Consider the following 114,510-nt stretch of genomic DNA (forward strand, 5'->3'; position numbering starts at 1 on the left):
AAGGGCGGCGCTGGCCTGGCTGCGGTAGTCAGCGAAGACGTCTGCGTCTTTCAGGACGAGTTGGACGGTGATGTAGGCGGTCATGTGAGCGGTCCTCTGGTTGGGTGATCCAGGGATATCCGAACAGGGGCCATTGCGGAATTGATTGAAGGTGCAAGCCGCCCGTGCAAATCTGCATGGTATGGCTGCTGACTGGAATACCCTGAAATTGATCCTCGATCTGGAACGGGGGGGCAGTCTGGCGGCAGCGGCGCGGGCCACGGGGGCCAGTGCGGCGACCCTGTCGCGGCAATTGGCGCGGGCCGAGGCGCAGGTCGGGCGGCGGCTGTTCGATCGCGTGCCCGAGGGGCTGCGCATAACCGACGACGGGGCGATGATGGCCCGCCATGCCGACCGGATGGAGGCGGAGGCACTGGCGCTGGACCGGCGGTTGGCGGGTCGCGTGGACGGGTTGCAGGGACCGCTGACCCTGACGCTGCCGCCGTTGTTGGCCAGTGTGGCCCTGGCCGAGGACATACGCGGATTTGCCCGGCGACATCCGGGCATCGCGCTGCGTCTGCTGGGGGACAACACGCCGCTGGACCTGCACCGACGCGAGGCCGACGTCGCCCTGCGCGTCAGCCGCACCCCGCCCGAAAGCCTGTGGGGCCGCAAATTGGTCGAGCAGAACGCCGGGTTCTTTGCCAGCCCCGGCTTTCTGCAGAATCACGCAGATGGTTTGCGTGGTGAGGCCCCGTTGCCGGTCCTGCGCTTTACCGCCTGGGCGCGCACCTGGCCCGCAGGCCTGACGGAGGTGTTTCCAAGCGCCGAGGTTGCAATGACCTGCGACGACATGCCGGTGGCGATCGCCCTGGCGCAGGCCGGGGTCGGTGTTCTGCGGGCGTCCTGTTCTGTCGGGGCAGAGGCGGCGGGGCTGGTGCCCGTGCCCGGCACGCCGCGCGTGCCCTATGCGCCGATCTGGTTGCTGACCCATCCGGACCTGCGTCGCAGCGCGCCGGTCGCCGCCCTGATGGCGCAGCTGACCGCCTTTTTCGAGGCGCGCAAGCCGATGTTCCTGGGCGCACGCTAGCCCCCCTCGTCTTCGGCGCGGCAACCTGTCAGGCAGGCGCCATGGAACGTACACATTGGGGGCTGGTGGCCCTCGTCTTCTTTGGCGGGCTGCTGGCAGCGGCCCAGTTCGGCAAGATCAGCCTGACCCTGGTCGAGGTGGCCGGTGCCTTTGCGCGGCCCGTGACCTCCGTGGCGTTTCTTGTGTCGCTTGTGGGGATCATGGGGCTGGTGCTGGGGCCGATGGCGGGCGGAATTACCGCCGGGTTCGGGCCTGGGCGGACGTTCCTGGCCGGGCTGGTGCTGGGCGGGGCTATGTCGCTGGTACAGGCGCTGATGCCGCCGTTTTGGTTGTTCGCGCTGTCGCGCGGGGTCGAGGGGCTGGCGCATCTGGCGCTGGTCGTGGGGGGACCGCCCTTGATGGCGGCGGCGGCGGCGGACAACGACCGGCCTTTGGTCATGGGGCTTTGGGCCGTGTTCTTCGGCGCGTCGCTGGCGATTTCAGCACAGATCTTTCCCGGGCTTCTGGCCGCAGGGGGGCTGCCGCTGTTGTTCGCGTTGCATGGCGGATTGTTGATCGGCCTGGCGGCGGTGTTGTGGCATCGGGTGCCACGGGTGCCCCGCGCGCCGGTCCAGCTGAACCCCGTGACCGTTCACCGAGAAATCTATGGCAAGATCCGCACCATGGCACCGGGTCTGGGGTTCGTCTGCTATACGTTCCTGTTCATCGCGGCGATTGCCTTTCTGCCCGAAGCGTTGGACCGTCCGGCCCTGGGCACGATCCTGCCGGTCATCACCCTGGTATCGACGCTGGCGGGCGGGGCGCTGTGTCGGCGGGCCGCCCCGCACCACGTGGCCGCGGTCGGCTACCTGGGGACCATCGCGGGTGTTCTGGCGCACCTGGTGGGTGTGCCCGGCGGGATCGAGACCGGTTTTCTGTTCATGGGGCTGATCCCCGGCGCGAGTTTCGCCGCCATCCCTGCCTGGAACATCAGCCCCGGCGACCGCGCGCGCGCGACCGGGGCCGTCGCGCAACTGGGCAACCTGGGCACGGTCAGCGGCACGCCGATTTTCGCGCTGGTCTGGACGGTGGCGGGGCAGGGCGGATTGCTGTGGCTGTTGATCGGGGCCTCGGCGCTGGGCGCGTTTCTGGCGCTCTGGTCCGGGGCGCGGGCCAGCGCTGGCCCCTGATGCGGTGACGTGGTAAGCGTTCCTTAAATGTTCTCATAGGAGTCGCCCGTTCTGCATTGCAAGCGCGGACCGCCTGCCTATGTCATCAAGTCTGACGTATTCCGGGGGCAGGCATGGCCGAGCAGAAGTTCATCGAGGTGCGCGGTGCGCGCGAACATAACCTCAAGGGCGTCGACGTCGATATTCCGCGCGATCAGCTGGTGGTGATCACCGGTCTGTCGGGGTCGGGGAAATCGTCGCTGGCCTTCGATACGATCTATGCCGAGGGACAGCGCCGCTATGTCGAATCGCTGTCGGCCTATGCGCGGCAGTTCCTGGACATGATGCAAAAACCGGATGTGGATCACATCAGCGGCCTGTCCCCTGCGATTTCCATCGAGCAGAAAACCACGTCCAAGAATCCCCGGTCCACCGTCGGGACGGTGACCGAGATCTACGACTACATGCGTCTGCTGTTCGCGCGCGCGGGCACGCCCTATTCGCCGGCCACCGGACAGCCGATCACGGCGCAGCAGGTGCAGGACATGGTCGACCGGGTCATGACGATGGAGGAGGGGACGCGCGGGTATCTGCTGGCCCCCATCGTGCGCGACCGCAAGGGCGAGTATCGCAAGGAGATGCTGGAGCTGCGCAAGCAGGGTTTCCAGCGGGTGAAAGTGGACGGCGACTTTCATGACCTGGATTCCCCGCCCGAGCTGGACAAGAAATTCCGCCATGACATCGACGTGGTCGTCGACCGCATCGTCGTACGCGAGGGGTTGGAGACACGGCTGGCGGATTCGTTCCGTACCGCGCTGGACCTGGCAGATGGCATCGCCATTCTGGAAACCGCGCCCAAGGAAGGCGAGGCTGAGCGGATCACCTTCAGCGAGAAATTCGCCTGTCCCGTCAGTGGCTTCACCATCCCCGAGATCGAGCCGCGGCTGTTTTCGTTCAACGCGCCCTTTGGGGCCTGTCCGACCTGCGATGGGTTGGGGATGGAGCTGTTCTTTGACGAGCGGCTGGTGGTGCCCGACGTCACGCTGACCCTGCCCAAGGGCGCGTTGGCGCCTTGGAACAAAGGCAAGAGCCCGTATTTCACGCAGACCATCAACTCTATCGCCAAGCATTATGAGTTCGATCAGAAGCTGGCGTGGAAGGACCTGCCCGAAAAGGTCCAGCAGGTGTTCCTGCGTGGATCCGGCAAGGAAAAGATCAAGTTCCGCTATGACGAAGGCGGGCGCATCTATGAGGTGACGCGCGTGTTCGAAGGGGTGATCCCCAACATGGAACGCCGCTATCGCGAGACAGATTCGAATTGGGTGCGCGAAGAATTCGAACGCTATCAGAACAACCGCGCCTGCGCGGCCTGCGGCGGCTATCGCCTGCGGCCCGAGGCGCTGGCGGTCAAGATCGGACCTGTCGACGGCCCGGCAGAGGATCGGCTGCACGTGGGGCAGGTGGTCCAGATGTCCATCGCCGAGGCGCTTGCCTGGTGCGAGGCGGTGCCGGGGCAATTGTCCAAACAGAACAACGAGATCGCCCGTGCCATCCTGAAGGAGATCCGGGAGCGGTTGGGGTTCTTGAACAACGTGGGCCTGCAATACCTGACGCTGAGCCGCAACGCGGGCACCCTGTCGGGGGGCGAGAGTCAGCGCATTCGCCTGGCGTCGCAGATCGGCAGCGGGTTGACCGGCGTGCTTTATGTGCTGGACGAGCCGTCGATCGGTTTGCACCAGCGCGACAACGACCGGTTGCTGACGACGCTGAAAAACCTGCGGGATCAGGGCAACACGGTCATCGTCGTGGAACACGACGAAGAAGCCATTCGCGAAGCGGATTACGTCTATGACATCGGGCCGGGGGCCGGGGTTCATGGCGGAACCGTCGTGGCCCACGGCAAGCCGGAGGAGCTGCAGGCCAATCCGGCCTCGATCACCGGTGACTACCTGGCCGGACGGCGCGAAATCGCGGTGCCCGCCAAACGACGCAAGGGCAACAAGAAAAAGCTGACGGTCGTGAAGGCGACCGGAAACAACCTGAAGGGTGTGACGGCCGAATATCCGTTGGGCCAATTCGTGGCCGTCACCGGTGTGTCGGGCGGGGGCAAGTCGACCCTGACGATCGAAACGCTGTTCAAGACCGCGTCGATGAAACTGAACGGGGCACGCCAGACGCCCGCACCCTGTGAGACGGTGAAGGGGTTGGAACACCTCGACAAGGTGATCGACATCGACCAGCGGCCCATCGGGCGCACGCCCCGGTCGAACCCGGCGACCTATGTGGGGGCCTTCACCCCGATCCGCGACTGGTTCGCGGGTCTGCCCGAGTCTAAGGCGCGCGGCTACAAGCCGGGCCGCTTCAGCTTCAACGTCAAGGGCGGGCGGTGTGAGGCCTGTCAGGGCGACGGGGTCATCAAGATCGAGATGCACTTCCTGCCCGACGTCTATGTCGAATGCGAGACCTGCAAGGGCAAACGCTACAACCGCGAGACGCTGGAGATCCACTTCAAGGGCAAGTCGATTGCCGACGTCCTGGATATGACGGTCGAGGACGCGCAGGAGTTTTTCAAGGCGGTGCCGTCGATCCGCGAGAAGATGGACGCGCTGATGCGCGTCGGTCTGGGATACATCAAGGTGGGGCAGCAGGCGACGACCTTGTCGGGCGGCGAGGCGCAGCGCGTGAAACTGTCGAAGGAATTGTCCAAACGGTCCACAGGTCGGACTTTGTACATTCTGGACGAGCCTACGACCGGTTTGCACTTCGAAGATGTTCGAAAACTGCTAGAGGTGTTGCACGAATTGGTCGACGGCGGCAATTCCGTCGTGGTGATCGAGCACAATCTGGACGTGGTGAAGACCGCCGATCACGTGATCGACATCGGTCCCGAAGGCGGCGATGGCGGTGGGCAGATCGTGGCCACCGGCACACCCGAACAGATCGCCGAAGCCGAGGGCAGCCATACCGGTCATTACCTGCGGCCCTTGCTGGCCAAACGCGAAATCGCCGCCGAGTAGGCGGCGATTTACGAGGGTCCGGACGGGACTAGAAGAAGGTGAAGACGTCTTCGGTCAGCTCTGCCGCCTCTAGTCGGTTGTTGGTGTCGAGCAGCAGGATCTCGTCCCCGGCTAGGCCGGTGATCAGGACGTGGCCTCCGGCCGTGTCGATGATCGTGAGGTCCGAATAGCTGCCGCCCTCGATGTGGATATCGTCAAGGCCTGCCTGAAAATCCTGGACCCGATCACGGGTGCCGTCGGCGACAAAGACAAAGGTATCGGCGTCGGCCCCGCCCCACATCTTGTCCTTGCCACGACCGTCGGTGATCACGTCGGCACCGCCACCACCCAGAAGGTTGTCGTTGCCGTCGCCACCAAGGATGGTGTCGTCACCCACGTCGCCCAGAATGGTGTCGTTGTGCTTGCCTCCGTCCAGATGATCGCCGCCAGCCCCACCGGTGATGCGGTCGTGACCCACGTCGCCGGTGATGGTATCTGCGCCGGACCCGCCATGCAGGTGGTCGTTGCCGTGTTCGCCGAACAGCAGGTCGTTGTCGTCCCCGCCCATCAGCGTGTCGTTTTCGCGCCCGCCATAAAGCGTATCTGTCCCGTGACCGCCCCAGGCCATGTCGCGGCCCAGGCCACCGACGATCATGTCGTTGCCGTTGTCACCCCAGAGCTTGTCGTTGCCATGACCGCCGTCCAGCAGGTCATCGTCGGCCCCGCCATAGATATTGTCATGACCGCCCGAACCCGAAAGCGAGTCTTCGCCCGCGCCGCCCCAGATGGAGTCGTTGTCGGCCTCGCCGTCGATGGTGTCGTTCCCGGTCTGGCCGAACATCTTGTCGTGACCGGACCCACCGGTCATCACGTCCGCGCCCTGGCCACCGAACAGCCGGTCATTGCCCCGCTCTCCGTCCATGGTGTCGTTGCCGTTGTTGCCGTGGATGGCGTCATGGCCATCGCCTCCCCGCAGGCTGTCGTCGCCGGAGCCACCGTGAAGCGTGTCGTGGCCGTCCTCTCCGTCGAGGAAATCGGCATCGGCACCGCCGCGCAGGGTATCGGCCCCATCGCCGCCGCGCAGGGTGTCGGCCCCCGCGCCACCGTCGAGGAAATCGTTGTGGTCGCCACCATCGAGGCTGTCGCTTCCGGCACCGCCCCAAAGGCTGTCGTGGCCCTTGCCGCCGTCGATGGTGTCGTTGTCGTTGTTGCCGAACAGCCGATCGTTGCCACGGTCGCCGTCGATATTGTCGGCCCCGTCGCCGCCGATGATGCTGTCGTTGCCGTCGTCGCCGCGCAACTGGTCATCGCCCGCTCCGCCATGCAGCGTGTCGGCACCCGACTCTCCGTCGATGCGGTCGTTGCCGGCAAGGCCAAAGATCAGATCGCCCGCGGAGGTGCCCGTCATCAGGTCACGATTTGCGGTGCCGCGTAGACCCGGCAGGGGCGCGGGCAGGGGCACCGGCGGTGCAGGCACCTCGCCACCGGCAGGCGGCTGTTCGTCGGGCCCGGCGTCCTGTTCATCGCCACCGGCGTGCGGTGCCTGGTCGGGGCCCGCGGCGGGCTGTTCGTCGCCACCTTCTTGGTGCTGATCCTGCCGATCTTCGTCATCGTTGCGTCGGCCATGTGCATTTGCATGATCGGGCGGCCCGTTCTGGGCCGGCTGATCACGTCCCTCTTCGGGGGGCGAGGGAACGATTACCGGCCCGCGTGGGACAGGGTTCAGCAGCCAGTCGGGGATCTGAATATTGATCGGAGGGGGCGTCCAAGGTGTCCAAAACATGCGAATCTCGGGTTTGAATTTGCGTTGGCACCTGTGTCGAAGTGCGGCTAGGCAAATTAAGTTCGAGAATGTGGCAAATTTCAGAAAATTGGCTGTGTCTGATGTTATTTACGGCAGGCGTACCTTCAGCGCACCCAGCCCGTGAAAGTGATAGATGTCCGCGTAGCGCGGCGGCTCCGAGACAGTCAGGCTCGGACAGCGTTCGGACAGGGCGCGCAACCCGCCCAGCAGCTCCAGACGCGCAAGCGGGGCGCCGATGCAAAAATGCAGACCCGCGCCAAAGGACGTCGACGCAGGCGGGCCGGGGAACCGGCTCGGATCGAAACGGGCGGGCGTCTCATAGACTTCGGGGTCGCGATTGGCGGCGCCCAGCAACAGACCGACCTGCTGCCCCCTGGCGAACCGATGGCCCATGATGTCGATGTCCTCCAGCGCGTAGCGGGTGAACATATGAAGCGGCGCGTCGTGGCGCAGCACTTCTTCGACCACCGGCTCCGAGATCTGGCTGCCCCACAGCCCGGCGGCGCAAAGCCCGGCAATCCCGTTGCCCAGGGTGTGGACCGTGGCCTCGTGACCCGCGTTGAGCAGCAGGATGCAGGTCGTCGTCACCTCTTCTGGTGACAGCTTGCCGTCGTCGCTGACGCGCAGCAGTTGCGAAATCAGGTCGTCGCTCGGTGCCCGGCGCTTGGCGGCGAAAATGTCGAGCAGATAGGCGGTGAACTCGGCGGCGGCGGTTGCAGCGGCGCGTTCGTCGGCAAGGGTGCGGCGGGCCTGATACATCCCGACCATGGCGTTGGACCATCGCAATAGATCCGGCGCGTCCGTCTCGGGCACGCCCAGCAAGCGCGCGATGACACGGACCGGCAGGGGCCGCGCAAAAGCGTCCAGCAAGTCGAAATCGCCTGCCGGGAAGGCGTCGATCAAGGCATGGGACAACGCGTCGATTTCTGGGGCCAGCGCCGCGATCCGCCGCGAGGTAAAGGCGCGCAGAACCTGGGCGCGCAGGCGGGTATGGCGCGGCGGCTCCAGCTCCAGCATGGAGTGATCCTCGACCGCCCAAAAGGCGGCCTGATGCGGTGGGCGGGGCGGCGGGAAGGGATTCTCGCGCCCGAACCGGCGATCCCGCAACAACTGGCTGACCGCCGCGTGGCCCGCAGCGACGGGCATGTCGTACTCCGTCCAGAAGGCCAGCGGCCCGGCGGCGCGCAAACGATCGTAGAACGGATAGGGGTCCTGCACAAAGGCCGGATCGGTCGGGGATTGGTCAAGGCGTTGCATCCGCCGAGGTGGCCCGTCCCGCGGGGCGGGGTCAAGCGGGCTTTCCCCGGACAGCGTGCCTGTTATCGTGGGGTCATGTACAGGTTGGCGATCATAACCGGGTTTCTGGCGTCCGTCTTCGGCGTGGCTGCTGTCGTCTGGTGGACGACACTGGGGGCCGGGCTGGACGCAGCGGCGGCCAAGGGGCGGTCGGACCTGAGCCTTGCCGCGGACCGGCTGGTGTTGGAATTGCAGCGCGCGCGCGATCTGTCGGTGCACCTGGCCGATGACCCCCGCGTGTTGGACAGCCTGACCGGGCAGGCCGAGGCATCGCAGGTCGCATCGCTGTTGCGGGCAACGGCGGATCGGGCGGGGGCCTCGGATATCGTCCTGATGCGGCCGGACGGGCGGGTCAGCGCGTCGGCCAGCGGCTCTGCCGAGGCGGCCCCCACCGCCATCTGGCTGGAACGTGCCACCCACGGCGCGCTTGGCTATGGGCCGTCGCCGGACGGGCGGGAATTCATCAACGCCGCCCCTGTTTTCGCCCGCGACGGGCAGGTCGCGGGCGCGGTGGTCGTCAACAGGTCGTTGCCCACGATCGAGCGGTCCTGGCGCGGCCAACCGCAGGCGATCTATTTCAGCGATCCCTCGGGCCGGGTGCTGGTCACCAACCGCGAGGAGCTGCGCGGCCAGGCGCCTGAGGGCGTGCGTGTGCCGATGCGGGGTCTGGATCTACGCCGGCTGGAGGCAGGGCGCTATGTCCCCCGCAACGCGCTGCATCTGGAGCTGCCCTTGCCGGTGATCGGGCTGACGGCGGAAATCCTGGTTGATATCGACCCCGCGCAGCGCCTGGCGCTGGCGCAGGCCGTGGCGGTTGGTGCGGTCCTTATGGTCGTGGGGGCGGCACTGGCCTTTCTTTGGGCGCGACGTCGGACGCTGGCATTGGCCAACGCCCAGCTGGAAGCGCGCGTGGCCGAGCGCACCGCAGAGCTGTCGACCGCCAACGCCCGCCTGAAGGGCGAAGTGCGCGAGCGGCGCGAGGCAGAGGCCGCGTTGACGCGGGCGCAGGCCGAATTGGTGCAGGCGTCCAAGCTGTCGGCCCTGGGGCAGATGTCGGCGGGGATCAGTCACGAGCTGAACCAGCCCCTGATGGCGCTGCGATCGTTCGCGGGCAACGCAGAGACCTTTCTGGAACGCGGCAACACAGAGGCGGCCGCGCGCAACCTGTCGCGGATCGCGGATCTGGCGCGGCGCATGGGGCGGATCATCCGGAACCTGCGCGCGTTCGCCCGCGCAGAGCCAGAGCCGGCGGTGCCGACGGACCTGTGCGCGGTTCTGGCCTCGGCGTTGGAAATCACCGAAGCACGGCGCGCGGGCGAAGGGGTCGAGACGCGGGTGACCGCGCCCACGGGCCCGGTCTGGGCAATGGGCGGCGAGGTGCGATTGGCGCAGGTTCTGGTCAACCTGTTGACCAATGCCGTCGACGCGACCGAGGATCAGGCAGAAAGGCGCGTCGAAGTCACCCTGACCGAAGCCCCGCCCCGGTTCACCGTACGTGACAGCGGCCGCGGACTGGCCGACCCGGCCAGCATCTTCGACCCGTTCTATTCAACCAAGGAGGTGGGGCAGGGTCTGGGCCTGGGACTGTCGATCAGCTACGGCATCGTGTCCGGCTTTGGCGGACGGATCGCGGGGCGCAACGCGCCGGACGGCGGCGCGGAATTCACCGTCGAGTTGATCGCCGCCGATCCTGTGGAGGAAGCCGCGTGACCGACATCCTGCTGGTAGAAGACGACGCCCATGTGCGCGAGGCGCTGGAACAGACGCTGGAGCTGGCGGACCTGTCGGTGACGGCGGTGAACAGCTTTGTGGCAGCCAAGGACCGGATCACGCGGTCCTTGCCTGGCGTGATCCTGTCGGACGTGCGGATGCCCGGACGCGACGGGTTTCACCTGCTCAGTTACGCGCGCGGGGTCGATCCGGACCTGCCGGTGATCCTGTTGACCGGCGAGGGGGACGTGCCCTCGGCGGTGCGGGGCATGACCGAGGGGGCGTTTGCCTTTCTGGAAAAGCCTTGCGAGCCGGACGATCTGCTGGATGTGTTGCGCCGGGCGCTGGGCTTGCGGGCCTCGACCCTGGCGGCCCGCAAGGCACGCGGTGCCCTGGAGGGGGGCGATGCGGCGGCGCGGATTCTGTACGGTGTGTCGCCCGAGGCGGAGCATCTGCGGGAAACGGCCCGCGCCGTGGCCCGTGGCACCGGGGCCGTCCTGATCCATGGTGAGGCGGGCGTGGGCACGTCCAAGGTGGCCGAGGTCATTCACCTGCTGTCCCCGCGCGGTGCCGGGCCCTTTGTGAAACGCAGCGCGCCGGCGCTGGACCGCGAGGCGCTGAGCGAAGCGTTGCATCTGGCCCAGGGGGGCAGCCTGTTTCTGGACAAGATAGAGGCCCTGCCGCGCGAGCTGCAATTCATCCTGTCGGACCTGATCGAAGACGGGCAGGCCGCGCGGTTGCTGGCCGCGACGAACACCGATCCGGCGGGGCTGTTGTCGGTGTTGGATGGTGACCTCTATTACCGGTTGGAGGGGTTGCAGGTGCGCATCCCCAGCCTGCGCGAACGGCCGAGCGACATTCCGGTCATGTTTCGTCACTATCTGGCGCAGGCCTGCGAACAGGCGGATCTGCCGGTGCCGTCGGTTCCCCCTGATTTTCAGGCGCGGTTGATGGCGCGGGATTGGCCCGGCAATGCGCGGGCGTTGATGAACCACGCCATGCGCTTTGCCATGGGGATGGAGCAGGAGGCACCGCGCGGCACTGCGGGGCTTGCCGACCGGATGCGCGCCGTTGAACGCGCGATCCTGATCGAGACCTTGACCCGCCATCGCGGTGCGGCCAGCGCTGCGGCGCGCGACCTCGACCTGCCGCGCAAGACATTCTACGACAAACTGGCGCGCCACGGGGTGAAGGCCGAAGACTATCGGCCTGACTGACCCGTCCCACGGTGTGCGGGAATCCGCACAGTTAGCGGCAACGGGGCGAGCGGAAATCCGCACGCGTCCAGGGAACTATTCCCAGCCCGTCGTTCAAGCATCTGTTTTTTCTGATTTTACATCGCCGGGAAACGAGGCGCTTTCGTGCTTTCACGACCCTGTTACCTTACACCCGTGAGCGCGCCGGAGGGGCGCGTATAGGGAGAAGAGACATGAAATATCTGACGACTGCCGCCACCGCGCTGGCCCTGACGATGACCGGCCAGGCCGCTTTTGCCGCCTGCGACGACGGTGAGATCGTGGCCAAGTTTGCCCACGTCACCAACACCGACCGCCACCCCAAGGGCATCGCTGCCAGCCTGCTGCAAGAGCGGGTCAACGAAGAGATGAACGGCGTGATGTGCGTCGAGGTGTTCCCGAACTCGACCCTGTACAACGATGATCAGGTGCTTGAGGCGATGCTGCAGGGCGACGTCCAGCTGGCCGCGCCGTCACTGTCCAAGTTCGAGGCCTTTACCAAGGTTTTCCAAGTGTTCGACCTGCCGTTCGTGTTCGAGGACATCAACGCCGTCGACCGTTTCCAGCTGTCCGAGGATGGCCAGTCGATGCTCAACTCCATGCAGCGTCGCGGCCTTCAGGGCATGGCGTTCTGGCACAATGGCATGAAGCAGATGTCGGCCAACAAGCCGCTGGAAATGCCCGGCGATGCCGCCGGACTCAAGTTCCGCGTCCAGCCGTCCGACGTGATCGTGGCCCAGATGGAAGCAATCGGCGTCAGCCCGCAGCCGATGGCCTTCTCCGAAGTCTACGGCGCGTTGCAGACCGGTGTTGTCGACGGGCAGGAAAACACCTGGTCCAACATCTACGGGCAGAAATTCTTTGAGGTGCAGGACGGCGTGACCGAGACCAACCACGGCATCATCGACTATCTGGTGGTGTCCTCGGTCGACTGGCTCGACAGCCTTGAGCCGGAGGTGCGCGACCAGTTCACCACCATCCTGTCCGAAGTGACCGAGGCCCGGAACGCCGAGTCCACCCGCGTCAACGAAGAGGCCAAGGAAGCGATCATCGCCGCCGGTGGCGTCGTGCGTCAACTGACGCCGGAATCGCGGACCGCCTGGGTCGAAGCGATGAAGCCGGTCTGGGCGCAGTTCGCCGACAGCATCGGTCAGGAAAACATCGACGCCGCGGTCAGCTACAACAACTGATCGTCCGCGATTGATGATATCGTCCGGGGCCGCGATGGCCCCGGACCTCCGTTCGAGGGGAGGGGACGTCCATGGCCGAGCGCTATGAACCCAAGGGCCGTCTGGGCCGCGCCATTCACACATTGGAAGAAACCGCGATCGCGCTCCTGCTGGGGGTGATGACGTTGTTGACCTTTCTGGCCGTCGTGCTGCGCTATGTCTTCAACAGCCAGTTGATCTGGTCGCTGGAGGTGATCCTGATCCTCTTTGCATGGCTCGTGATTTTCGGGGTCAGCTACGGTTTCAAGGTGACGGCGCACCTGGGCGTCGATGCCCTGACCAATGTTTTGCCCAGCCGGGGCAAGCGCATCTGCGCGCTGCTGGCCGGGGCCGTCACCATCGCCTATGCGGTGTTCCTGATGAAAGGCGCCTGGGATTACTGGGCGCCCTTCGCCGCGCTGGAGCGGACCTCGGGCCGCTGGTTGCCCACCGGGTTCGAGCAGACCCGCGATCAGGCCTGGTTCGTGACCGATCAGGTGCCGCCGATGCGTTGGCTGTTTGGCTGGCTGGAGCCGCTGATCAACCAGGGCGAAGAATATGAAAAGCTGCCCCGCGTCATTCCCTACGTCATTCTGCCGTTCGGCTGTGGCCTGATCCTGTTCCGGGTCGTGCAGGCCGTCATCGAAGTCGCGCGCGGTCTGCGCAGCGGGCTGATCGTCAGCCACGAGGCAGAAGACGCCGTCGAGGAAGTCGCCGCCCAGCACCGCGCCGAGGCCGAAGCCAACGCGCCCCAGGCCGGGAGGGCCTGAACCATGGAAGTCATCCTTCTTTTCGTCATGATCGTGGGGCTTTTGCTGATCGGTGTGCCGATTGCCGTCTCGCTCGGCTTCAGCTCGATCTTTTTCCTGCTGGCCTTTTCCGACACCTCCCTGGGGTCCATCGCCCAGAGTTTTTATCAAGCGATGGCCGGGCATTACACGCTGCTGGCGATCCCGTTCTTCATCCTGGCCTCGTCCTTCATGTCGACGGGCGGTGTGGCGCGGCGGATCATCCGGTTCTCGGTGGCCTGCGTGGGGCACCTGCGGGGCGGTCTGGCGATTGCGGGTGTCTTTGCCTGCATGATGTTCGCGGCCCTGTCCGGGTCGTCGCCCGCCACCGTGGTCGCCATTGGCACGATCGTCATCACGGCGATGAAGCAGGCGGGCTATACCAAGGAATTCGCCGCAGGCGTTATCTGTAACGCGGGCACGCTGGGCATCCTGATCCCGCCGTCGATTGTCATGGTCGTTTATGCCTCGGCCACCGATGTGTCGGTCGGGCGGATGTTCCTGGCAGGCGTCATTCCGGGCCTGATGGCGGGTCTGATGCTGATGATCACGATCTACGTCTTTGCCCGTATCAAGAACATGCCCAAGGGGCAGTTCGCCGGTTGGGGAGAGATCTGGGCGTCGTTCCGCGAGGCCTTCTGGGGTCTGATGCTGATCGTCATCATCATGGTCGGGATCTATGGTGTGCCGGGCATCACCAAGGCGATCTTTACGCCGACCGAAGCGGCGGCCGTGGCCTCTGTCTATGCCTTCATCGTGGCGGTCTTTGTCTATCGCGACATCGGCCCGCTGGCCGCGAAGGAAACCCAGAGCTTGTCCGCCGCAGTCGCAGGTCCGGTTCAGGGCACGCCCAAGTCGCTGCTGCAGGCCCCCTGGGCCCTGGTGACGGCCCTGTGGCACAAGGACACGCGGCACACCTTGCTGGACGCCGGCAAGCTGACCGTGACCTTGATGTTCATCATCGCCAACGCGCTGATCCTCAAGCACGTGCTGACCGACGAGCAGATCCCGCAGTCCATCGCGGCGGCCATGTTGTCGGCGGGTCTGGGGCCAATCACCTTTCTGATCGTGGTCAACGTCATCCTGCTGATCGGCGGTCAATTCATGGAGCCGTCGGGCCTGTTGGTCATCGTGGCACCACTGGTGTTCCCGATCGGGCTGCAACTGGGCATCGACCCGATCCACCTGGGCATCATCATGGTGGTCAACATGGAGATCGGGATGATCACGCCGCCGGTGGGTCTGAACCTCTTCGTGACGTCGGGCGTGGCGGGGATGTCGATGATGTCGGTCGTCCGCGCGGCGGCCCCGTTCCTGGCGGTGTTGTTCGTGTTCCTGATCCTGGTGACCTACATCCCCGCGATCTCGACCTATTTGCCGAACTCGGTGATGGGACCGCAGATCAACTGCGCGAATGGGGGCGCGAATTCGCTGGACCTGGCGTTCTGCGAGGCGCGCGCGGCGCGGTAAGGGCGGCAGCTATCGCAGGATTGGGGTGCAGGGCGGGGATTTCCCCGCCCTGCGTCGTTTCCGTCAGGACGCGGCGAGCGCCTCGGCGATGGGCAGGAAATCCGCAGCCTTGAGGCTGGCCCCGCCGACCAGGGCACCGTTCACATTGGTCAATGCAAACAGCTCGGCCGCATTGGCCGCCTTGACCGATCCGCCGTAGAGCAGCGCGAAATCCGCGCCCAGCTTGCCGCGCAGGAAATCGTGCACCTCGGCCACCTGGTCTGGCGTGGCGACGCGGCCGGTGCCGATGGCCCAGACCGGCTCATAGGCGATGACGGTGTTTTCGGGCGTGGCCCCATCGGGCAGCGAGCCGTCGAGTTGTTCGGTCAGAACGGCGATGGTCTGCTCGGCCTCGCGCTGATCCAGGGTTTCGCCGATGCACAGGATCGCGGTCAGACCGGCGCGCCAGGCGGCTTCGGTCTGGGCACGGACATGGGCGTCGGTTTCGCCGTGGTCGGTGCGGCGCTCGGAGTGGCCGGTGATGCAGAACGTGGCCCCGGCGTCGGCCAGCATCTCGGGCGAGAGGTCACCGGTATGGGCCCCCGACGTGTTCGGGTGGCAATATTGACCGCCGGAGGCCAAGCTTTCGGGCATCGCCGCCAGCAGGGTCGCGGGCGGGCAGATCAGGGTGACCGCGCCGTCCGGTGCGCCTTTGGCAATCGCCTCGGCTTCGGCCAGGGCGGCGCGCGTTCCGTTCATTTTCCAGTTTCCGGCGGCGTACTTGGTGGGCATCGGTCGGGTCCTTCCGTTGGCGATTTTCCCGTCTCTAGCATGCAGGCAGCGATTGCGTAGCCCCGAAGCAAAATACGCGCGCCCCGCGAGGGGCGCGCGTATTCCGGCGCAAGTTGGGCGTTGGCCCGCGTCAGAGACCCATGCAGTTCGCGTAGAATGTCGTGGTCGCAGGCCAGTCCGAGAAGACGCCGACGACGCCCACGTCCTGCGCCAGCACGTCCAGCACTTCGTAGGTGACGGCGTCGTTGTCGGTGACCTCTTCGATCGACTGGAAATACCAGCCGCCGCCACCGGCCAGCGGGCCGGACCGTTCCAGCGTCCAGGTGATCATGCCCAGATCGGCCTCTTTCGCAGCCTTGGCCAGGGCCGAGGGAATGATGGCACCGTTTTCGGTGGTCACCAGCATCCACATCGGGGGGGCGATGTAGTTGATGCCCTGCGCCTTCAGCTCTTGCATGGTGTCGGGCCAGGTGGCCGGATCGTGGGGCGAATAGCCTTCGATGTCGTATTCATCCATCAGATAGACGGCCTGACGCCCGAATTCCGGCGCGCTCTCGATCCAGTAGAGAATGTCTTCCTTGAGGAAGCTTTGCAGCCAGACGCGCGACGGATCGATGCCCGCGGCCACGTATTCATCGACCATCTTCTGCGCATAGTCGGCCTGAGAGAAGCCGTTGTGCGGCATCTCGACCGAGGGGGTCTTCAGCTCGGGCGTGAAATCCGCGCCCAGCTTGTCGAACAGCGCGATGCTTTCGGCATGGGTCATCAGGGTCGCACCATCCACGAACAGGTCGGTGCGGTAATCGGCGGTGCCGCCCTGATAGGCTTCGGGCGTGGTCGCGCGGCTGTCGGAGGCGTCCATCTTGGGGGCGAGCGTGCGGAACTCGGCCAGGGTGATTTCCGAGGTGCGGCATTCGGCCTTGGCACCCGTTTCACCGTCTGCGGCGGTAAACGGCACGTTGCAGGTTTCGGCCAGATCGGTGGTCAGGATGTTGGTGGTGGTGTGCAGGTCGTTCTGCGCGTGGCGGCAGACCAGCTCATGATCCTTGGTAAAGGTCACGTCGCATTCCAGGATGCCCGCCCCCATGCGCGCGGCGGCGACGTTGGATTCCACGGTGTGCTCTGGGAACATCAGCGGTGCGCCACGATGCCCGATCGAAAACTTGGAGGTCTGGGGCATCTGGCCCAGGCAGGACTGAAGCTTGGTCTTCAGCGCGCCATCATCCAGCTTGTCGATCAGGTAGGCAGGGCGCGGACCATAGGTCAGCGTGTCCTGAGCGAGAACGGGCAGGGCGGCGCCAGTGATCAGGAGCGCGGCGGAAAGGGTGCGGAGCATGTCAGCCTCGGTTTGTTAAGACCTGGCTGCAATCCTCGGCACCGATGACGGCCCGATGACAAAGCGATGAATTTCACGCGACGGGCGGTCAGCCGTTCTGCGTCAGGCTTTCGTCGAACTTGATCGATTCACCGCAACCGCAGGCGTCGACGACGTTCGGGTTGCGGAACTTGAAGCCTGATTCCAGCAACGAGGTTTCGTAGTCGATCTCGGTGCCGAACAGGAACATCTGCGCCATGGGGGCGATCAGAACGCGGGCCCCGCCCTCGACCTCGACGACCTCGTCGTGGGTTTCGACCTGGGACACGTAGTCCATGGTGTATTCCATGCCCGCACAGCCGCCTTTCTTGACGCCGATGCGCAGGCCCGCTGCCTCCTGCTTTTGCATGAGGCGGGCGATCTGTTTTGCGGCGGCGGGGGTCACCGTGACGGGGGACTGGCCGGGGATGGCGAACATGGGCGGCACTCCTTCGCCCACAACTTAAGGGCGCTGGCCGGGCGGCTCAAGGGGCGGCGGTCATGCGGCTTCGGCGGGTGTCACATCGGGGAAGACGGGCGCATCGCTTGCCTCTTCGATCTTGCGCGCCTCGACGATCAGACGTTCGCGGATCGTGCAGGCCACCTCCCACGAGGTGTTGGGGTCGGCGCAGGGCACCGAGAACCAGACATCGACACCGAACACGTCCTGACCGGCCACGTTGACCGAGGCGGCTTCCCTCTCGCCCAGCTCCTCGCCCAGATCGGTGTCGGACACCTCGTCCAGGATCGCCATGAACACGTCCCTCAGTTTCGAGACATCGGCGGTCGGGGCCAGTTTGAATTTGAGGATGCGCAGCATGGCGGGGTCCTGCAACGACCAGTTGGAAAAGGTCTCGGAGACGAATTGCTCGACCGGCACGATGACGCGGGTGCCGTCCCAATCGCGCAGCTGCACATAGGTCATGTGGATGCGTTCGACGTGGCACAGCTCTCCTTTGTAGACGATGCGGTCGCCCACGCGGGCCGACTGGTTCATCGCGATCTGAAGCGAGGCCATGATGTTGCTCAGCACGTCGCGCGCCGCGAACCCCAGCACGAGGGTCAGCGCGCCGGCGGAGGCCAGCAGTGAAATGCCGAAGCTGCGGAACAGGTCGGCGGTCGACAGCACCACCCCTGCGCCCAACAGGAAAACCACGATGACCAGGATACGTTTGGCCGCGTTCAGTTTGGTCGCCATGGTCCGGGCATCCTGGCGTTCGGACATGGTCAGGTCGATATCGTCACCGGGTGCCACCAGGTGATCCAGCGCCGCCTCGATCACGTTGACGATCAGCAAAAGCGCGGCGGTGACGAAGCCGATTGCGATTGCGGGTGCCAGGAAGATGTCGATCTGGCCAGAAAAGACAAAGACATCGTTGGTGAACAGCCAGACGAGCCAGGTGACGATGGCGATCCGCAGCGGGGTGTTGACCGCCGAGATGATCCGCGAGGTGATCGGGCGATCGGCACGGGCCGCGAGGGTGGTGACCGCGCGGGACAGGCCGACCCAGACCAGGCCCGCCACCAGGACCAGAACCGGCAGGCCGATCAGTTCCCACCACATCAGGCCCCAGAATGCGTCGCCCAGCAGGACGGGCGGCAGGCTGGATTCGAACTCGGAGGGGCCGTAGCGCGCAAAGAGCGCGGGCACATCGGCCACGGTGCCCCGGTCGAACATCCAGACCGGATCGCCATCTTCGCCCGCCTTCACGCGGGTCAGTCGGATAGCGGACGGCACGGGGTCCAGATCCAGCTCTCGGAGCAGGAGCGAGCGGCGCGGCTCTCCGGCCTGGACCTCTTGCTGGCTGCCCAGCACTTGCAGGCCGTCCGGGCGCCCGTTGAGCGCGGACCAATCCAGCACCGCCTTGCGGTCGATGACGGAATACAATTGCTGCGCCAACAGCGGCCCGCGCGCGGCTTGCGCCTCGGGGACGACATCGGCCAGATCAAGGGTGCGGGCCGCGCGGTTCCAGTCTTTCTTGGCGGCGGCGTCCAGAAAGGTCTGCATCACGGCGCGGGGCGTGCGCAGGTCAGATGCAGGCAGCGGCGCGGCCAGCCCGGTATTCAGACTGTCGACGGTAAACCAGGGATCCTCGGCCCGGGCGGGGCCGACGGTCAGGGCCTGCAGGATCCCGAGACACAGGATGCAGGTAGCGAAAAAGCGGCGAAGACGGGTGCTGGTCATACGGTTGCAACGCCCGGAACCGGGCGTTGTTCCGCAAGACCGGGGCCGGGGTTACATGAACCCCAGTTCCAGACGTGCCTCGTCAGACATCATTTCCATGCCCCAGGGCGGCTCCCACGTCAGATCGACATCGACGGTGCGCACGCCCGGCACGGCGGCCACGGCATCCGCGACCCAACCCGGCATCTCACCGGCGACGGGGCAGCCGGGGGCAGTCAGGGTCATGATGATGCGGGCATCATTCTCGGGATTGATGTCGATGGTATAGACGAGACCGAGGTCGAAGATATTTACCGGAATTTCCGGGTCAAAGACGCTGCGGCAGGCGTCGACGATCGGCTCGTGCAGGGGGTGATCCGTCGTCGACGGCGCGATCAGGGGCGCGCCTTCCAGCGGGGCATCGGCAGGGGTCGTGTCGGGGCTCATGGCTGTCTCCGGTGGGGCTGAGGCCCGCGCGCGGGCTTTCTTGACTGAAAACATAAGGATTGCGCGTGGCGGGGTAAAGGGCAGGGGCCCAAGGGATTGCCCCCCCCAAACAAGGGGGATGCGGCGTCGCAGCATTTGCGCTACTGAAACCACACTTCAGCACGTAGAATTTTTCCTTTCGATCGGGCGGTTGCCTGAACGGCTGAGGGGCGTGGAGTGAGTGCCGCGCCCCTTTCGCCCGTCTGCTGCTGCGCTTTTCCCTGCCTTTGTGCCGTGCTACGGCCCCCATCCTGCGCATCCGTCAGGAGGGATCATGGACAAGTCATTCAGTTTCGCGGTCTCTGCCACCGATGGAAAGGCGCGCCGGGGCACCATCCATACCCCACGCGGCGAAATCAGAACGCCCGCCTTCATGCCAGTCGGCACCGCCGCCACGGTCAAGGCAATGCTGCCGGGATCGGTGCGCGAAACCGGGGCCGATATCCTGTTGGGCAATACCTATCACCTGATGCTGCGGCCGACGGCGGAACGGATCGACCGGCTGGGCGGGTTGCATCAGTTCATGAACTGGGATCGCCCCATTCTGACGGATTCGGGTGGATTTCAGGTCATGAGCCTGGGCGCGCTGCGCAAGTTGACCGAAGACGGGGTGACCTTCAAAAGCCATATCGACGGGTCGAAACACAGCCTTACGCCCGAGCGCTCGATGGAGATTCAGCAATTGCTGGGGTCCGACATCGTGATGTGTTTCGATGAATGTCCCGCCCTTCCGGCCGACCGGGACCGCATTGCCGAATCGATGCGCCTGTCGATGCGCTGGGCCGCGCGGTCCAGGGACGCCTTTGGCGACCGGCCCGGGCACGCGCTGTTCGGGATCCAACAGGGCGGGCTGGAACAGGATTTGCGCGCCGAAAGCGCCGAAGCCCTGCGCGGCATCGGATTCGATGGCTACGCGATTGGCGGGTTGGCCGTGGGCGAGGGGCAGGAGGCGATGTTCGACGTCCTCGACTATGCGCCCGACCAGCTGCCGACGGACAAGCCTCGCTATCTCATGGGGGTGGGCAAGCCCGACGACATCGTGGGGGCGGTGGCGCGGGGCGTCGACATGATGGATTGCGTCCTGCCGTCGCGGTCCGGGCGCACGGGCCAGGCCTGGACCCGGCGCGGACAGGTCAACATCCGCAATGCGCGCCACGCAGACGATCCGCGTCCGCTGGACGAAACCTGCACCTGTCCCGCCTGTCGTGGCTATTCGCGTGCTTACCTGCACCACGTCACACGCGCCAAGGAGATGATCGCGGGGATGCTGCTGACTTGGCACAACCTGCATTATTTTCAGGAAATCATGCAGGGCATGCGCGACGCCATCGAAGCGGGGACCTTTGCCGATTGGCAGGCCGCATTCCATGCGCAAAGGGCCGATGGAGATATCGACCGGCTTTAGTCGGGGCGGGGGCCTCAGCCGCGGGCGCGTCGCAGCAGGGCACCGAGACCGCGCTTGGGTGGGTCCTGCCGGGCGGCGGCGGGCGCGAAGAACCGATGGAAATCCTCGGTCCCGATTCCGCAGCCGAGCCCGGTCTGCAACAATTTGAACGACCCGCCATCGTTGAGTTCCACCACCACGGGCCCGTCCGGCGTCAGGGCCACGTCCATCGTCTGATATTTCAGCGGGGCAAACAGACGCGCCGCGCGGGACACGACGTCGTGCAGATGGTCCCAGTCCGGCAGGTCCAGACCCATCAGGCCCGGCACTTCGGGATGATCGGCGAGGTATTCCAGCTCCGACCCGCCATCGCGGGCGATGCGGATGACGCGACCGCTGTCGATGTCGATGCCGCAGGCCAGATTGCCAGCGCGCCAGAAGTTGTCGGCGATGTTGCGGCCCTGGGGCAGTTTGATCACGGCATGACGGACGCACGGCCCGTTGTGCATCATGAAGATCGCGACGCGGACGGTGGCCAGTGCCGTTGCGTAGGGGGTGATCGCGGCGTGGTTGTGCACCTGCCGTTGCAGCAGGTAGGCGCGGTCTCCGATTGCGTCGGCCACGAAACGGTCCCAGTCCGTCGCGGGGGCCCCGCTGCGGGTGACGCCATCGCGGTCGGCAGCGTCGATCCGGAAGGCCCCGGCGCTGGACATGCCCGACAGGTCCTTGCCGAAAAGGCCCTTGCCGCCTTCGGCCAGGACGAGGTCGCGCAGCCCGTCGGCCGACGTGACCGAGGGCAGGCCGGGGTGCAGGCGGGCGGACCGGTCGAAGACGGCCAATGTCTCCGGCACGGGCACGCCACCTGCCGCCAGGATCAGGCCGGCCAGCGTCTTTTCCTCGGCCGCTGCGTTCCAACCGCGCGGGTTGACGGCATGGACCATGGGCCAGTGCAGCGCTTCGGACACGAAGGCTGCGCGATCATCGGCATCGAACCGGTCCGCGTGGTGCAGACCGTAAAAGACGTATTCGGGAAGGGCGAGGCGACCGGGGCCGCGTTCCAGCTTCTTGAATTCCATCGTGACGTCCAGAACCGACCGGCCCGAGGCCCGCGCGGCGTGGGACAGATAGTCCGAATTCGACAGGGTTACCGGTGTCGATGCCGCCATCTCGCGGTCAAAGGTGGTCTGCTGGGTCATTGTTCTGGCCTTGGGGTCACTGGTCACGATAGCGTTGGATTGAAGACAGTCTGGCGCGGGAATTGGGCATCAATATGGTCGGAAACTCTGGATTTTTGGTGAATGTAACCTTGGCTGCGCGCGCTCTCTTGTGCCTGCCGGGGCGGACGGGCAAACTGCTGCAAGAGACGGGAACGAAACCCGCACATTGACGCGAAGCTCAGGCGTCCCCACCTGTATCGCCCAGAACGGAAGGTCCTCAGGCTGCCGCATCAGGGGCAGGGGACCTTTGCGAAAGGAAAGACAGACATGACAAGTTCCACCCATCCCGTCCTGCCGTTGCGCGATATCGTGGTGTTCCCGCACATGATCGTCCCGCTGTTCGTCGGTCGGGAAAAATCGGTCCGGGCCCTCGAAGAGGTCATGGGCGATGACAAGCAGATCCTGCTGTCGAGCCAGATGGACCCCGCCGTCGATGAACCCGAAGCGGAGGGCATTTACCGCGTGGGCGTGCTGGCCAACGTGCTGCAATTGCTGAAACTGCCCGATGGCACCGTCAAGGTCCTGGTCGAGGGGCGCAAGCGCGTGCAGATCACCGGGTTCGTCGAAAACTTTGAGTATTTCGAAGCCTCTGCCGAGATCCTGCCAGAGGAACGCGGCGACGAGGCGACCATCGAAGCGCTGATGAAATCCGTCGCAGACGAGTTCCAGCGCTACGCCAAGGTCAAAAAGAACATCCCCGAAGAGGCGATGGGAACCGTCGCCGAGGCCCATGACCCGGCCAAGCTGGTCGATCTGGTGTCCGGCCACCTGGGCATCGAGGTCGCGCAGAAGCAGGAGCTTCTGGAGATGCTGACCGTGTCCGATCGGCTGGAAAAGGTGTTCGGCATGATGCAGGGCGAGATGTCCGTCCTGCAGGTAGAGAAGCGCATCAAGTCGCGCGTCAAGTCGCAGATGGAAAAGACGCAGCGCGAATATTACCTGAATGAGCAGATGAAGGCCATTCAGAAGGAGCTGGGCGACGGCGAGGATGGCGAAGGCGAAGTGGCCGAGCTGGAAAAGCGCATCGCCGAGACGAAGCTGTCGAAAGAGGCCCGCGACAAGGCCGAAGGCGAGCTGAAGAAGCTCAAGAACATGTCGCCGATGTCCGCCGAGGCGACCGTCGTGCGCAACTATCTCGACTGGATGCTGTCGATCCCGTGGGGCACCAGGTCGCGCGTCAAGAAGGACATTAACAAAGCCCAGCAAGTCCTTGATAAGGATCACTATGGCCTGGAAAAGGTCAAGGAACGGATCGTCGAGTATCTGGCCGTTCAGGCCCGGTCTGCCAAGTTGAAGGGGCCGATCCTGTGCCTTGTCGGCCCGCCGGGCGTGGGTAAGACCAGCCTGGGCAAATCGGTTGCCAAGGCCACGGGGCGCGAATTCATTCGCATCAGCCTCGGCGGCGTGCGCGACGAGTCCGAGATCCGCGGCCACCGCCGGACCTACATCGGGTCCATGCCGGGCAAGATCATCCAGGCGCTGAAAAAGGCCAAGACGACGAACCCGCTGATCCTGCTCGATGAGATCGACAAGATGGGTCAGGACATGCGCGGCGATCCTGCCTCGGCCATGCTGGAGGTTCTGGATCCCGAGCAGAACAGCACCTTCGTCGATCACTATCTGGAGGTCGAATACGACCTGTCGGACGTGATGTTCCTGACGACCTCGAACTCCTACAACATGCCCGGCCCGCTTCTGGACCGGATGGAGATCATTCCGCTTGCCGGTTACACGGAGGAGGAAAAGGTCGAGATTGCCAAGGCGCATCTGCTGCCCAAACAGGTCAAGAACCACGGCCTGCGCAAGGGCGAGTTCGAGATCTCCGACGGGGCGCTGACCGCCATGGTGCGCGTCTACACCCGCGAGGCGGGCGTGCGAAACCTGGAGCGGGAAATCGCCAAGGTCGCGCGCAAGGCCGTCACCCGGATCGTCGGCAAGAAGGAAAAGGCGATCTCCGTCACCGAGGACAACCTCGATGATTACCTGGGTGTGAAGAAATACCGCTACGGCCTGGCGGAGATGGAGGATCAGGTCGGTGTCGTCACCGGCCTGGCCTACACCAGCGTGGGCGGCGATCTTTTGCACATCGAGGCGATCAAGCTGCCGGGCAAGGGCCGCATGAAGACCACCGGCAAGCTGGGCGATGTCATGAAGGAGTCGATCGACGCCGCCTCCAGCTATGTTCGCAGCATCGCGCCCGAGATCGGGGTGAAACCGCCCAAGTTCGACACGATGGACATCCACGTCCACGTGCCCGACGGGGCCACACCCAAGGACGGGCCGTCTGCGGGTCTGGCGATGGTCACTTCGATCGTCTCGGCGCTGACCGGCATTCCGGTGCGCCGGGATCTGGCGATGACCGGTGAGGTCAGCCTGCGCGGCAACGCCATGCCCATTGGCGGGCTCAAGGAAAAGCTGCTGGCTGCGCTGCGCGGGGGGATCAAGACCGTTCTCATCCCCGAAGAGAACGAGAAGGATCTGGCCGAGCTGCCTGACAGCGTGAAGGAAGGCCTGGAAATCGTACCGGTCAAGCATGTGTCCGAGGTTCTGGACCGTGCGTTGGTGGCGCGGCCGGAAGGCATCGAATGGGACGAAGCCGCCGAAGAGGCCGCCGCCCTTGCTGCCCGCGCGGCAGGGCAGGGTGCGGCGGGGGCTGTCGCCCACTGACGTCCGACACAGTATGGCAAAGGGCCCCTTCGGGGGCCCTTTTTCATTGGAAGACGGACCACCCGGTTTTTGCTGCAAGCTGCATCATGGCGCGCGTGCCCAGCTGCGAATTCCCATTGGCGTTCAGCCCCGGCGACCAGACCGCGATCGAGGCACGACCGGGTGCGATGACCAGGATGCCGCCGCCGACCCCGCTTTTGCCCGGCAAACCAACGTGAAAGGCGAAGTCGCCCGAAGCGTCATAGTGCCCACAGGTCAACATCAACGCCAGGATCCGTTGCATCCGTGCCGGGGCCAGCATGGTCGGACCCGAGGCACCGCCCATCAGGAACCGCCCCGCGAGCGCCATCTGACGACACGACATCTCGACGGCGCATTGGTGGAAATAGGTCCAGCACGTCTGAGCGGGATCGTTGTGGATATTGCCGTGGGCCGCCATGAATTCGGCCAGGGCGCGGTTGCGGTGGCCCGTCGCCTCCTCTGACGCGGCAACGCGTTTGTTGATGTGGATATCGTCGTCATCTGCGGCATGGCGCAGAAAGCGGAGAAGTTCGGCCAGAACTTCGGACCGAACGCGCGCCTCCAGCAGGCTGTCGGTGACCACCAGCGCGCCCGCGTTGATGAAGGGGTTGCGGGGGATGCCCGCCTCGCGTTCCAACTGGGTGATGGAGTTGAAGGCATTGCCCGACGGTTCTCGACCGACGCGGTGCCAAAGCTGATCGCCCAACCGGCCAAGCGCCAGCGCCAAGGTGAACGCCTTGGAGATCGACTGGATCGAGAACGGCACATCGGCGTCGCCCGCGCTAAGCAGTTGGCCGTCGGCGGTGGCCACGGCGATGGCGAATTGCGTCGGGTCTACGCAGGCCAGCTCCGGGATGTAGCCGGCCACGCGACCTCGATCCTGTGTCGCGGCCATGTCGGCTGCGATCCGGTCGAGAATTTCCTGTAGGTCCATGGAGCGGGCCTCCGACGATGGGTCGGCGGCACTTGGCGGCGGGCAGGCGGGTCTGTCAATGCCGGGCACGATCGTCGACCGATCCGGGTGCGAGTCGTTTTCGGCGCACGCCCGAACCCGGCCAAGATTGTGCCGGACCTAGACGACGTGCGGTTCCAGCCCAGTCGCGGTGCAGTCGACGCTTGTGACCCTGGTCAGAAGCGTGACGACCGCAGCGGGGTGGGGGACTTCAACGTCGTGGGCCATACTCCTTCCCGCTGGAAACGGCGGCGGCGATCACGATCAGGGCAGGCAGCTGAACGATCACGTCCCGGTAGAGGAGGAGGTATCGACCACGATCTCGACAGGGTCCACCGAAGACGGGCTGAGGCCATCTGTAAAAACAGGGGGCAGGGCGCCAAGGGTCAGTGCTGTCGATGAGATCAGAATGCGTTTCCTGAGGTCCTCCTGGTTCGGCCTGGTGGCTGATGTCAGGATGCCCGAAGGTTCCAGCGACGCCAACGTTGGCGGGCTTGCGGGGGATGGGTAAGAAACCCGCCAAAGGGGCCTTTGGCGGGCAATCGTTCTGATCAGATTGGGAGCTTTAACGGCGAAGTTGCCGGGGTATCGCGCCGTCTGGTCGTCAGTTCGGAACCGTGGCTGCCATGAAGATAAGGGCCAGGATCGGCACGAGCAGGCCGCCGGCGCTGGACGATGTATCCTCGACGATCACAACCGGGTCGGGCGGCGGCGGGGTCAGGCCATCCGCTGCCGCGGGGCCCAGGGCTGCCACCAAAAGGGCGGCGGACAGAACGAGGGAACGCTTCATGATAACTCCTGGCAGTCCGTTCGAGGTCGCTCGAAGCTGACTGTTCGGGACGACCGAGTCAATGATGCGGGCCAGCTTTGCGACGGGCGAATGCGGGTGTCCAAGCCCCCTTGAACCCCTCGCGGTCCTTGTCTAAAGACCCGGCAGGATGGGTGATTAGCTCAGTGGTAGAGCGCTTCGTTCACATCGAAGATGTCAGGGGTTCAAATCCCTTATCACCCACCATTCCCCTTTCGGGGTGTCGGCCCCTTCGATTTCGAGGGGGCTTTTTGCTGCCGGATCAGGTGAGGTAACGCGATGCCGCCGCTTTTCTTGCTGCGTCATGGTCAGACGGTCTGGAACCGGGAAGGCCGGATGCAGGGCCGACTGGACAGCCCGCTGACCCCCTTGGGACAGGTACAGGCCGCACGACAGGGCGCGATCCTGCGGGCCAACGGCGCGGCCTTTCCAGCGCGCACCAGTCCCAGAGGCCGCGCGCGAACGACCGCCGCCCTGGCGGGGCTGGCCCCCAAGATCGACGACCGGCTGGCCGAGATTTCCATGGGCGACTGGGAGGGGACGACACAGGCGCGGCATGCGCCCGGCGTGTCGTGGAAATTCGCCGCGCCGGGGGGCGAGACGCAGGCCGCCCTGCTGAACCGGATCGACGCCTTTCTGGACAGTTTGTCGGGGCCGACGATCGTTGTCACCCACGGTGTCATCCTGATCGCGCTGGAAGCCGTGCTGACCGGGCGCGCGTTGGAGGATTGGGACTGGATGCACGATCCGCAGGGCGTTGTCCTGGTCGTGGACGCCGGCGAGTCCCGAATCCTGCGATAGGCTTGCGGGCACATCGACCCTGCGGTAGGAGGCCCGCGCAGGGTGGTTAGCTCAGTTGGTAGAGCGCTTCGTTTACACCGAAGATGTCGGGGGTTCGAGCCCCTCACCACCCACCATTCCACCGCAAGTCAGCCTTCGAAGACCGCGCCGTCCATCGTCTCGAATGTGGTTGTGAATTTCGCGGGCAGGGCGCGCATGGTGACGAAATCCTGCTCCATCAGGCAGATCACCGCGTGCGACGTGGCGCAAAGCGTACCATCGCGCCACACACCGTATTCCATCGTGAAGGACCGCCGCCGAAATGCGCGTGTGCGACCGGCGACGACATAGCTGTCCTCGATATAGAGCGGGGCGCGATAATCGATGCCGACCTGTTTGAGCACGACGATGGGTTTGTCGTCGGGATCGCTGTAGTCGCCCAATCCGCGCGCCTTGAAGTAGGCGATCCGAAAGGTTTCGAACCAGCTGAGATAACGGGCGTTGTTGACGTGGTTGAAGGCGTCCAACTCGCTGAAGGTCACCTTGTTGGCGAGGCCGAGCGCGTAGGGCGCGGGCACGCCAGCGTCGCGCAGCGCCGTGCCTTCCAGGGGGATCAGGAAGGGCAGGGTCATGGTGTGAAATCCGTAAAGTTACGTGCCGTAGGGCGTTGGTAGCCTTTGGAGCGGGTAACGGGAATTGAACCCGTAACTTAAGCTTGGGAAGCTCGCGTGATACCTTTTCACCATACCCGCAGCGCACCTTTCGGCGGCTCGCGCGGGTGATGCCACAGGGCGCGGGTGACCTCAAGGGCGAACCGTCAGGCGGCTGGCTCTGACTTGCGGCGTAGGCCACCCTCCGGAGGTCCGTGACGCCCTAGTGCGGGGCGGGCCCATGATAGCAGCGTTGGGCGTCGACTTGGGCCTCATGGCGCCCAAGACAACGGACTATCCCGCAGCAATACGGATCGCAGGCCATTCGTGCGAGGCGGGAGCGGAGCGGATCATACGCCGACGTTTCCGCTCTCCTGGTCATCTCGCGCGACGGCGTCGGACCTGTCCTGCGCCATCGAGCGCGTCAGGCGAGGCGGGGTCGCCCGCCGCCTCTTTGGACAGGGAGATCATGGCAACATGACTGCTTGGCGGAAAACGAGGGGTCTTTGTCCTAACGGTCAACTGGCCAAAGGCGCTATTGTCAGAACATGGCACGCAACAAGCATCATAAGAAATTACCGGGGCCTAGGCGCGTTCTCATGGTCGCCTATCCCGGTGCTCACAACCTCGACGTGGTGGGACCGCTCGAGATACTTGCGACGACAGCCCATTTCGCGGCTGACAACATCCGTCCCTACGACATCGCCATCGTTGCAGAGAAAGCCGGACCCATCGAGGCAAGCTCTGGCCTGACGATCACCGCCGCGTTGTCGTTCGAGGATGTGTTGGGCGGAGTTGGAGAGATCGACACCCTGATGATTGCGGGGGGGCATGGCAGTTCGTCGGCCATGAAAGACCGGGTCCTGGTCGAATTCCTGCGCGCCGCTGCACCACGGACACGGCGCATCGCGTCGATCTGCACCGGGGCGCTTGTGCTTGCCGAGGCTGGCCTGCTGGACGGCAGGCGTGCCAGCACGCATTGGTTCTGGTGCCCGAAGATGGAAACCGATTACCCGGCGGTCGAGGTGGACCGGGACGCGATCTTCGTGCGCGACGGGAATGTCTGGACCTCGGCCGGTGTGACCTCGGGGATGGACCTGGCCCTTGCGCTGGTCGAGGACGACCTGGGTCATGAGGCCGCCCTTCAGGTCGCCCGCTTCAGCGTCATGTACATGATGCGGCCGGGCGGTCAGTCGCAGTTCAGTGCGCATCTTGTCGCGCAACGCGCCGAGGACCCGGCGATCAACGCGACGCTGGAATTCATCCTGGGCAATCCCGGCCACCCGCTGACGGTCACCGGGCTGGCCGCGCAAGTCGGTCTGTCCGAGCGGACCTTTGCGCGCCGTTTCAAGGATGAAACCGGTATGACCCCGGCGGCCTACGTCGAAACCGCCCGGATCCAGGCGGCGCGGGTCGCCCTGGAGACGACATCCCGTGGCGTCGAGCTGATCGCGATGGAAACGGGTTTTCAGAACGGTGAACGGATGCGCCGGGCCTTTCAGCGGCAATTGGGCGTATCCGCGTCAGAGTATCGCGACCGGTTTCGCGGATCGCACGAGGCGCAGCCGTAGATCCGGGACGGTCCCGCCAAGCCCGGCTGACTGATAGACCGAAAACCACCAACGACACCAAGACCGCGCAGATCGCGTTTGCGCGCCGCTGCCCCTCGTTCATCAGGATATACTCATGAAAATCGCAAAATTCGCTCTCTGCCTTTTGCTCGTTCTTGTCGCGGCCTGTGACGACAGCGGTGCAGACTATGGCCCGATTCTGGACGGCCCGCCCACGCCCGCCTTTCGGGCCGACCTCGCCGCCTGTCAGTCCCTTGCCCGCAATCAGCGCCAATTCGACCAGGAGACCGCGGGCGCCGCGGTCCTGGGGGCCGGTGCGGGGGCGCTGCTCGGTGCTGCGGATGACGATGCGGAGGCGGCGGGCGGGGCAATCGTGGGGGCGCTGGCCGGAGGGGTCGCAGGTGCCGTCACTGCGCGCGAGCGGCGGGAAGCCATCGTCGTGGAATGCGTGCGCGGGCGCGGGCACCGCGTGGTCGGCTGACCGGCTTCAACCGAAAACATCGAAAAGGATGATCCAATGCACACTGTCCTGCGGCGCCGTCACAGCCACCTTGCCGATATCATCTCGCTGTTCGAACTGGCGTTCAGATCCTGCTCACTTGGCCCTGCCACGCCCCGAACCCCGACCTCGACGCTGCTGAGGCGTGATCTCGACCTGCCAGGGATCGAGAACGATCCAACATCGCCTGCGACCCTGCATCGCCGAAATTGCAACTGATCGAGCAGGACGAAAACCATGCAGTCCATCCTCATCGCTGGTGCGACCGGCTATCTTGGCCGTTTCCTTTGTGCGGCGTATCGGGCGCGCGGTCATCACGTCACGGCCTTGGTGCGCGACCGGGCCCGCGCCGGCGACCTCGACGCTGACACACTTGTCGAGGCGGAGGCGACCCGCCCCGACACCCTGTCAGGCGTGATGGACGGGATCGATCTGGTCGTGTCTGCCCTGGGGATCACACGGCAGGCAGACGGGCTAAGCTATCGGGATGTCGATTACGGTGCCAATCTCAACCTGTTGCAGGCGGCGGAACGGGCCGGTGTCGGGCGCTTTGGCTATGTCCATGTCCTGCACGCTGCGGCCATGCGCGATGTGCCGCTGGTCTCTGCCAAGGCAGATTTCGTCGATGCGCTGCAAGCCTCGCGGGTGGCATCGACCATCATCGCGCCGTCAGGCTATTTTTCCGACATGGGAGAGTTCCTGTCCATGGCGCGGACCGGACGGATCTGGCTGTTTGGCACAGGGGAGGCCCGCATCAATCCGATCCATGGTGCGGACCTGGCAGAAGCCGTCGTTGAGGCGACCGAGGCGGGGCGCGCCTGGCTGGACGTGGGCGGGCCAGAGGTTTTCACACAGGTCGAAATTGCGCAGATGGCCTTTGCCGCGCTGGATCGACCCGTACGGATCACGCGTCTGCCCGACGCGTCGCGCAAGGCCGCGCTTGCTGTGCTGCCCTGGGTGACGCCTCGGAAAATACACGGTCCGGCGCAGTTCTTTCTGACGGCCTTGGCGATCGACATGGTCGGTCAGACCCACGGGACCCGTCGGCTGTCCGAGCATTTCCAGGCTTTGACCCGTGCCGCGGCCCATGACCGTGCCCCGGAGGGCGAAAGATGACCCTGATCCGTATCGGCGGGGTGGCCGCCTTGATCTGCGCCGCCACCTATCTGGTGGGGTTCGTCTTGCTGATGACGCTGCTTGCCCCGCTGGGCTATGGCACGACCGATATCGATGCATCTGCCGTGCTCGGCTTCAACGCCGTGCGGCCCGGCGTCCTGACTGCGTGGAACAGCACGATCTATGTCCTGAATGCCCTTGCCCTGATCGTTCTGGTGGTCGCCCTGTCTGAATGGTTGGCCAGCCAGACACCGGGTTGGGCGTCGGTGACCCGCGAGATCGGACTTGTCTGGGCGGCGCTGGTCCTGGGCGCCGGCATGATCGCGAATGTCGCGCTTGTGCGGGCGGCACATCTCCATGCGGCGGATCCTGCGGCGGCGGAGGTGCTTTGGACGACGTTACATGCGGTTGAACTTGGGCTCGGCGGTGGAAACGAGATTGCGGGCGCTGTCTGGATCGGCTGCGTCAGTCTTGCAGGGCGTGTCGGGGAAAGCCTCGGACGGTTGGTCATTTATCTGGGTCTTTTGACAGGTCTGGGCGGTCTGTTGACCGTTGTCCCGGCGTTTGGAGACGCCGCCGGGGCGGTGTTCGGCCTTGGGGCCATCGCCTGGTTCCTCGCCATTGGTTTTCAGCTGTTCGGGGCACGCGAGTCGAAGGGGATATGAGATGAAAAAGACCAACGCAGCTCTTCAGGACCTGCTTCAGGCAACATTGGCGCATAGCACAGCCCATGGTTTGCTGCTTCGGGTGCAGTCGGGGGATGGCAAGGTCGATTTTCGAGGCAGCGCGGGGAACGCCACCCCGGACAGCCGGTTTCCCATTGCCAGCATCTCAAAGGTCTATACCGCCGCGATCATCCATCAGCTGGTCGACGAGGGGCGGCTTTGCCTGGATCAAACGGTACAAAGCGCCTTGCCAGACGTCGACCTGACCGGTCTGCATGTGGTGAAAGGCGTCGACTATGGACCCTGTCTTACGATCCGCCAGCTAGTCTTTCAGACCTCTGGATTGGCCGACTATTACGAAGGCGGCGTGGCCGCAGACGTGATCCGCAGCAAGGATTATGCCTATGACCTCGGCCGTGTCCTGCGCTGGACGAAGGAGGGGACGCCCCAGGCGGTGCCGGACAGCGGCAGGGCGCATTATTCCGACACCAACTTCCAGCTTCTTGGCGGGATCATCGAGACGGCGACGGGCCTGTCGTTCGGGGATGCGTTGCAAAGCCGGATCTGCGCACGCCTTGATCTGCGCCGAACCGCTGTCTTCGACCCGGTCCATGACGGAAACGATCAGACGCTTCCGGTCTATCACAAGGATCTGAGGCTTGGCATTCCGCGCATCCTGTCCAGCATGGGTCCGGACGGCGGCATCGTGTCGGACACCGACGACCTGATCACCGTTCTGCGCAGGGTGATGGCCGGGCACCTGTTTCAACGCCAGAACCTGCCTGCCATGTGCCAGTGGCGGCCTCTTTCCTTTCCGTTGCAGTATGGCGGTGGGTTGATGCGGTTCAAGCTGCCTGGTTGGATGACACTCTGGCGGCCTTCGCCGGAACTGATCGGCCATTCCGGGGCCAGCGGAACCTTTGCCTATCACGCGCCGAAAGCGGACGTTTTCCTTGTCGGCACATTCAACCAGACCGATGCGCCAAAACGCCCCTTCAGCTTCATGCTGGAGGTTCTCAAGATCATCCAACGCCATGAGGACATGGTTTGAGGGTGGTCGTGACATGGCGCGGCGCGATCTTGGTTGGCCTGACGCTCACCCTGTTTTGGGGGACGAGCGGGGCTTTCCCGGTTGCTGACTTGGTGACGCAAGACAACGCGTTGCCATCGCGACAGACTTCCATGGTGCGACCTCACATGCGGATCAAGGACGGCCCGCCCGACGCGCAGACCATCGTGGTTCTGCAGGGCGGGGCAGGCGGCGATTTCCGGTCTCTGCTCGGGCTTTCGACCCTGTCCGACACGCACGACCGCGTCGTTTCCTACGATCAACGGGACCCATTCTGTTCATGGCCGTAGGCTGCAATGATTGGACCGGACCACGACCCTAATCGCTTCATACGGCGCGGGTTGCGGATGCAAGGCTTGAGATCATTCCAAAAACCGGCCACGATGTCATCTGAGACAACCCTCGCGATGCCGTTGCCGTGACCCACGTCTTTCTCAATGCTGCGATCTGAAGAAACGCCGCATGGCAGGGGGACCTCCCTTTTTGTCCCAATTGCCGTTCTGGGGGCTCGGCGCGCGGTTGCTGCCATCACCTCGCGTTTCGGAACCGTGTCAGCGTCAGTTGGAGAGGTCGAGTTCAACAGGGAAAGCGCGTAGGAAAGGGCGCTTGTAGCCTTGCCAGACGCCTCACCAGCTAGTTTCCTTATACATGTTTCATCCCGGACGGCTTGGCTGCAAGCGAAGCAGCGCCGGATGAATGGGCGCCCAGCACAGCTGCCAGCAATTCCTGCCAGTTCTTGGAAAATGAAACCTCCGGATAGGGCCCGTTGGCATTGCGCGTGTCCTGAGTTTGACGTTCGCCCGCCACGACCCCTTCGAGCGCATCTTGCCATCCTGCGACGGACCTATCGAAGACGACCTGCGCACCTTGGGGCACGTGGTCGATCAAACCGTCGATGTCATTGACAAGAAGGCTGCGGCCAGCAGCGAGTGCTTCGATCGCAACGAGGCCGTATGCCTCCCAGTTCGAAGGCATGGCCACGACATCGACCGCCGCCATCGCAGTCGCTGGATCAGGGCTGAAGCCCATGAATCGAATACGTGGATCGTCTGCTGCAAGACTTCGGAGGGCGTCTTCTTCGGGGCCCTGTCCGTAGACATGCAGGAACATGTCCGGACGGGTTGTCTGTCGAAACGCCTTGATCAGGGTGTCGAACCCCTTTTGCCGATCAAGTCGTCCGATTGCGCCGATGACCCGCGCAGGCGATTTCGCCGGAACGACGGCACGAAAGGCAGACAGGTCAACGCAGGACGGAATGACCGAAAGCACGGACGCGCGCACGGCACCGCTTTGCGCCAACCATTGGCCCTGCGCCTGGCTGACGGCGACGACACGGTCGAACAGGCGATAAGCGACACGCAGAAGGGTCGAGAAACGCCGTTTATGGATGACATTTCTGGCCACGAAGGCCTTGGTATAGCTGTGTTCGACATGGATGAGGGGTGTCTTTGGGTGTTTGCCACGCAAAGACACCAGCATCGGCATCGCGCGCCAACTGATGGCCAGATGCGAGACGATGACATCAGCCTCAATTCGGCCAAGCGATATGCGACCCGGATCGATGACCACAAGGCTGTGGTCCGCGGTCTGAGCCATCGCTGGCGCGGTCAGGATGTGGTCCAGAACGCGCATCACCCCGCCCGCGGTGGTGTCATCGACCAGATGAACAATGCGCGGCAAGGTCATGACAGCGCCGCCGTGTCCTGGCGACGTTGGCCAAACGCCATGATACGACGGATGACCGCTGCGCCGAAAACCGACAGACCGGCAGTGGCCGCAAGTGTGACAACGGATTTGGCCGGTTCTTCGAACAGGGGCGCGCGGGATTGTGCCATCCAGGCGCGGCTCAGCGCGACGGCGCGGATTGCGTCAAGGTCGCTGATCGCGCGGCGGTTGAGATAGCGCAGTTGGTAGGCCCGCGCGTCGCCGGTGTTCACAAGGAAGAAGGCTGGATTGAGGGGTGTCAGCTTGATCACCATCCGCTCCCATGCGGCCAGCTGTCGGTCCGTCGCGGCGGATAGCCCCTCGGCGTTGATCCGGTACCGCGTCAGCAGGCCTTCGACGCCTTCGAATTTCCATTCGGTGCTTAGCGCGATCCGGAGCCAGCATTCGATATCCTCCGACTGGCGAAAGGTTTCGTCGAAATACCAATCGCGCACCTGTTCATGACGTGGGCGCCAGGCAATGGCCTCGAGCACGTCCCGCCGCAGGACGACGGCCGACCCGTTGCCAATAGGATTGCGCTTGAATATCAGGGCGGCGTCCACATTGTGCAGTCGGGGACGCTGAGCCTGCCTCAGCAGGTCACCCGCGTCGTTGATCAGGGCGGAACCGGAATAGCTGATCCCGACGTCTGGATTGGCATTCAGGTGGGCCATATGGACCGCAAGCTTCTCCGGCTCCCAAAGGTCATCGGCGTCGCAAAACCCGATGATTTCCCCGCGCGAAGCGGCGATCCCGGTGTTGCGTGCGCCAGCAAGGCCGCGATTGGCCTGGCGAACCATGCGCACCCGTGGGTGCCGTGCAAATTCGGCCGCGATGCGCGGCGTCTCGTCGGTGGAGCCGTCATCGACGATGATGACTTCAAAGTCGGAGTAAGACTGCGCCAGAAGGGCATCCAGCGTTTCGCTGATCGTGCGCGCAACGTTGAAGGCTGGGACGATGATCGAGGCAAGGGTCATGGCAGGTGGTCTTTCGATATGGTCAGGAAAACAGCGATTGGCAGGTGGCCCGTGGCAGTGCGAGCGCCCCGCAAGCCCCCGCAAGCGTCAAGGCACCGCGGCGGAAGGGTTTGAAAAACCCGGCCGGGCTATGGCGCAATCCCGTCATCGCATGGCGCAAGGCCCGGGTCCGGGCATCGCCAAGTCGGAGCGCGCGACGGGCAAGATATCGGTGGTGGATTGCATGATCTTGCGCGGTAGGATGGATGCCAAACCGTGCGGCGGTTTCGATGGCGCGGGTGCGTCCGGCAAGCATCGCGTCCAGATCGGTCGAAAGCCCGCCGACAGAGGTTCGGTACATCGTCTGCAATGTCGGCAGGCCGGTGATCCTGGCGCCCGCGCCAACCAGCCGGATCAGCCATTCCAGATCCTCGCTGTGCACCATCGTGACATCAAAGCCGCCCGCCCGTGCAAACGCTTCACGGCGCAGTGCGATGTTCGACATCGTGCACACCGGGTTTTCGCCAAGAAGCATCGGGATGGTCAGATCACCGCCGGGCACTGTCGAAAAGACGGAGGCGTCAGAGATGACATCCTGGAAAAAGCCGATCTGGCCGTAGGCGCCGTCGATGTCAGGGTCGGTAAAGGTTTCGGCCAGTTCGGCCAGCTTGCCGGGCAGCCAGATGTCATCGGCGTCGCAAAAGGCGAGGACTTCGCCACTTGCAATCATCGCACCGAAATTGCGCGCCTGGCTGGGTCCTTTGCCGGGGTTCGGGCCGATCCGGATACGGGCGTCGCACATGGCGGCATCCAGGACCAGATCGACAGTTCTGTCGGTGGAACCGTCATCGACGCAGATGGCTTCCCAGTCCTCGAAGCTCTGGGCGCGCAGGCTGTCCAGTGTCTGACCGATCGTGGCTTGGGCGTTGTAACAGGGCAGGATGATCGAAAACATGGGCATGGGTCAGATCCTTGCGAGAGAGCGGCCAGAGGCCGAGTACAGGGCGGGAAGAGAGGCGCTGAGCATCACTGCGGTCGAAACGAGGGCGTAGCCGGAGGCGACTGCGACGAGGCCGTGTCCGCTGAGCAGGACGGTGTTCGCCATGAGGGCTGCGGTCATCGCCGCCGTCACCCAGAATTCGCGGGCGGCCTGGTCCGTCGCCCGAAGCCAGCCTGACGTTGCCGACCAAAGCGTTCCGGGAATGGCGACGAGGCACAGGATGGACACGATATCCTCCAGTCCCGTCCAACCATCGCCCAACAGAACCGGCACGTAATACGGTGCCAGAAGCGCCTGAAGGATGACAACCGGCGTTATCATCGCCATGGCGAGCAGCGTGCTTTGACGCAGCGCCATGGACTTGTCTTCATGATTGCAGAGATGGGGAAACAGAACCGTCGAAAAGGCGACCGTAAAGGAGTTTGCAAGGCTCAGACCGGCATTGAACGCCATGAAGTAAAGGCCCAGGGCCTCGGCCCCCATCAAGGTTCCAACGATGAGTTTGTCTGCCTGCAGGCGCATCGCCTTTACCAGTTCGACCCCAAGCACCGCCCAGCCAAAACGTACGAAGGGGCGAAGCGGTGCGCGCCCCTGGCTGAGGTCGATGGTCCACGGATGAAGCCTGCGCATCGCGACAAGCCAAAACGGCGCCGTCAGCAAGCGCGGCAGGATCAGCGCGAGGGCTGACGGCCACAGCATTGCAAGCGCGGCCGAAAGCAAGTTCGCGCCGACATTCTGTGCGCCTGAAATGGCCGCTGTCTGACGCAGTTTGCCCGCGCGCATCGCCAGTGCGGCCTGTACCAGGCCCGCGGGCATGAACAGGTACTCTCCTGCCAACAGCAGGATCAGGCACAGCAGCTCCAGGCTGCCTCCGGCAGCATAGAGCGCGAAGCCGACGGCGGCTTGCACGAGGAACAGGCCCACACACCAGATCCAGAAGATGCGATGCGCGGCGGCGCAGGTCTGTTGCAGCTTGTCCTCAGAGGCCGAGATGATCCGTTGGCCCACCCCGTTTTCCGTAAAGGCCTTCAGGATATCGGCCGCTGCGAGGGCACCGGCCGCCACACCGATCTGCGTCAGATCCAGGGACCGTGCCACCACAACGACCACAAGAAGACGCGAAACCTTGGCCGCCACTTCGGATGCACCGTAAGCGAAGAGGTGTTGCGCAAAACGAGATGTCTTGAAGGCGGCAGACATGATATTCGGTCCAATCAGATGTGTTGGACCCGTTTTAGAATATTGCCGAAGATGCTGTCCCGGACGCCACCGGAGAGGCGCGGGGCGCAACGGAATTGCATCATATCCAAACGGATAGGCCTGCGACGCCATCGTCCTGTCGACCGATATCGGGTAATTGCCTATCAGTGGTCAAAAATGCACGCCAATTCAAAGAGAGCAGGAATGTCCAAGACACTCAGATTCGGCTCGGTTCTTGTTGCCGCTCTTGCTTTGAACAACTGCACTGCGTTCGATACACCCGACAACCTTGAAGGCATTGCAGCTGGCGACGGCTATCAGGCGCAGTACCGCGCGCCAGACGTAAGCCGCAGGGACGCCCAGTTTCTGCGCTCGGCCGCCTTGAACGCCAACAAATGTGCGCCGCCCGCCGGCGGTGCCGTCGGCAAAGGCAGCGGTCTTGCGGCGGCGGCCCTGAGGGGAGAGCGCCTGTCGCGGAACGATCTGGTCGATATCCGGATCGGTGACGACGAGACGTTCAACGGCGACTATGTCGTTTCGCGGGATGGCACGCTCAAACTTCCTTTTCTGGCTCCGGTCCGCGCCCAGGGGCGTCTGACCAGCGATGTCGAAAATGACATCGCCGGTCTGTTGATTGCAGGTGACTTCTTTTCCGAACGCCCGCGCATTTCCGTGCGGGTTGCCGATCTTGCCTCTGTCACGATTGGCGTTTCCGGCGCGGTTTTCGAGCCTCGCGCGGTCGAAATCGGAGGCACTCCGGGAGATCAGGTCGACAGCCGCAGACAAGCTGCGCTTGGCGCATCGAGCGAGGGGCGCAACCTGTCTGCTGCCCTGCGCGCGGCAGGTGGTGTGCGGCCGGACGCGGACATTTCGGCGGTCGAGGTCCGGCGGAACGGGACGCTTTACCGGCTTGATATGCGGGGCGTCTTCGAAGGGCGCAATGCCGTCGATATCATGCTCTTGACCGGTGACGAGGTGTCCGTTCCCAGTCGGCAGTGTTTTCAGGAAGATCTGATGCGGCCAAGCCCGATCAGCCCGCCGGGGGTTTCGATGTTCCTGTCGAACCTGACGCAGCCCGCCACTGGAAACGCGGTGTCCGCCGTTGGGCGGGACGTCCGCGAAATGCCTTATGGCACGCGCTATCTGCAGGCTGTGATCGATACGAACTGCGTCGGTGGCGCGCGGGCCACGAGTGCCGATCGCTCCGCGGCCCTGTTTTCGCGCAATCCAGTGACGGGCGTGTCCGTCGTGATCGAGCGTGACATCGAAGATCTGCTGCGCCGTGCGGATCGCGACGACTACGATCCGTTCCTGCTGCCCGGCGATTCAATCGCCTGCTATGACAGCACGGTCACGAATATCGGCGAGGTCGGCAGGGTCCTTGGTATATTGGGCATCGCCGCCGCGCTTTAGGGGCGGGCGGCGTCAGCGCGGCACCTCAGGGGTCCGTCGTCATATGCGGTCGCGTCTCGGCCCAGATCCCTGGCAGGGCGTCGATTGCGGTTCGTGTTGCCGTGATGTCCTTGTCTTTCATGGCCTGCTCAACCTCGATCAAGGCCAGCCTGAGGGCGACTGCGCCCATCGTGGCTGCGCTTCCTGCGACGCGATGCGCACGCTCTGCCGTTTGTGAAAAATCCTGCGTCTCAAAGCTTTGCAGATAGTCCAGGGTATCGTCGATTTCGGCGACAAAACGGTCCAACAGCGATTGCGCGACCTCGGCCCCGACAGTGTCCCGGAGTTCCTGGATATGACCGGGCAGCACAGCCTTCGATGGCGTGGCCCGTGCCGTTACCACCGCGTCACCGGGCCCGACCTGTTCGGAAATGACCCGCAACAGCGCCTCGCGCGTCAGAGGCTTTGTCAGGATTTCGTTCATGCCATCCGACAGGAACGCCTGCTGTTCCTCTGCCATTGCATTGGCGGTCAGCGCCACAATCGGCGTCCTTGAGGAAGCGCCGGTTCCTGCGCGGATGGCCCGTGTCGCCGCGCGGCCGTCCATTATCGGCATGCTGATATCCATGAGGATCAAATCGAAGCGCTGGGCCTGGGCCAGGTCTATGGCGATCTGCCCGTTTGTGGCTTCGGCGACGGAATGCCCGGCTGCAAGCAGCATCTCGCGCGCGACAACACGATTGATCTCGTTGTCTTCGACCAGCAGAATCCGGCAGGCTCGGTCCGCTCTGACACGCTGATTTCTTTCTGCAGCGGGCTTTGGTGGCGCGATGGGATCTATCGGAAACTGGATGAGGAAAGTGCTTCCTTTGCCCAGGTCGCTTTCGACAGAGATTGTCCCGCCGAGCGCTTTGACAAATCTCTTTGCGATGCCAAGACCCAACCCGGTGCCCCCCACGTCGCGGTCATAGGAACTGTCACCGGTCATGAAATCGTCGAAAATCTGAGACTGAAGCGCGCTGTCCATTCCTATGCCCGTGTCGCGGACAGTGATCGACAGGTTGGTGTCTGACGGCTGCCCCTCAGTCACCTCGGCGGTCACCGTGATGCTTCCGTCCTTGGTGAATTTCACCGCGTTCCCGATGACATTCATCAAGATGTGCTGAATGCGGTCACGATCTGCGTGAATCCACTCCGCAGGCTTGCCATTCCACCCCCATTGCAGCGTCGTGTCATTTGCCGATGCCGCGCCGCTTTGATTGTCCACGATATCCTGCAACAGGGTGCTCATGTTCATCGCGACGGGCCGCAGCCGAAGCTTGCCCGCATCGTACTTGGTAATGTCTAGGACATCCGAAATATGGCTCATCAGCAGCTTGCCAGAGGTGTCCATATTCTTGATGTAGCGGTTCTGCTTTGAACTCAGCCGCGTGTCCCGCAAAAGCGCGAGATTGCCCAGCAGCCCATTGAGTGGCGTGCGGATTTCGTGGCTCATGGTCGCCAGAAAATCAGTCTTGGCCTTTTCTCCGGCCAATGCGCGATCGCGCGCCGCGACTAGGTCTTCCTCTGCGCGGACACGATGCGAGATATCCCGCAGGAAGGCGATGAAGATCTCGCCCTCGTCGGTCTCGGCGGACTGAATGGCAAGTTCGACGGGAAACACATCTCCGTCCGCTCGTTTGGCCTCCAGCTTGACCCGGCCCTTGCCGACCACCCGTTTCTCACCGCCGACACGCATGCGTTCCATCCCGGCCTCATGGGCTGCGCGATGATGGTCGGGAACGATCAGATCGCTCATGGTCTGGCCAATCGCATCTTCTGCGGCGTAGCCAAAGATCTGCTCGGCGGCGGCGTTGAAATCCAGAACAAGCCCCTTTGCATCGCTGACCACAACGGCATCCAGCGCCGTGCCGGTGACGATGTTCATGCGCTTGCTGGCCTCGATCGCCTCGGACCGCCGTCGAACGTTCAGATTATTGAGACGGGTCAGATATACCGCCAGAAGCAGCAGCGCCAGCAATAGAAAGGTCACGCCAACGGCCAATTGGGTCAATGTCACCGCAATGTTGGTCCGGCGCAGATCTGAATTCCGGGCGAAATAGTTCAGTCCCGAATTGGACATTGACCGAACGTTAGAGCGCACGTCCTGAGACAATTGCAAAAGCGCGGGCAGCGCGGCAATCAGCTCCGGATCGCTGGCATCAATTGTCGGGACTGCATTAGCGAGGAAAGATTGCACAATACCAAGGTTTTCCGAGAATTTCCCGTCGTTGCGCAGTGACGCATACAAAGACGATTCCCGCAGTGTCTTGACGCGGCTGTAGAATATATCGAATTCCTGCCGGACGGTCTTCAGGTCCGGTCGGTCCTCTTGCAGGGCAAGCAGAAGGTTGAGTTCATATTCGAGAAATTCCACCTCGGCCTGCGACAGGGTCCACTGTACATTGTCCGAACTGGCCGAATTCAACAGGCGCAAATCACGCGCCACGTTCACCGACATGAAAACGATTGCCGCAAAGGACGTCACCGCCAGCGCCAGCCAGATCATGAGCCGGGTGCGACCCGCCAGACCTTTGCCAAGTCGCATTACGCTCCTTTCCACCTTTCCGTCCGGGCGGCACGCGCCGTCTTGGACAACGCCTACTCGACCGCCTCGATGCGGTCGAGCTGCCAGATGCTTCGAGAATAGATCACTTCGCTACGGTATTCGGACGTGCTGTCGTAGGGGTAGATGACCCAAAGCGGACCCTTGTCGCGCACCGACATCGTGTTGCCGTCCATCCTGTAGGCAATGATCGGCCCACCCTCCACGGCATCGGACAGGGGGATTTCGACGGTGTAGTCATTGATTGCCGTGGCCTTCAGGGTCGTTCCGTCGAGGCCCAGACGCTCTGCCAGAATGGCCAGAGACACTCCCTGAAAGACGTTTTCGCCTTCGGTCCAGATTGTCGAGGTTTCGATGACCGAGCTGTCCAGCGCTTCAAGCATGGCCAAGTCGAACACGGCGCTTTGGTCGACGTTCACCACGTCGACCAATCCGGTGACGGTCAGGATCACGTCGCCCTCGGGCGCGGCAAGGTCGTTGGCCCAAACAGGCACGGCGGATATGGCGACGAACGCCATGGCGTGAAAAACTGCGCGAGGCATTGGCTATCCTTTGCTGATCCTCCTGACATGACATGAAACCGGGTCCGTTCCCAACGGGTCAGACGGATAGCACCCTATCCTTTCGGATAGGGTAGGGGGATTGGGCACCCTGTATCCTTGGGGGTGGAGGGGTTCGTGGGGGGGGCGGGGCCATGGTCTTGTTCCGCCTTGACCGCCCCGGGTCAGTACGCCCCCCGACCGGATGCAACGGCCCCGAATGTGCGCAGGATGAGAACAAGGTCCACAAGCAACGTCCGGGATACGGCATAAGAAATGTCCATTTCGACCATCTGATCGAAACCGATATTCGCGCGGCCGGATACCTGCCAGACGCCGGTGATGCCAGGTTTGATGGCAAGCCGTCCAATGGCCCGTTTGGGGTAGGCGGCCACTTCGCTGGGCAATGCAGGGCGCGGACCGACAATGGCCATGTCGCCGCGCAGGACATTGAGAATCTGTGGCAATTCATCGATCGAGTATCGGCGGATAAAGCGGCCAATACGCGTGACCCGTGGGTCGTTGCGGGATTTGAAGCACACACCTTTCCGGTCCGAACTGGCGAGCAATTCATCCCGGCGCGTTTCCGCGTCGGTGGTCATCGAGCGGAACTTGAAGATGGTGAAATCCTTGCCATCCTGGCCGACACGGGTCTGCCGGAACAGAACCGGGCCCCGGCTGTCCAGCTTGATTGCGATCGCGGTCAAGAAGAGCACGGGGGACAGAACCAGCAGGGCGCTGGCAGACAATGTGATATCCAGCAGCCGACGCCGCATGTCCGCGGCAGGGGCGGGCACGACGACAGTCCTGGCCGCATGGGCCAGGAAGGCGAAATTGCCTGCCAGATACCGATTGGCCAGACGGCGCGGCTCTTGCGCCAGACGCCAGACCCATTCCATCTTGGCGCGCCGCACCGGTTTCGGTGCCCGCACGACCGTCCCCGCGAGGAAGTCAAACAACGCGCCGACCGCCAAAGTCAGCGAGGCGTTGAGGCGATGGGCGTGTCTGTGCAGCCAGATTTCCTGCATCGGTACGCCAAGCGCGACGAGAACGATGTCAGCCCCGCTTTCGTTGATGTCCGCGATCACGGCCTCAGGGTCCGCGGCTCCGGCAAAACCGTCGCGCGTTCCTGCGATGCGCAGGCCGGGGATCGTGTGGATCAGTTGACTGGCAGCCGCGTCCGCCGTGCCGGGCCTGCCACCGAACAGGTAAACCGATTTACCCATCTGTGCGGCGCGCTTCAGCAGGGCGGGAACAAAGTCCGTTCCGTTCAGGTTTTCGGTCAGTTTCTGACCCGTCATCCTGGCCGCCAATTCGATCCCGATGCCGTCGGGTAGCAGGACATCGGCTGCAGCGACGGCGCGTTTGTACTCGGCGTTCCGACGGCGGATATTGCAGCAATGTGCGTTCATGAAGAACGCTCGGCGTTTGCCGGGGGAAAGCAGGTATTCGGTCGTCGTTCCGGTGGTGGCGTCGACCAGATCCAACCCCAAGGCGGCAAGATGCGCCGTCGCAAGACGTGGCATCGTAACGGCGGTTGCGAGGTCGACCTGGTCGGAAAAGGACGTGTGTTTCATGGCGTAAGTCCCTGAGGTTTTGAAGTTACCCTCAAGCTGACGAAAGCCGCGTCCTGGCTCAACGAATCGAACGGACAGGCCGACAGGCCTTTGGTGAACGATGCTTTCCTTGTGGCTTGGCGACCTATCCCAATGAACAGGTTCGCCTCCGAATGCGTCGTGCCTTGCATCAGGGAAACGACAGTGTTTTTCCGTGCAACGTTTCGGACCAGGGTCTAGATGTAAGGAAAAGGACACTTCGATGCGCGTACTGATTGCCGACGACCACGATCTGCTTCGCGACACCTTGGTTCTCTTTCTGCAGTCTCAGGGCGACATCCAGACCAGCACCGCCGCCGATCTGGCTGGTGCATGCAAGCTGATCGAAACAGGAGAACCGTATGACCTGGTTCTGCTTGACCTCAACATGCCCGGAATGAACGGGCTTGAGGGGTTGAGGCGCGCGCTCGCACTGGGGGACGGACAGCGCGTGGCCCTGCTTTCCGGGGAGGCAACGCGCGAGATCGTCGAGCAGGCGCTAGAGGCAGGGGCGGCTGGATTCGTGCCCAAGACATTGCCCGCAAAATCCATGGTAAATGCTGTGAAGTTCATGGCCATGGGCGAGCAATATGCGCCCATCGATTTCATGACCGCCGCAGAAGAGTCGCCTTCGCACCCGTTGGCTGACAAGCTGACCCCGCGCGAGCTTCAGGTGCTCAAGGGATTGACCGAGGGCAAGTCGAACAAGGAGATCGCCCGAGATCTGGAAATCACGGAGCCCACGGTCAAGCTCCACATGAAGACCTTGTACCGGAAGGTGGGTGCCGCAAACCGGACTCAGGCCGCATTGATCGCCAGAGAAGCAGGGCTGTTCTGACCTATCCCGATGGATAGGCAGACGCTCCAATGTCCTCGGTCACCACACTTGCGAGCACACGCCAAGCCGTATCCAGACGGTTAGGGTCATCGGCAAAGGAGATGCCCGATGACGTTGCAGGACACCAATGCCGGTTCAACAGTCCACCCACCAAGAAAACGCCGCCTTTCGCTGCGCCGGTTTCTGGTGGGCGGACGCATTGGCGACCTTGGACGTTTCCCACGCTATCTCGCGTTTGCCCTTTTGGGTGGCACGCTGATTTGGGCACCGATCACCGGCTATCTTCGCACGGCACCCCTGACCTTCAAGTCAAGCACCTCGCTGATCCTGCCCGGCTCCGGCGCATCCGCGTCGATGAATCTCAACGGTATCGGTCAGGCGTCGTCCTATGCGAACTCGGCTTTCTCCAGCAATTCGGTCAGCCCGACGGAAACCTACAAGCGGCTGATCGGCGCAGATCGGATTTTGGAGGCCGCGGCACAGTCGATGGGGTTCACCCGACAGGCGTTTGGCAAGCCTCGCATCAACCTCGTCGACCAGACGAGCCTGATCCATGTGGAAATCATCGGTGGCAGCGCCGAGGACGCACAGGCGCGTGGCGATGCCCTGCTGACCGCATTTTTTGCAGAGCTCGATGCCCTTCGGTCTGACGAACAGATGACCCGTGAAGACAGCGGCCTTGCGGCTATCGACGACTATCGGTCTTCGGTTGCTGCCACCCGGGAAGATATCTCCAGGTTGCAGCAGGAAACCGGGCTGATCTCTGCCGAACACTACGATGCCATCGTGGAATCGACCCGGCGTCTGGAAAACCGGGTTCAGGACCTTTCCGCGACACTCGACGAGAAAACGCAAAGTGTCGCCGCGCTCGAGGCCAGCCTCGGCATTCCGGCAAAGGCCGCCGCCGCTACACTCAAGCTGTTTGCAGATGCCGAATTCAATGCGCTTACCAACGAGGTTGGCGTCCAGGCTGCGGCACTGGCCAAGGCGCGCTCGCAGTTTGGCGAAGGCCATCCGACCGTTCAAAGCGCGAGCGCGGCACACCGTGCCGCGACCGCCGCCGTGCTGCGTCAGGCGGTGGCTGTCACAGGGTTGGACGCGGCGCAGCTTGAAACGCTGGACCTTGCGCCTGCTGGTGCACGTGCTGACCTGCTTGCGCAACTGGTCCGCATGGAAGCAGAACGCTCTGGCGCGGTGCGGGAACATGCCACGCTGTCGATGAGGCTGACGCGGGAGCAGACGCGGCAGGAAAACCTCGCTGCCGCCGCTGCGCGCCTTCAGGATCTGCAGCGCGACTTTTCTGTCGCCGAGGCAGTTTTTGCCACTGCGATCGCGCGCACCCAATCGACGAAATCCGATGTCTATGCGTCATACCCGCTGGTCCAGGTGCTGGAAAACCCATCCTTGCCGGATCGCGCGTCGTCACCAAACCGCAAACTGGCGATTGCCGCCGGTCTGGCGGCGACCTTGATGATGTTGCTCGGATTGCTTCTGGGATGGATGCGCTCTGTAATCATCGGACGGTTGGTTGGTACGCCCGTCGCACCTTTGGCGCGCGACGCACGCCAGGCCACGGCGTGACACTGGGCAACCTGGCCGAGCGCATGGTCTACAAGGCCATGACCCTCACCTGGCCGTTCTATGCTGTTGGCGCACTGTACGTAGTCGGCCCCGTGCTGGCCTGGATCCTTGGCGGGCTTGCTGTGCTCTCGCTCTATCTCGGGCCTGCGATACGGCAAGACCTGCGCGCGACGGGTCCTGTGCCACCGCTTGTCTGGATGTGGACTGCCGCGATGTGCGTGATGCTGGTGGCGCTTTGGGTCGGGCATCTGGACTGGGGGCTTGGCCTGAAGCAGACGATCAAGTCGTCTATCGGTTGGGCCAAGGGCTGGGCCCTGCTGGTGTTGTTTCCCCTCGCCGGGGCAGTCTTGCCCATCCGGCGGTCTGTCTTGATCCGGGGTCAATGTGTTGTCGGTGCCTGGACGCTGGCTCTGGCACCGCTTTTGCTTGTGGCACCTTACATCGGGTTGCCGGAACGCATCTTTACCTCGCCTCTCAAGGCGGTGGGCGGGCCGGGGCCTGAGTATTTCAGCGTCTTTCTCTACACATTCGATCCCGCAAGCTGGACACCCCGGTGGCAGTTCTACGCCCCCTGGTCACCTTTTGCGGCTCTGCTGGGTGTCCTCATGGTTTTGTTCGCCTTGGAAGAAACTGATCGTAAATGGATGTTTGCGGGTATTGGCGCGGGGGTCCTGATGATCCTAGCCTCGAAATCCCGCATGGGCCTGGTCGGGTTGGTGGCCTGCACGATTGCGCCGCGCATGATGCCGCTGATCCTGCGTGGGTGGGCGTGGCATATGACGGCCGCGCTGACTGCCTCGATGGCAGTTCTGGGAACGGCTTTGGTGACCCTCGCCCAGGACGCGGTGTCCACGTTCAAAGGCGCACGCGCCGACAGCACCCGTGTTCGTGAAACGCTACAGCGGATTGCAAGCGAACGCTGGCAGAACGAGGCCCTCTGGTTTGGTCACGGAACGGTTCACCCGGGATCGCACGCCGTGGAATACATGCCGATCGGCAGCCATCACACGTGGTACGGCTTGTTGTTCGTCAAGGGTCTGGTCGGGTTTGCGGCCCTGCTGGTTCCGATGTTGTGGCACACCAGTCTGGCAATGATCGATGCCGCCCGGCACCCGCGGGGGCGGCTTCCACTGGGTATATTGATGACAATCATCCTGTTGTCATTCGGCGAGAACCTCGAGATCGAGGCATACATGCTCTGGCCGGGTCTCGTGCTTCTCGGCATTCATTTGCGCGAAATGAACACCGATGTCTTGCCGGCCGTGGGTGACGGTCAGAATGCAAACGTTGATACCGAAGAATTCCAATATGAATGTAGTTCAAGATCAGAGTGATTGCCTCACCAACAGGTCATCAATGAGCCACTTCGGTTTCATCCGCAGCCCTAAGTGACTACTTGGAGAATATCACGGCCCCTCGAACAGACCCGCAGGTTTGTCGGCAGTGTCATTGTGGGCTGAAACGCTGGGTGCAAAAATAACCGTCCTCGTTGGGAACGCAAATTCCACGCCGAGATCGCGCGCCAGATCGACAATATCTGCGATCAACCGATGTTGCGCTTCGACCTGGGCGGGGTAGTCAGGCACGTTGAAGTATCCCGATAATTCAATATCCAGCGAAGATGAGCCAAACGACTTCAGCCCGACATAGGCCGTGCTCTGGTCCGCGTTCGGGTGTTCGAGATACAAGGCGCGCAACCTCTCCACGAAGGCGTCGAGTTTTTCGCGCGGCGTGTCATAGGTCAGACCAATTTCAAGCAGAATACGCCGTTTTCGCCTTTGACCCAGGTTGACGATGGCTTTGTCCGTCAACTGCGAATTCGGAATGATCAGGCCCTCATCGCCCAGTGTTCTCAGCCGTGTTGAGCGTAAGCCCACGCGTTCGACGTTTGCGAGGTTGCCATCAGCCTCGATCAGGTCACCCCGGCGAAAGGGGCGGTCGCTCATGAGGATTGCGCCGCTGATGAGATTGGAAACCGTTTCGCGCGCCGCAAATGCAAGCGCGACGCCGCCAATCCCCAAACCTGCGATCACACCCTCGTAGGGCAGGCCCGAGACATCCGCGATTGCAACGATGCTCGTTCCTACGACGACAACCTTCAAAACGCCAAAGATCAGAGATGTCGCGATTTCGTCCACAAAGCCCGGTGTCCCCTCGGCACGGCGCAGGAAGTATCCACCGATGATTTCGATCAGGATGTAGACCAGCCAACCAATTGCACCCGTTGTGATCACGGCCAAAAATACGGTGAAAGGTCCAAGGAGTGTTTGGGCCAAACCGACCCAGAGCAGGGCGATGATCGCCAGGCCGCTTCCAACCGCAAGCCCGGTGGGTTGGCCAAGACGCCTTGCGGCGGCAACCCGAACGCCACGCTCGGCGCGGCGCAGCGCAACGCTCAACACCCGGGAGAGGAGAGTTCCCGCAAACGAGCCAAGCAGGATTGATACCAATAGGATGACGGGCAGGCTAAGCCATTGCCAAAGATCGAGCGGGCCAATCCGGTGCAACAGACCGGGAGAGAACGTGCGGATCCGTTCGCGCAGTTCGAAGAAATGGGTGATCGGTTGGGCGTCGGGAATAGCGTCGGAGATCGGCAAATCCTGCATGGCTGCGAACAGATCGGGTGCCGTACGCATCGTCTCGGCCGTGAATGCCCAGATCTCCCCCTCGCCATCTGGTCGGGCAACGCGGTCGATGACGACCAATCCGACGGGGTGCCGGTAAAAGACAAAAGGCGCAGATCGCCCTGGGTCGTCCGATATTTCCTGCCAGGTCACAAAACCCGCTCTGTCGATGACCTGCTTGAGGTATTGTGCAAGCAGAGGGGCTTCAAAACTGTAGAACCGTTCCGGGACAAACGAGAGGTCGAGCCTTGCCAGCGCTGTTGCCGCGCCGCCCTGATCCCAGGTTCTTGCCCCCATAAGGAAATCCCTGATAGCGGCGCGCGGGCTGTCGGATCTCGCTGCGTTGAGCGCAGTGAGAGTAGGGTATCCGAGGGACGAGATCATCCGGTCCAGATTTCGTTGCAGATCGGCTTCTGTCGGCACGACGGCATACCAGGCCTGACCAACCATTTCGAACTGCAACACAAATTCGTAGTCCGCCGCTGCCGGACCAATCCCGAACTCGGCCGTCTCGCCTTCGACGACCCTTGGTGCGTCGTATATTCGGAACGTGGAAAGATCGATCAATGTCCAGAGCAATTGCCTGCGGCGACGTTCCTCACGCGAATCCGTGGGATCCCCGGCGTAGAGCAGCAATTGATTGAACGAGCTGACAGCAGCGATGTCACCGCCGTAGGATGTGGCATTGCCGAGGTCGACCAGCCGCCGCAGAAGCTCTCTCGGGTTGGTCGGAGGCACATCGGCTTCGGCCTGGGACGCTGCCTCAGTGACCCGACGGCCATTCCAGTACTCGCCACCGGTAAACCGCCCCGTGAAAGTCTGCCCATCTGCGGAGAGCGCGAAGACCGCAGGCCCCTCTGTTCCGTCCTGGCGCCACACGCCCCGCAACAGATGCCCTTCGATCTGGCCCTCGATCTGGCCATCGCCGGGTGTATAGGTTCCGGTCACACGGTCTGCATCTTGATGCAGGGTCATCCGTGCCTCGCCGTCCCGCCAGTATGTATTCCAGTTGCCGGTCCAGTCGTCGGCATCCTGAGCCAGCGCAACGCCCGAGATGCAAATGAACATCAGGCCAATTAGATTAGCGAGGCGAGTCAAGGGGTTGCTTTCTCCGGCTCAGGTGGTCTGACGATCTTAGTCGTTTTGAGGCCAGCTGTCAGATCGTTTTGCCAATTCAAGCGTCCCCCCTGCAGCCCGCTATCCCATTGCCCGCGCGACGAAGGGCATGCCACCCTTTGCCAGCGCCATATCGGCCTCGGCTGAGATCAAGGAGTCGGCGGTTCAACTGCCCCTTCGATCCTTGAGCCAGCCACCGACGTAACCGCCGATGGCACCTGCAGGAACAAGCATCCACAAAGACGCAGCCATTTCCAGCCCAAGCATCCGTGACAAAAAGAAACGCGCGGTCACGGCAACAGCTCCGACGATCGCGTACGTTAGTGGTGTTCCGATGCCCTGTCCTCTCCGTGCGGCAAATCTTTTGGCTTCCGTGAGATTTCCGTGGCCGAAGACCGGCCACGTTCCCAGCGAAGCATCTACAGCGATCCCTCGTCCGTGAGCGACACGATGCCCGCTGTCGAGCCGTCGCGATAGGCAAGGCAGCGCCAGGGAGAGGTGGCCAGGCAAATCTGAACAGATGAGTCAGGTGGATTTTCTGCTTCCAATCCGGCAGCTTTGTCAGGACGAAGGAGCGAAGACGACATGACGACCCAGACGGAACCACAGCCCTGCCTTGCCAGGGCGGTGTTGCATTACCCTCGCTTGAGGCGTGATTGCCCCTTACCCCACTGACGTCATGCCCCGCGCACGCTCTCGGCGGTGCCGAGAGCGTTGAAGCTATTCATAAGGGCGATGCGGATGTGGATTTCGGCGGTTTGGCGGTCGGGGTCTCTTGCCATGATGCGCTCGCCGAAGGCTTTCAGGCAGCGCATCCTCGCCTCGATCCTGCTGCGGGCATGGTATCCAGTCCAGCGCTTCCAGAATGCGCGCCCGTAGTATCGTGTTGCACGCAGGGTCTCGTTCCGGGCGCGTGCCGCAGAACAGTTCTCTTTCCACAAGCGTCCGTTCTTGCGGATCGGGATGATGGGAACGGCTCCACGCTTGATGATGGCCGTGTGGCAGCGGCGCGTGTCGTATGCGCCATCGGCGGTCACGTTGCCGATCTGCTCTGCTTCTGGGATCTGGCCGAGCAGATCGGGCAGCACGGGACTGTCACCGTCGCGGCTGGGGGTGAATTCCACGGCGCGGATGTCGGATGTGGCCGGGTCCATGGCCAGATGGACCTTACGCCATTGGCGTCGGCCTTGCACTCCATGCTTGCGCGCCTGCCATTCGCCGTCGCCGAGGAACTTGATCCCGGTGCTGTCCACGAGCAGGTTTAGCGGGCCGTCCGCGCGGCGATAGGGAACCTGCACGGCCAGGGTCTTTTGCCTGCGGCACAGCGTCGAGAAGTCCGGCACCGGCCAGTCCAGCCCTGCCAGCTTCAGCAGGCTCCCGACCATCCCGACGGTCTGGCGAAGCGGCAGTTTGAACAGCACTTTGATCGACAGGCAGAACTGGATAGCCGCATCGGAAAACACTGGCGGGCGTCCCGGCCGACCGCCATGCGGCGCGCGCCGGGTCATGTCCTTGTCGATCCAGATCAGCAGCGATCCCCGCTTGCGCAGCGACGCGTTGTAGCTGGACCAGTTCGTGGTGTGATAGCAGGCTGGAGACAGCTTGCTCATGCACTGCGTCTAACGCCATGGATTCGCGAAGTGAATCCTTCGTCGTGAGGCTTGTGCAACGACGCCAGCTGAACACTAAACCGACGCAGGCAACAGCTCCAGAGACTATCGGCCCGGAGAGAACGCTTTAGGCTCACATGGCACGGAGGCTGGTGAACATCCCCTCCCGCATAACCCTCGAAAACAACGGAAAAATCCGGCCGCAGCTTGGTCGGGAGAACGCTTTCGCGGGGGCAAGTGGCGGACAGGAAGGGATTCGAACCCTCGAGACGGTCTCCCGCCTACGCACTTTCCAGGCGCGCGCCTTCGACCACTCGGCCACCTGTCCGTTGGCGGGTCTATGATAGAGGGGGAGGGGGGTGCAAGACCCTGATTGCGCTTTTGTGAACGCAGCGCCCTTGTCGTCCCGCATGGGTGCCGTGCAGGGTGCGGCGTCCAACCTCCGGAGGCTCTGATGTTGCTGAAAGCCGTGTTCCTGTCCGCTGCCCTGGCCCTGCCGGCTGCCGCGCAAGACGTCGCCGACATGGCCCCGCGGGCCGGCTGGTCTGTTACGCCCACGGCCAAATCCTTCGATGATCTGGTGGCTGCGACGCGGGGGGCTGCCGGGGCAGGCAAACTGGCCGTCGTCACGATGGCCGGGCCCACCGGGGCGGCGGCGAGCCGTGGGATCGAGATCCCCGGAAATCGGGTGATCGGCCTCTACAACAATGATTTTGCCGTCCGTGTCCTGCGCCTTTCGACGCCCGCGATGATCGAGGCCCCGATCCGGGTCTATGTCACAGAGAACGCCGACGGAACCGCAACGCTTAGCTACAAATTGCCGTCCGAGGTTCTGGCCCCCTACATTGCCGATGCCCCCGCCTTGGCCGAGGTTGCAGCCGAACTGGACCTGGCTTTTGCCGCCGTGGCTCTGGCCGCGACGCGCTAGCGCAGCAATTCGGCAAGCCGCCCGGCTTCGACATCCAGGGGCGTGCCGCTTCGGGTGACCAGAACAAGATCACGCCACAGCGGCAGGGGCGTCAGGTCCACTGGCTGCCGCGCGCGGGCCAGATCAACCTCTGGCAGGATCGTCCAGCCGACGCCTTCGTCGAGGCAGGATAGAATCGTCTCCACGTGGTCCAGAACGATACGGGGGTGGTCCTGGGCGTCGGACACCTCGGCGGCGATCAAGCGCCCGATGCCTGTGCCTGGTGCGAAATGCAGGAACGGCAGGTCGCGCGCCCCTGGGCAGGCACGGGCAAAGCGGTCGCGCGACAGGCGGGTGTGCCGCAGACCGCCGGGCGGCACGCCGGTCGCGGTCACCACGGCCCCGTCCAACGCGCCGCTGGCGACCTGACTTTCCAACCATTCCGACAGTCCGGTGCGCAGGTCGAACCGGGCGTGGGGCAGGGCGTTCGGTGCCGTGCGCAGGAACCGTGGCAACAACCGGGCCCCGGCACTGGCCACCAGGCCCAGTTTGAACCGCCCAGCCAGCACCGCGTCGGGGTTGGTCAGCGCGCGCAAGGCGGTCTCCGCCGAGATGACGTCCTCTGCCGCGTCCGCCACGCGCCGCCCCAAGGGCGTCAGGCGGGGTGGACGCACTGACCGGTCGAACAGCGCGCCGCCCAACCCCTCTTCCAGCGCCTTCATCTGCATCGACACGGCAGACAAGGTCATGTGCAGACGCTCTGCCGCCTCGCCAAAGGACCCAAGCCGGGCAATTTCGCGCAGGGTGCGCAGGTCTCGGTTCTGCATCTTCAGGTTTCCTGTAGATCAACTGCAATTAAATTCGATTGTTCTGTAATAACGGCGGGCCCATCCTGTCTGCAATGACGGAGGCCCCAATGACCGATCATCTGACCCGCGCGCAGGCGCTGCTCCCCCGGTTCCGCGACCGCGCTGCTGTCTGGGATCGAGAGCGGCGCTATTGCCACGACAACGTGTCGGACCTGGTGGATGCGGGGCTGATGGGGATGTCCGTCCCGAAAGCCCACGGCGGGCCGGGCCTGTCCCTGTCGCAGATCGTGCCGATCATAGAGGCCGTGTCGGGGGCCTGTACCCTGACGGGGCGGGTCCTGGTCGAGGGCAACATGGGCGCGCTGAGCGCGATCATGGCCTACGGCACCCAGGTGCAAAAGACGCGCGCCGCCGATCTGGTTCTGGCGGGCGACAAGCCTGCGATCTGCATCACCGAACCGGGTGCCGGATCCGATGCGCAGGCCATGGTGACCCGTGCCACGCCGGTGCCCGGCGGCTGGCGGCTGGACGGGATCAAGCACTGGATCACCGGGGGCGGGGTCTCGCAACTGCATCTGGTCTTTGCCCGGACCCGCGACGGCATCCGTGGCTTTCTGGCGCTGCCGGGCCCGGGTTTGCGGGTTGCGCGGCTGGAACGCACGATGGGTCTGTGTGGCATGCCCGAGGCGGAGCTACGGTTTGAGAACCACTTCGTACCCGCTGACATGGCCCTGCCAGAGGCGACCTTCGGCCACCTCATCGACGCCTACAACACGCAGCGGGTCGGGGCCGCGACGATTGCCCTGGGCGTGGCCGCCGAGGCCGCGCGCCTGGCGCGCGACTATCTGTCCAGCCGCGAACAGTTCGGTCAGCCCCTCGCGGAGTTTCAGGGCCTGCAATGGATGTTGGCCGACATGGACACAGAACTGGAGGCCGCGCGTCTGATGATCCGCGACGCCGCCGCCAGTGCCGATCCTTTTCCGGACCGGACCCGCGCGGCGCGCGCCAAACTGCTGACCTCCGAGACCGCCGTCCGGGTCGTGGACAGGGCGTTGCAGATGCACGGCGCACGCGGCTACGGCGCGGAAACCCCGTTGGAACGGATGTATCGCGACGTGCGCATGTTCACCATCGGCGGGGGCACGGCCCAGGTCCTGCGCAATCAGATCGCCGGTCACGTTCTCGGGAGGAAGCTGCCACAGGGCCGGACGCCCTTTGACGCCCCCCACCGGAGTGATATGGCCGCTGAATGAGCACCATTCGCGCCGCCGACGCCCTTGCCCGTCGCCTCTTCGCCGCCGGTTGCCGCCGCGCCTTCGGGATGCCTGGCGGCGAGGTTCTGACCCTCGTTGACGCACTCGAGGCGGCGGGGATCGAATTCATCCTGTGCCACCACGAAAATGCCGCTGGTTTCATGGCCGAGGGCGCGCACCACGTGGACGGCGCGCCCGCCATTCTGGTTGCGACCGTGGGACCCGGGGCCATGAACGGCGTCAACGTGGTGGCCAACGCCGATCAGGACCGGGTGCCGATGATCGTGCTGACCGGGTGCGTCGACCCCGACGAGGCGGAAACCTATACCCACCAGGTGCTGGATCATCGCGCGGTCTTTGCGCCGATTACCAAGGCAACGTTCACCCTGACCCCCAAGGCCGCGGCCGTGCAGGCCGACAAGGCCGTGCGGATCGCCACCGGCGGGGCGGGCGGGCGCGCCGGGCCAGTGCATATCGACGTGCCGATCTCGGTTGCCGATGCGCCCGTCGCGGATGCGATGGTGCAACTGCCCGATTCCGCGCCCGCCGCCATGGGCCCTGCGGCGCAAGACACGGCACGTGGCTGGCTGGCCAATGCTGAACGTCCCATCATGCTTGCCGGTCTGGACGCCGTCCGCGACGACGCCGGCCCTGCCATCCGCGCCTTCTGCGAGGCTCACGGAGTGCCGCTGGTCACGACCTACAAGGCCAAGGGTCTGCTGGACGAAACACATCCGCTTGCCTTGGGCGGGGCGGGTCTGTCGCCCTTGGCGGACACGCACCTTTTGCCGCTGTTCCGCGATGCGGATCTGATCATCCTGGCGGGCTACGATCCGATCGAAATGCGCACCGGCTGGCGCGAGGTCTGGGACCCGGCCAGCCAGCATGTCCTCGACATCGCGCACGAAGCCAATACCCACGGCATGCACCGCGCCACGCTGGAGGTGGTCGCGCCGGTGGACACGACCTTGCAGGCCCTCAGCGATGGGATCCCCCGGCGTGAGGTCTGGGACCTGTCCGACACCCGAAGCGCCCTGCATGGCGCTTTCGCTGCGCGCGACTGGGGCCCCGATGCCGTGGTCGAGGTCTGCCGCGCGGTCTGCCCTCCGGGCACCATCGCCACTGCGGACAGCGGCGCGCACCGCATCCTGCTGAGCCAGCAATGGGCCTGCGATCTGCCGCGCACCCTGCTGCAATCCTCCGCCTTGTGCACCATGGGCTGTGCCTTGCCGTTGGCCATCGGGGCGAAACGCGCTGCCCCGGATCGGGCGGTCGTGGGTTTCATGGGCGACGCGGGCTTCCTTATGGTCGCGGGCGAGCTGGCCTCTGCCGCTGCGCTGGCTCTGCCCGTGGTCTTCGTGGTCTTCGTCGACAGATCGCTGTCCCTGATCGAGCTGAAGCAACGCCAAAGGCAGATGAAGAACGCGGGCGTGGATTTCGGGCGGTTCGATTTCGCCGCCATCGCGCGCGGCTTCGGCGGGCAGGGGGCGACCGTGTCTGACCGTGAGGGGCTGCGCACCGCGCTGGAGACGGCGCTGACGGCCAACACTTTCACCGTGATCGCCGCCGAAATCGACAGGCAGGCCTATGACGGACGCATCTAATCCCGGACCGCTTGCCGGTGTTCGCGTACTGGACCTGAGCCGCATTCTGGCCGGGCCCACTGCAACGCAGCTCCTGGGCGATTTGGGGGCCACGGTCCTGAAGGTCGAAAACCCGGCCACGGGCGGCGACGACACCCGCCAATGGGGGCCGCCCTACGTTAAGGACGGCGCAGAAGACACGGATTTATCAGCCTATTTCTTGTGTGCAAACCGCAACAAATTGTCGGTCGCCATCGACATCGCCACGCCCGAAGGCCAGGCCCAGGTGCGGCGTCTGGCGGGTCTGGCCGATATCCTGATCGAGAATTTCAAGCCGGGCGGTCTGGCGAAATACGGACTGGACCACGCCAGCCTCAGCCAGATCGCGCCAAAGCTGGTTTACTGCTCCATCTCCGGTTACGGCCAGACCGGTCCAAACGCGTCAAAGCCCGGCTATGACCTGATGGCGCAGGGCTATGGCGGGATCATGTCGATCACAGGTGCGCCGGAAGGCGAGCCTATGAAGGTCGGCGTGGGCATCGCGGACGTCATGTGCGGGATGTATGCGACCGTCGGCATTCTGGCCGCGCTGCGCCACGCCGAGGCGACGGGGCAGGGGCAACATATCGACATCGCGCTGGTCGACAGTCAGATCGCCTGGACGATCAACGAAGGCGTCAATACGCGTCTGTCGGGGCAGGCCCCGATCCGGCGCGGCAACGGTCATCCCAATATCGTGCCCTACGGCGTCTACGAGACGTCTGACGGCCATGTCATCGTCGCGGTTGGAAACGATAGCCAGTTTCGTCGGTTCGTCGCGCTCTTTGGTATGGACGCCTTGGCCGAGGACGCCCGCTTTGCCACGAACCCCGCGCGGCTGGTCCATCGCGACGCCTTGGCCGCGCATCTGGTTCCGGCCCTGCGCCGGGTGCCAACCGACGAGGTCATTTCCCTGATGGAGGGCGCGCGCGTCCCCGTCGGTCCGGTCCAGACCCTGCCGCAGGTCTTTGCGTCCGATCAGGCGCAGGCGCGCGACATGGTGCTGGATATGGACGATGCGGGCCTGCGCCTGCCGTTGATCGGCAACCCGCTGAAGCTGTCGCGCACGCCGGTCAGCTATCGCCACGCGCCGCCCCGGTTCGGGGCCGACAGTGCGCGGCTGGCCGCCGCCGATCCGTTCGACGACGTCTGAGACGCGGATCACGGCGGCTATCTGCCGGATTGGCAGGCGTTTGCGCGGATTCTCGATCACCTCGCCCTGACAACCCGTCACGTGTCCGTGACGTCGGGCCTGTGCGGATAGGCACAGCCGGGTGGGCCGGTTAAGCCAAGTCCAACAACCCTGTTTTGCCGAGGTCGCATCATGAGCCGCACTGACACCTTCGACCAGCCGGTCACTTTGACGGATCCGGCCGCGGTCGCGGAATGGGACGCGATGTGCCTGGCCTTCCTCGCCCATGGCGCGGCAACGCCGGTGCATCTGGGCAAGTTACTGGAACTGGCACCCGACTACGCCGCTGCCTACGCGATCAAGGGTCTGTTCTATGCCCTGCTGGGCCGAAAGGAGCTGTTGGCCGAGGCAGAGGCCGCCTGCGCCAAGGCGATCTCGCTCGAGGGGGGCAACGCCCGCGAACGGGCCTTGCTGGATGCGCTCAAGGCGGTCCTCGCCCGCTCGCCGTCCCGCGCGATCATGGCGTTGGAGACGATCCTGACCGACGCGCCGTCGGATACCCTGGCGATGAAGCTGAGCCATGCGCTGCGCTTTGTCATCGGCGACGCGACGGGCATGCGGCAGTCGGTGGAACAGGTGATGGGGGCCCATGGGGACGATCACGCGGGACGCGGGTATCTGCTGGGATGTCACGCCTTCGCGCTGGAAGAGACGGGCGACTACGCCTCGGCCGCGCTGACCGGGCGCGCCGCGCTGACGCTGGCACCCGACGATGCCTGGGGCCTGCATGCGGTGGCGCATGTCCACGACATGACGGGCGACGCCGTCGGGGGGCTGGACTGGCTTTCCGGTCGGGAACAGGCCTGGGCGCACTGCAACAACTTCCGCTTTCACGTCTGGTGGCACAAGGCCTTGATGCTGCTGGATCTGGGGCGCACGGACGAGGCGCTGGCGTTGTATGATCACGAAATCCGGGCCGACAAGACCGATGATTACCGCGACATCTCGAACGCGACGTCGTTGTTGTCCCGGTTGGAACTGGACGGTGTCAACGTCGGCACCCGCTGGGAAGAGCTGGCGGACCTGTCCGAGCGGCGCACCGAAGACGGCTGCCTGATATTCGCCGATCTGCACTATCTGTTGGCCTTGACCGGCGACAAACGCGACGACGCCGTGACCGCGATGCTGGCGCGTCTGTCCCAGGATGCCGATCGCGCGAATGACGAAGTAGATGCGCGCATGGCCGTCCCCGGACTGGCAGCCGCCCGCGGGTTGGAACATTTCGGCGACGGCAACTACAGCGCGGCCTTCACGCAGCTGCAGGCAGCGCGGCCCGCGATGCAGGGGGCCGGCGGTAGTCACGCACAGCGCGACGTCTTTGAGCGGTTGACCATCGACGCCGGTCTTCGCGCCGGGCGATTGGTCGAGGCTGGGCAAATCCTTGCCGACAGAACGCAACGACGCGGCGGATATGAAGACGGCTACGCGGCGGCGCGGCGAGAGATCATTGCACGTGCAGAAAAAATCGCTAGCCCCAAGGAAGCTCGGGCCTGAGTCCGGCATAGCGACTGGCAATATCATGACTGCGACGTCCCCCAATTCCGCCTTTGCCGCCGCCCCGGCCGCTGCGCACACAGCGCCGGTGGCCACCGTGCGCGACCCGCGCCTCGACTTCTTTCGCGGGCTGGCCATGTTCATCATCCTGCTGGCGCACACGCCCGGCAACGCCTGGACCCTGTGGATCCCCGCGCGCTTCGGCTTTTCGGACGCGACCGAGATCTTCGTCTTTTGTTCCGGCATGGCCTCGGCCATCGCTTTTGGGCGGACGTTCGACAAGGCTGGCTGGGGATTGGGCACGGCCCGCGTGGGGTTCCGCGTCTGGCAGATCTACTGGGCGCATATCGGCATGTTCGTGGCCCTGGCCACGATCCTGGCTGCGCTGGATGGGACGGGGGCCTTTGACAAGGTTTATATCGGCACGCTCAACCTGTGGAAATTCTTCGAGGAACCGGCCCCGCAGCTGATCGGGCTGCTGACACTGACTTATGTGCCGAACTATTTCGACATCCTTCCGATGTATATGATCGTGCTGTTGCTGATGCCGATCTACGTGTGGTTGGCGCGTGTGTCCTTGCCTGCGCTGGGCATCGTCGTCGTCACGATCTGGGCGATGGCGCAGGATGGGCTGATGGTATGGCTTGGCCTGGGTCATCTGCACCTCGCCCTCCCGGCGGAGCCGTGGTCGGACAGGACCTGGTTCTTCAACCCCTTTGGCTGGCAATTGCTGTTCTTTACCGGTTTCGCCTTCATGCGCGGCTGGATTCCCGCACCCCCGGTCAGGCCGTGGTTGATCGGCCTGTCGCTGGCCTTTGTCATCGTTTCGTTCTTTCTGTCCTCGGTCGGGTTCCGCCTGTTCCAGACGGACTTCGTCAAGGACCTCTATATTGCCGCGACCGGATGCGCCGAGACCGGTTTCGGAAACTGCAATCCGATCTTTGACTGGCGACAGGCCAACAAGGTCTGGTTCGACAAATCCGACCACGCCATCCTGCATTACCTGCACTTTCTGGCGCTGGCCTACCTGGCCTGGGCCGCCGCAGGGCAGGGCGGGCATCGCCTGATCGCCTCTGGCCAGGGCGCGCTGGCCCGGCTGTGGGATGAATTCGTCGCCATCGTCATGAAGGTCGGCCAGCAGAGCCTTGCGGTCTTTGTCTTCTCCATGGTGCTGGCGCGGATCAACGGGTTCATTCTGGATGTCATCGGGCGCAGCGCGGGCACCTGGGCCTTGGTCAATCTGACCGGCTTTGGCTTGCTGATTGCCTGCGCCTATGGGGCCGGTTGGTTCAAGTCGCAGCCCTGGAGGGTGAAACGATGAAACGCCGCGCTTTTCTTCTGAGCAGTGCCGCGCTGTTGCTGGCGCAATCGGCCCGCGCCGACATGCCCCGTTTCCTGTCGTCGGAGCCGTTCACCCCCGACACCGTGCGCGCCTTGGCGCGCAAGCTGGCCGCCGCGCCGTTCCAGGTGCGCCCCGAAGTGCCTGCCGCCTGGCGCGATCTGACCTACGATCAGTATCGCATGATCTGGTTCAATACCTCCAAGGCATTGTGGGAGGGGACGGATCTGCCGTTCCGCCTCGACCTTTTCCACCCCGGTCTGTATTTTCCGCGCGCGGTCGAGGTGGACGTGGTGCGCGCCGATACGGCGAACCGGTTAGCGTTTGACTACGCTCTGTTCGACAAGACCGACTCGGCACCCGATCTGCCGGTGGATGAGACGATGGGCTATTCCGGTCTGCGCCTGCGCCACAGGTACGCGGGCGAGGCGAACCACCGCGAATTCGCCGTGTTCCAGGGGGCCAGTTATTTCCGCGCCATCGGGGCCGCGCAAAACTACGGACTGTCGGCCCGGGGTCTGGCGCTGCGCACCGGCGATGCCGAAGGGGAAGAATTCCCCGATTTCACCCAGCTTTGGGTCGAAGAGCCGGTGATGGGCGACGAGGCGATCACCGTTCACGCCCTGCTCGACAGCCCCTCGGTCACCGGGGCCTTCCGGTTCGTGATCCGGCCCGGCATGGCCTGTGAGATGGAGGTGGAGGCGACGCTATACCCCCGTGTCGATCTGGACCACGTCGGCATCGCGCCGCTGACCTCGATGTTCCTTTACGACGAAACCAACCGCCCCCGGTTCGACGATTTCCGCCCGGCGATTCACGACAGCGATGGATTGCTGATCTGGAACGGCCGCGGAGAGATGCTCTGGCGGCCTCTGGCCAATCCGGTCGGCTTGCAGGTCAGCAGCTTTGTCGACGACACGCCGCGCGGTTTCGGACTGATGCAGCGTGCCGACAAACTGTCGGATTTCGCGGATCTGGAGGCGCATTATCACAAGCGTCCCTCGCTCTGGATCGAGCCGGGCGAAGATTGGGGTCAAGGCGTCGTTCGCCTGGTCGAGATCCCGTCCGACAAGGAGATCTACGACAACATCGTCGCCTATTGGCGCCCGCGCGACCCGCTGCTTGCTGGCTCCGAGGCGCGGTTCACCTACCGGATGACCTGGGGCGACGGGGCGGCGACGCGCCGCGATGTCGCGGCCGTTGGCAACACCCACATGGGCCGCAACTTCAACCGCGACCGCTGGCTGGCGGCCATCGACTTCGAGCCGCACCCGGCGCTTGCCGATCTGGACGATGTCACCATCCGCATCAACTCCGGCTCGTCGGACGTGTCGGGCGGGGTGTTGCAACGCAACCCGGAAACGGGCGGCGCGCGGTTGGCCTTTACCTTCGATCCAGGCGACCGCCCTGCGTCGGAATTGCGGGCGCAGCTGTTCCGCGACGGCACGGCCATCTCCGAAGTCTGGCTATACCGCTGGACCGCCGCATGACGGACGCGCGCCTTTCGGCCTCCATGCCGGCCGCGGCGGCCCTGGCGCATCCGCGACAGAACCTGCGGGCCGGGTTTCGGGATGCGGCGGCACCGGGCGTACGGCGCGATCTGCCCGCGCTGATCTGGCGGGCGGCGGTGTTTACACCCGCCGCCCTGGCCACTGCCGCTTTGCTCTGGGGGTTTCTGGCCTGGTTTGCCACGGACGGCACCACCTGGGCCGAGGCTTCGCTGGCCTGTCTGATCGGGGTCGGTTTTTTCTGGATCGCGCTGACCTTTGCCACGGTTCTGGGCGGGGTGCTGTCGATGACCCGGTCCCACCCCCGCGACACGGGGCCTGCCCGACCGCTGGACACCGCCCTGTTGATGCCAATCTACGAAGAGGCCCCCTGGGATGTCTTCGGCAACGCCGCCGCGATGCTGGAAACCTTGGCGCAGTGCCGCTCCGCGCATCGCTTCACCCTCTATATCCTGTCCGACACCCGCGACCCGACCCGTGCCGCCCAGGAAGAAGCGGCCTATGACGCCCTGCGCGCGCGTCTGCCCGAGGGCGCGATCTGGTATCGCCGCCGGACCGAGAACATCGACCGCAAGGTCGGAAACCTTGCCCAGTGGGTTGAAACCTGGGGCGGGCGGCATGACGCGATGCTTGTGCTGGACGCCGACAGCCTGATGTCTGGGCATGCCATTGGCGCGCTGACCGACGCGCTTGCCCGCGACCCGAGTGCGGGGCTGATCCAGTCCTTCCCGCAGCTGATCGGGGCGCAGACCCTGTTCGCCCGCAGCCAGCAGTTCGCCAATGCCATCTACGGCGTGGCCCTGGCCGAGGGCCTGGCCCGCTGGACCGGCCGAGAGGGCAACTATTGGGGCCACAATGCCATCATCCGCATCGCCGCCTTCGCCAGTTCGGCTGGCCTGCCGCGCATGCGCGCCCTGCGCGGGCCCGACCAGCTGATCCTCAGTCACGACTTCGTCGAGGCCGGGCTTTTGCGCCGTGCCGGGTGGTCGGTGCGGTTTCTGCCGCGGGTCCAGGGATCCTACGAGGAAACGCCGCCCTCGCTGATCGATCACGTACTGCGCGATCGGCGCTGGTGCCGGGGCAACCTGCAACACCTGGGGCTGCTGGGCACGCGCGGGTTCCATGCGCTTAGCCGGTTCCACCTGTTCCACGGCGCGGTCGGCTATCTGCTGTCTCCGCTTTGGTTTCTGCTGCTGACACTGTGGGCGGCCATCGGCGTCAGCGCGGATCGTTCCGTCATCAACTACTTCTCGCCGGAAAACCCGACGTTGCCGAACTGGCCCGAGATGTCGCCGGTGAACCACGTCTGGCTGATGCTGGTCCTGTATGGCCTGTTGCTGGCCCCCAAACTGGTGGGCGCGCTTGCGCTGGTGGCGACGGGCACGCCGCTGTCGCGACTGGGCGGGGCTGGGCGCTTCGCTCTGTCTCTTTTGGTCGAGATCGCGTTGTCGGTCGCCTATGCGCCGATCCTGATGGTGCAACAGACCCGCGCCGTTCTTGCGACCTTTGCGGGCCGCAAGATGGATTGGACCCCGCAGGTGCGCCACGGTGGTCGCTATGGCTGGACGGCGTTGGCGCGGTTCCATGCCGTCGAGACGGTGCTGGGCCTGCTTTTGATCAGCGGGATGGTCACGGGATTTGTCTCGGTCTGGCTGGCACCGATCATGGCCAGCCTGCTGTTGTCGATCCCGCTGTCGCGGTTGTCGTCCCTCCCATTGCCGGGCACAATGGCCACCCCGCAAGAAGTGCGCCGACCGCTCGTGGCGGCCAAGGCCGACCGCTGGCGTCAGGAATTGAGAGAGCTGCTGACAGGGACGACCCTGCCGGCAGAGTGACCGGTTATTGACCGCCGGTTTCCTGGGGCAGGGCGGTCACATCCTCGAACCAGTCCAGCGCCATGTTCGCCCAACCAGCGGGCACGCCGTGCCCTCCGGGAAAGAGCGCGAATTCCAATGCGGAATCGGCGGCGCAATCCCAGTAGCGGCGCATGAACTGTCCCGTGGTGCGGTACCCGCTTGCATCGGGGCGGGCGCAGTCGTTGGCGGCGCGAAACAGGCCCAGCCCCTCGAAGATGTCGCCTTGCAGCCATTGGCCGGACCGAAGGGGACGCCCCTCCAGCGGGACGGTGGAATCGGTAAATCCGTGGGTATGCAAAAGCTTGACCGGCCCTGCGCAGTCCTCTGGGTGAGGGCGCCAGAACCCGCCTGAAACGGGGGCATAGGCCGGAAACGCTTCGGGCGTGCGGCAGGCCAGGTAGGTCACCATGAAGCCCCCCGCCGAAAAGCCGGACAGCAGCACGCGATCCGGGTCGATGTCATAGCGCATCGCGGCATCGGCCACGATTTCGGCGAAAAAGGCACCTTCGTCGCGGGTTTCCAACCGCGCCAGATCCTCGCGGAAGGACCAGATGCCGCCCCGCCGTCCCGGTCGCCAAGGTAAGCCGTCGGGCGCGATCACGGCATAGCCACGATCGGTAATGGCATTGATCGTGCCGCGCATGCCCAACGTCCCGCGCCCCGTACCGCCCGCGCCATGCAGGAACAGAACGGCGGGCATCCCCGCCTCTGGGGTGTCGGGCAGGGCCACGTGATAGGTGCCCGTGTCGGTCGTGCAAGGCTCCGCCTCGCGGCCACAGACGTCAGCCGTCTGGGCGGGCGCGGGCAAGGCGGCAAGGCAGGCCAGCGCGGCCCAGGCGGCGGCCCTCACGGGCGCACCACGGGCAGGTCGCGCGCCAGCCATCCGGGCCCAGCCCTGGACCCCAGCATACCTTCGGGAATGTCGATGATCCGGGTGAACCCGGCTTCGGCCAGGCGCGCCGACATCCGGTCCGACCGCACCCCCCGCGCACAGATCAACGCGACAGGTGTGTCGCGGCGGCCTCGGGTGATTTCGGACAGGACGGCGACGAAATCATCACGACGCATGTCGATGGGATGCGCACCCTGGGCGACACCAGTTTCGTCCCATTCGTCGGGGCGGCGGATGTCGATCATGATGATCTCGCCGGACTGGATCGCGTCGCGGGCCTCGACCGGGGTGATCTCATTTCCCTCGAACCGATCGCGGCGGGCAAAAAGCACGCCGCCAGTTCCCAGTGCGACGGCCAGGGCCCCGCCGCCCAGCAACAGGCGTCGGCGGGGCAATGCGGATGTGGTCTGAATCTCTGTCATCTGTGCGGGTCTCCGTTACTGCGGTGATACGCGGCGAAAGGCATCCCCCCAAGTCACGTTCGGGTGACCCAGCGGCAGTGGCATGATCCTTAAGGGATTCTTCACGCCGGCTTGCGACAAACCAGACCACACCAAGTCGGAGGTCTAGATGAGCGCGATTCCCCAGCCACTCTACCGCCTGGTTTTGCCCGGCGGTCCTGCGGGGTGAAACAGGCGCTTGCACAGGACACCGCACCATGTGCCACACCGATGATCCGGCAGGTCGAAGTACCCCAGGGGGATCTGTGCGTCAGCGATCACCCGAGGGAGGAAATGGTGGCGACGCTCGGCTCTTGCGTCTCGGTCTGCCTGTTTGATCCGCGCAGCGGGATCGGCGGCATGAATCATATCTTTCAGAACGTGTCCTCCGAACCCTACGGCGACGCCGGCGTCATCGCGGAGGTGGAGCGTTTGATCAACGCGCTGATGCATCGGGGCGTGCCCCGCGACCATCTGGCCGCACGCGTCGCCGGTGGGGCCCAGGTCCTGTTGAAGGGGCGCCGCCACGGGCTGGCCATCGCGCAGGCCTGTCTCACCTTCCTGGAACGGGAAAGGGTGCCGATCCTGGGGATCAGCATCGGTGGCCAACGCGCGCGCCGGGTTCGGTTCCACCCGGCCACGGGGCGGCTGCTTGTCGCGACGTTTGCCTACACCGGACAGGCCGATCCCCCGTTGCCCAAGGCGCCGCGCAATGGGCCAGAGATGTTCTAGCCACCTGCCATGTCACCGGGCTTGCATCCTCCGCGCGGCCCGCGTTTCCTGCACCAGCCCCACGCGAGGAGAGAGCATGCCGATCCGCAACCGTTTCGCTGAACTGCATCCCGAAATCACGGCCTGGCGTCAAGATTTCCATCGGCACCCCGAACTCTTGTACGACACCCACCGAACCGCGGGCATCGTCGCCCAGAAGTTGCGCGCCTTTGGCTGCGATGACGTGATCGAGGGGGTGGGCCGCACGGGCGTCGTCGGCCTGATCCACGGCAACCGCCGCGACAGCGGACGCACCATCGGTTTGCGGGCCGATATGGATGCCCTGCCCATTCAGGAGGCGACGGGCGCCGCCCATGCCTCGACCGTCCCCGGCAAGATGCACGCCTGCGGCCATGACGGGCACACCGCCATGCTGTTGGGTGCGGCGCAATACCTGGCTGAGACGCGCAATTTCGATGGCACCGTCGCCGTCGTCTTTCAACCGGCGGAGGAGGGCGGCGCAGGTGCCGAGGCCATGGTGCAGGATGGCCTGTTCACGCGGTTCGGCATTTCCGAGATCTACGGTTTGCACAATTCGCCCATGCTGGATTTCGGTCAGTTCGCAATCCGCCAAGGGGCGTTCTATGCCGCGGTCGACAGCTTTCGCATCGATGTGCGCGGCAAAGGGGGGCACGCGGCGCGACCGAATGGGTGCATCGACACCACGCTGGCCGGATCTGCCATCGTGATGGCGCTGCAATCCATCGTCGCGCGCAACACCGATCCGCAGCAGCCGTTGGTTGTTTCGGTCACCGCCTTCCGAACCGAAACGGATGCCTACAACGTCATCCCCGACAGCGTCGTCCTGCGCGGCACCGTCCGCAGTTTCGACAGCGAGGTGCGGGCTGCGACCCTTCGCCGGATCGAGGATCTGGCGCGCTTGACCGCCCAGGCCTACGGGGCCACCGCCACCCTGTCGCACGAAGAGGTGCCCTATCCGGTCATGTCCAACCACGACCGCGAAACAGATCATTGCGTCGCCGCCGCGACCACCGTTTCGGGGGCCCGCAAGACGGACGCCCCGCGCACCACGGGTGGCGAGGATTTCGCCTATATGCTGGACGCTTGTCCGGGGGCCTACATCCAGATGGGCATCGGCAAGCGCGCCCTGCTGCACCACCCGGAATACGACTTCAACGACGAGGCGATCCCGCTTGGCTGTTCCTATTGGGTAACCTTGGCGGAAAGCCGTCTGGGCGGGTGATGCGCGGCGCTCAGGCCTCTGCCCGGCCCAACTGCCGGACCGACATGTCCGATATCTGCTCGATCCCGTAGGCCGCCGCGCCCTTGGCCCACATCTGGTCGCCCCAGCTGTGGACGCAGATTTCGGGCAGGGGCGCGTCGACCTGCACGGTCTGGTCTGCCACCTGCTGCAGAACGGCATCGCTGCACAGCGGATGCTGCGCGGCGCTTTCGACGGCCAGGATGATCTGATCGGGGTCGAAGATGTTCACCAGGTTGGCCAGACCCATCGCGAAATACCGTCCCGCCTGATCCAGAATGGTCGCGACCTCTGCCGAGCCGGCCAAAGCGGCCTCGGACAGGGCCGTGACGCTGGTAAAGCTACGTCCCGTGGCGGCGTTTGCCGCGCGCAGCAGGGCGTATTCGCCCGTATACGCCTCCAGGCAGCCGGATTGCCCGCATTGGCATTCCGGCCCGTGCAGATCCACCTTGGTATGCCCGAATTCCGCCCCGCAGCCGCGCGCCCCACGATAAAGCGCGCCGTCGATGACGACACCCAGGCCGATGCCATGCTGAATGGTGACCACCAGAAAATTGCCGATATGCCGTCCCTTGCCGAACAGATGTTCGGCCTTGGCGACGAGGTTCGCGTCGTTGTCGATAAAGACGGGGCAGGGCGCGCGTGTTGCCAGCAGGGTGCCCAGGTCCACGTTCCGTTCCAACAGGGCTGACGACCAATGCACATGGCCGCATCCCCCGTCGACATGCCCGGCCAATCCCACGCCGATGCCCGAGACGTCCGCCATGCGGCGGCCATGGGCGGCGCAGGCGGCTTCGGTGGCGGCGATGATCTCATCTGCCAGGACCGGGCCGGTAGATTGCTCTGCGGGGCGGGGGTGGTCGTAGCTGCCCAGCTCGGTGCCTTCGAAATCCACCAGCAGGACCGTGATCGACAGGCGGGATACCTTGAGGCCGGCAACCAGCCGCGCAGCGCCACGCACCTTCAGCGCCTCGCGCGGGCGGCCACGGCGGGCGTCGCCTGCGCGGGCCTCGGGCAGGGTGCGTTCAATCAGACCCTCGGTCAGCAATTCGGCGGTGATTGCCGTGACGGTGGCCGGGCTGATCCCGGTCAGCCGGGCGATGTCGACGCGGGCAATGCTGCCGCGCTGGCGGATCACCCGCATCACGCGCGCCCGTCCCGATCCACGGGGGTCAACCGGGGGCAAGACGGCCGGATCATCGTTCAGTGGGGACACAGGACGGCTGTTCATCGGTCACTTTCCAGTCGGGCGATGGCCCTTGTTATTTAATTTGACAGAAAAACTATATCTGTCTAGCCGTGATCTCGCCCAAGTGGGCGGGCGGAAATCATTCGCCCCGCGAAAGCGGCCAGGGACACGCGTCAAACGCGGAGGGTCGCAGGGAGGAGAGGGGAAGACCGGTGCCGTTCGCGGGCACCGCCCCATCAAGAAAGCATAGAACAGATGAGCACCGGATTTTTCGAAGGCCTGTCAAAGGTAACATATCAAGGTGCCCAAAGCACCGAGCCGCTGGTCTATCGACATTATAACCCCGAAGAGGTCGTGTTGGGCAAGCGGATGGCGGATCACCTGCGGTTCGCTGTTGCCTGGTGGCACAGCTTTGCCTGGGAAGGCGGCGATCCGTTCGGGGGTGCCACGTTCCAGCGTCCCTGGCATCCGCAGGACGACATGGGCCGGGCCAAGATGAAGGCCGATGTCGCCTTCGAGATGTTCGACCTGTTGGGGGTGCCCTATTATTGCTGGCACGACGCGGACCTGCGGCCCGAACAGGGCAGTTTTGCCGCGAACCTGTCGACGCTGGACGAGATCACCGACTATCTGGGCGAAAAGATGCAGGGCCGCGATATCGGCCTGCTGTGGGGCACCGCCAACATGTTCTCGGACCGGCGCTGGATGTCCGGGGCCTCGACCAACCCGGACCCGGACGTCTTTGCCTATGCGGCGGCAACGGTCAAAGGCTGCCTGGATGCCACGCACAAGCTGGGCGGTCAGAACTATGTCCTGTGGGGCGGGCGCGAAGGCTATGAGACGCTGCTCAACACCGACATGGGCCAAGAGTTGGACCATATGGGCCGCTTCCTGAACATGGTCGTCGATTACAAGCACAAGATCGGCTTCGAGGGTACGATCCTGGTCGAACCGAAACCGCAGGAGCCGTCAAAGCACCAATACGACTTTGACGCGGCGACTTGCATCGGTTTCCTGCGCAAATACGGCCTGGAAGGCGAGGTAAAGCTGAACCTGGAACAGGGGCATGCGATCCTGGCCGGGCACAGCTTCGAACATGAAATCGCCGTGGCTGCGGCGGATGGCATGTTGGGCTCGATCGATATGAACCGCAACGACTACCAGTCCGGCTGGGACACCGATCAGTTCCCCAACAACGTGCCCGAAGTGGCGTTGGCCTACTACCACATCCTGAAAGCCGGGGGGCTGGGCACGGGCGGCACCAACTTTGACGCCAAGCTGCGTCGGCAGTCCCTGGATCCGGTGGATCTGATTGCCGGGCATGTCGGCGCCATGGACGTCTGCGCGCGCGGGTTGAAGGCGGCGGCGGCGATGATCGAAGATGGCGGTCTGGAAGACGCGCTGACAGACCGCTATGCCGGTTGGTCCAGCGAGGCCGCCCAGGCGATGCTTGGCAGCGACCTGGAAGCCATCCAGGCACGCGTGCTGGCCGAAGGGATCGAGCCTGCGCCCCGTTCCGGCCGTCAGGAGATCCTGGAAAACTACGTCAATCGGTTCGTCTGATCGACGACAGCCCCCGGTCGGACGGCGGTCGCGCCGCCTCAGCCGGGGGCAATCGTATGGGTTCGCCCCGCCTCCAGGCGGTGCCACGGCCCGATCTGGCCACCCGGCCAGATCACCCGCACCTCCGCTTCGCTGGCGGTGCCCAGCCCAAAGTGCAGCGGCAGCAAGCTGCCACTGACGTGGCCCCCCCCGACGGTGCGTTCCTGTGTCTGGACGCCGGACGGTGTCCGCACTTCGACAAAGGCCCCTATGGCAAATCGGTTACCTGCTGGCAGGCGCGGGTCCAGCGCGATCCAGTGGCCGGTTCCTTCGGTCGCGTTCTGCCAGACCTGCATCGGGGCGCGACGGTTGACGACGATCACGTCCAACCGCCCATCCCCGTTCAGATCGGCCAATCCCGCGCCGCGCGACCGCTCGGTCGAGGCCAGCCCCGCGACGTCGCCCGTTTCCGCAAATGTGCCATCGGCTTGCTGCATGAGCAGGTTATTGGGATCGGCCATTGCCATGCCCGGCATCTGATCGACGTTGCCCTTGGCGATGAATAGGTCGGCCCGACCATCGTTGTCGACATCTCCGAATTCTGCGTGCCAGCCGGTCGAGGGCCGCCCGTCATCGCCCACGAACGGGCGCTGGGCGGTCGTGCCCATGGCATAGGGCACCGCGTCGAATCCGGTGCCGTCGTTCGTCATCAGCAGTTGATCGCCCATGGAGGTCAGCATCACCTCGGGCAGGCCATCGCCCGTCAGATCGCGACTGGCGATCCCCATCCCCCAAAGCTGGACACGGTCCCAGCCGTCCGCTTCTGTCAGCTCGCGCAGGGGATCCAGGGTCCACATCTGTTCATATCCGCCACGCACGTAATAGTGACGGTCGTTGGACAGGCGCAGCATTGGCGTCCCATCCCGGCGCCAGTCGGTGAACAGAGCAGAGAGCGTGCAGAACCCCGGCGAAAGCGCCACGGCGGGGCCATACCGGGGGCCGTCGGGCCGGATCAGGTGATTGACGTCACAGGCCTCGAACGGGCCGTCCGGGTTGGCCGTGTCGACATAGTTGCCGATGGCCAGCGTCGGCAACGTCTGCCCCGTCTCCCACGAGGCGGTGAAGGCGGTGGACCAGCTGTCGCCAGCGGGCAGGGTGACCGCGTCGGTCGCGTCCTCAAAGGCGCAGGCACCCAGGCCACGCAGCAAGACGTTCGGCCCCTTGCGCAGGACCATCAGGTCCGTGATCGCATCCCCGTCCAGGTCCAGCGGATAGGCCCCGGTCACGGCGGTCAAGGCCGGGACGGGAACCGTCTCGAAGCGGATGGTATCGTCCGCGCCTGTCGCGTTGCGCAGCAAAACCGCCTCTGACGTTCCGCCAGCCACGAAGAGATCGGGCCGAGAATCACCATCGCAATCCAGCAGCGCGACACCGCCCCCGACAAAATGATCCCAGCCGCCAGAATAGACATGCTGCACCGGCAATCCAGTTGACCGGTCCAGAAATCGCGGGGCATCGGCCAGGGCCAAACCCGGTCCGAACAGGGATAGGGTCATAAATGTAAGGGCTTGCATCTGTCTCATGGCCGTCCTCCTCCCGCGCTCGATCTGGTCACCTGCAAGGCTCTCCGGCCTTTTGAGCCATGGATCGGTCGTTTGATCCAAAGCAGACCGCATTATAATTCGTTTGACAAATTAATTCGCCGTGGCAAGGTTCGAAACACGGTTTCCAAGCCCTCTGGGGTGTCGGTCTCCGTACCAACGGGAGGAAATACAAATGAAGAGAAGAACGCTTCTCGCCGCCGCTCTTGCGGTGACGATGCCTGTGACCGCTGTGCTGGCCGATGGCCATGCCAAGACGGTCGGGGTGAGCTGGTCCAATTTCCAGGAAGAGCGCTGGAAGACGGACGAAGCCGCGATCAAGGCCGCGCTGGACGCCGCGGGGGCCGCGTATCTGTCGGCTGACGCGCAATCGTCGTCGACCAAGCAGTTGGCCGACGTGGAATCGCTGATCACCCAAGGCGTCGACAGCCTGATCATCCTGGCTCAGGACGGAGCCGCGATCGGCCCGGCGCTGGACGCAGCCGAAGCCGCCGGGATCCCGGTCATCGGCTATGACCGTCTGATCGAAGATGCGCGCGCCTTTTACCTGACCTTTGACAACGTCGAAGTCGGTCGCATGCAGGCCCGCGCCGTTTTCGATCTGGCCCCCAAGGGCAACTATGTGATGATCAAGGGCTCGCCCACCGATCCCAACTCTGACTTCCTGCGTGGCGGTCAGCAGGAAATCATCCAGGCGGCCATCGACGCCGGTGACATCACCATCGTCGGCGAGACCTATACCGACCAGTGGGCGCCCGCCAACGCGCAGCGCAACATGGAGCAGATCCTGACCCAGACCAACAACGAGGTCGACGCGGTCATCTCTTCCAACGACGGCATGGCCGGTGGCGTTGTCGCCGCTTTGACCGCGCAGGGCATGGACGGCATTCCGGTGTCGGGCCAGGACGGTGACCACGGTGCGCTGAACCGCGTCGCCAAGGGCACGCAGACCGTGTCCGTCTGGAAAGACAGCCGCGAACTGGGCCGCCGCGCGGGCGAAATCGCCGTCGCGTTGGCCGATGGCACCGCCATGGCCGACGTCGAAGGTGCCGCCACCTTCACCTCGCCGGGTGGCGTGGACGTCTCTGCGGTTCTGCTGGCCCCGCTGCCGGTGACCAAGGACAACCTGAACGCCGTTCTCGATGCCGAATGGATCGAGAAAGACGTGCTGTGCCAGGGTGTCAGCGGCGTTGCCGTCTGCGAGTGATCGCCTGACCTGACGACGGGCCCCATCCTCTGACGGGGATGGGGCCTTTCTTTTAGACGAACGCCCTTCGGGAGAGGGCGTCGAGCCGGGAGGGGTTCACATGGGCGGCGGCCTTGGGAGACTTATTAGGACATTGCAGCTGGATACCCGGCTGCTGGGCATGATCGGAGCGTTCCTGCTCATCGCGGTCATCTTCAACATCGCGACGGGCGGCACGTTTCTGACCCCGCGCAACATCTTCAACCTGACGCTCCAGACAGCATCGGTCGCGGTCATGGCGACGGGGATGGTGTTCATCATCGTGACCCGCAACATCGACTTGTCGATCGGGTCCATGGTCGGCGTCATCGGCATGGTCATGGGCCTGGTCCAGGCGTTCTGGTTGCCGGAAATCGTGGGCTTCGGGTCGCCGGTCATCTGGATCGTGACGGTTCTGGTCGGCATCGCGCTGGGTCTTGCCATCGGCGCTCTTCAGGGCTGGATGGTCGGCTACCTCATGATCCCGTCCTTCATTGTGACGCTCGGCGGCCTGTTGATCTGGCGCGGCGCGGCGTGGTGGGTGACGCGGGGCACGACCGTTTCGCCGCTGGACCCCGGCTTCATCATGCTGGGCGGGGCCTCGGGCACCATCGGCGTGACCGCAAGCTGGCTCTTGGCCCTGGTGGGCGCGGCGGCAACGGTCTGGTTCCTGTGGCGCACCCGCAAGAACCACATCGCTCATGACTTTGCGGTGAAACCGGTCTGGGCCGAGGTCCTGCTGGGCGCGATCCTGGTTGGTTCCATCTTTTTCATCACCGCCGTCATCAACGCCTACGAGGTTCCGACCCGCGTGTTGCAGCGCCGGTTCGAGCGTGAGGGCCTGACCATGCCCGAAGGCTACACAGAGGCCTACGGCTTTCCGATCTCGGTCCTGATCGTCATCGCAATCGCGATCATCATGACCATCGTGGCGCGCAAGACCCGCTTTGGTCGCTACGTCTTTGCCATCGGTGGCAACCCCGACGCAGCAGAGCTGTCGGGCATTGATACCAAGATGATGACGGTCAAGGTCTTTGCGCTGATGGGCGGCCTGGCGGCCATCGCCGCGGTCATCGCCTCGGCGCGTCTTGCGTCCGCGGGCAACGACCTGGGCACGTTGGACGAACTGCGCGTCATCGCCGCCGCCGTCATCGGGGGCACCGCGCTGGCCGGTGGGGTCGGCACGATCTACGGGGCCATCCTGGGGGCCTTCATCATGCAGGCGCTGGTGTCGGGCATGGGCATGGTCGGCGTGGATGCGCCGTTTCAGAACATCATCGTGGGCGCGGTCCTGATCCTCGCCGTATGGGTGGACATCGTCTACCGCCGCCGGACGGGAGAAGCCTGATGACCACGCCACTTCTGGAAATGCGCAACATCTCGATCCACTTCGGTGGGATCAAGGCCGTCGACGACGTGTCCATCGACGTTATGCCGGGCGAGGTTGTGGGCCTTTTGGGCCACAACGGCGCGGGTAAGTCGACGCTGATCAAGATCCTGTCGGGGGCCTACAAAAAGGACGCGGGCGAGATCTATATCGACGGCAAGAAGGTTGAGATCCGCACCCCCGCCGACGCGCGGGAGCATAACATCGAGACCATCTATCAGACGCTCGCCCTGTCCGATAACCTCGATGCCGCCTCCAACCTGTTTCTGGGGCGCGAGATCGTGACCAGGTTCGGCTTGGTGGACGACACCAAGATGGAGGCCGAAAGCCGCAAGATCATGGCGCGGCTCAACCCCAACTTCAAACGCTTCAACGAACCGGTGCGGTCCCTTTCGGGCGGTCAGCGGCAGTCGGTGGCGATTGCGCGCGCGGTCTACTTCAACGCGCGTATCCTGATCATGGACGAACCCACCGCAGCACTCGGCGTGCACGAGACGGCGATGGTCGCGGATCTGATCAAGGAGTTGAAGGCCCAGGGTCTTGGCATTTTCCTCATCAGCCACGATACCCGCGAGATGATGGAGCTGTGCGACCGCGTGTCCGTGATGAAGAACGGTCAGTTGATCGGCACCGAAAAGGTCGAAGACGTGACCGAGGATGACATCCTGTCGATGATCATCATGGGCAAGAACCCCAAGAGAGAGACCGCCTGACATGGCCAAATTCCTCGACCCCGAAGACCCGTTCTGGGCCCCGCGTTGGCGGCGCTATGCCGTCGTTGCGTTTTGCTGGGCATGGGCCGGGGTCGAGCTTTGGCAGGGTGCAAACCTCTGGGCGGGCGGGTTTGCCGGCCTTGGGGCCTACGCGGCCTGGGTGCTGATCCTGCGCGACCGCTAGGCTGGGGGCCGGGTTCGGCCCTCAGCGGACTTCGTTGACATAGCAATGTTGATCCGTCAGCGCCGCGTGGCGCATCATCATCAACGGCTCGTTGAGCGCGTCATAGGCCGTCTCGTCGATATCCAGCAGGGCCACCGGGGCCGAATCCTCGATCCCCAGCAGGCTGCGATCCGCCTCTGTGGCGATCCGTGCGGTCACCTGTTCGCGCAGCGCGCCCAGGCGCAAACCATGTTCCTCCAGCAACCATTTGAACAGCAGTTGGGGCAGGTCCTCGACCCGGTCCGGGAAATGCCCCAATCGCGCCAGCGGCAGGACGATCCGGTCGATCATCACGGGTCGTCCCTCGAACAGGCGCAGGCGGGTGATATGCCCCACGGGCTCGCCCGGCGTCAGCTTCAGCCGCGCCGCTTCCACCTCAGAGGCCTTGCCGCGCAGCACTTCGATGTTGCGGGTCTCGGTGTTGACCAGACGTCCGTCGCGGGCGTGCAGGCGATAGTAGCTGTACCACTTGTCCAACGAATGGCGAGGCGCGCGACCGGTCACCACCGTCCCGGTCCGCCGCCGCCGCATGACCAGGCCTTCCTGGGTCAGGGCCTGCATCGCGCGTCGGATCGTCCCCTCTGAAACACCCAGCTGTTTGGCCAGGTCCCCTTCGGACGGCAAAACGAACCCTTCGGGCCATCGACCATCGGCAATGCGGCTGCTGATCCGGTTCGTCACCTGCTCGTGCAGGGGGGCGGCCGTCAGTGTCGCGCCGATCTCGGTTTTCGAAGTGCCTGACATTTGAGCGTTCTTTCGTCTTGTCCGAATCCCGATTTCAGTAAACTATATAGTTATGAGAAATGCGAGATCCTTTGATATTTCCTACGATGGCATGCACGCCGACCTGGCGTCGCTGATCGGCTTTGACACGTGTTTCCCCCCGGCTGCAAATTATCCGGGCTTTTGCGACCTTCTGGAACGGATGGCTGCCGATCTGGGCGGGACAGCCCGGCGGATTGATGTTCCGTCGAACCTGTGGGCTGCGGACGGCGTGACCGGCGCGCGCACCAACCTGCTGTTGCGCCCGGACCTGGGTCCGGCCGACGCCCCCGAGGCGTTGATCTACTTCCACACCGACACGGCCCCCGTCGGCGATGAGTGGACCCGTCCGCCGCTGTCTCTGACCCGCGAAGGTGACCGGCTGTTCGGGCGTGGCACGGCCGATATGAAGGGCTGCATCGCCGCCGTCCTGGCGGCCCTGCGCAGCCTGAAAGACGCGGGCACGCCCCTGGCGTTTCGCCCGGTTCTGGCCTTTTGCACCGATGAAGAGGGCGGCCTTTATCCCGGTATCCGTTATCTCGCCGAAACGATGGACCTGCCCGAAGTCTTGCTGAACCTCAACGGTGGCGCAGCTCCGCGGATCTGGGGTGGCTGCTTTGGCTCGCTCGATCTGGCCGTGACGGGGCAGGGGGTCGCGGTGCATTCGGGCCGCCCGGATCTGGGCGTGAACGCCCTGGAGGCAATGGTGCCCCTGCTGACCGCATTGACCACCCTCAAGACGCAGGTCGAGGCGCGGACATCCGCCATGCCGCCGCCGCCCGACGACGATCCCCTGCGCGCCCGCCTGAACGTCACGGCGATCCGCGCGGGCGACAAGGGCTCTGCCTTGCCGGGGCGCTGCCGCATCGTCCTCAATCGCCGCTACATGCCCGAAGAAGACGTGTCAGAGGTCCGCGCCGAACTTGAAAAGACAATCGCCGCCGCCCTGACGGGGACCGCGCTGGTTGACTGGAACATCGCGGAGATTGGCCACCTGCCTCCGGTTTCGGACCCGTCCGGCCCCTGGACCGACCGCTGGACGCAGGCCCGCGCCGAGGCGACCGACACACCGGTCACCGCCTTCACGACCTACGGATCCGGCACGTCGTCGGATTTCGGATGGGTCCAGAAGGCCGGCATCCGCCACATGCTGCTGGGCGGTCTGATGCGGCCCGAGGCCAATGTCCACGGCCCCGACGAATTTACGACTGTTCAGGATATTGAGGCACTAGCCCGATCCGTCGCGCTGTTCCTGCGCGCTGATTTCAAAACGAGCCCCGGCGAACGGAGCCAGTCCCTTCCCAACATGGAGAATACCCAATGACCCGATTGACCCGCCGCGCCCTGTTGCAGGCGTCTGCCGCAGCCCTCTCGCTCAGCTTTGCCATGCCGGCTCTGGCCGATGGCCATGCCACGCCGGGCGGCACCCTCCGCGTCAGCGTGAACGTGACGCCCCAGGTGCTCAACCCGATGCTGGTGCGCACAAACCCGGAATACATGATCGCCGAAATGCTCTATTCCGGCCTCACGACGCTGGGCCTCGACATGACGGCGCAGCCGGATCTGGCCACCGAATGGTCCGCCAACGCCGACGCGACGCAATGGACCTTCACGATCCGCGAGGACGCCGCCTTTTCGAACGGCGAGGCGGTGACACCTGCCGATGTTGTTGCCAGCTTCGAAAAGCTGCTCGACCCTGAAACGGCCGCACCCGGTCGCCGGAACCTGGGCCCGATTGCGTCGGTCGCGATGGGCGAGGGCAACAGCGTCGTGTTCACCACCGACGGCCCGTTTGCCGACCTGCCGGTCGCGCTGACGTATCCGACCGCCAAGATCCTGCCTGCCAGCGTGATCGAAAGCGATTTCGAAAGCCTTGCGCAGACGCCCGTCGGATCCGGCCCGTTCACGATGGTCGAATTCAACGCCGACCAAAGCGCCGTCTTCGAAGGCCGCGATGACTATTTCGTCGCCGGACAGCCCTATCTCGACGGGGTCGAAGTGCTGACCTTCCCGGATGCCGCCGGATCCACCGCCGCGCTTCTGGCCGGTGAGGTCGACCTGATGCTGGAGGTGCAGCCAACCGATTACGAGCGTATCGCCGCCGCCGACGGGATCGAGGGTCTGCGCACGCCGTCGGGCCGGTTCCTGGACGTCGTGATGGACACGCAGGTCGAACCCTGGTCCGACCCCCGCGTCCGCAAGGCCCTGTCGATGTCCGTCGACCGCGAGGCGATGGTGGAACTGGTGGCCGAAGGCTTCGGCACGCCGGGCAACGACAGCCCCGTGAACTCCGCCTATGCGTATTTCTCGGATGGCGCGCCCAAGACCTATGACCCCGAAGGAGCCAAGGCCCTGTTGGCCGAAGCGGGCTATCCTGACGGTCTGTCGCTGGAACTCGTCGCCTCGGAAAAGCCGGGCTATCGCAGCGCCATGGCTGTTGTCCTGCGCGAAATGGCCAAACCGGCAGGCTTCGACATTTCCGTCAAGACGATGGATCACCCGACCTATCTGGACCAGGTGTGGAAGCAGGGGCCGTTCTACGTGGGGTTCTACAACATGCAGCCGACCGAAGGGACGATCTTCAACCTGCTGTTCACCTCTGACGCGTCCTGGAACGAGACCAAGTGGAACAACACCGCATTCGATGCCCTGGTGTCCGAGGCCGACCGCACGGTTGATCCCGCAAAACGCGGCGCGCTCTATGGTGAAGCTCAGGCGCTGATGCGTGACGAAGTGCCGGCACTGGTGCCGGTGTTCTTTGATCTGCTGGGGGCCAAGGCCGACCACGTCGAGAATTATGAACAGCACCCGCGCGGCGCGAACTATGCGCTGCACGCCGTCTCGCTGTCTTCTGACGCGCCGACCCGGTAAACGACCATGTCAGCACCATTTCTTATCAAACGACTGTTCTACATGGTGCTGACGGCCCTTGTCGTCTCGGTCATCGTGTTCGGCGTCACACAGCTGTTGCCAGCCGACGCCGCCGTGATGATCCTGGGCGAGAATGCGACCCCCGAGGCGATGGAGGCCTTGACCCGTCGCCTTGGGCTGGATCGGCCTGCGCCGATCCAATACCTCGACTGGCTGGGCGGTGTGCTGACCGGGGACTTTGGCGTTTCCCTGCGCACCGGACAGCCGGTCGGGCCTACCATTCTGGCGGCCTTCGGGCGGTCCGCGATGCTGGCGCTGCTGTCGCTGATCGCGGTCAGCCTGATCGCCATTCCCCTGGGCGTCTGGGCCGCATCGCGCCGCGGCAAGGCGGCCGACCTCGGCGTGTCCGTCGTATCCTACCTGGGCATTTCCCTGCCGGAGTTCGTTTTGGCCACCCTTTTGCTGGCCTGGCTGGCGGGGCCGTCGGTCGGGATGTTCCCCGCCTCGGGCTATGCCTCGCCCTTCGACAGCCCGATTGCCGCGTTGCATCATATGGCCTTGCCGGTGATCACCCTGTCGATCGTTCTGATGGCCCACATCAGCCGGATGATCCGGTCCGAGATGGTCGACACCCTCGAAAGCGATTTCGTCCGCGCCGCCCGCCTGCGCGGTCTGTCCCGGCGGCAGGTTCTGTATTCCCACGCGCTGCGCAATTCGATGCTGCCTGCGATCACGGTTATCGCGCTGGACATCGGCTATCTGATCGGCGGCGTCATCGTGGTGGAAGAGATATTCTCGTTTCCCGGCGTCGGGCGGCAGCTGATCCTGGCGATCCAGAACCGCGACCTGCCGATGATCCAGGCGGGCGCGCTGGTGATGTCGATGACCTATGCCCTGGCCAATCTGGGGGCGGATCTGACCTATGCCGCGCTCGACAAAAGGATCCAGTTCTCATGACCTTGTTGCGATCCATGATGCGCAATCCGCAGGGGGCCGTGGGCCTGATCCTGACGGTGATCTTGATGGCGCTGGTCGTGTTTGGCCCGCTGCTGGCACCCGCCGACCCGGAAACGATGAACTTCGGCGCCCGCTTCGCCCGGCCCTCGGCGGACTTTCCCCTGGGCACTGATTGGTTCGGGCGTGACCTGTTGAGCCGGGTGATGGTCGGTGCGCAATCGACTGTCCTGCTGGCCCTGTTGGCGACGGTGATCGCCACGGTGATCGGGTCGCTGGTCGGCATCGTGTCGGGCTACATGGGCGGCTGGGTCGACGAGGCGATCATGCGTCTGGTGGATGCGATCATGGCCATTCCGGGCCTTTTGTTCGCGCTGCTGATCATCTCGGCGCTTGGGTCTTCGGCGTTGAATGCGGTCATCGCCATCGGCATCGCCTTTGCGCCGGGCATGGCGCGGATTTCCCGCTCGGTCACGTTGCAGGTGCGCGCGCTGGACTACGTGGCCGCGGCGCGGTCGCGTGGCGAAGGTCCGCTGTGGATCGTCCTGGCCGAAATTCTGCCCAATGTCGCGGCCCCGATCATCGTGGAGGCGACGATCCGTGTCGCCTTTGCGATCATGACGCTGGCCACGCTGTCCTTTCTGGGGCTGGGGGCACAGCCGCCGTCGCCGGAATGGGGGCTGATGATCTCCGAGGGGCGCGAACACATGTTCCGCTCGCCCTGGCCGATCCTGGTGCCGGGGGCCGCCATCGCGCTGGTCGCGATCGGGTTCAATCTTTTGGGTGACGGCCTGCGGGACGTCCTCAATACCCGCTCGGAGGGGTGAACATGGCGCTTCAGATCGACAACTACGCGTTGAGCTATGGCACCGATGCGGGCGACGTTCGCATCCTGACCGACATTTCTCTGACCATCGCCAGGGGCGAGATCCTGGGCCTCGTGGGTGAAAGCGGCTCGGCCAAATCGTCGCTGGCCAATGCCATCATGCGGGACCTGCCTGGACGGGTCACCCATGAGGCGGGGGGCATTACCCTGGCCGGGCAATCCCTGACCGGTGCCACCGAGGCAGAGCTGCAGGCCCTGCGCGGCAAGCGTATCGCCATGGTGTTCCAGAACGCGGCGCTGGCGCTGGATCCGGTGCAGACGCTGGGTGACCACGTGGTCGAAACCCTGATCCGGCACGAAAACCTGTCCCCCGAAGGTGCCCGCACCCGCACGCGGCAGCTGTTTGAAACGGTGGGGCTGGCCGACCCGGACGCAATGGCCGGACGGTTCCCGCACGAGGCCTCGGGCGGGGAAAAGCAGCGCGTGCTGCTGGCGCTCGCGCTGGCCTGCGACCCGGATCTGATCCTTTTTGATGAACCGACGTCTGCGCTGGACGCGACCACGGCCGCGACCTTGCTGGACCTGTTGCGCGACCTGAAGGGGCGCACGGGCATCGCGGGTCTGTTCATCAGCCACGATCTGGGCACCGTGGCCGATATCGCCGACCGTGTGGCCGTCATCTACGGCGGTCAGATCGTAGAGGAGGCCACCCCCGACCTTCTGTTCGCCAACCCGGTCCACCCCTATACTCAGGCCTTGATCGCCAGCTTGCCGCGTCCGTCGGACACGCGCAGCGGTCGGTCACTGTCTGCTGTCGCCTCCAACGCGCCGGCACCGCGCATGGGGTCGCTGCCGGCCTGCATCTATTCGCACCTCTGTCCGCACCACGATCCCGCCGTCTGCGACACGGGCCGCGTGACTGCGCGCCCCGTCGCGGGGCGTCGCGTTGCCTGTGCCAAGGCAGAAACGCTGGCCGCGCAAGAGGTGTCGACGGCACCCACGGCTCTGCCTGTGCCCGGACAGGACCTAATCCTTGCCGCGCGGGACATGAACGTGCGCTTCGATAACAGCTCCGTGCTGGCGCGCGCGATGGGCCGGGCCAAGCCGCCTGTGCTGGCGCTGAACGGGGCGTCCATCGTCTTGCACAAGGGTGAGACGCTGGGCCTTGTGGGCGAATCCGGGTGTGGCAAGTCCACGCTGGCCAAGGCGCTTGCGGGTCTGGGCCCCTACGACGGACAGATCACGCTGGACGGCGCCCCGATTGATCGCATCGACCGGGCCTATCGCGCGCGGGTCCAGATCATCTTTCAGAACCCGGATTCCTCGCTCAACCCGCGGCACAGCATCCGGACCATCCTGTCGCGTCCGCTGCGGCTGTATCGACCTGATCTGTCCGCGGCGCAGATCGATGCCGAGGTGGCGGCCATCCTGGACCGGGTGCGCCTGCCTGCAAGCTACGCCACGCGGCAGCCGCATCAATTGTCTGGCGGCGAAAAGCAGCGGGTGGCGATTGCCCGCGCGCTGGCCGCCGACCCGGACGTCATCATCTGTGACGAGGTGACCAGTGGCCTCGATGCCTCCGTGCAGGCCTCCATCGTGACATTGTTGCGAGAAATCCAGGCCGCCTCTGGCACGGCGCTGATCTTCATAACCCACGACCTGGCGATCCTGCGTCACCTGGCCCACCGGATTGCGGTCATGTACCTGGGCGACATCGTCGAGACGCGGGCGACCGCCACGCTGGATGCGCAACCCTACCATCCCTATACCGAAGCATTGCTGTCGTCCTCACCGTCGATCGACCCGGGCTCCGTCACGCGCCGGGTCCGGCTGACGGGGGCCCTGCCGACGCGCACCACCCGGCTGGCGGGGTGTCCCTTTGCCAGCCGGTGCCCGCACAAGGTCGGCGCGATCTGCGATGACCAGACCCCGCCCAGCCGTTCGCCCGAGCCGGGCCACATGATTTTCTGCCACCTTTCTATTGCGGACCTTGCAGGCCACGCCCCTGTCTGGACCTTCAAGGAGCCGACCCAATGACCCCCGAACAAATCTGCGCCACCCTGGACGAAACCGCCTGCATCGACCGCCTGACCGCGATGGTGCGCCACAAATCCTATACCGAAACCGAAGGCGAACGGGCGCTGGCGGCCCGTATGGCGGACATCTGCACCGAACTGGGGATGGACGCGGAACTGCAGCCCGTCGAGGGCCCGCGCGTCAACGCCATCGCCACCTTGAAGGGCGAAGGCGGGGGCAAGTCGCTTTTGTTCAACGGCCACCTTGATACCAATCCCGCCACCTCGGGCTGGACGGTCGATCCCTGGGGCGGGGTGGTCGACGAAGAATTCATCTACGGCATCGGCGTGTCCAACATGAAGGCGGGGGATGCGGCCTATCTTTGTGCTGTCGAAACGATTCTCGCGGCCGGGGTGAAGCTGAAAGGCGACGTGATCCTCAGCTTCGTCGTGGGCGAGCTTCAGGGCGGGATCGGAACCGTTCGGATGATCGAACAGGGGGTGCGGGCCGACTATTTCATCAACTCGGAGCCGACGGACCTGCAGGCCGTCACGCTGCACGCAGGGGCCTTCAGCTTCGAGATCGACCTGATCGGCAGCACCCGACACTTGTCCAAGCGCGAACAGGCCTGCGATGCCCTTGCCGCCGCCGCAGCCCTGGTGCCGCGCATCAACGGCATCACGTTTTCCGGGGCCGAAGGAGAGATGCACCGGGCCGTCAACCGGGGCCATATCGGTGTCCTGCGCGCGGGTCTGGGGCCGGAATTCCACGAATGGCGCCCGCCCCAGGTCGCGGATCACGCCAAGCTGATCGGCACCTGCCGCTATGCGCCCAGCCAGTCGATTGAGACCGTGATGGCCGACATGGAACAGATGCTTGACGCGCTGAAGCTGGAATTTCCGGGCCTGCAGACCTCGCTCGCGTCGCATGACGTGCGCAAGAACAAGCCGCAGATGCCCCCCTTCGAGGTGCCGGGCACCGCGCATATCGTGGGCATCATGAACCGCGCGCACCTGGCCGTCCGCGGGATGGAGCAGCCGACAGGCGCAATCAAGCCGCCGTCGTTCTTCGGCACCGACGCCGCCCACCTGGCCGCGGCCGGGATGGAGGGGATCGTCTGCGGACCGGGCGGAGAGTTCAACACCATGCCCGACGAACGCGTCCGGCGGAGCCAGTTCCTCGATTGCGTGCGCATGTATATCCACGCGATCTGCGACATCTGTGAACCGGTCACCTGACCCCGGTCAGCCCCGGATCAACGACCATAGCGCCAGCCCCACCACCGTCACCATGGACAGCGCCATCGCAATGTTGATCCGGCGCTGCACCCTGGGGGCCAGGTCCAGCCGCCGCAACGCCACCCCGGCCCACAGCCACAGCAGGTGCAGCGGCACCCAGATTGCATTGACGATCAACAACTTTACCACCGCTTCGGTCACGGGCGCGTTCGCGAACAGGGCAAAGCCCGAGAACATGACGGTGTTGACGGCATAGGCCTTGGGGTTGACCGCCTGCAGGGCGAGGCCGTCGCGGATGCCGGGCTGCCGCCGCGCCTCGATAAAGGCGACGCGGGACCCGGCCGTGGCGATGCGAAACGCAAGGTACAGCAGATACGCGGTCGAGATCACGAACAGGATCGTGCGAATGCGCGGATCGGCCAGCACAACCGCCGCCACGCCAGAAATCACCGCAAGCGCGACCAGATTGGTCCCGATGAACAACCCGATCAGATACCGCAGGCCCGCCCGCCCGCCAAAGGCCGCTCCGACCCCGGCGATCGACAGGACGCCGGGGCCGGGCGTCACGATCAGAAAGAAAACGGCGGCCGCGAAGGTCAGCATCATCGCCGCTCCCGCCACCAGATGATCAGCCCCGCCGCCGCAATGATCCCCGCACCCAGCAGGGTCTGGCTGTCGGGCAGGTTGCCAAAGACGATATAGCCCCAGGCGGCCAGGTAGATCAGAAAGGAATAGCTGTAGGGCATCAACACGCTGGCGGGCGCATAGCCGTGGGCGATGGCAAAGAAGTGATGCCCGCTCCAGGCAAAGAAGCCGATGGCGAACAGCAAGCCCCAGTTCAGCGGGCCGACCGGGCTTTGCCACAACCAGATCGCGACGGGCAGCAGGCAGAGGGTCCCGACCAACCCGCCGTAAAGCTGCATCGTGCGCGGGGCCGCGACCCCCGCCAACCGCCGTGTCAGGATTGAATAGAGCGCGAAGGCCAGCGCCGAAGTCAGCGACGACAGCGTCGCCCAGTGGAACTGCGCCGACCAGGGTTGCACCACCACCAGCACGCCGACAAACCCCAGCAGGATCGCCGACCAACGCCAGGGCCCCACCCGTTCCCCAAGCAGGGGCACCGACAGGGCGCAGACCAGGACCGGCGCGGAAAAGGTGATGGCCGCCGTTACCGTCATGTCCAGGTAGGACAGCGCGATGAAATTCCCGATGGTCGACACCATCAACAACGCCCCGCGCGCCAGCATGGCCAAGGCCTGTGCCCAGGGCGCGGTAAAGCCGGAGTGATCCGCCCCCATCATGGGCCCGGTCGACAGCGCCATATGCACCGCAAAGCGCATGAAGGCCAGCTGCAGCGCGGGCAGCCCCGCCAGCGACAGCCACTTGACGCTTGTGTCCGTCATGGAAAACAACAGATAGGCCAGCAACATCAGAAGGATGCCACGGGTGGCGTTGTCTTCTCGGGGGCGCGCCAGATGGCTGACGGGGGCGGGGGCCGCCATCTTAGCCGCCGAACTTTGCGGCGTAGAAGTCGATCATCTGCGGCACCAGATCGTCGCCGCGCCCGTCATCGCAGGCCGCCTGCAGCGCTTCAAAGGTAGACCCCGACATCATCGTGGGCACATCCAGATCCTCGGCCATGCGGCGGTAATAGCCGACATCTTTGGTGGCGTTGCGGATCGAAAAGGCCAGCTGGCTCGCGTCGCCGTCGACGGCATAGGCCTTGATGAAATCCATCATGCCGGATTTCAGCGGCCCCGCCGACATCACGTCATACAGCGCCTGACGGTCGATCCCGGCGCGGTCGGCCATCACGAATGCCTCGGCCATGCCATTGGCGACCCCTTGGGCAAAGAAGTTGTTGATCAGCTTGATGGTGTGCCCGTTGCCCAGGGCCCCCAGGTGAAACACGTTCTCGCCCTGGTCCTTCAGCACGGCCTCGACCTTGTCATAGGCGGCGCGGTCGCCCGAACACATGATGTTCAGCTCGCCCTTGCGACCATGGGTCGGCGTGCGGCCCAGGGGCGCGTCCAGATAGGCACCGCCCGCCGCCGCAACCTCGTCGCCCAGCATCTTGGTGGAACCGGGCAGAGAGGTCCCGTAGTCGATCACCACAGCGCCGTCGCGCAGCCCTGCGATCACGCCGTCCGGGCCGCGCATCCGGCCCTCCACATGCTCCGACGTGCCCATGCAGAGCATGACGATATCGCTGGCTTCCGCCACCTCGCGGGCCGTCGCCGCCTCGGTCGCGCCGCGCGCCAGCGCCGCCTCGACGCCGGTGCGGTCGCGGTTGCCCAGGATCGTCAGAGCATAGCCCCGGTCCAGCAGGTTCTGCACCATGGCCGACCCCATCAGCCCCAGTCCGATAAATCCTATTGCAGGTTTGCTCATGTCGTCATCCTTTCGCAGTATCGAACGAACGGGCGGTCAGCCCCTTCTGAATTTCATAGATTGTCTTGCCGATGGGCGGTGCGGGCAGGGGGATGCGGACCGGCACATCGGCCAGCCGTGGTTGCCGCGATTGCCCGCAAAGCATCCGGCTGTCGTAATCCTCCAGGGTCGAGAATTTGGTCATCGACCCCATCACGGGCCAGGCGTCGGCGGCCATCATCTCGTAGAACAGGATCCGCCGCGCCCGTGTCGAGGTATTCAGAGCGGAGCCGTGGACAATGCGCCCGTGATGAATGCTGATCGACCCGGCAGGCCCCATCAGCGGTACCGCATCGGCCATGTCATAGCCGTCCCGTGCCAGGTCCATCGCGCCCACAAAGAAGCCGCTGTCGTGGTGGTCGTGGATCGGGCCCTTGTGGCTGCCGGGAAAGACCATCAGAGGGCCGTTTTCCGCGCCCATGTCGTCCAGGATCACGCCGATCGCCAGCACGTCGTCGTTGGTGTGCGGATAAAAGGCAAAGTCCTGATGCCATTCCACCGCCGCCCCGTGCCCGGCCTCTTTCATGTTCAACTTGGTGGTGTGCAGCCGCAGATCCGGCCCAATCAGATCCCGGGCCGGGGCCAGGATCGTGTCGGAGGTCATGAGGTCGCGGAACACCTCGCTATGGGTATGCGGCAGCTTGATGCGGCGCACGCGCGGGGCGTCGGGGCGGTGGCTGTCTTCCAGGTCCAGCGCGTCGGTGCCCTCGGTCAAGCCGCGCGCCTGCTCGGTGTAGCGGTCGATTTCCGCGTGCAGGGTGGCCAGCTGCGCCGCGCTCAACCGCCGCTCCAGCACAAGATAACCATCGCGGTCGAAGCCGGCCTTTTGCTCTGGGCTCAGGACTTCCATAAGATCACTCCGGTTTCAGAACGTCGAGTTTCGGCAAAGCCGTCGCCGGGTCCGGGCGCTGTCCGGTGTAGGCCTCGAACGAGGCCAGCGCCATGTGTCGGAACAGGTCGAACCCGGTCAGAACCCGCAGGCCAGCGGCCCGCGCTGCCTGGACAAAGGGCGTCTCGGTCGGCGTGTAGACCGCGTCAAAGGCCCAGGCCTGCCCGCCGATCAACGCAGCGTCGAAGGCAGTGCCGCCATAAGGGGCCATGCCCATGGGGGTGCAGTTGACCAGGCCGTCAGCTGCCGCAATCGCGGCCGCCGCGTCGGTTACAGCCCGCGCGCCCGTGCGATGGGCCAGCGCCTCGGCGGCACCTGCGTCGCGGTCCCAGACCAGAACCTCTGTCGCGCCCAAGGCCAGCAAGGCGGGCACCACCGCCCGCGCCACGCCCCCTGCACCGGCCACGGCGACGACGCCCGGCGGGCTGTCCATCCCGGCGGCCCAGGCCCGCAGGAACCCGCTGTAGTCTGTATTGTGCCCGGCCACCGGCGCAAAGGTCAGGGTGTTGGACGCACCCAGATCCTCGGTTCCCGCAACCATCCGGTCCCCCGCCCAGGCGGCAGCATGGGTTTTCCAGGGATGGGTGACCGTCACCCCGGTCCAGCCCTGCAGCCGCAGATCGTCGACCGTGCCGTCAAAATCGAAATCGGGATCGCCCATGGTGTCGATCGCCGTAAAGTCGAGCGTCATCCCATGATCCGCACAGAGCAGACCCAAAGCGCGCGCCAGGCGGGAGTTGCCGATATTCTCGCCGATCAACCCGCAGGTCAGCAGGGTTTGCGCCTGGGGGCGCGAGGGGAGGGGGGCTCTGCCCCCCCGGCCTGCGGCCTTCCCCCCCGAGGTATTTCCGGCCAGAGGAAGACCGGTCAAGCGACGCCCGCCGTCTCTTCGATCCGCAAGATCACCTCCAGCGTGCGGCGCGCGCTTGCGGCGTCCACGACCGGCGTGGCCCGCCCCGCAATGACCTCGGCGAAATGTTCCAGCTGGCGCACCAGCGGAATGCCGTCGGGCGCGTCCTCCTGCGTGGGTTTCGGTTCTTCGTTCCAATGGGCCGCACCGGACCAGACGCGCAGGGACGGGAACTCGATCGCGCCATGGGTGCAGGCGATGCGCAGGCTGTCCTGAGCGGTGTGGGGAATATGGGGGCTTTCGCCCGTGCCCGCCTCGAACCCCCAGGGGGTGGGCGTGGTGTCGGCATAGGCAATGGTCGCGGTCACCCCGCTATCGAACCGCAAAACGGCCCCCCCGCTTTCGGGACGCGCCGCGCCGCGCACCGCATTGGACGCCAGGCCGACCACATCCGTTACCTCGCCGAACAGCCAACGCAGCGTGTCGACGTCGTGGATCAGGTTCTGCTTGATCGGCGCCCCGTCGATCCCCGCCCGCCAATCTACGGCAAAGTAGTCGTCCGGCTTCTTCATCAGCCACATCAGCGAGGCCGCCACCGGTTGCCCCAACCGACCCGAAGCCAGCACCGCCTGCAGCTTGGCCACGCGGGGATGGTGGCGACGATGGTGCCCGACCAGAACCTTGACGCCTGCCGCGTCGGCGGCGGCGATCATGGCATCGGCGTTTTCCAGCGTGTCCGCCACGGGTTTCTCGACCAGAACGTGCCAGCCACGGCGGGCGGCGGCGATGGTCAGGGGCGCGTGGCTGCCCGTGGGCGTGGCCAGAACGATGCCGTCCGCCGCCACGTCGACATCGTCGATGCTGGCGAAACCGGGCACGGTGGGGTGCGCGCGCCGCGCGGGATCCGGGTCGATGATGCCCGCCAGGACCAGGTCCGGATGGGCCTCGATATGGGCTTGATGGCGCGTGCCGATCAGGCCGGTTCCGGCCAGCAAAAGACGGGTCATGCGGACACCTCGAACGTCATGATCTCGCTCACATCACGGCTCCGATTTGCCAGGGCACGAACTCGTAGTCGCCCAATCCCTGCGCCTCTGACTTGGACACCTCGCCCGAGGCGACCCGCAGGAACAGCTCATAGATCTCGCGACCTTTCTGTTCCACGGTGGTCCGGCCTTCCAGGATCTCGCCCGCGTTCACGTCCATGTCTTCGGTCATCCGCCCGTAAAGCGTCGCGTTGGTCGCCACCTTGATCGTCGGTGCCGGTTTGGACCCGAACGCAGAGCCGCGCCCGGTCGTAAAGCAGACCAGCTGACAGCCACCCGCGATCTGGCCCGTGACCGAGGCCGGATCGTAGCCGGGGCTGTCCATGAAGGTGAACCCCGCGGCGCGCACCTGCTCTGCGTATTTGTAAACGCCGGTCAGCGGGCTGGTCCCGCCCTTGGCGGCGGCGCCCAGCGATTTTTCCAGGATTGTGGTCAGGCCACCCTTCTTGTTGCCGGGCGAGGGGTTGTTGTCCATCGAGCCGTGGTTGCGTTCGGTGTAATCCTTCCACCAGTCGATCAGCCCGATCAGACGGTCGCCCACCTCGCGCGTGGCGGCGCGGCGCGTCAGCAGATGTTCGGCCCCGTAAATTTCAGGCGTTTCCGCCAGGACGCCGGTGCCGCCCTGCGCCACCAGCAAGTCGCAGGCATGGCCCAGAGCCGGGTTCGCGGTGACACCTGACCAGGCGTCCGACCCGCCGCATTGCAGCGCGACCTTCAACGCCGAGGCAGGGCAGGGCGTGCGGACCGCCTGATTGGCAATCGGCAGCATGGCGCGCACCTTTTCGACGCCCATCTCGATGGTGCGGCGCAGGCCGGCCACGTTCTGGATGTTCATCGTCTGAAACGTCGGTCCCTGCTTGAGGTCCCAGGCCTCCAGCAGCCAGTCGATCTGGTTCATCTCGCACCCCAGGCCGACCATCAACACGGCGGCATGGTTGGGGTGCTTGGCATAGCCCCACATGACACGCTGCAACGCCTCGAACCCGTCGCCATCAGACGCCATGCCACACCCGGTGCCGTGGACAAAGGCCACGACGCCGTCGACGTTGGGATAGGCGGCCAGTTCCTCGGGGCCGAAGGCGTCGGCGATGCGGCGCGCGGCAGTGGCAGAGCAATTGACCGATGTGACAATCGCCACGTAGTTCCGCGTTCCCACCGAGCCGTTTTCCCGCCGATAGCCCAGGAATGTGTCGCCTGTCGCGGGCGCCACGGGCCGCAGGTCGGTTCCGAATTCATACTCCACATCGGTGGCGGCAAAGGCGCAGTTCTGTGTATGGACATGGTCGCCCGGCGCGATCTGCGCCGAGGCGTAGCCGATGATCTGACCGTATTTCAGGATCGGCGCGCCCGGTGCGATGGCAGCCGTCGCGATCTTGTGCCCCGACGGGACAAGGCCGGTGGTCACAGTGTTTTCTATGACGTGGGCTGCCGGCAGGGCGCGGATGGCGGTCACGACGTTGTCGCTGGGGTCGAGGCGGACGAAATCAGTCATTCAGGTCTCAGGTCAGAGGGGCGCGTTGCTGTGGCTCCGCGCAGGTGGTTCGGGCGACGGGGCCGGATCGGATGTCGGCTCAGGCGCAATTCGGGCTGGCAGAGGTCCAGCGGTGGATCGGAACATGCGGGCCCCCGGCACAGGCGATGCGTGCCGCGACCCAGCTTTCGCGCCATGCGCGTGCGTCCCGCAGCTCCTTGCTGCGATCGGCAGAGCGGGCGATGAAATCGGGAAAATGCGCGCGGCCCGTGGGCTGCCCCGTGGTTTGATACCTCAGGTCAAAGGACCAGCGAAACCCCTCTGTCGTGTTGTCGAGCGAGGCATGCGGGATCATCGGGTGCAGCAGCAGAATGTCCCCCGCCTTCACAGGCAGCGCCACCGCGCGATCCGCGTCGAGAAAGCTGTCGGGGATGGCCGTCTGGCGAAGCGGGCAGTGCGGCAGCATCCCCTGCGGGCCATCGAATGGCTGCACGATCAGACAGCCGTTTTCCTCGGTCGCGTCGGTCATCGCGATCCAGACGGTGACCATCGTGGTTTCGTCGGCCTCGGCGTGGGCCACGCCGCGATCCTGATGCCAGGCCGTCCCGCCCACATGCGCGCGCGCCTCACCGGGGGCCAATTGCCGCGCGGGCGGTTTGATGCGGACGTGTTGAATGGGGGTAGAGGTGATTTCCGGGCCCACGATCCCTTCGACCACATCCAGCAACGCCGGGTCGGTCATCATGTCGAAAACGGCGGGGCCTGCGTGAAACGGTGTGGCTGCGGTGATTTCCTCACCGGGCAGCGAAATATCGAGAGGTTGGAACCAGTCCACTCCGGCCAGATGCGCGGCGCGAAGATCCGCAAAGAAGTTCCCGGTCCGCGGGATCCCCCAACGGGGGCAAAGCGTGTCGAGCAGCCCGTCATATTCCGCCATGACGGTGGCGCGACGGTCGGGGGACAGCACGTCCTTGACCACAAGGTAGCCGCGGCGATGGAACGTCTCGACCTGGGTCTTCGTCAATGCCATCGCTGCCCCCTCCCGGTTTGCGGTGGGGCGGGTTTCCCCGCCCCACAAGGCTAGTCTAGCAGAACTTCGATGATCGGCGGATAGATCAGCAACACCGACAACGCGAGGATCTGGATGCAGATGAACGGCAGGAACCCGCGGAAGATGTCCGTCAGCGAGATATGCGGCGGGCAGACCGACTTCAGGTAGAAGGCGGCGGGCCCAAAGGGCGGCGACAGGAAACTGACCTGCATGTTCATGCAGAACAACACCCCGAACCAGACCGCCAGGTTCTTCGGCTCCACGTGACCCAGCAGGCCGATCTCTTCGATGGGCAGACGCTGCACGATGGGCAGGAACACCGGGATGATCAGCAGCACGATGCCGACCCAGTCCATGAAGGCACCCATGATCAGCAGGATCAGCATCATGACCAGCAGAATGCCCATGGTTGGCAAATCCGCACTGGTGATGATGTTGGCCACATAGGTGGGCCCACCCGCGATGGTATAGGCCCCGGCCAACGTCGCCGCGCCGATGGTCACCCAGATGATGGTGCCCGTCGATTTCAGCGTCCGCATCAGGCTGTCCCAGACCAGCTCCACCGAGGCTTCGCCCCGGAACAGAGAGATGAGGAACACCGCAACCACGCCCATGCCGGCCGCCTCGGTGATGCCCGAGATGCCGCCGTAGATGGACCCCATGACCACGCCGATCACGACGATGGGCGCCACCAGGCCCTTGCCCATGGCCCAGCCGGTTTTCGCCCGGGACGGTTTGAACACCAGGTAGATCAACGCCATGGCCACGACAAAGGCGATGCCAAAGACCCAGACGTGATGCGGTTGGCCCAGGCTGATGGGATCGACGTTTTCGATCACCGCGTTCTGGCCCGTGACGGTGAAGAACAGCGCCCGCACGAACAGGGCGGCCGAAAAACCGGCGACCAGGATCGACAGGAACGCGCCGAACAGCATCGCCTTTTCGCCTGTTTCAGGCTCTCCGGGCTTCGGCTCGGGCAGGGGGGCCAGGGCCGGGTTCATCTGCGTGCGCACGATGATGTAGATGATGATGAAGCTGGCCAGCATGAAACCGGGCACAAAGGCCGCCGTGAACAGCGCCTTGATCGAGGTTTCGGTGATCAGGCCAAAGATGATCAGCACGATCGACGGCGGGATCATCGTGCCCAGGCTGCCCGAGGCACAGATGGTGCCGATGGCCAGGTTCTGGTCATAGCCAAGGCGCAGCATCTGCGGCAGGGCGATCAGGCCCAGCAGGACGACTTCGCCGCCGATGATCCCCGACATCGCCGCCATGATGACGGCCATGATCGAGGTCACGACCGCGATCCCGCCGCGCATCCGGTTCATCCAGACGTTCAGCGAGGTATACATGTCCTTTGCGATGCCGGACCGTTCCAGCAAGGCGGCCATGAAGATGAACAGCGGGATGGAGATCAGGACATAGTCCGTCAAAAGCCCGTATATCTTCTGTGCCAGGATGTTCAGCGGCCCAGAGCCGAAGCGTCCGGTCAGGATGCCCTCCCCGAACTCCCAGGGTGCCGTCAGCAGGTTCGGCTCAAATTTCATGACCAGCACGAGCACGGCGAGCACGGCCGAGGCCATCCCCAACGGCATGCCAATCGCAAGCAGCAGCATCAGCGCGATCAGCAAGACCAGCGAGATTGTTCCGACGTCCATTGTCCCCTCCGAAGGTGCCCCGTTTCGGGGTCTGTCCTTATGACGCGCCGGGCAGGTGGCCCGGCGGTAAATCAGTCTTCTGCAACCTGACGGCGCAGTCGCTCCAGCTCTTCCTGGTCAATGTCGTCGGCGGCGGAATGCACCACCGGTTCCAGGTTCCAGTCGCGGATCAGGTTTGCGATGGCCTGCACGGCCACGAGCGTGACGATGATCAGGATCGTCGGCTTCAGCGTCGCCGGGATCGGCGGGTCGAAGGCGGTGCCGAACGTCTCCCACCGCATGAATTTCGCATAGGCTTCGCCAAATCCGCCGTAGAACAGCGCAAAGGAAAAGACGACGATCAGCGCGGTCGAAATCACGTCGCAGGTCCGCTGCATCCAGCGCGGCATCACGTCATACAGCAGGAAGATGCGGATGTGGCTGCGTTGCTGCATGGCATAAAGACCCGACAGCACGAAAACGAACCCGGCCAGCCAAAGCGACATCTCGTTGGCCCAAAGCGTCGGGCGCTCGAACACGTAGCGCAGCACGACTTCGTAGACCATCACGCAGACCAGCGTCAGGATCAGCAGCATGGTGACCCGACCGATGAAGACCGAGATCCGGTCGAACAGGCCCCAATCCTCCCATTCGGAGGGGGCGCGGCGGACCGTCTTGATGCCCAGGATCAGGAACCCGATGGTGCCCACGACCGAAAGCCAGTCGAAAATGTTGATTTCACCGTAGCGTCGCGCGAGCGCGTCAACCGCAGGGCCGGCCTCGCGGAACGTCATCAGAAACGCAGGTCCGTTCCAGGTCATCCAGGCAAAGCAGCCGGCAAAAAGGATCGGGACGATCCACTCGATCGGTGTGGGCTTGTAGACCACGGGCCCGGCATCGCCGATGGTCTCGACCGGGGTCGGGGAGGGCGTGTCAGCCATCGTGGCTCTCCGTACTGTCGCGCGAAAAAAAGGGGGCAACCCGAATCGGGCCGCCCAAAAGGTGGCGACGGCCCGAAAGCCGTCGCCAGTAGGTCAGATCACTCGGACACGAGGCCCAGCTGACGCAGGTAGGTCAGGTGGCTCTCGACCAGGGCCTCGGCTTCGGGCGTGGTCGCGAACTCGGGCCAGGTTGCCTGAGCGGCGGCACGGAACTCAGCCATGTCCTCGGCACCCCACTGCGAAAGGGTCACACCATCGGCGCGCAGCTGAGCGGCGGCTTCGGCGTTCTTCTTCTCGAAGGTCAGCGCGGTCTGCAGCGCGAGGCTTTCCATCGCGGTCGACATGATCGCGCGGTGATGCTCGGGCATGCCGTCCCAGACGGCCTTGTTGCACGCCAGGTGATCCGACGGCATCGAGTGGAAGCCGGGGAAGTTGGCGAACTTGGCGATGTCATACAGACCCAGGCCCACGTTGTTGGCCAGGCCCGAGGCGTCGGCGCCGTCGATGATGCCGGTTTCCAGCGCGGTGAAGATCTCGGTGAAGTCCATCACGATGGGCGTGGCGCCCAGCTTTTCAAAGATCTTGGTTTCCATGCCCGGGGGCGAACGGAATTTCCAATCCTTCAGGTCACCGATGCCGGCGATCGGCTTGGTCGAGGCAAAGCTCTCCTGGCCGTAAACCCACCAGCCGATCAGCTGCATGTCATAGGCGTTGTACAGTTCCTGCGCGGCGGCCAGGCCGTCACCGTAATACAGCCACGACAGCTGCTGATAGGGGGTGTCATAGCCGCCCATGATGTCGCCGACGAACTGGAACGCGGGGTTCTTGCCGGTCTGGTAGCCACCACCGGTCATGTCGCAGTCCAGGATGCCCGTGGCCGCGGCGTCGAAGGTTTCGACCGATTTCACGACGGAGGACGAGAAGAACGCCTCGATGTTGATCTCGCCGTTGGACATCAACTCGACCTTGTCGAAGAAGTCCTGTGCAAGGCGGCCGGATTCGGTTTCCGGGGCATAGTGCGTCTGGATGCGCAGCGTGGTCGTGGCATGGCCGTCCGCCATGGCGACAGGTGCAGTCAGCGCGGTGGTCGCGGCGGCAAATGCCGCCAACGTGAGCGTTTTCATGAGGTCTCTCCCTGTGTTCCCTACCCCCCAGAACCCGTTTCAGGGCCTCCTCCGAGAGGGCATGGCCGAACCCTAACGAGGATTCTTCGGCGCGCAAACAAAAAAGTGAAATTTCTGGACAGGGCGGAATTTTAGGTGAATATCAAAATTCGGGAGGACGGCACAATGAAAGAGGGACGCATAGAAACCCCTGATATCTATGAGGATCTACAGCATAAGCTCATGACTGCCGCCTTTGAGCCGGGTTCGAAGCTGAAGCCTTCGACACTTCAGCACGAATATGGCTGCTCTGCCAACACGGTGCGCGATGTCCTGCTACAGCTGTCCAAAGTCGGCCTGGTGGAGTTCGAAATCCAGAGGGGATTCCGGGCCCGTCACGCGTCCAAGGCGCGGTTGCACGACATTTGTCGGTTTCGCATCGTGCTGGAACAGGAAGGGGCCGTTGCCTCCATGCGCAATGGCGGCCTCGCCTGGGAGGCGAGGCTGGCCGCAGCCCACCACAGTCTCAGCCATATCGAGACGCAAATCGCCCGCGCCCCCTCTGCCGAGCCGTTTGTCGCGCTCTGGTCCGAGGCCGAGCAGACCTTTCATCAGACCCTGATCAGCGAATGCCGAATCCCGCCGCTGATCGAAACCTTTGACGCCGTCTACAAGCAGTTCCGCCAGCAGATGGTCGCCGCGACCGATTTCACGCCGGGCTATTTCAACCCGATCATCCGCGAACATCAGGCGATTCTCGACGCCGCCCTGTCGGGAAACGAAGATGCCCTGCGGCAGGCGGTACGCGACCACCAAAACCGAAACCTGACCTAGGTGCGCCCGTTGCGCGCCAACAGTTCCAGGAACAGGGCGGAATGGTCCATGTCGCCGCCATCCATGGCGTCACGCAGATGTTTGAACCGGTCATTCACCGCCGTTACCGTCGGCAATTCCAGTCCCAGGCCCGCGGCCTCGCCCAGCACGTTGTCCAGGTCCTTGATCTGGAACTTGGTCAGCCCGCCGGGCACGAAATTCCGCTCGCTCATGCGCGCGCCGTGCTGTTGCAGGATGACGCTGTCGGCGAACCCGCCCTTCAGCGCGCGGCGCACCGCGCCCGGGTCGGCCCCGCCCGCCTCCAGCAGCAGCATCGCTTCGGCCACGGCACCGATGGTGCAGGCGACGATCGCCTGGTTGGCCAGCTTCGCCAATTGTCCTGCGCCGACGGGCCCCACGTGCACGGGCCGTCCCAGGTTCGCCAACACGCTTTCGACCGCGGCAAAGGTCGCAGCCTCGCCGCCCGCCATGATCGCCAGGGTGGCGCCCTCGGCCCCCTTGGTGCCGCCCGATACCGGCGCATCGACGTACCCGAACCCGCCCTCGGCAAATCGCGCGGCATGGGCGCGCGCCTCTTCCGGTTTGATCGACCCCATCTCGACCCAGACCGCGCCTTCGGCAAAGGCATCCATGGCCGCGACCTGCACCGCGTCCGACGCGGGCCCGTCCGACAGCATGGAAATCACGATCGGCGCGCCGCGTACCGCGTCCACCGGCGTTTCCGCGACCACGGCCCCGTCAATCGCACGCGCCTTGTCCAGCGACCGGTTCCAGACGGTGACGTCGTGGCCCGCCGCGATCAGGTTGCGGGCCATCGGCGCGCCCATCAGGCCGGTGCCGAGCAGGGTGAGTTTGGTCATGACGCTCTCCAGTGTTTGCGCTGACACTAGGAACCCGCTACGCCGAATTGCAAGGACTGGGAGGACGTCATGACAGACAGATTGAAGGGCAAGCGCGCGCTGATCACCGCCGCGGGCCAGGGCATCGGCCGTGCCACCGCCGAGATGTTCATCGCCGAAGGGGCCGAGGTTTTCGCCACCGACGTGAACGCCGATCTGCTGACGGGGCTGGACTGCGAAACCCATGCGCTCGACGTCCGCGACGATGCCAGCGTGGCAAAGGGCATCGCGCGCGCGCAACCCAACGTGTTGTTCAACTGCGCCGGGTTCGTCCACCACGGCACCATCCTCGACACGACCGATGCCGATTGGGATTTCGGATTCGACCTCAACGTCCGGTCCATGCTGCGCACGATCCAGGCCGCGCTGCCGATCATGCTGGAACAGGGGGGCGGGTCGATCATCAACATGTCCTCCGCGCTCGGCTCGATCATCGGGGGGCCGAACCGCTTCGTCTATGGTGCGACCAAGGCCGCGGTGATCGGCATCACGAAATCGGTGGCCATCGATTACATCAAACAGGGCATCCGCTGTAACGCGATCTGTCCGGGCACCGTTGAATCTCCGTCCTGGCACGACCGCGTGCGCGCCCTTGGCGAACAACTCGGCAGCCAGGAAGAAGCGATGAAGCAGTTCGTCGCCCGCCAACCCATGGGGCGCGTCGCGAAGGCCACCGAAATCGCAGCCCTCGCCACCTATCTCGCCTCTGACGAAAGCGCGTTCACCACCGGCCATCCGCACATCATTGATGGCGGCTGGTCGGGCCAGTAATTTCCCCCAAACCGTGAATACCGCTGCTGCGGTTTCCCCCATAACGTGAAAAAGGCCCAATCCGGCATGACCAAGCTCCGCTCCCGCCAATGGTTCAACAACCCCGACAACCGCGAGATGACCGCCCTCTACCTGGAGCGGTATCTGAACTACGGGATCACCCGAGAAGAGCTTCAGTCCGACAAGCCGATCATCGCAATCGCCCAGACCGGATCTGACCTAAGCCCCTGTAATCGCCACCATCTGGAGCTGGAAAAACGCGTGCGCGACGGCATCATCGCCGCCGGTGGTGTGCCGATGCAGGTGCCGGTTCACCCGATCCAGGAAACCGGCAAGCGCCCGACCGCGTCGCTGGACCGCAACCTGGCCTACCTGTCGCTGTCCGAGACGCTTTACGGCTATCCCCTTGATGGCGTTGTCCTAATGATCGGGTGCGACAAGACCACGCCCGCGCTTTTGATGGCCGCCGCCACCGTCAATATCCCCGCCATCGCCCTGTCCGTCGGCCCGATGCTGAACGGTTGGTTCAAGGGTGAACGCACCGGGTCCGGCACCATCGTCTGGAAGGCCCGCGAGATGCACGCCGCAGGCGAGATCGACGACGATGGTTTCATGGATATCGTAGCGTCTTCAACGCCTTCGGTCGGTTACTGCAACACGATGGGCACCGCCACGACGATGAACTCGCTGGCCGAAGCGCTTGGCATGCAGCTGCCCGGTTCCGCCGCGATCCCGGCCCCGTATCGCCAGCGCGGTCACATCAGCTATCACACTGGTCAGCGCATCGTCGAAATGGTCCATGAGGACCTGAAGCCGTCCGACATCATGACCCGCGAAGCCTTTGAAAACGCTATCGTTATCAACTCTGCGATCGGGGGGTCCACCAACGCGCCGATCCACCTGAACGGCATCGCGCGGCACATGGGTGTGCCGCTCGACAATGACGACTGGCAGGCGCTCGGCCATGACATTCCGCTGCTGACCAACCTGCAACCGGCGGGCAAGTACCTGGGCGAGGATTACTACCACGCAGGCGGCGTCCCCGCCGTCACCGGTCAACTGATCGCGGCCGGGATGCTGCCGCATCCGGGTGCGATGACTGCAAACGGCAAGACCATGGGCGAGAACTGCGAGGGCAAAACCTCGGAGCTGCCCGACGTGATCAAACCGATCACCGAGCCGATGTTGCAGGCCGCCGGTTTCCTGAACCTCAAGGGCAACCTGTTCGACAGCGCGATCATGAAAACCTCCGTCATCTCCAAGGAATTCCGGGACCGCTACCTGTCCAACCCCGACGATCCAGAGGCCTTCGAAGGGCGCGCCATCGTGTTCGACGGGCCCGAGGATTTTCACGCGAAGATCGACGACGAAACCCTTGATATCGATGAACATTGCATTCTCATCATGCGCGGTGCCGGGCCCATCGGCTACCCCGGCGCGGCAGAGGTCGTGAACATGCGCCCGCCGTCATACCTTTTGAAAAAGGGGATCCACGCGCTGCCTTGCATCGGTGACGGGCGCCAATCCGGCACCTCCGGCTCTCCTTCGATCCTGAACGCCTCGCCCGAGGCGGCGGCCGGGGGCGGGCTGGCGCTGGTGCAGACCGGCGACCGCCTGCGCATCGATCTGGCAAAGGGCACCGCCGACATGCTGGTGGAAGAGGCCACCTTGGCTGAACGCCGTCAGGCCCTGCCACCGCGCCCCTTTACCCCCGAAAGCCAGACCCCCTGGCAGGAAATCTTCCGCGACCGGGTCGAGCCGCTGTCCAAGGGCATGACCCTGCGCGGGGCCGATGCCTATCGCAACGTGGCGGGCAAGGGCCTGCCGCGCGACAATCACTGAATTACAGGGAGTTACAGCATGAAGCTCGTCCGCTTTGGAGAGCCGGGGGCCGAGAAGCCCGGCCTGATCGACCACAACGGCGACCTGCGTGATTTGTCCGCGCAGGTCGAGGATATCGCCGGATCCACCCTGTCTGACCTGACGCTCGACACGCTGCGCACGCTCGATCCGATGAGCCTGCCCAAGGTCGACCGCCCGGTCCGCTTTGGTCCCTGCGTGGGCCAGATCGGCAAGTTCCTGTGCATCGGCCTCAACTACTCCGACCACGCCGCCGAGGCAGGGATGGCCATCCCGGAGCATCCCATCCTGTTCCACAAGGCGACCTCTGCCGTGGTTGGGCCCGATGACATCGTCAGCCTGCCGCGTGGGTCGCAGAAATCCGACTGGGAGGTGGAGCTGGGCGTCGTCATCGGCACTGCCTGCAAATACGTCACCGAGGCCGAGGCACTGGATCACGTTGCCGGCTACTGCGTCGTCAACGACGTCTCCGAGCGCAGTTTTCAGTTGGAATTGACGGGTCAGTGGACCAAGGGCAAGGGATGCGACACCTTCGGGCCAACCGGCCCCTGGCTGGTCACCCGCGATGAGGTGGGCGACCCGCAGAACCTGGCCATGTCGCTGGACGTGAACGGCAAGCGGATGCAGACCGGGAACACATCGACGATGATCTTCACCGTGGCCCAGATCATCAGCCACCTCAGCCAGTTGATGACCCTGCACCCCGGCGACGTGATTTCGACCGGCACACCGCCGGGCGTCGGCATGGGCATGAAGCCGGAGCCGGTCTTTCTGAAGGCGGGCGACGTGATGGAGTTGGAAATAGAGGGCCTCGGCCGTCAGCGCCAGGAAGTGACAGAAGATGCCTAAGCCAAGATTGCTGCAGATCGGCACGATCACCGACCGGATGCGTGACGCCTTGGTGCCGCATTTCGATATCGACCTTTTGTTCGAGCAGGAGGATCGCGGCGCATTCCTCATGGAACACGGGCCGGACATCCAGGCTGTCCTGACCGATGGCCATTACGGCGTGCCCGAAGATGTGGCCGTGGCACTGAGCGACCTGAAGGTCGTCAGCAGCTATGGCGTCGGCTACGACAACATCGACACCAATGCGATGGCGACGCGCGGGGTCAAGGTCTGCCATACGCCCGATGTTCTGAATGACGAGGTGGCCAATACCTTCGTGATGCTGTGGCTCGCCGTGTCCCGCAGCTTGCTGGCCGCCGACGCCCACGCCCGCTCTGGCGCGTGGGAGCAGGAGGGCGCGTTCCCGTTGACGCATTCGGTGCAGAACCGCCGTGTGGGCATCCTGGGCCTGGGCCGGATCGGCCAGACCATCGCCGACCGCTGCGCCGCCTTCGGGGCCGAGATCCACTACCACACCCGCAGCCCCAAGGACGTGCCCTATACCTACCACGACAGCGCGGTGGCCTGCGCCTCTGCGGTCGAGGTGCTGGTCGCGATCACACCGGGCGGGGCCTCGACGAAGCATATGGTCAACGCAGAGGTTTTGAGCGCGCTCGGCCCTGAGGGTCTGTTCTTCAACGTCGCGCGCGGCTCCGTCGTGGACGAGGCCGCCTTGGTCGAGGCGCTGTCGAACGGGACCATCGCGGGGGCAGGCCTGGATGTCTTCGAGGAAGAGCCGAAGATCTCTGACGGGTTGAAGACCATGGACAACGTCGTGCTCACGCCGCACGTCGCATCGGCCACCGTCGAGACGCGGCAGGCGATGGGCGACCTCGTGGTCGAGAACCTGACCCAATGGCTCTCGGACGGGACGGTCAGGACGCCCGTGCCGGAATGCCGCCACCTCTGACCTTCGCGCGCGCGTTCACCCGCCATTAAGGTTAACGCGCGCCCTGGTTTCTTCTCGGCAAAAATACCTCCGGGGTCCGGGGCAGAGCCCCGGTCCGACGGACCGCCCGGCGATCCGCCGGCCAGATTGGACCAGACCTCACACCATGCGGCCCGGCATCGCGCCGATCCGCGTGGCCAGTTGATCGACCCCCTCCGCCACTTGCGGACGGATAGGCCCGTTGCGGGGCGCGTCGCGCAGCGTGGTAAACAGGTGGTCGGGCGGGTTGCGCCCGCGAGAGTTTCCGTCAAACCGGATTGCGCGCAGAACGGCCTCGGCCTCTGATGGCAGACGATCCGGGATTTCCTGCCCCGAGGCGATTGCCCAGTTCCCGGCCCAGAGGCGCCCGACCGACCAGGGGTTATAGCCACCACCGCCCAGCACCAGAATACGCGAGGCCAGCGGCAGAAGGGCGCGCAGCACGTCCCAATGGGCATTGTTCGACAGGGACAGGCGGGACAGCGGGTCTTCGTCAACCGCATCGGCCCCGCATTGCAGCACCAGTGCATCGGGTGCGAATGCCTCTACCGCAGGGCGGATCAGCCGGTCCCGGGCCTGCGCGAATTCCGTATCGTTCAACCCGCGCGGCAGTGGCAGGTTGAAGGTCTGGCCGATGCCCGCGTCTGTCAGCAGCCCGGTAAAGGGCCAACGCCGTTCTTCATGGGTAGAGATCAGCAGGACGTCGGGATCGTCCCGGAACGCGTATTCCACCCCGTCCATGTGATGGGCGTCGATATCGACATATGCCACGCGTTGCGCGCCAGCCCGGCGCAGCGACAGGATGCCCAACACCGCGTCATTGAGATAGCAAAATCCCGAGGCCCGATCCGGCATCCCGTGATGCGTGCCCCCGCCCGGATTGTGGATCACGCCCCCATCCGCCAGCAATTCGCCGGCCAGCAAGGATGCACCCGCCCCGGTGGCCGGGCGGCGATAGACCTCTGGGTAGATCGGGTTGGAAACCGTGCCCAGCCCGTGACGGTCGCGTGTGGGGGCATCCACCTGGCCCTCTGTCTCGGCGCGGACGAGGGCCGCGACATAGGCGGGCGTGTGCCAAGCGGTCAGGGCCGCGGGCTTTGCGCGGGGGGACACGCGGAATCGGTCGGGCGGCAGCCAGCCCAGGACGCGGGCAAGGTCCATGACGGTCGACACGCGGGGCACGCGCAGGGGGTGCCATTTGCCGTAGCTCGACCCGCGATAGATCTCGGAGCCGAGGAACAACGGGCCTTGCAGCGTCACTCCGGCAGGACCGCTTCGATGGCGCGGATCATGCGGCGGCCGAGCGGGGCAACATGACTGCCTTCGAACGTGACCAGGGTTCCCTCGGGGTCCAGAAGGGCCTTGGAAAAGTTCCACCGAGGGACTGCGCCCTGTTCGGCCAGCCAACCATAGAAGGGGTGCGCGTCCGGTCCCGTCACCGGGGTGATTGTGGTCATCGGCAAGGTCAGCCCATAGGACACCTCGCAGAATTCGGCCACCGCGTCTTCGTCCTCCAACTCCTGCGCGAAGCTGTCGGAGGGGACGGCCAGCACGGTCAGACCCCGGTCGCCATACCGATCCTGCAGGGTCTGCAGGCCCGCGTATTGATCGGTAAAGGCACAAAGAGAGGCCGTGTTCACCACCAGCACCGCGCGGCCACGCCAGGCGTCCAGATCGTGCACGCCCCCCTCCAACGCTTCGAACTCAAAGGCGGCGGACGGGGTGGCAAGGGCGAGGGTCAGGGCGAGCGTGCGAAGCATGGGGCAAGGGTAGCGGTGGGCGGATCGGCTTCAACCCCCGTTGCGAAGGCGCGGAAAGGGTTTAGATTGGGTGCGACCCTGAAGGACGCGCTGATGATCCGCTACTCCCTCCGCTGCAAGGACGGCCATGGCTTTGAAAGCTGGTTCCAGTCCGCCGACGCCTTCGACACGTTGTCTGCGCGCGGTCTGGTGTCCTGCGCGACCTGCGGCTCTACCGAGGTCGAAAAGGCGTTGATGGCCCCCAAGGTCCAGGCCAAACCGCTATCGGCACCCGTCACCGAGGTCGAAAGGAAAATCGCCGCCCTGCGCGCCAAGGTCGAGGCCGAGGCGACCTATGTCGGCAATCGGTTCGCCGAAGAGGCACGCGCCATCCATGAGACGGGCGGCGACAAGCCAATCTGGGGCGAAGCCAATGCGACCGAGGCAAAGGCCCTGATCGAAGACGGCATTCCCGTTGCGCCCTTGCCGTTCCTGCCCAAGCAAAAGGCAAACTGATGCGCGCCCTGATCACGGGTGCCGGGCGCGGGATCGGTGCCGCCCTTATGGCCGAAGGCCGGGGGCGGGGGCATGAGGTTCTTGGCACCGTGCGATCAGGCGACGGGATTCAGCTGGAGGTGACCGACCCCGCCGCGCAGGCGCGCGCGGCAGGCGCGGTTGGGGCCATCGACCTGCTGGTGTGCAATGCGGGCGTTCTGCTGGACCGGGACGCGGGGGTGCGCGACCTGTCTGTGGAGGATTTGCGCCAGACGCTGGACGTCAACGTCACGGGTGTTTTCCTGACGGTGCAGGCACAGCTTGCCAACCTGTCGCGAGGGGGGCGGATCGCGATCATTTCATCGCAGATGGGGTCGTCGACCCAGGCCACGGGCCGCACCATGGCCTACCGCGTGTCCAAGGCGGCGGCCCTCAACCTTGGGCTCAACCTGGCCAGCGCGCTCAGGTCCGAAGGGATCGCCGTGGGGATCTACCATCCGGGATGGGTGCGCACCGATATGGGGGGCAGCGCCGCCGCAGTCGGTGCCGAGGATGCGGCGCGTGGCCTGTGGGACCGGTTCGAAAGGCTTGATCAAAGCACCAGCGGCTGTTTCGAGACGTTTGATGGCCAGACCCATCCGATTTGACCTGACGCGACGGGCCGTTCTGGGCGCGGGGGCGGCGCTGTTTGCGGGGCCGGGCAGGGCGCAGGTCGCCCCGTTGTCCGTCTTTGCCGCCGCCAGCCTCAAGCCAGCCCTGGACGAGATCGCGACGGATTGGGACGGGCCGGTGGCCCTGTCCTACGGCGGTTCGGGCACGGTCGCGCGGCAGGTGGCATCGGGGGCACCGGCGGATCTGGTCGTGCTGGCGGCCACGGACTGGATGGATTGGTTGGGGGGACAAGGCGCGCTTGCCGGGTCGGTTCAGGCCGTCGCGGGCAATCGGTTGGTTCTGGCGGGCCCTCCGGGGGCTGCGGCGCTGACGCTGACTGGTGCGGGTATCGCCGCGCGCCTGGGGCCCGCGGGCCGGTTCGCCATGGGGGATCCGATATCGGTCCCTGCGGGGCGATATGGTCAGCAGGCCTTGGAAACCCTCGGCCTCTGGTCCGATTTGCGTCGCCGGGCCATCCTGGCCGAAAACGTGCGCGCGGCGCTGGCCTATGTGGCGCGTGGCGACGTGGATCTGGGGCTTGTATACCGGTCCGACGTTCGAGGCACGGGCGCGGTCGAGGTCGCGGCGGTCCCGACCAATACGCATCAGCCCATCATCTATCCTGCCGCCATCGTCCGGGGTGCCTCACCACAGGCCGGGGCCTTTCTGGCGCATCTGCGCGCCGCCACTCCGGTGTTTGTGCGTCACGGCTTTGACCCGGTCCCTGCCGCATGATCGACCTGCCCCCCGAAGCCTGGGACGCTTTGCGCCTGTCGCTGCGCGTGTCGACCGTGGCCACCTTGCTTAGCCTGCCTTTGGCGCTGTGGGTGGCCCATGTGCTGGCGCGAGGGCGGTTCCGGGGCAGGGGATTGCTGGATGCGGTCGTCCATCTGCCTTTGGTCCTGCCGCCCGTGGTGACGGGCTATGCGCTGCTGTTGCTGTTTTCGCGCACGGGGCCGGTCGGGGCGCTGTTGGAGCCGCTGGGCCTGGGCCTCGCCTTTCGCTGGACCGGAGCGGCGCTGGCGGCGGCGGTCATGGGATTTCCGCTGATGGTGCGCGCGATCCGTCTGGCCATAGAGGCGGTCGACCCGAAGTTGGAGGAGGCCGCCGCAACGCTGGGTGCGTCCCCCGCGCGGGTCTGGGTGACGGTGACGCTGCCATTGATCGCGCCGGGCATCCTGGCGGGTATGACGCTGGGCTTTGCCAAGGCGTTTGGCGAATTTGGTGCGACGATCACCTTCGTGGCCTCGATCCCTGGCGAGACGCGCACCTTGCCGTCGGCCATCTATGCCTTCCTTCAGGTTCCGGGTGCCGACGCGCCCTTGCGCGGGCTGGTCCTGATCGCCGTGGCCGTTGCAATAGGCGCGGTGCTGGTGTCGAACTGGCTGGCTCCGCGGGTCGCCGCGCGCGTGGCGGGGCGCTGATGCTGGAATTGTCGATCACACGGCGCGCGGGCGATTTCACGTTGGACGTTGCATTGCAGGCGGGCCCCGGCGTGACCGCGTTGTTCGGGCCGTCGGGTGCGGGCAAGACCACTTTGGCGCGCTGTGTCGCGGGATTGGTGGTGCCGGACACCGGACGGATCGCCCTGGGCGGAGAGGTTCTGTTCGACACCGGTACGTCAGTCCCGGTGCATCGGCGCGGCATCGGCTACGTCTTTCAGGAACCGCGACTGTTCCCGCATTTGGATGTACGGGGAAACTTGGTGTACGGCGCGGCGCGGGGGACCGACCCCGGCGCGGTGGCCGAGATGCTGGATATCACGGCCCTGTTGCCCCGCCGACCTGCGGGCTTGTCCGGAGGAGAGGCCGCGCGTGTCGCCATCGGCCGCGCCCTGTTGCGGCACCCGCGCCTGTTGATCCTGGACGAACCCTTGGCCGCGCTGGACGCTCGGTTGCGGGGGGCGATCCTGCCCTATCTGGAACGGGTACGGGACGGCGGGGTGCCGATCCTTTACATCTCGCACGCAATCGAAGAAGTCGCGCGCCTGGCCACGACACTTGTCCTGATGCGGGATGGGCGTGTGACGCGGGCGGGGGCCGTGGGCGATCTGCTGGCGGATCCTGAGGTGGCGGCCATGCTGGGCCCGTCCCAGGCCGGGGCCATGGTCGAAGGGCGTGTGGCCGGGCAGGCGGATGGGCTGGCGGCGGTGGAAACCCCGCTGGGTGTCTTGCGGGTGGCGGGGGTGCAAGCGGTCGCAGGCACCTCGGTTCGTATCCGCATCCGTGCCGAAGACGTCTTGATCGCGACCGCCGCGCCCACGGGGCTGTCGGCGCGCAACGTCCTGCCGGTCACGATCGCATCGGTTCACAGGGGCGGCGGGCCGGGCGCAATGTTGCGGCTGGAGGCAGGGGGCGGCGCACTGCTTTCGCGGGTCACGCTGCAGGCGGTGGCGGAATTGGGCCTGGTGCCCGGTCGCCAAGTCTGGGCCGTTCTCAAGACCAGCGGCGTGGCGCGGATGGACGTCGGCGGCTGAGACAGTCTGATCCGGTTCGCACGCCTTGTGGTCCCGCGGGCGGGAACGACCTTAGCCATTCTCCACCTCCGGAGGTGCCTGAGGACCCGAGACACGAAAGGATCAGGCCCTGATCCGCCGCAGGGCGTGGCGCAGACGCTGTTCCAGGGCGCGGCGTTCGTCGGGCGTCAGGAAGGCCCCGATTTCGACCTCGCGCGGGCCGCCCGACAGGGTCAGGTAATCTTCGATGACGCCAACCTTGTCGTGCCGTTCTACCCGGACCCAATAGGGGTTGGCCGCCCAATCGCGTTCCGATCCGTCGGGATCGCGGCGGGTCAGGGTCGCCGTGTCGGACGTCATCTCGAACCGCTCAAGGATGTCGCGGTCGCGCCAGCTGCGTTTGAGACCAAACCACAGAAGCGCGAGCGCCCCCATCACGAAAGGCAGAACCCCCCAAAGCGCGGCGGTCCCGACAAGACCGACAAGCGGGATCATCAGCATGCCGAAGGTCGCGCCAATCATTATGACGAACCCGCCGGGCGACAACGACTGATGGGGCCGCAGCTCCAGGGCGAGGCGCACATGTGCAGAGGCCCCGGACTTTGCCGGGGCCTCTGTCGTGTCGGTGATGACCGTAATCGGCATCAGTGTCCCGGCTGCTTGTCCCACATGTCGCGGGTCGGCAGCTGCTCGAAGGTGTGCTCCGGCGGAGGGTTGGGCAGCGTCCACTCCAACGTGTCGGCATGCTCGCCCCAGTAGGCCTCTTCCTTGATCTTCTTGCCGGCAAAGATCGTGTAGAACACAACGCCGATGAAGAAGAGGAACGATGCAAAGGACAGGAACGCGCCCCAGCTCGATACCTCGTTCCAGAGCGAGAACGCCTCCGGGTAGTCGATGTAGCGGCGCGGCATGCCCTGGCGACCCAGGAAGTGCTGCGGGAAGAACGTCAGGTTCGCGCCGATGAAGAACGCCCAGAAGTGCAGCTTGCCTGCCCATTCCGGATACTGACGACCCGACATCTTGCCGATCCAGTAGTAGATGCCCGCAAAGATCCCGAACACGGCCCCCAGCGACATCACGTAATGGAAGTGCGCCACCACATAGTAGGTGTCGTGATAGGCGCGGTCGATGCCTGCCTGCGACAGAACGATGCCGGTCACGCCACCCACGGTGAACAGGAAGATGAACCCGATCGCAAACAGCATCGGCGTCTTGAAGGTGATCGATCCGCCCCACATCGTCGCGATCCAGGAGAAGATCTTCACCCCTGTCGGCACGGCGATGATCATCGTCGCAACCATGAAGTAGGCCTGCTGCGTCAGCGACATGCCCACGGTGTACATGTGGTGCGCCCAGACGACGAAGCCCAGACCCCCGATTGCAACCATTGCATAGACCATCGGCAGGTAACCGAAGATCGGCTTCTTGGAGAAGGTCGAGACGATGTGCGACACGATGCCGAAGGCGGGCAGAACCACGATGTAGACCTCGGGGTGACCGAAGAACCACAGGATGTGCTGGTAGAGGACGGGGTCGCCGCCACCGGCGGGGTCAAAGAAGGTCGTCCCGAAGTTCCGGTCCGTCAGCAGCATGGTGATCGCACCGGCCAGGACCGGCAGCGCCAGAAGGATCAGCCAGGCGGTCACGAAGATCGACCAGGCAAACAGCGGCACCTTGTGCAGGGTCATGCCCGGCGCGCGCATATTGAGGAATGTGGTGATGATGTTGATCGCGCCCAGGATGGACGAGGCACCAGACACGTGAACCGCGAAGATGGCGATGTCCGTGGACATGCCCGCCTCGGAGGTCGAGAGCGGCGGATAAAGAACCCAGCCGATGCCCGACCCGTTCTGACCGTTGCCGCCCGGCACCAGGACCGACAGCACGGCCAGCGAGGTGCCCGCAACGAACAACCAGAACGACAGGTTGTTGAGGCGCGGGAAGGCCATGTCCGGCGCACCGATGTGCAAGGGCATGAAATAGTTGCCAAATCCACCAAAGAGCGCGGGGATCACAACGAAGAACATCATCAGGATGCCGTGGCCCGTGATCAGCACGTTCCAGAGGTGCCCGTTCGGCGTACATTCACCGGCTGCGGCGGGCAGCAGGCGCGCGCCTTCCAGGCACATGTACTGCACGCCCGGATCCATAAGCTCCATCCGCATGTAGACGGTGAAGGCGACCGAGATGAACCCGGCAAGGCCCGAGACGAACAGGTAAAGAATCCCGATGTCTTTGTGGTTGGTGGACATGAACCACCGCGTAAAGAAGCCGGGCTTCTCGTGGTGATCGTGTCCCGGAATGGCGGCGTCGGCCATGCGGTCGCTCCCGTAGTTAGGCGTCCTGTGCGACCCGGAGGAGGGAATCCTTACGGGCAGAACGGTTGTCTGTCTCGGGCCTTCTACCCATCGCGCCCGGGCGGAGCAACGGCAAGCACCCGGACACGGGCGGGAAAAAACGACGCAGGGCAGGGGGCAGCGGATCCCCTGCCGCTGATTTGCGGGGCAAGGACGGGAATTGAAGGGACCGCGCTCTTGTGGATTTTTCTTGGTTACAGGCCGATTCCCTTCGTTGGCCGACCCCGTTTCATTTGGGGGTGGAAAAATGCAGTTAAAGTGTCTTGGGTCCGCGATTGTCGCACTTGCTGTCGCCATGCCGGTTTCGTCTTGGGCCGACAGTCGCGATTTTGCCGCTGGCCCTGTCGGGGGACTCATCGGCAGCGCCATCGTCAATCAGAACCGGTCACGACCCCGGCGGTCGACGACCACCGTCCGGCGCACGACCAGCGGCCCGTCGATCAGCAGCTCTCAGCGGCAGGAAAACCGGGAGGTGCAACTGGCGCTCAACTACTTCGGTTTCGATGCAGGTGGTGCCGACGGGGTGCTGGGGCGTCGATCCCGCGCGGCCATCTCTTCGATGGAGGGGTTTCTGGCTCTGCCGCCCGATGGTCGGCTGACCACGTTCGAAAAAGACGTCTTGCTGGCCGCGCATAATCGCGCCCTGGCGGGGAACCCCGATACGTTGCGCCTGATTTCGACCTCGACGTTGGGTGCGCGCGCGGCGTTGAAGGCGCAATACGACCTGATGACCGGGGCCCCGGTTCGCCAGGCGGGTGCGCGCACCACGGGGTATCCGGGGCTGCCGCTGGAGGTCAGCCGTGCCGTGGACGAGATCGCGGCCAGCAGCGATCCAAGCCCGGAACAGTTGCTGCAGCGGGCAGGGTTTGTACAGCTCGCCGACCTGAACGGGGACGGGACCAACGACTACATCCTGGACACATCCTATTCGGGGTCGTCGTTCTGGTGCGGGACCGAGCAGTGCAAGACGATGGTCTTCGTCTCGACGCCGCAGGGCTATGCGCGCAATGACCTGCTGGCGCATTCTCCGACGGCGGCGACGTTCAGTTGCTTTGGCAGTTCCTGCCGTCTGGCAGAAACCGGTGGGACGACAGCGGCCGCGGTTCAACCCGCTGCGCCGGTGCCAGAGGCGAATGGCGGGGGCACGACCCTGGTGGCTATGGCCCCCGCGCTGCCGACGTTTGGGGCGGCACCTGTGACCAAGGCAACGCTCAGCAGCCATTGCGGAAAGGTCAACTTGTTGACCGCCAGCCGTGGTGGCTTTGCCAGCCTGGCCGCGGGCGGGGATCCGACGGTGGCCCTGGCCGAGCAGTTCTGCCTGGCCCGAAACTTTGCCATCGACACGGGCGAGCAGATGATCGCGGCCATTTCGGGCACCACCTCGGAAATGGTTCAGGCGCAATGTGCGGCCTTCGGGCCGGCCATGGCGGCGCAGTTGACGGCAGTGTCGGCCATGCCCGAGTCAGAGGTGATGCAGAATGTCTCTGGGTTTGCGCTCTCGACTGGGATGACCCCGGATCAGTTGCGCACGACCGCGACGCTTTGCCTGTCGGCAGGATAGGCGACCGACAACATGGACGTGGCCCTGGGCTCAGCCCTGTTGCTGGTTGCCATGGGTTCCGCCCCGCATGCAGAACTGGTGGGGCATCACCTGCAGGAAGGTTTCGGCACGGCCAAGCGCCCTGATCTGGCACGCGCGTGGTTCACCTCGGCCATCGATGCGCTGTCGGACGGGGCGGAGCCGGTGTTTGGCCCCAATCAGGCCGGTCGGACCGAACTTCTGGTCTGGGCCGCTTTGGGGTCTGCGGACCAGGCGGGTGTGGTGACGAAAGACGCGACCGCGATCCCGGCCGCGCTGCCGACTTTCGCGCTGCCTGCGCAGAACTGAACCGGCTGCGGGGGGCTTGCCCCCCTGAGGGCGCGATCAGGGATCGCGCCCGTTGGCCATCTTGCGCACCCCTACCAGGGGGCGGTGCGTTTCAGCGCATCATCGAGGTCGCCCATGGTGACCGGCAGCCCCAGGTCGACCAGCGAGGTCACGCCATGGCCGCTGATCCCGCAGGGCACAATGCCGTCAAAGTGGGTCAGGTCAGGATCCACGTTGATGGAAATTCCGTGAAACGACACCCAGCGGCGCAGACGGATGCCGATGGCGGCGATCTTGTCTTCGCGCGGGGTGCCGTCGGGCAGGGGGGGCTTGTCGGGGCGTGCGACCCAGACGCCAACACGGCCCTGGCGGATTTCACCGCGCACGCCGAATTCCGCCAGGGCGGCGATGACCCAAGCCTCCAGCGACTGCACAAAGGCGCGCACATCGTGGCCGCGCTGACCGACGTTGAGCATGCAGTAGACCACGCGCTGACCCGGTCCGTGATAGGTGTATTGCCCGCCGCGCCGCGCCTCGTGCACCGGAAAGCGGTCGGGGTCTTTCAGATCGGCGGGATCGGCAGAGGTTCCCGCAGTATAAAGGGGCGGATGTTCCAGCAGCCAGAGCGCTTCGTTCGCCTTGCCTGACAGGATGCCGTGCACGCGCGCCTCCATCTCTGTGAGGGCGGTGTCGTAATCGACAAGGTCGGGCGAGGTGATCCAATCGGGCGTCATGGCCCGCTTGTGACCGGCGCGACCGGGGCTGTCAAAGGGCGTCAGTCCCCGCGTGGCGGCTTTGGCAGCAGCCCGGCGTCCCGGATGGCGGGGATGTAGCGACGGCTGACCGGCAATTCGGAGCCGTCGGTCAGCGTCAGGATCGCCCTGTCCCCCTGGCGGCGGGTTCCCGTGACCTGATCCGTGGCCACCCAATGGGACCGATGTACCTGCAGCCCCAGGACGCCCTCGGTCTCTCGTATGGCGTCGGCAAGCCGCATCAACACCACCTCTTGCCCGGCGGTGGTCCGCACCCGCACGTAGTGATCCTCGACCGACAGGGAGAGCAGGGGGGCGCGTTTGTCGACGGGAAGGCGATCCAGAATCGGGGGCGGCCCCGGATGGTCGGCAGCCTTGGGGCCGGGGGCTGTCGCGGTCCCGACCAAGGACAACAGATATGAGATCAGGATCGTGATCGCAAAGACGGTGCCCATGAAGGTCATCAATTCGCCTGTCTTCGGCACGTAGCCAATCGTCGTCCAATTGATAAGGGACACGATGACCAGCACCGCAACAGCGGTCAGCGCCCCGAGCGTCAGCTGGCGCGGCATCTCTGACATGTGGGCGATGGGCGACCGCGTCGACAGCTGATGAACGGCAAAACCGGCGGCGTAGTTCAGCACCACCTGCAGCCCCCAGTACCCGAACCGAGGCACCGGGCGCAGCAGGTCCTGCGTCCCGAAGGGGCCGACAAGCGCCAGAATCGTCGCGATGGCCGCGATCACCAGCCAGGTCACAGGCTGGCTGAAATGACGTCGCATTTCACGAAGCGTGGATGACGGGGCGGGGTCAGGCACGAAGAACTCCGGGTCGTTGGCGAATCGCTGATTGAGCGGCGCAAGGGCCGTCTTCATGGCTACCGGCACAGCCCAGATCTGCAACCGAAAGGCCTGACATGACCCTCGATCCCTTCCTGACCGCCCCTGTGCACATCCAGATCCACGCAGGCGCGGCCCTGCTTGCGCTGGTTCTTGGTCCCGTGGCGCTGTTTTCGCGGCGGCGGGGCGCCATGCACCGTGGGGCGGGGTGGGTCTGGGTGCTGGCGATGGTGGTCACGGCGCTCTCTTCGTTTCTGATCCACGGGTTTGGGGTTATCGGCCCGCTCAGCCCAATCCACATTCTCGCGCTCTTTGCCCTCTGGTCGGTGTGGCGCGCCATGCGGCAGGTGATGGCCGGCCGCATCCGGGATCACGCGCTGACGATGCGCGGTCTTTACTGGCGGGGGCTTTGTCTGGCGGGGCTGTTCAACTTTTTGCCGGGCCGCGCCACCAACCGCGCGCTGTTGCCCGATGACCCGCAGGTCGGTTGGATCGTGATCCTTGTCGGCTGCGCCGCAATCGCAGGTCACGCCCTGTTGACCGCCCGCCGTGAGGGGCGGAGCGCGATCTTCGGGGGAAAGCGTCGGGAGGGGCAAAAACCCTCTTTCCTTTCGGCACGCCCCTCGCTATTCCCGCGCCACGCTGATGATCGTGCGGTCGTGGCGGAATTGGTAGACGCGCAGCGTTGAGGTCGCTGTGGGGTAACACCCGTGGAAGTTCGAGTCTTCTCGACCGCACCATTATCTGAGCAGCATCCCCATTGATGACCTTAGGTATTCTGGCAGGGCCCCGGCGAGCCGGTGCGTAATGCGTCACGACCCGATGACCTGCCTGGTCGGTTCCGCCCTGATCCCATCCAGAATATCCAGCAGATGCACCTCCCACTTTGCGGCGAGTTCGCGTGACAAGACAGACAGCGGGCGCAGTTTCGGGATGAAGATCGCATAGTCATACCTGATGGTTTCCCGCAGCGGTCTGAACACGACAGAGTCCCCGGCAGTTCCGATCAGTTTCGCGCTGGTCATGGTCAGCGGGTCGACGATTGCGCAGCATTGTCCCATGGTCACGAACCGCAGCAGGGGCAGGACGGTCTGGCTGCGAAAGCGCACGTTCACCTTTGTATTGGCTTCCATCATCGCGGTCTGGACCCTTTGCTCGAACCTGTGTTCGGGCTGCATCCCTCCGAGGTCCATGTTGTGCAGCGCATTGATCGGCACCGCATCATAGTCGGTCAACGGATGACCGGCAGGCAGTGCCAGCATGCTTTTGGCCGAGATTTTGGTGACCTGGGATTGCTGGGTCCGACTGTTGTCTTCGTCGAAGTCGCCAAAGCCGAAATCCACCCCCTGAGAGCTGACCAGTTCACGAAGCTGGGTCGAGCTGCGGGTGTGCAGCGACAGTTTGATGTCCGGGCGGGTTTTCGCAAAAGTTCCCAGGAAATCCGGGAACAGGACCGTCGCCACGCCCGGCATGACGACCATCTGCACCTCGCCTTTGGTGCCTGATTGCATCTCTTGCATGGTGCGCCGCAGCCGGGACATCTGGATCAGCATGCTGTCCGCTTCGGCCAGCAGATAGAACGCCTCGGGAACCGGCTTCATGTTTCGGGTGTCGCGGTCGAACAAGGACATGCCGAGCGACTCCTCCAATCCCTTGAGCGCGAGGCTGATCGCCGGTTGCGTTCGTCCAAGGTTTTCCGCGGCCTGTGACATGGACCCGGTTTTCATGACTTCGCGAAAGACAGAGAGCTGATGCATGTTCATGCGACATTTATAAATCAAATTTATGAAAATGAAATAACTTCAAATTTGTATTTATAGATCCTGTGGCTAGGCTCGGACTCACTGTTTCAGCAGGCATCCGACCTGCGTTTAACCGGGAGTCTCCAATGACGTTCATGAAATCACTGTCTGGCGCGCTGCTTGCAGCGACCCTTGTTGCCGGCCCAGCCGCCGCACAGGATCCGACCTTCTTCCGCATCGGGACCGGCGGGGCCGGTGGCACGTATTTTCCGATTGGCGGCACGATCGCCAATGCGATTTCCGCGCCTCCGGGGTCGCGGGCCTGCGAAGACGGGGGCCAATGTGGCGTGCCCGGTCTGATCGCAATCGCGCAATCCACGACCGCCTCCGTGTTCAACAATGCCGCCATCCAGAACGGCGAGCTGGAAGCAGGGCTGGCTGCGGCGGACGTGACCCGCTCGATGCACTTGGGCGAAGGTGCCTTCGAGGGCAACGCCAGCGACAA

102 protein-coding genes and 5 tRNA genes (2 of these 107 running past the window's edge) are annotated in these 114,510 nt (G+C 64.6%); 59 read left to right on the plus strand and 48 right to left on the minus strand.

The features are described from left to right. Positions 1-84, minus strand: the start of a protein-coding gene (locus K3551_RS10590; RefSeq protein WP_259913072.1) for a DUF1330 domain-containing protein. Its footprint begins 207 nt before the window's first position; only the first 84 of its 291 coding nucleotides appear in the window; the start codon lies at positions 82-84; its stop codon lies beyond the left edge, outside the window. 97 nt (positions 85-181) lie between these two features. On the opposite strand from K3551_RS10590, the gene K3551_RS10595 reads away from it, so the two are divergent. From K3551_RS10595 to uvrA, 3 genes are all read left to right on the plus strand, one after another. Beyond that, complete coding sequence (locus tag K3551_RS10595; RefSeq protein ID WP_259913073.1) at positions 182-1,069, plus strand: LysR family transcriptional regulator; 888 nt, start codon at positions 182-184, stop codon at positions 1,067-1,069. A gap of 41 nt (positions 1,070-1,110) precedes the next feature. Beyond that, positions 1,111-2,238 carry an MFS transporter gene (locus K3551_RS10600; protein ID WP_259913074.1) on the plus strand — a complete coding sequence of 376 codons (1,128 nt, stop codon included), beginning with the start codon at positions 1,111-1,113 and terminating at the stop codon, positions 2,236-2,238. Positions 2,239-2,351: 113 nt separating this feature from the next. Next, positions 2,352-5,234, plus strand: coding sequence for an excinuclease ABC subunit UvrA (gene uvrA, locus K3551_RS10605; RefSeq protein ID WP_259913075.1), 2,883 nt, complete (start codon positions 2,352-2,354; stop codon positions 5,232-5,234). Positions 5,235-5,262: 28 nt separating this feature from the next. On the opposite strand, the gene K3551_RS10610 is transcribed toward uvrA, so the two are convergent. Continuing rightward, on the minus strand, positions 5,263-6,996 hold the full coding sequence (locus tag K3551_RS10610) for a calcium-binding protein (RefSeq protein WP_259913078.1): 1,734 nt from the start codon (positions 6,994-6,996) through the stop codon (positions 5,263-5,265). Between the two features lie 108 nt (positions 6,997-7,104). Next, positions 7,105-8,274 carry a cytochrome P450 gene (locus K3551_RS10615; protein WP_259913079.1) on the minus strand — a complete coding sequence of 390 codons (1,170 nt, stop codon included), beginning with the start codon at positions 8,272-8,274 and terminating at the stop codon, positions 7,105-7,107. Positions 8,275-8,349: 75 nt separating this feature from the next. Between K3551_RS10615 and K3551_RS10620 the strand changes: the two genes are divergently transcribed. From K3551_RS10620 to K3551_RS10640, 5 genes are all read left to right on the plus strand, one after another. Further along, positions 8,350-10,023: an ATP-binding protein gene (locus tag K3551_RS10620; protein WP_259913082.1), complete on the plus strand. Its 1,674-nt coding sequence runs from the start codon at positions 8,350-8,352 to the stop codon at positions 10,021-10,023. Continuing rightward, positions 10,020-11,240, plus strand: coding sequence for a sigma-54 dependent transcriptional regulator (locus K3551_RS10625; protein WP_259913084.1), 1,221 nt, complete (start codon positions 10,020-10,022; stop codon positions 11,238-11,240). Before K3551_RS10620 ends, K3551_RS10625 begins: the two co-directional genes overlap by 4 nt. 212 nt (positions 11,241-11,452) lie before the next feature. Further along, on the plus strand, positions 11,453-12,448 hold the full coding sequence (locus K3551_RS10630) for a DctP family TRAP transporter solute-binding subunit (RefSeq protein WP_259913086.1): 996 nt from the start codon (positions 11,453-11,455) through the stop codon (positions 12,446-12,448). Positions 12,449-12,519: 71 nt separating this feature from the next. Continuing rightward, the gene (locus K3551_RS10635) at positions 12,520-13,236 is read left to right on the plus strand and encodes a TRAP transporter small permease (RefSeq protein WP_259913088.1); all 717 of its coding nucleotides are present in this window, start codon (positions 12,520-12,522) and stop codon (positions 13,234-13,236) included. Positions 13,237-13,239: 3 nt separating this feature from the next. Continuing rightward, on the plus strand, positions 13,240-14,724 hold the full coding sequence (locus K3551_RS10640) for a TRAP transporter large permease (protein WP_259913090.1): 1,485 nt from the start codon (positions 13,240-13,242) through the stop codon (positions 14,722-14,724). Between the two features lie 63 nt (positions 14,725-14,787). Here K3551_RS10640 and tpiA read toward each other — a convergent pair whose 3' ends face one another. From tpiA to K3551_RS10665, 5 genes are all read right to left on the minus strand, one after another. Continuing rightward, on the minus strand, positions 14,788-15,495 hold the full coding sequence (tpiA, locus tag K3551_RS10645) for a triose-phosphate isomerase (RefSeq protein ID WP_259913092.1): 708 nt from the start codon (positions 15,493-15,495) through the stop codon (positions 14,788-14,790). Positions 15,496-15,625: 130 nt separating this feature from the next. After that, complete coding sequence (locus tag K3551_RS10650) at positions 15,626-16,831, minus strand: glycerophosphodiester phosphodiesterase family protein (RefSeq protein ID WP_259913093.1); 1,206 nt, start codon at positions 16,829-16,831, stop codon at positions 15,626-15,628. 88 nt (positions 16,832-16,919) lie between these two features. Further along, positions 16,920-17,288: an iron-sulfur cluster assembly accessory protein gene (locus tag K3551_RS10655; protein ID WP_259913094.1), complete on the minus strand. Its 369-nt coding sequence runs from the start codon at positions 17,286-17,288 to the stop codon at positions 16,920-16,922. A 60-nt stretch (positions 17,289-17,348) separates the two neighbouring features. Continuing rightward, complete coding sequence (locus tag K3551_RS10660) at positions 17,349-19,034, minus strand: mechanosensitive ion channel family protein (protein ID WP_259913095.1); 1,686 nt, start codon at positions 19,032-19,034, stop codon at positions 17,349-17,351. Positions 19,035-19,085: 51 nt separating this feature from the next. Further along, entirely contained in the window at positions 19,086-19,460 is a 375-nt protein-coding gene (locus K3551_RS10665) for an SUF system Fe-S cluster assembly protein (protein ID WP_259913096.1), read from the minus strand. A gap of 313 nt (positions 19,461-19,773) precedes the next feature. Here K3551_RS10665 and tgt point away from each other — a divergent pair, with 313 nt between their 5' ends. Then, a complete protein-coding gene (gene tgt / locus K3551_RS10670; RefSeq protein WP_259913098.1) occupies positions 19,774-20,904 on the plus strand; it encodes a tRNA guanosine(34) transglycosylase Tgt in 1,131 nt (376 codons plus the stop codon). Between the two features lie 14 nt (positions 20,905-20,918). On the opposite strand, the gene K3551_RS10675 is transcribed toward tgt, so the two are convergent. After that, the gene (locus tag K3551_RS10675; RefSeq protein ID WP_259913100.1) at positions 20,919-22,079 is read right to left on the minus strand and encodes a sugar-transfer associated ATP-grasp domain-containing protein; all 1,161 of its coding nucleotides are present in this window, start codon (positions 22,077-22,079) and stop codon (positions 20,919-20,921) included. A 288-nt stretch (positions 22,080-22,367) separates the two neighbouring features. Here K3551_RS10675 and lon point away from each other — a divergent pair, with 288 nt between their 5' ends. Further along, positions 22,368-24,767, plus strand: a complete 2,400-nt coding sequence (gene lon, locus K3551_RS10680) for an endopeptidase La (protein WP_259913102.1) — start codon at positions 22,368-22,370, stop codon at positions 24,765-24,767. Between the two features lie 43 nt (positions 24,768-24,810). Here the strand turns inward: lon and K3551_RS10685 are convergent, their stop codons facing one another. Together K3551_RS10685 and K3551_RS10690 are read right to left on the minus strand one after the other, a co-directional pair. Next, entirely contained in the window at positions 24,811-25,722 is a 912-nt protein-coding gene (locus tag K3551_RS10685) for a glutaminase (RefSeq protein ID WP_259913104.1), read from the minus strand. A 622-nt stretch (positions 25,723-26,344) separates the two neighbouring features. After that, entirely contained in the window at positions 26,345-26,530 is a 186-nt protein-coding gene (locus tag K3551_RS10690; RefSeq protein WP_259913105.1) for a hypothetical protein, read from the minus strand. A gap of 150 nt (positions 26,531-26,680) precedes the next feature. Here K3551_RS10690 and K3551_RS10695 point away from each other — a divergent pair. The 3 genes from K3551_RS10695 to K3551_RS10705 all read left to right on the plus strand — a co-directional run bounded on the left by K3551_RS10695 (position 26,681) and on the right by K3551_RS10705 (position 27,465). Beyond that, positions 26,681-26,755, plus strand: a tRNA-Val gene (locus K3551_RS10695). A 72-nt stretch (positions 26,756-26,827) separates the two neighbouring features. Further along, positions 26,828-27,349 (plus strand): histidine phosphatase family protein, encoded by a 522-nt coding sequence (locus K3551_RS10700; RefSeq protein ID WP_259913106.1) that lies wholly within the window; start codon positions 26,828-26,830, stop codon positions 27,347-27,349. A gap of 40 nt (positions 27,350-27,389) precedes the next feature. Further along, positions 27,390-27,465: transfer RNA gene (locus K3551_RS10705), tRNA-Val, on the plus strand. Between the two features lie 12 nt (positions 27,466-27,477). Here the strand turns inward: K3551_RS10705 and K3551_RS10710 are convergent. Both K3551_RS10710 and K3551_RS10715 read right to left on the minus strand, forming a co-directional pair. Beyond that, complete coding sequence (locus K3551_RS10710; protein ID WP_259913108.1) at positions 27,478-27,960, minus strand: acyl-CoA thioesterase; 483 nt, start codon at positions 27,958-27,960, stop codon at positions 27,478-27,480. A gap of 46 nt (positions 27,961-28,006) precedes the next feature. Next, positions 28,007-28,080: transfer RNA gene (locus K3551_RS10715), tRNA-Gly, on the minus strand. Between the two features lie 497 nt (positions 28,081-28,577). On the opposite strand from K3551_RS10715, the gene K3551_RS10720 reads away from it, so the two are divergent. From K3551_RS10720 to K3551_RS10745, 6 genes are all read left to right on the plus strand, one after another. After that, positions 28,578-29,549, plus strand: a complete 972-nt coding sequence (locus K3551_RS10720) for a GlxA family transcriptional regulator (RefSeq protein WP_259913109.1) — start codon at positions 28,578-28,580, stop codon at positions 29,547-29,549. Between the two features lie 115 nt (positions 29,550-29,664). Continuing rightward, positions 29,665-30,030 carry a glycine zipper family protein gene (locus K3551_RS10725; protein ID WP_259913111.1) on the plus strand — a complete coding sequence of 122 codons (366 nt, stop codon included), beginning with the start codon at positions 29,665-29,667 and terminating at the stop codon, positions 30,028-30,030. A gap of 255 nt (positions 30,031-30,285) precedes the next feature. Next, positions 30,286-31,164, plus strand: coding sequence for an SDR family oxidoreductase (locus K3551_RS10730; RefSeq protein WP_259913113.1), 879 nt, complete (start codon positions 30,286-30,288; stop codon positions 31,162-31,164). Further along, on the plus strand, positions 31,161-31,829 hold the full coding sequence (locus K3551_RS10735) for a hypothetical protein (RefSeq protein WP_259913114.1): 669 nt from the start codon (positions 31,161-31,163) through the stop codon (positions 31,827-31,829). Before K3551_RS10730 ends, K3551_RS10735 begins: the two co-directional genes overlap by 4 nt. Position 31,830: 1 nt before the next feature. Beyond that, complete coding sequence (locus tag K3551_RS10740; RefSeq protein WP_259913116.1) at positions 31,831-32,880, plus strand: serine hydrolase; 1,050 nt, start codon at positions 31,831-31,833, stop codon at positions 32,878-32,880. 131 nt (positions 32,881-33,011) lie between these two features. Next, positions 33,012-33,188 (plus strand): hypothetical protein, encoded by a 177-nt coding sequence (locus K3551_RS10745; protein ID WP_259913118.1) that lies wholly within the window; start codon positions 33,012-33,014, stop codon positions 33,186-33,188. Positions 33,189-33,540: 352 nt separating this feature from the next. Here the strand turns inward: K3551_RS10745 and K3551_RS10750 are convergent, their stop codons facing one another. The 4 genes from K3551_RS10750 to K3551_RS10765 form a co-directional block, all read right to left on the minus strand. Beyond that, complete coding sequence (locus K3551_RS10750) at positions 33,541-34,467, minus strand: glycosyltransferase (RefSeq protein WP_259913120.1); 927 nt, start codon at positions 34,465-34,467, stop codon at positions 33,541-33,543. Positions 34,468-34,580: 113 nt separating this feature from the next. After that, positions 34,581-35,579, minus strand: a complete 999-nt coding sequence (locus tag K3551_RS10755; RefSeq protein ID WP_259913121.1) for a glycosyltransferase family A protein — start codon at positions 35,577-35,579, stop codon at positions 34,581-34,583. A gap of 22 nt (positions 35,580-35,601) precedes the next feature. Next, the gene (locus K3551_RS10760; protein WP_259913122.1) at positions 35,602-36,519 is read right to left on the minus strand and encodes a glycosyltransferase family 2 protein; all 918 of its coding nucleotides are present in this window, start codon (positions 36,517-36,519) and stop codon (positions 35,602-35,604) included. Between the two features lie 3 nt (positions 36,520-36,522). Further along, entirely contained in the window at positions 36,523-37,758 is a 1,236-nt protein-coding gene (locus K3551_RS10765; protein ID WP_259913123.1) for an oligosaccharide flippase family protein, read from the minus strand. A gap of 204 nt (positions 37,759-37,962) precedes the next feature. Between K3551_RS10765 and K3551_RS10770 the strand changes: the two genes are divergently transcribed. Then, positions 37,963-39,171, plus strand: coding sequence for a polysaccharide biosynthesis/export family protein (locus K3551_RS10770; protein ID WP_259919565.1), 1,209 nt, complete (start codon positions 37,963-37,965; stop codon positions 39,169-39,171). Between the two features lie 25 nt (positions 39,172-39,196). Here the strand turns inward: K3551_RS10770 and K3551_RS10775 are convergent, their stop codons facing one another. The 3 genes from K3551_RS10775 to K3551_RS19945 form a co-directional block, all read right to left on the minus strand. Continuing rightward, positions 39,197-41,698 (minus strand): PAS domain-containing hybrid sensor histidine kinase/response regulator, encoded by a 2,502-nt coding sequence (locus tag K3551_RS10775; protein WP_259913124.1) that lies wholly within the window; start codon positions 41,696-41,698, stop codon positions 39,197-39,199. A gap of 92 nt (positions 41,699-41,790) precedes the next feature. After that, positions 41,791-42,297, minus strand: coding sequence for a molybdopterin-dependent oxidoreductase (locus tag K3551_RS10780; RefSeq protein WP_259913125.1), 507 nt, complete (start codon positions 42,295-42,297; stop codon positions 41,791-41,793). 182 nt (positions 42,298-42,479) lie between these two features. After that, positions 42,480-43,871 carry a sugar transferase gene (locus tag K3551_RS19945; protein ID WP_311199724.1) on the minus strand — a complete coding sequence of 464 codons (1,392 nt, stop codon included), beginning with the start codon at positions 43,869-43,871 and terminating at the stop codon, positions 42,480-42,482. Positions 43,872-44,112: 241 nt separating this feature from the next. On the opposite strand from K3551_RS19945, the gene K3551_RS10795 reads away from it, so the two are divergent. The 3 genes from K3551_RS10795 (at position 44,113) to K3551_RS10805 (ending at position 47,642) form a co-directional block, all read left to right on the plus strand. Beyond that, positions 44,113-44,727, plus strand: coding sequence for a response regulator transcription factor (locus K3551_RS10795; protein WP_259913127.1), 615 nt, complete (start codon positions 44,113-44,115; stop codon positions 44,725-44,727). Positions 44,728-44,835: 108 nt separating this feature from the next. Then, on the plus strand, positions 44,836-46,308 hold the full coding sequence (locus K3551_RS10800) for a hypothetical protein (RefSeq protein ID WP_259913129.1): 1,473 nt from the start codon (positions 44,836-44,838) through the stop codon (positions 46,306-46,308). Between the two features lie 23 nt (positions 46,309-46,331). Then, entirely contained in the window at positions 46,332-47,642 is a 1,311-nt protein-coding gene (locus tag K3551_RS10805) for an O-antigen ligase domain-containing protein (protein ID WP_409197427.1), read from the plus strand. Positions 47,643-47,714: 72 nt separating this feature from the next. Here K3551_RS10805 and K3551_RS10810 read toward each other — a convergent pair whose 3' ends face one another. The 3 genes from K3551_RS10810 to K3551_RS10820 form a co-directional block, all read right to left on the minus strand. Continuing rightward, entirely contained in the window at positions 47,715-50,030 is a 2,316-nt protein-coding gene (locus K3551_RS10810; RefSeq protein WP_259913133.1) for a mechanosensitive ion channel family protein, read from the minus strand. Positions 50,031-50,725: 695 nt separating this feature from the next. Continuing rightward, entirely contained in the window at positions 50,726-51,658 is a 933-nt protein-coding gene (locus K3551_RS10815) for an IS5 family transposase (protein ID WP_259913134.1), read from the minus strand. Positions 51,659-51,896: 238 nt separating this feature from the next. Then, positions 51,897-51,986 (minus strand) — tRNA-Ser (locus tag K3551_RS10820). Positions 51,987-52,112: 126 nt separating this feature from the next. Here K3551_RS10820 and K3551_RS10825 point away from each other — a divergent pair. Then, positions 52,113-52,586, plus strand: a complete 474-nt coding sequence (locus K3551_RS10825; RefSeq protein WP_259913135.1) for a DUF302 domain-containing protein — start codon at positions 52,113-52,115, stop codon at positions 52,584-52,586. Here K3551_RS10825 and K3551_RS10830 read toward each other — a convergent pair. Further along, on the minus strand, positions 52,583-53,392 hold the full coding sequence (locus K3551_RS10830) for a LysR family transcriptional regulator (protein ID WP_259913136.1): 810 nt from the start codon (positions 53,390-53,392) through the stop codon (positions 52,583-52,585). The genes K3551_RS10825 and K3551_RS10830 overlap by 4 nt on opposite strands. A gap of 89 nt (positions 53,393-53,481) precedes the next feature. On the opposite strand from K3551_RS10830, the gene K3551_RS10835 reads away from it, so the two are divergent. The 7 genes from K3551_RS10835 (at position 53,482) to mdoH (ending at position 63,617) form a co-directional block, all read left to right on the plus strand. Then, positions 53,482-54,627, plus strand: coding sequence for an acyl-CoA dehydrogenase family protein (locus K3551_RS10835; RefSeq protein ID WP_259913137.1), 1,146 nt, complete (start codon positions 53,482-53,484; stop codon positions 54,625-54,627). Continuing rightward, the gene (locus K3551_RS10840; protein WP_259913139.1) at positions 54,624-56,231 is read left to right on the plus strand and encodes a thiamine pyrophosphate-binding protein; all 1,608 of its coding nucleotides are present in this window, start codon (positions 54,624-54,626) and stop codon (positions 56,229-56,231) included. The genes K3551_RS10835 and K3551_RS10840 overlap by 4 nt, the downstream gene beginning before the upstream one ends. Then, positions 56,215-57,402 carry a CaiB/BaiF CoA-transferase family protein gene (locus K3551_RS10845; RefSeq protein WP_259913141.1) on the plus strand — a complete coding sequence of 396 codons (1,188 nt, stop codon included), beginning with the start codon at positions 56,215-56,217 and terminating at the stop codon, positions 57,400-57,402. The genes K3551_RS10840 and K3551_RS10845 overlap by 17 nt, the downstream gene beginning before the upstream one ends. 171 nt (positions 57,403-57,573) lie before the next feature. Continuing rightward, complete coding sequence (locus K3551_RS10850; RefSeq protein WP_259913142.1) at positions 57,574-58,935, plus strand: tetratricopeptide repeat protein; 1,362 nt, start codon at positions 57,574-57,576, stop codon at positions 58,933-58,935. Positions 58,936-58,960: 25 nt separating this feature from the next. Then, positions 58,961-60,256, plus strand: a complete 1,296-nt coding sequence (locus K3551_RS10855; protein ID WP_259913144.1) for an OpgC family protein — start codon at positions 58,961-58,963, stop codon at positions 60,254-60,256. Beyond that, positions 60,253-61,764 carry a glucan biosynthesis protein gene (locus K3551_RS10860; RefSeq protein WP_259913145.1) on the plus strand — a complete coding sequence of 504 codons (1,512 nt, stop codon included), beginning with the start codon at positions 60,253-60,255 and terminating at the stop codon, positions 61,762-61,764. The genes K3551_RS10855 and K3551_RS10860 overlap by 4 nt, the downstream gene beginning before the upstream one ends. Further along, positions 61,761-63,617, plus strand: a complete 1,857-nt coding sequence (mdoH, locus tag K3551_RS10865; protein WP_259913146.1) for a glucans biosynthesis glucosyltransferase MdoH — start codon at positions 61,761-61,763, stop codon at positions 63,615-63,617. Before K3551_RS10860 ends, mdoH begins: the two co-directional genes overlap by 4 nt. A 4-nt stretch (positions 63,618-63,621) precedes the next feature. Here mdoH and K3551_RS10870 read toward each other — a convergent pair whose 3' ends face one another. Together K3551_RS10870 and K3551_RS10875 are read right to left on the minus strand one after the other, a co-directional pair. Then, a complete protein-coding gene (locus tag K3551_RS10870; protein WP_259913147.1) occupies positions 63,622-64,488 on the minus strand; it encodes a PHB depolymerase family esterase in 867 nt (288 codons plus the stop codon). Further along, positions 64,485-64,952: a rhodanese-like domain-containing protein gene (locus K3551_RS10875; protein ID WP_259913148.1), complete on the minus strand. Its 468-nt coding sequence runs from the start codon at positions 64,950-64,952 to the stop codon at positions 64,485-64,487. The genes K3551_RS10870 and K3551_RS10875 overlap by 4 nt, the downstream gene beginning before the upstream one ends. Before the next feature lie 204 nt (positions 64,953-65,156). On the opposite strand from K3551_RS10875, the gene K3551_RS10880 reads away from it, so the two are divergent. Together K3551_RS10880 and K3551_RS10885 are read left to right on the plus strand one after the other, a co-directional pair. Further along, complete coding sequence (locus K3551_RS10880) at positions 65,157-65,702, plus strand: chemotaxis protein CheD (RefSeq protein ID WP_259913149.1); 546 nt, start codon at positions 65,157-65,159, stop codon at positions 65,700-65,702. Positions 65,703-65,778: 76 nt separating this feature from the next. Next, complete coding sequence (locus K3551_RS10885) at positions 65,779-66,945, plus strand: M20 aminoacylase family protein (RefSeq protein ID WP_259913150.1); 1,167 nt, start codon at positions 65,779-65,781, stop codon at positions 66,943-66,945. 10 nt (positions 66,946-66,955) lie between these two features. On the opposite strand, the gene K3551_RS10890 is transcribed toward K3551_RS10885, so the two are convergent. After that, complete coding sequence (locus tag K3551_RS10890; protein ID WP_259913151.1) at positions 66,956-68,107, minus strand: ROK family transcriptional regulator; 1,152 nt, start codon at positions 68,105-68,107, stop codon at positions 66,956-66,958. A gap of 300 nt (positions 68,108-68,407) precedes the next feature. Here K3551_RS10890 and xylA point away from each other — a divergent pair, with 300 nt between their 5' ends. Next, a complete protein-coding gene (gene xylA, locus K3551_RS10895; protein ID WP_259913152.1) occupies positions 68,408-69,715 on the plus strand; it encodes a xylose isomerase in 1,308 nt (435 codons plus the stop codon). A gap of 38 nt (positions 69,716-69,753) precedes the next feature. Here the strand turns inward: xylA and K3551_RS10900 are convergent, their stop codons facing one another. Next, positions 69,754-71,277, minus strand: coding sequence for a CRTAC1 family protein (locus tag K3551_RS10900; protein WP_259913153.1), 1,524 nt, complete (start codon positions 71,275-71,277; stop codon positions 69,754-69,756). 193 nt (positions 71,278-71,470) lie between these two features. Between K3551_RS10900 and xylF the strand changes: the two genes are divergently transcribed. The 4 genes from xylF (at position 71,471) to K3551_RS10920 (ending at position 74,804) form a co-directional block, all read left to right on the plus strand. Next, positions 71,471-72,502, plus strand: a complete 1,032-nt coding sequence (xylF, locus tag K3551_RS10905) for a D-xylose ABC transporter substrate-binding protein (protein WP_409197370.1) — start codon at positions 71,471-71,473, stop codon at positions 72,500-72,502. A 100-nt stretch (positions 72,503-72,602) separates the two neighbouring features. Continuing rightward, positions 72,603-73,868: a sugar ABC transporter permease gene (locus K3551_RS10910; protein ID WP_259913154.1), complete on the plus strand. Its 1,266-nt coding sequence runs from the start codon at positions 72,603-72,605 to the stop codon at positions 73,866-73,868. Then, entirely contained in the window at positions 73,868-74,620 is a 753-nt protein-coding gene (locus K3551_RS10915; protein WP_259913156.1) for an ATP-binding cassette domain-containing protein, read from the plus strand. The genes K3551_RS10910 and K3551_RS10915 overlap by 1 nt, the downstream gene beginning before the upstream one ends. 1 nt (position 74,621) lies before the next feature. After that, positions 74,622-74,804 carry a hypothetical protein gene (locus K3551_RS10920; RefSeq protein WP_259913158.1) on the plus strand — a complete coding sequence of 61 codons (183 nt, stop codon included), beginning with the start codon at positions 74,622-74,624 and terminating at the stop codon, positions 74,802-74,804. Between the two features lie 21 nt (positions 74,805-74,825). Here K3551_RS10920 and K3551_RS10925 read toward each other — a convergent pair whose 3' ends face one another. Continuing rightward, entirely contained in the window at positions 74,826-75,587 is a 762-nt protein-coding gene (locus K3551_RS10925) for a GntR family transcriptional regulator (RefSeq protein ID WP_259913160.1), read from the minus strand. Positions 75,588-75,639: 52 nt separating this feature from the next. Between K3551_RS10925 and K3551_RS10930 the strand changes: the two genes are divergently transcribed. From K3551_RS10930 to K3551_RS10955, 6 genes are read left to right on the plus strand one after another with little or no spacing between them, the layout of a single operon-like run. Beyond that, positions 75,640-76,929: a M20 family metallopeptidase gene (locus tag K3551_RS10930; protein ID WP_259913161.1), complete on the plus strand. Its 1,290-nt coding sequence runs from the start codon at positions 75,640-75,642 to the stop codon at positions 76,927-76,929. Continuing rightward, on the plus strand, positions 76,926-78,476 hold the full coding sequence (locus tag K3551_RS10935; RefSeq protein WP_259913162.1) for an ABC transporter substrate-binding protein: 1,551 nt from the start codon (positions 76,926-76,928) through the stop codon (positions 78,474-78,476). Before K3551_RS10930 ends, K3551_RS10935 begins: the two co-directional genes overlap by 4 nt. 6 nt (positions 78,477-78,482) lie before the next feature. Then, positions 78,483-79,433 carry an ABC transporter permease gene (locus tag K3551_RS10940; RefSeq protein ID WP_259913163.1) on the plus strand — a complete coding sequence of 317 codons (951 nt, stop codon included), beginning with the start codon at positions 78,483-78,485 and terminating at the stop codon, positions 79,431-79,433. Further along, positions 79,430-80,257, plus strand: coding sequence for an ABC transporter permease (locus tag K3551_RS10945; protein WP_259913164.1), 828 nt, complete (start codon positions 79,430-79,432; stop codon positions 80,255-80,257). The genes K3551_RS10940 and K3551_RS10945 overlap by 4 nt, the downstream gene beginning before the upstream one ends. 2 nt (positions 80,258-80,259) lie before the next feature. Next, on the plus strand, positions 80,260-82,293 hold the full coding sequence (locus tag K3551_RS10950; RefSeq protein ID WP_259913165.1) for an ABC transporter ATP-binding protein: 2,034 nt from the start codon (positions 80,260-80,262) through the stop codon (positions 82,291-82,293). After that, positions 82,290-83,510 carry a M20 family metallopeptidase gene (locus K3551_RS10955; protein WP_259913166.1) on the plus strand — a complete coding sequence of 407 codons (1,221 nt, stop codon included), beginning with the start codon at positions 82,290-82,292 and terminating at the stop codon, positions 83,508-83,510. The genes K3551_RS10950 and K3551_RS10955 overlap by 4 nt, the downstream gene beginning before the upstream one ends. Positions 83,511-83,516: 6 nt before the next feature. On the opposite strand, the gene K3551_RS10960 is transcribed toward K3551_RS10955, so the two are convergent. The 11 genes from K3551_RS10960 to K3551_RS11010 form a co-directional block, all read right to left on the minus strand. Beyond that, positions 83,517-84,113, minus strand: coding sequence for a LysE family translocator (locus tag K3551_RS10960; protein ID WP_259919570.1), 597 nt, complete (start codon positions 84,111-84,113; stop codon positions 83,517-83,519). Beyond that, positions 84,113-85,012: a DMT family transporter gene (locus tag K3551_RS10965; protein WP_259913167.1), complete on the minus strand. Its 900-nt coding sequence runs from the start codon at positions 85,010-85,012 to the stop codon at positions 84,113-84,115. Before K3551_RS10965 ends, K3551_RS10960 begins: the two co-directional genes overlap by 1 nt. Position 85,013: 1 nt before the next feature. Then, positions 85,014-85,901, minus strand: a complete 888-nt coding sequence (locus tag K3551_RS10970; protein ID WP_259913169.1) for an NAD(P)-dependent oxidoreductase — start codon at positions 85,899-85,901, stop codon at positions 85,014-85,016. Between the two features lie 4 nt (positions 85,902-85,905). After that, the gene (locus K3551_RS10975; protein ID WP_259913171.1) at positions 85,906-86,790 is read right to left on the minus strand and encodes a phytanoyl-CoA dioxygenase family protein; all 885 of its coding nucleotides are present in this window, start codon (positions 86,788-86,790) and stop codon (positions 85,906-85,908) included. 4 nt (positions 86,791-86,794) lie between these two features. Beyond that, positions 86,795-87,700: an NAD(P)-binding domain-containing protein gene (locus K3551_RS10980; protein WP_311199725.1), complete on the minus strand. Its 906-nt coding sequence runs from the start codon at positions 87,698-87,700 to the stop codon at positions 86,795-86,797. Beyond that, positions 87,697-88,686, minus strand: coding sequence for a Gfo/Idh/MocA family protein (locus tag K3551_RS10985; RefSeq protein WP_259913173.1), 990 nt, complete (start codon positions 88,684-88,686; stop codon positions 87,697-87,699). Before K3551_RS10985 ends, K3551_RS10980 begins: the two co-directional genes overlap by 4 nt. Positions 88,687-88,714: 28 nt before the next feature. Beyond that, complete coding sequence (locus tag K3551_RS10990) at positions 88,715-90,217, minus strand: UxaA family hydrolase (protein ID WP_259913174.1); 1,503 nt, start codon at positions 90,215-90,217, stop codon at positions 88,715-88,717. Positions 90,218-90,296: 79 nt separating this feature from the next. Continuing rightward, on the minus strand, positions 90,297-91,226 hold the full coding sequence (locus K3551_RS10995; protein WP_259913176.1) for a phytanoyl-CoA dioxygenase family protein: 930 nt from the start codon (positions 91,224-91,226) through the stop codon (positions 90,297-90,299). 50 nt (positions 91,227-91,276) lie between these two features. Next, positions 91,277-92,905, minus strand: a complete 1,629-nt coding sequence (locus tag K3551_RS11000; protein ID WP_259913178.1) for a TRAP transporter large permease subunit — start codon at positions 92,903-92,905, stop codon at positions 91,277-91,279. A gap of 71 nt (positions 92,906-92,976) precedes the next feature. After that, on the minus strand, positions 92,977-93,825 hold the full coding sequence (locus tag K3551_RS11005; RefSeq protein ID WP_259913181.1) for a TRAP transporter small permease subunit: 849 nt from the start codon (positions 93,823-93,825) through the stop codon (positions 92,977-92,979). 98 nt (positions 93,826-93,923) lie between these two features. After that, on the minus strand, positions 93,924-94,949 hold the full coding sequence (locus tag K3551_RS11010) for a TRAP transporter substrate-binding protein (protein ID WP_409197371.1): 1,026 nt from the start codon (positions 94,947-94,949) through the stop codon (positions 93,924-93,926). A gap of 222 nt (positions 94,950-95,171) precedes the next feature. On the opposite strand from K3551_RS11010, the gene K3551_RS11015 reads away from it, so the two are divergent. Then, a complete protein-coding gene (locus K3551_RS11015) occupies positions 95,172-95,762 on the plus strand; it encodes a GntR family transcriptional regulator (protein ID WP_259913182.1) in 591 nt (196 codons plus the stop codon). Here K3551_RS11015 and K3551_RS11020 read toward each other — a convergent pair. Then, on the minus strand, positions 95,759-96,622 hold the full coding sequence (locus K3551_RS11020; RefSeq protein WP_259913183.1) for an NAD(P)-dependent oxidoreductase: 864 nt from the start codon (positions 96,620-96,622) through the stop codon (positions 95,759-95,761). The two genes, K3551_RS11015 and K3551_RS11020, sit on opposite strands and share 4 nt — an antisense overlap. Positions 96,623-96,691: 69 nt before the next feature. Between K3551_RS11020 and K3551_RS11025 the strand changes: the two genes are divergently transcribed. From K3551_RS11025 to K3551_RS11040, 4 genes are all read left to right on the plus strand, one after another. Further along, positions 96,692-97,432 carry an SDR family oxidoreductase gene (locus K3551_RS11025; protein ID WP_259913184.1) on the plus strand — a complete coding sequence of 247 codons (741 nt, stop codon included), beginning with the start codon at positions 96,692-96,694 and terminating at the stop codon, positions 97,430-97,432. A gap of 66 nt (positions 97,433-97,498) precedes the next feature. Continuing rightward, positions 97,499-99,274, plus strand: a complete 1,776-nt coding sequence (locus K3551_RS11030; RefSeq protein ID WP_259913185.1) for an IlvD/Edd family dehydratase — start codon at positions 97,499-97,501, stop codon at positions 99,272-99,274. Between the two features lie 18 nt (positions 99,275-99,292). Further along, positions 99,293-100,141 (plus strand): fumarylacetoacetate hydrolase family protein, encoded by an 849-nt coding sequence (locus K3551_RS11035; protein WP_259913187.1) that lies wholly within the window; start codon positions 99,293-99,295, stop codon positions 100,139-100,141. Further along, a complete protein-coding gene (locus K3551_RS11040; protein ID WP_259913188.1) occupies positions 100,134-101,090 on the plus strand; it encodes a 2-hydroxyacid dehydrogenase in 957 nt (318 codons plus the stop codon). Before K3551_RS11035 ends, K3551_RS11040 begins: the two co-directional genes overlap by 8 nt. A gap of 138 nt (positions 101,091-101,228) precedes the next feature. Here the strand turns inward: K3551_RS11040 and K3551_RS11045 are convergent, their stop codons facing one another. Together K3551_RS11045 and K3551_RS11050 are read right to left on the minus strand one after the other, a co-directional pair. Further along, complete coding sequence (locus K3551_RS11045; RefSeq protein WP_409197372.1) at positions 101,229-102,368, minus strand: acetoin utilization protein AcuC; 1,140 nt, start codon at positions 102,366-102,368, stop codon at positions 101,229-101,231. Continuing rightward, on the minus strand, positions 102,365-102,868 hold the full coding sequence (locus tag K3551_RS11050) for a glutathione peroxidase (RefSeq protein WP_259913189.1): 504 nt from the start codon (positions 102,866-102,868) through the stop codon (positions 102,365-102,367). The genes K3551_RS11045 and K3551_RS11050 overlap by 4 nt, the downstream gene beginning before the upstream one ends. Before the next feature lie 93 nt (positions 102,869-102,961). Between K3551_RS11050 and K3551_RS11055 the strand changes: the two genes are divergently transcribed. From K3551_RS11055 to modC, 5 genes are read left to right on the plus strand one after another with little or no spacing between them, the layout of a single operon-like run. Next, positions 102,962-103,363 (plus strand): DUF1178 family protein, encoded by a 402-nt coding sequence (locus K3551_RS11055; RefSeq protein WP_259913190.1) that lies wholly within the window; start codon positions 102,962-102,964, stop codon positions 103,361-103,363. Further along, positions 103,363-103,989, plus strand: coding sequence for an SDR family NAD(P)-dependent oxidoreductase (locus K3551_RS11060; protein ID WP_259913191.1), 627 nt, complete (start codon positions 103,363-103,365; stop codon positions 103,987-103,989). Before K3551_RS11055 ends, K3551_RS11060 begins: the two co-directional genes overlap by 1 nt. Beyond that, positions 103,967-104,728, plus strand: a complete 762-nt coding sequence (gene modA, locus K3551_RS11065; protein ID WP_259913192.1) for a molybdate ABC transporter substrate-binding protein — start codon at positions 103,967-103,969, stop codon at positions 104,726-104,728. Before K3551_RS11060 ends, modA begins: the two co-directional genes overlap by 23 nt. Next, a complete protein-coding gene (gene modB / locus K3551_RS11070; RefSeq protein ID WP_259913193.1) occupies positions 104,725-105,417 on the plus strand; it encodes a molybdate ABC transporter permease subunit in 693 nt (230 codons plus the stop codon). Before modA ends, modB begins: the two co-directional genes overlap by 4 nt. Beyond that, positions 105,417-106,469: a molybdenum ABC transporter ATP-binding protein gene (modC, locus tag K3551_RS11075; RefSeq protein ID WP_311199726.1), complete on the plus strand. Its 1,053-nt coding sequence runs from the start codon at positions 105,417-105,419 to the stop codon at positions 106,467-106,469. The genes modB and modC overlap by 1 nt, the downstream gene beginning before the upstream one ends. 102 nt (positions 106,470-106,571) lie before the next feature. On the opposite strand, the gene K3551_RS11080 is transcribed toward modC, so the two are convergent. After that, on the minus strand, positions 106,572-107,093 hold the full coding sequence (locus K3551_RS11080) for a DUF2244 domain-containing protein (RefSeq protein ID WP_259913195.1): 522 nt from the start codon (positions 107,091-107,093) through the stop codon (positions 106,572-106,574). After that, entirely contained in the window at positions 107,093-108,766 is a 1,674-nt protein-coding gene (gene ctaD / locus K3551_RS11085) for a cytochrome c oxidase subunit I (RefSeq protein WP_259913196.1), read from the minus strand. The genes K3551_RS11080 and ctaD overlap by 1 nt, the downstream gene beginning before the upstream one ends. Before the next feature lie 511 nt (positions 108,767-109,277). On the opposite strand from ctaD, the gene K3551_RS11090 reads away from it, so the two are divergent. Further along, positions 109,278-110,366 carry a peptidoglycan-binding domain-containing protein gene (locus tag K3551_RS11090; protein WP_259913197.1) on the plus strand — a complete coding sequence of 363 codons (1,089 nt, stop codon included), beginning with the start codon at positions 109,278-109,280 and terminating at the stop codon, positions 110,364-110,366. A gap of 12 nt (positions 110,367-110,378) precedes the next feature. After that, complete coding sequence (locus tag K3551_RS11095; RefSeq protein WP_259913198.1) at positions 110,379-110,693, plus strand: hypothetical protein; 315 nt, start codon at positions 110,379-110,381, stop codon at positions 110,691-110,693. Between the two features lie 71 nt (positions 110,694-110,764). On the opposite strand, the gene lipB is transcribed toward K3551_RS11095, so the two are convergent. Further along, positions 110,765-111,406, minus strand: coding sequence for a lipoyl(octanoyl) transferase LipB (gene lipB / locus K3551_RS11100; protein ID WP_259913199.1), 642 nt, complete (start codon positions 111,404-111,406; stop codon positions 110,765-110,767). 41 nt (positions 111,407-111,447) lie between these two features. Then, positions 111,448-112,299 (minus strand): LytTR family DNA-binding domain-containing protein, encoded by an 852-nt coding sequence (locus tag K3551_RS11105; protein ID WP_259913200.1) that lies wholly within the window; start codon positions 112,297-112,299, stop codon positions 111,448-111,450. Between the two features lie 41 nt (positions 112,300-112,340). Here K3551_RS11105 and K3551_RS11110 point away from each other — a divergent pair, with 41 nt between their 5' ends. Beyond that, entirely contained in the window at positions 112,341-112,952 is a 612-nt protein-coding gene (locus tag K3551_RS11110) for a DUF2306 domain-containing protein (protein ID WP_259913201.1), read from the plus strand. Beyond that, positions 112,917-113,003: transfer RNA gene (locus K3551_RS11115), tRNA-Leu, on the plus strand. Before K3551_RS11110 ends, K3551_RS11115 begins: the two co-directional genes overlap by 36 nt. A gap of 72 nt (positions 113,004-113,075) precedes the next feature. Here K3551_RS11115 and K3551_RS11120 read toward each other — a convergent pair. Further along, on the minus strand, positions 113,076-114,026 hold the full coding sequence (locus K3551_RS11120) for a LysR family transcriptional regulator (protein WP_259913202.1): 951 nt from the start codon (positions 114,024-114,026) through the stop codon (positions 113,076-113,078). A 125-nt stretch (positions 114,027-114,151) separates the two neighbouring features. On the opposite strand from K3551_RS11120, the gene K3551_RS11125 reads away from it, so the two are divergent. Further along, on the plus strand, positions 114,152-114,510 hold the start of the coding sequence (locus K3551_RS11125; protein ID WP_259913204.1) for a TAXI family TRAP transporter solute-binding subunit. 652 nt of this gene lie beyond the right edge of the window; 359 of the gene's 1,011 nt are visible here — the first part of the coding sequence; its start codon is at positions 114,152-114,154; its stop codon lies beyond the right edge, outside the window.

Origin of the sequence: Jannaschia sp. M317, assembly GCF_025141175.1 — a bacterium.
GTDB lineage: Bacteria > Pseudomonadota > Alphaproteobacteria > Rhodobacterales > Rhodobacteraceae > Jannaschia.

Bases quoted from the DNA above. Each gene is read 5' to 3' on its own strand.
- K3551_RS10595 (WP_259913073.1), top strand. From the start codon at position 182: ATGGCTGCTGACTGGAATACCCTGAAATTGATCCTCGATCTGGAACGG.
- K3551_RS10600 (WP_259913074.1), top strand. From the start codon at position 1,111: ATGGAACGTACACATTGGGGGCTGGTGGCCCTCGTCTTCTTTGGCGGG.
- uvrA (WP_259913075.1), top strand. From the start codon at position 2,352: ATGGCCGAGCAGAAGTTCATCGAGGTGCGCGGTGCGCGCGAACATAAC.
- K3551_RS10610 (WP_259913078.1), bottom strand. From the start codon at position 6,996: ATGTTTTGGACACCTTGGACGCCCCCTCCGATCAATATTCAGATCCCC.
- K3551_RS10615 (WP_259913079.1), bottom strand. From the start codon at position 8,274: ATGCAACGCCTTGACCAATCCCCGACCGATCCGGCCTTTGTGCAGGAC.
- K3551_RS10620 (WP_259913082.1), top strand. From the start codon at position 8,350: ATGTACAGGTTGGCGATCATAACCGGGTTTCTGGCGTCCGTCTTCGGC.
- K3551_RS10630 (WP_259913086.1), top strand. From the start codon at position 11,453: ATGAAATATCTGACGACTGCCGCCACCGCGCTGGCCCTGACGATGACC.
- K3551_RS10635 (WP_259913088.1), top strand. From the start codon at position 12,520: ATGGCCGAGCGCTATGAACCCAAGGGCCGTCTGGGCCGCGCCATTCAC.
- K3551_RS10640 (WP_259913090.1), top strand. From the start codon at position 13,240: ATGGAAGTCATCCTTCTTTTCGTCATGATCGTGGGGCTTTTGCTGATC.
- tpiA (WP_259913092.1), bottom strand. From the start codon at position 15,495: ATGCCCACCAAGTACGCCGCCGGAAACTGGAAAATGAACGGAACGCGC.
- K3551_RS10650 (WP_259913093.1), bottom strand. From the start codon at position 16,831: ATGCTCCGCACCCTTTCCGCCGCGCTCCTGATCACTGGCGCCGCCCTG.
- K3551_RS10655 (WP_259913094.1), bottom strand. From the start codon at position 17,288: ATGTTCGCCATCCCCGGCCAGTCCCCCGTCACGGTGACCCCCGCCGCC.
- K3551_RS10660 (WP_259913095.1), bottom strand. From the start codon at position 19,034: ATGACCAGCACCCGTCTTCGCCGCTTTTTCGCTACCTGCATCCTGTGT.
- K3551_RS10665 (WP_259913096.1), bottom strand. From the start codon at position 19,460: ATGAGCCCCGACACGACCCCTGCCGATGCCCCGCTGGAAGGCGCGCCC.
- tgt (WP_259913098.1), top strand. From the start codon at position 19,774: ATGGACAAGTCATTCAGTTTCGCGGTCTCTGCCACCGATGGAAAGGCG.
- K3551_RS10675 (WP_259913100.1), bottom strand. From the start codon at position 22,079: ATGACCCAGCAGACCACCTTTGACCGCGAGATGGCGGCATCGACACCG.
- lon (WP_259913102.1), top strand. From the start codon at position 22,368: ATGACAAGTTCCACCCATCCCGTCCTGCCGTTGCGCGATATCGTGGTG.
- K3551_RS10685 (WP_259913104.1), bottom strand. From the start codon at position 25,722: ATGGACCTACAGGAAATTCTCGACCGGATCGCAGCCGACATGGCCGCG.
- K3551_RS10690 (WP_259913105.1), bottom strand. From the start codon at position 26,530: ATGAAGCGTTCCCTCGTTCTGTCCGCCGCCCTTTTGGTGGCAGCCCTG.
- K3551_RS10700 (WP_259913106.1), top strand. From the start codon at position 26,828: ATGCCGCCGCTTTTCTTGCTGCGTCATGGTCAGACGGTCTGGAACCGG.
- K3551_RS10710 (WP_259913108.1), bottom strand. From the start codon at position 27,960: ATGACCCTGCCCTTCCTGATCCCCCTGGAAGGCACGGCGCTGCGCGAC.
- K3551_RS10720 (WP_259913109.1), top strand. From the start codon at position 28,578: ATGGTCGCCTATCCCGGTGCTCACAACCTCGACGTGGTGGGACCGCTC.
- K3551_RS10725 (WP_259913111.1), top strand. From the start codon at position 29,665: ATGAAAATCGCAAAATTCGCTCTCTGCCTTTTGCTCGTTCTTGTCGCG.
- K3551_RS10730 (WP_259913113.1), top strand. From the start codon at position 30,286: ATGCAGTCCATCCTCATCGCTGGTGCGACCGGCTATCTTGGCCGTTTC.
- K3551_RS10735 (WP_259913114.1), top strand. From the start codon at position 31,161: ATGACCCTGATCCGTATCGGCGGGGTGGCCGCCTTGATCTGCGCCGCC.
- K3551_RS10740 (WP_259913116.1), top strand. From the start codon at position 31,831: ATGAAAAAGACCAACGCAGCTCTTCAGGACCTGCTTCAGGCAACATTG.
- K3551_RS10745 (WP_259913118.1), top strand. From the start codon at position 33,012: ATGGTGCGACCTCACATGCGGATCAAGGACGGCCCGCCCGACGCGCAG.
- K3551_RS10755 (WP_259913121.1), bottom strand. From the start codon at position 35,579: ATGACCCTTGCCTCGATCATCGTCCCAGCCTTCAACGTTGCGCGCACG.
- K3551_RS10760 (WP_259913122.1), bottom strand. From the start codon at position 36,519: ATGCCCATGTTTTCGATCATCCTGCCCTGTTACAACGCCCAAGCCACG.
- K3551_RS10765 (WP_259913123.1), bottom strand. From the start codon at position 37,758: ATGTCTGCCGCCTTCAAGACATCTCGTTTTGCGCAACACCTCTTCGCT.
- K3551_RS10770 (WP_259919565.1), top strand. From the start codon at position 37,963: ATGTCCAAGACACTCAGATTCGGCTCGGTTCTTGTTGCCGCTCTTGCT.
- K3551_RS10775 (WP_259913124.1), bottom strand. From the start codon at position 41,698: ATGATCTGGCTGGCGCTGGCGGTGACGTCCTTTGCGGCAATCGTTTTC.
- K3551_RS10780 (WP_259913125.1), bottom strand. From the start codon at position 42,297: ATGCCTCGCGCAGTTTTTCACGCCATGGCGTTCGTCGCCATATCCGCC.
- K3551_RS19945 (WP_311199724.1), bottom strand. From the start codon at position 43,871: ATGAAACACACGTCCTTTTCCGACCAGGTCGACCTCGCAACCGCCGTT.
- K3551_RS10795 (WP_259913127.1), top strand. From the start codon at position 44,113: ATGCGCGTACTGATTGCCGACGACCACGATCTGCTTCGCGACACCTTG.
- K3551_RS10800 (WP_259913129.1), top strand. From the start codon at position 44,836: ATGACGTTGCAGGACACCAATGCCGGTTCAACAGTCCACCCACCAAGA.
- K3551_RS10805 (WP_409197427.1), top strand. From the start codon at position 46,332: ATGGTCTACAAGGCCATGACCCTCACCTGGCCGTTCTATGCTGTTGGC.
- K3551_RS10815 (WP_259913134.1), bottom strand. From the start codon at position 51,658: ATGAGCAAGCTGTCTCCAGCCTGCTATCACACCACGAACTGGTCCAGC.
- K3551_RS10825 (WP_259913135.1), top strand. From the start codon at position 52,113: ATGTTGCTGAAAGCCGTGTTCCTGTCCGCTGCCCTGGCCCTGCCGGCT.
- K3551_RS10830 (WP_259913136.1), bottom strand. From the start codon at position 53,392: ATGCAGAACCGAGACCTGCGCACCCTGCGCGAAATTGCCCGGCTTGGG.
- K3551_RS10835 (WP_259913137.1), top strand. From the start codon at position 53,482: ATGACCGATCATCTGACCCGCGCGCAGGCGCTGCTCCCCCGGTTCCGC.
- K3551_RS10840 (WP_259913139.1), top strand. From the start codon at position 54,624: ATGAGCACCATTCGCGCCGCCGACGCCCTTGCCCGTCGCCTCTTCGCC.
- K3551_RS10845 (WP_259913141.1), top strand. From the start codon at position 56,215: ATGACGGACGCATCTAATCCCGGACCGCTTGCCGGTGTTCGCGTACTG.
- K3551_RS10850 (WP_259913142.1), top strand. From the start codon at position 57,574: ATGAGCCGCACTGACACCTTCGACCAGCCGGTCACTTTGACGGATCCG.
- K3551_RS10855 (WP_259913144.1), top strand. From the start codon at position 58,961: ATGACTGCGACGTCCCCCAATTCCGCCTTTGCCGCCGCCCCGGCCGCT.
- K3551_RS10860 (WP_259913145.1), top strand. From the start codon at position 60,253: ATGAAACGCCGCGCTTTTCTTCTGAGCAGTGCCGCGCTGTTGCTGGCG.
- mdoH (WP_259913146.1), top strand. From the start codon at position 61,761: ATGACGGACGCGCGCCTTTCGGCCTCCATGCCGGCCGCGGCGGCCCTG.
- K3551_RS10875 (WP_259913148.1), bottom strand. From the start codon at position 64,952: ATGACAGAGATTCAGACCACATCCGCATTGCCCCGCCGACGCCTGTTG.
- K3551_RS10885 (WP_259913150.1), top strand. From the start codon at position 65,779: ATGCCGATCCGCAACCGTTTCGCTGAACTGCATCCCGAAATCACGGCC.
- K3551_RS10890 (WP_259913151.1), bottom strand. From the start codon at position 68,107: ATGCGGGTGATCCGCCAGCGCGGCAGCATTGCCCGCGTCGACATCGCC.
- xylA (WP_259913152.1), top strand. From the start codon at position 68,408: ATGAGCACCGGATTTTTCGAAGGCCTGTCAAAGGTAACATATCAAGGT.
- K3551_RS10900 (WP_259913153.1), bottom strand. From the start codon at position 71,277: ATGAGACAGATGCAAGCCCTTACATTTATGACCCTATCCCTGTTCGGA.
- xylF (WP_409197370.1), top strand. From the start codon at position 71,471: ATGAAGAGAAGAACGCTTCTCGCCGCCGCTCTTGCGGTGACGATGCCT.
- K3551_RS10910 (WP_259913154.1), top strand. From the start codon at position 72,603: ATGGGCGGCGGCCTTGGGAGACTTATTAGGACATTGCAGCTGGATACC.
- K3551_RS10915 (WP_259913156.1), top strand. From the start codon at position 73,868: ATGACCACGCCACTTCTGGAAATGCGCAACATCTCGATCCACTTCGGT.
- K3551_RS10920 (WP_259913158.1), top strand. From the start codon at position 74,622: ATGGCCAAATTCCTCGACCCCGAAGACCCGTTCTGGGCCCCGCGTTGG.
- K3551_RS10925 (WP_259913160.1), bottom strand. From the start codon at position 75,587: ATGTCAGGCACTTCGAAAACCGAGATCGGCGCGACACTGACGGCCGCC.
- K3551_RS10930 (WP_259913161.1), top strand. From the start codon at position 75,640: ATGAGAAATGCGAGATCCTTTGATATTTCCTACGATGGCATGCACGCC.
- K3551_RS10935 (WP_259913162.1), top strand. From the start codon at position 76,926: ATGACCCGATTGACCCGCCGCGCCCTGTTGCAGGCGTCTGCCGCAGCC.
- K3551_RS10940 (WP_259913163.1), top strand. From the start codon at position 78,483: ATGTCAGCACCATTTCTTATCAAACGACTGTTCTACATGGTGCTGACG.
- K3551_RS10945 (WP_259913164.1), top strand. From the start codon at position 79,430: ATGACCTTGTTGCGATCCATGATGCGCAATCCGCAGGGGGCCGTGGGC.
- K3551_RS10950 (WP_259913165.1), top strand. From the start codon at position 80,260: ATGGCGCTTCAGATCGACAACTACGCGTTGAGCTATGGCACCGATGCG.
- K3551_RS10955 (WP_259913166.1), top strand. From the start codon at position 82,290: ATGACCCCCGAACAAATCTGCGCCACCCTGGACGAAACCGCCTGCATC.
- K3551_RS10960 (WP_259919570.1), bottom strand. From the start codon at position 84,113: ATGCTGACCTTCGCGGCCGCCGTTTTCTTTCTGATCGTGACGCCCGGC.
- K3551_RS10965 (WP_259913167.1), bottom strand. From the start codon at position 85,012: ATGGCGGCCCCCGCCCCCGTCAGCCATCTGGCGCGCCCCCGAGAAGAC.
- K3551_RS10970 (WP_259913169.1), bottom strand. From the start codon at position 85,901: ATGAGCAAACCTGCAATAGGATTTATCGGACTGGGGCTGATGGGGTCG.
- K3551_RS10975 (WP_259913171.1), bottom strand. From the start codon at position 86,790: ATGGAAGTCCTGAGCCCAGAGCAAAAGGCCGGCTTCGACCGCGATGGT.
- K3551_RS10985 (WP_259913173.1), bottom strand. From the start codon at position 88,686: ATGACCCGTCTTTTGCTGGCCGGAACCGGCCTGATCGGCACGCGCCAT.
- K3551_RS10990 (WP_259913174.1), bottom strand. From the start codon at position 90,217: ATGACTGATTTCGTCCGCCTCGACCCCAGCGACAACGTCGTGACCGCC.
- K3551_RS10995 (WP_259913176.1), bottom strand. From the start codon at position 91,226: ATGGCATTGACGAAGACCCAGGTCGAGACGTTCCATCGCCGCGGCTAC.
- K3551_RS11000 (WP_259913178.1), bottom strand. From the start codon at position 92,905: ATGGACGTCGGAACAATCTCGCTGGTCTTGCTGATCGCGCTGATGCTG.
- K3551_RS11005 (WP_259913181.1), bottom strand. From the start codon at position 93,825: ATGGCTGACACGCCCTCCCCGACCCCGGTCGAGACCATCGGCGATGCC.
- K3551_RS11010 (WP_409197371.1), bottom strand. From the start codon at position 94,949: ATGAAAACGCTCACGTTGGCGGCATTTGCCGCCGCGACCACCGCGCTG.
- K3551_RS11015 (WP_259913182.1), top strand. From the start codon at position 95,172: ATGACTGCCGCCTTTGAGCCGGGTTCGAAGCTGAAGCCTTCGACACTT.
- K3551_RS11020 (WP_259913183.1), bottom strand. From the start codon at position 96,622: ATGACCAAACTCACCCTGCTCGGCACCGGCCTGATGGGCGCGCCGATG.
- K3551_RS11025 (WP_259913184.1), top strand. From the start codon at position 96,692: ATGACAGACAGATTGAAGGGCAAGCGCGCGCTGATCACCGCCGCGGGC.
- K3551_RS11030 (WP_259913185.1), top strand. From the start codon at position 97,499: ATGACCAAGCTCCGCTCCCGCCAATGGTTCAACAACCCCGACAACCGC.
- K3551_RS11035 (WP_259913187.1), top strand. From the start codon at position 99,293: ATGAAGCTCGTCCGCTTTGGAGAGCCGGGGGCCGAGAAGCCCGGCCTG.
- K3551_RS11040 (WP_259913188.1), top strand. From the start codon at position 100,134: ATGCCTAAGCCAAGATTGCTGCAGATCGGCACGATCACCGACCGGATG.
- K3551_RS11050 (WP_259913189.1), bottom strand. From the start codon at position 102,868: ATGCTTCGCACGCTCGCCCTGACCCTCGCCCTTGCCACCCCGTCCGCC.
- K3551_RS11055 (WP_259913190.1), top strand. From the start codon at position 102,962: ATGATCCGCTACTCCCTCCGCTGCAAGGACGGCCATGGCTTTGAAAGC.
- K3551_RS11060 (WP_259913191.1), top strand. From the start codon at position 103,363: ATGCGCGCCCTGATCACGGGTGCCGGGCGCGGGATCGGTGCCGCCCTT.
- modA (WP_259913192.1), top strand. From the start codon at position 103,967: ATGGCCAGACCCATCCGATTTGACCTGACGCGACGGGCCGTTCTGGGC.
- modB (WP_259913193.1), top strand. From the start codon at position 104,725: ATGATCGACCTGCCCCCCGAAGCCTGGGACGCTTTGCGCCTGTCGCTG.
- modC (WP_311199726.1), top strand. From the start codon at position 105,417: ATGCTGGAATTGTCGATCACACGGCGCGCGGGCGATTTCACGTTGGAC.
- K3551_RS11080 (WP_259913195.1), bottom strand. From the start codon at position 107,093: ATGCCGATTACGGTCATCACCGACACGACAGAGGCCCCGGCAAAGTCC.
- ctaD (WP_259913196.1), bottom strand. From the start codon at position 108,766: ATGGCCGACGCCGCCATTCCGGGACACGATCACCACGAGAAGCCCGGC.
- K3551_RS11095 (WP_259913198.1), top strand. From the start codon at position 110,379: ATGGACGTGGCCCTGGGCTCAGCCCTGTTGCTGGTTGCCATGGGTTCC.
- lipB (WP_259913199.1), bottom strand. From the start codon at position 111,406: ATGACGCCCGATTGGATCACCTCGCCCGACCTTGTCGATTACGACACC.
- K3551_RS11105 (WP_259913200.1), bottom strand. From the start codon at position 112,299: ATGAAGACGGCCCTTGCGCCGCTCAATCAGCGATTCGCCAACGACCCG.
- K3551_RS11110 (WP_259913201.1), top strand. From the start codon at position 112,341: ATGACCCTCGATCCCTTCCTGACCGCCCCTGTGCACATCCAGATCCAC.
- K3551_RS11120 (WP_259913202.1), bottom strand. From the start codon at position 114,026: ATGAACATGCATCAGCTCTCTGTCTTTCGCGAAGTCATGAAAACCGGG.